At 60.8% G+C, this 113,172-nt stretch carries 108 protein-coding genes, 4 tRNA genes and 1 pseudogene (1 of these 113 only partly in view); 67 read left to right on the top strand and 46 right to left on the bottom strand.

Annotated features, from left to right (window positions below):
- Both BCY88_RS09790 and BCY88_RS09785 read left to right on the top strand, forming a co-directional pair.
- Positions 1-1,260 carry the 3' portion of a selenium-binding protein SBP56-related protein gene (locus BCY88_RS09790; RefSeq protein ID WP_120344061.1) on the top strand. It extends 147 nt beyond the left edge of the window, so 1,260 of the gene's 1,407 nt are visible here — the last part of the coding sequence; the start codon falls outside the window, past its left edge; its stop codon occupies positions 1,258-1,260.
- On the top strand, positions 1,257-1,940 hold the full coding sequence (locus BCY88_RS09785; protein ID WP_120344060.1) for a hypothetical protein: 684 nt from the start codon (positions 1,257-1,259) through the stop codon (positions 1,938-1,940). The genes BCY88_RS09790 and BCY88_RS09785 overlap by 4 nt, the downstream gene beginning before the upstream one ends.
- Before the next feature lie 54 nt (positions 1,941-1,994).
- On the opposite strand, the gene BCY88_RS09780 is transcribed toward BCY88_RS09785, so the two are convergent.
- Positions 1,995-2,237, bottom strand: coding sequence for a hypothetical protein (locus BCY88_RS09780; protein WP_120344059.1), 243 nt, complete (start codon positions 2,235-2,237; stop codon positions 1,995-1,997).
- 415 nt (positions 2,238-2,652) lie between these two features.
- Here BCY88_RS09780 and BCY88_RS09775 point away from each other — a divergent pair, with 415 nt between their 5' ends.
- Positions 2,653-3,105 carry a PA2169 family four-helix-bundle protein gene (locus BCY88_RS09775; RefSeq protein ID WP_120344058.1) on the top strand — a complete coding sequence of 151 codons (453 nt, stop codon included), beginning with the start codon at positions 2,653-2,655 and terminating at the stop codon, positions 3,103-3,105.
- 237 nt (positions 3,106-3,342) lie between these two features.
- The gene (locus tag BCY88_RS09770) at positions 3,343-3,588 is read left to right on the top strand and encodes a DUF6723 family protein (protein ID WP_120344057.1); all 246 of its coding nucleotides are present in this window, start codon (positions 3,343-3,345) and stop codon (positions 3,586-3,588) included.
- 60 nt (positions 3,589-3,648) lie between these two features.
- Here BCY88_RS09770 and BCY88_RS09765 read toward each other — a convergent pair whose 3' ends face one another.
- On the bottom strand, positions 3,649-4,155 hold the full coding sequence (locus BCY88_RS09765; protein WP_120344056.1) for a hypothetical protein: 507 nt from the start codon (positions 4,153-4,155) through the stop codon (positions 3,649-3,651).
- Positions 4,156-4,409: 254 nt separating this feature from the next.
- Here BCY88_RS09765 and BCY88_RS09760 point away from each other — a divergent pair, with 254 nt between their 5' ends.
- Positions 4,410-4,589 (top strand): DUF2934 domain-containing protein, encoded by a 180-nt coding sequence (locus tag BCY88_RS09760; RefSeq protein WP_259461320.1) that lies wholly within the window; start codon positions 4,410-4,412, stop codon positions 4,587-4,589.
- A gap of 151 nt (positions 4,590-4,740) precedes the next feature.
- Here BCY88_RS09760 and BCY88_RS09755 read toward each other — a convergent pair whose 3' ends face one another.
- A complete protein-coding gene (locus tag BCY88_RS09755) occupies positions 4,741-5,796 on the bottom strand; it encodes a GlxA family transcriptional regulator (protein ID WP_120344054.1) in 1,056 nt (351 codons plus the stop codon).
- A 101-nt stretch (positions 5,797-5,897) separates the two neighbouring features.
- On the opposite strand from BCY88_RS09755, the gene BCY88_RS09750 reads away from it, so the two are divergent.
- From BCY88_RS09750 to BCY88_RS09730, 5 genes are read left to right on the top strand one after another with little or no spacing between them, the layout of a single operon-like run.
- Positions 5,898-6,947 (top strand): ABC transporter substrate-binding protein, encoded by a 1,050-nt coding sequence (locus tag BCY88_RS09750; protein WP_120344053.1) that lies wholly within the window; start codon positions 5,898-5,900, stop codon positions 6,945-6,947.
- A 14-nt stretch (positions 6,948-6,961) separates the two neighbouring features.
- Entirely contained in the window at positions 6,962-8,026 is a 1,065-nt protein-coding gene (locus BCY88_RS09745) for an ABC transporter ATP-binding protein (protein ID WP_120344132.1), read from the top strand.
- Entirely contained in the window at positions 8,023-8,865 is an 843-nt protein-coding gene (locus BCY88_RS09740; protein WP_120344052.1) for an ABC transporter permease, read from the top strand. The genes BCY88_RS09745 and BCY88_RS09740 overlap by 4 nt, the downstream gene beginning before the upstream one ends.
- Complete coding sequence (locus BCY88_RS09735) at positions 8,862-9,650, top strand: ABC transporter permease (protein WP_120344051.1); 789 nt, start codon at positions 8,862-8,864, stop codon at positions 9,648-9,650. The genes BCY88_RS09740 and BCY88_RS09735 overlap by 4 nt, the downstream gene beginning before the upstream one ends.
- A 33-nt stretch (positions 9,651-9,683) precedes the next feature.
- Positions 9,684-10,697: a proline racemase family protein gene (locus BCY88_RS09730; protein WP_120344050.1), complete on the top strand. Its 1,014-nt coding sequence runs from the start codon at positions 9,684-9,686 to the stop codon at positions 10,695-10,697.
- Positions 10,698-10,737: 40 nt separating this feature from the next.
- On the opposite strand, the gene BCY88_RS09725 is transcribed toward BCY88_RS09730, so the two are convergent.
- On the bottom strand, positions 10,738-11,217 hold the full coding sequence (locus tag BCY88_RS09725; protein ID WP_120344049.1) for an Lrp/AsnC family transcriptional regulator: 480 nt from the start codon (positions 11,215-11,217) through the stop codon (positions 10,738-10,740).
- Positions 11,218-11,343: 126 nt separating this feature from the next.
- Between BCY88_RS09725 and BCY88_RS09720 the strand changes: the two genes are divergently transcribed.
- Genes BCY88_RS09720 through BCY88_RS40300 form a run of 3 tightly spaced genes read left to right on the top strand, consistent with a single transcriptional unit; the run spans position 11,344 to position 13,968 of the window.
- Positions 11,344-12,474 carry a branched-chain amino acid ABC transporter substrate-binding protein gene (locus BCY88_RS09720; RefSeq protein WP_120344048.1) on the top strand — a complete coding sequence of 377 codons (1,131 nt, stop codon included), beginning with the start codon at positions 11,344-11,346 and terminating at the stop codon, positions 12,472-12,474.
- On the top strand, positions 12,471-13,016 hold the full coding sequence (locus BCY88_RS40305) for a peptide deformylase (protein ID WP_120344047.1): 546 nt from the start codon (positions 12,471-12,473) through the stop codon (positions 13,014-13,016). Before BCY88_RS09720 ends, BCY88_RS40305 begins: the two co-directional genes overlap by 4 nt.
- A gap of 10 nt (positions 13,017-13,026) precedes the next feature.
- Positions 13,027-13,968 (top strand): aminotransferase class IV, encoded by a 942-nt coding sequence (locus tag BCY88_RS40300; protein ID WP_120344046.1) that lies wholly within the window; start codon positions 13,027-13,029, stop codon positions 13,966-13,968.
- Between the two features lie 199 nt (positions 13,969-14,167).
- On the opposite strand, the gene BCY88_RS09700 is transcribed toward BCY88_RS40300, so the two are convergent.
- Complete coding sequence (locus BCY88_RS09700) at positions 14,168-15,316, bottom strand: YbfB/YjiJ family MFS transporter (protein WP_120344045.1); 1,149 nt, start codon at positions 15,314-15,316, stop codon at positions 14,168-14,170.
- Between the two features lie 3 nt (positions 15,317-15,319).
- Positions 15,320-16,189 carry a LysR substrate-binding domain-containing protein gene (locus BCY88_RS09695; RefSeq protein WP_120344044.1) on the bottom strand — a complete coding sequence of 290 codons (870 nt, stop codon included), beginning with the start codon at positions 16,187-16,189 and terminating at the stop codon, positions 15,320-15,322.
- Positions 16,190-16,283: 94 nt separating this feature from the next.
- On the opposite strand from BCY88_RS09695, the gene BCY88_RS09690 reads away from it, so the two are divergent.
- The gene (locus tag BCY88_RS09690; RefSeq protein WP_120344043.1) at positions 16,284-17,345 is read left to right on the top strand and encodes an NAD(P)H-dependent flavin oxidoreductase; all 1,062 of its coding nucleotides are present in this window, start codon (positions 16,284-16,286) and stop codon (positions 17,343-17,345) included.
- Between the two features lie 159 nt (positions 17,346-17,504).
- Here BCY88_RS09690 and BCY88_RS09685 read toward each other — a convergent pair whose 3' ends face one another.
- The 3 genes from BCY88_RS09685 to BCY88_RS09675 form a co-directional block, all read right to left on the bottom strand.
- Positions 17,505-18,224: a histidinol-phosphatase gene (locus BCY88_RS09685; RefSeq protein WP_120344042.1), complete on the bottom strand. Its 720-nt coding sequence runs from the start codon at positions 18,222-18,224 to the stop codon at positions 17,505-17,507.
- Between the two features lie 30 nt (positions 18,225-18,254).
- Positions 18,255-19,202, bottom strand: a complete 948-nt coding sequence (locus BCY88_RS09680; protein WP_120344041.1) for a choline ABC transporter substrate-binding protein — start codon at positions 19,200-19,202, stop codon at positions 18,255-18,257.
- Between the two features lie 552 nt (positions 19,203-19,754).
- The gene (locus BCY88_RS09675) at positions 19,755-22,235 is read right to left on the bottom strand and encodes a phosphocholine-specific phospholipase C (RefSeq protein ID WP_120344040.1); all 2,481 of its coding nucleotides are present in this window, start codon (positions 22,233-22,235) and stop codon (positions 19,755-19,757) included.
- 1,061 nt (positions 22,236-23,296) lie between these two features.
- Here BCY88_RS09675 and BCY88_RS09670 point away from each other — a divergent pair.
- Positions 23,297-24,070, top strand: coding sequence for a DeoR/GlpR family DNA-binding transcription regulator (locus tag BCY88_RS09670; RefSeq protein WP_120344039.1), 774 nt, complete (start codon positions 23,297-23,299; stop codon positions 24,068-24,070).
- 137 nt (positions 24,071-24,207) lie between these two features.
- Here BCY88_RS09670 and BCY88_RS09665 read toward each other — a convergent pair whose 3' ends face one another.
- On the bottom strand, positions 24,208-25,785 hold the full coding sequence (locus BCY88_RS09665) for a methyl-accepting chemotaxis protein (RefSeq protein WP_120344038.1): 1,578 nt from the start codon (positions 25,783-25,785) through the stop codon (positions 24,208-24,210).
- Between the two features lie 527 nt (positions 25,786-26,312).
- Between BCY88_RS09665 and leuB the strand changes: the two genes are divergently transcribed.
- The 4 genes from leuB to BCY88_RS09645 all read left to right on the top strand — a co-directional run bounded on the left by leuB (position 26,313) and on the right by BCY88_RS09645 (position 29,932).
- Positions 26,313-27,407: a 3-isopropylmalate dehydrogenase gene (gene leuB / locus BCY88_RS09660; protein ID WP_259461310.1), complete on the top strand. Its 1,095-nt coding sequence runs from the start codon at positions 26,313-26,315 to the stop codon at positions 27,405-27,407.
- Between the two features lie 260 nt (positions 27,408-27,667).
- Positions 27,668-28,009: a DHCW motif cupin fold protein gene (locus tag BCY88_RS09655; RefSeq protein ID WP_120344131.1), complete on the top strand. Its 342-nt coding sequence runs from the start codon at positions 27,668-27,670 to the stop codon at positions 28,007-28,009.
- A gap of 165 nt (positions 28,010-28,174) precedes the next feature.
- Positions 28,175-28,594: a GNAT family N-acetyltransferase gene (locus BCY88_RS09650; RefSeq protein ID WP_120344036.1), complete on the top strand. Its 420-nt coding sequence runs from the start codon at positions 28,175-28,177 to the stop codon at positions 28,592-28,594.
- A 381-nt stretch (positions 28,595-28,975) separates the two neighbouring features.
- Complete coding sequence (locus tag BCY88_RS09645; protein WP_120344035.1) at positions 28,976-29,932, top strand: alpha/beta hydrolase family protein; 957 nt, start codon at positions 28,976-28,978, stop codon at positions 29,930-29,932.
- A gap of 12 nt (positions 29,933-29,944) precedes the next feature.
- On the opposite strand, the gene BCY88_RS09640 is transcribed toward BCY88_RS09645, so the two are convergent.
- Positions 29,945-30,829, bottom strand: coding sequence for a helix-turn-helix domain-containing protein (locus tag BCY88_RS09640; RefSeq protein ID WP_183081328.1), 885 nt, complete (start codon positions 30,827-30,829; stop codon positions 29,945-29,947).
- An 838-nt stretch (positions 30,830-31,667) separates the two neighbouring features.
- On the opposite strand from BCY88_RS09640, the gene BCY88_RS09635 reads away from it, so the two are divergent.
- The 8 genes from BCY88_RS09635 (at position 31,668) to BCY88_RS09595 (ending at position 39,220) form a co-directional block, all read left to right on the top strand.
- Positions 31,668-32,105, top strand: a complete 438-nt coding sequence (locus BCY88_RS09635) for a hypothetical protein (protein WP_147408508.1) — start codon at positions 31,668-31,670, stop codon at positions 32,103-32,105.
- A gap of 144 nt (positions 32,106-32,249) precedes the next feature.
- Complete coding sequence (locus BCY88_RS09630) at positions 32,250-32,483, top strand: hypothetical protein (RefSeq protein WP_259461304.1); 234 nt, start codon at positions 32,250-32,252, stop codon at positions 32,481-32,483.
- Positions 32,484-32,675: 192 nt separating this feature from the next.
- A complete protein-coding gene (locus tag BCY88_RS09625) occupies positions 32,676-33,728 on the top strand; it encodes a helix-turn-helix domain-containing protein (RefSeq protein ID WP_120344031.1) in 1,053 nt (350 codons plus the stop codon).
- A 60-nt stretch (positions 33,729-33,788) separates the two neighbouring features.
- Positions 33,789-34,292 carry a hypothetical protein gene (locus BCY88_RS09620; RefSeq protein WP_120344030.1) on the top strand — a complete coding sequence of 168 codons (504 nt, stop codon included), beginning with the start codon at positions 33,789-33,791 and terminating at the stop codon, positions 34,290-34,292.
- A 221-nt stretch (positions 34,293-34,513) separates the two neighbouring features.
- Positions 34,514-35,140, top strand: coding sequence for a hypothetical protein (locus tag BCY88_RS09615; protein ID WP_120344029.1), 627 nt, complete (start codon positions 34,514-34,516; stop codon positions 35,138-35,140).
- 623 nt (positions 35,141-35,763) lie between these two features.
- Positions 35,764-36,297, top strand: a complete 534-nt coding sequence (locus tag BCY88_RS09605; RefSeq protein WP_120344027.1) for a MarR family winged helix-turn-helix transcriptional regulator — start codon at positions 35,764-35,766, stop codon at positions 36,295-36,297.
- Positions 36,298-36,816: 519 nt separating this feature from the next.
- Positions 36,817-37,656 carry an alpha/beta fold hydrolase gene (locus BCY88_RS09600; RefSeq protein ID WP_259461303.1) on the top strand — a complete coding sequence of 280 codons (840 nt, stop codon included), beginning with the start codon at positions 36,817-36,819 and terminating at the stop codon, positions 37,654-37,656.
- Positions 37,657-37,672: 16 nt separating this feature from the next.
- Complete coding sequence (locus tag BCY88_RS09595; RefSeq protein ID WP_120344025.1) at positions 37,673-39,220, top strand: flavin-containing monooxygenase; 1,548 nt, start codon at positions 37,673-37,675, stop codon at positions 39,218-39,220.
- Between the two features lie 117 nt (positions 39,221-39,337).
- On the opposite strand, the gene BCY88_RS09590 is transcribed toward BCY88_RS09595, so the two are convergent.
- From BCY88_RS09590 to BCY88_RS09570, 5 genes are all read right to left on the bottom strand, one after another.
- Positions 39,338-40,465 (bottom strand): porin, encoded by a 1,128-nt coding sequence (locus BCY88_RS09590; RefSeq protein WP_120344024.1) that lies wholly within the window; start codon positions 40,463-40,465, stop codon positions 39,338-39,340.
- Between the two features lie 204 nt (positions 40,466-40,669).
- Positions 40,670-41,515: a fumarylacetoacetate hydrolase family protein gene (locus tag BCY88_RS09585; protein ID WP_120344023.1), complete on the bottom strand. Its 846-nt coding sequence runs from the start codon at positions 41,513-41,515 to the stop codon at positions 40,670-40,672.
- Positions 41,516-41,605: 90 nt separating this feature from the next.
- Positions 41,606-42,004 (bottom strand): RidA family protein, encoded by a 399-nt coding sequence (locus BCY88_RS09580; RefSeq protein WP_120344022.1) that lies wholly within the window; start codon positions 42,002-42,004, stop codon positions 41,606-41,608.
- A gap of 21 nt (positions 42,005-42,025) precedes the next feature.
- Positions 42,026-43,171: an alpha-hydroxy acid oxidase gene (locus BCY88_RS09575; protein ID WP_120344130.1), complete on the bottom strand. Its 1,146-nt coding sequence runs from the start codon at positions 43,169-43,171 to the stop codon at positions 42,026-42,028.
- Between the two features lie 46 nt (positions 43,172-43,217).
- Positions 43,218-44,471: an aspartate aminotransferase family protein gene (locus BCY88_RS09570; RefSeq protein ID WP_120344021.1), complete on the bottom strand. Its 1,254-nt coding sequence runs from the start codon at positions 44,469-44,471 to the stop codon at positions 43,218-43,220.
- A 365-nt stretch (positions 44,472-44,836) separates the two neighbouring features.
- Here BCY88_RS09570 and BCY88_RS09565 point away from each other — a divergent pair, with 365 nt between their 5' ends.
- The 5 genes from BCY88_RS09565 (at position 44,837) to BCY88_RS09545 (ending at position 50,334) form a co-directional block, all read left to right on the top strand.
- Positions 44,837-46,096, top strand: coding sequence for an ABC transporter ATP-binding protein (locus tag BCY88_RS09565; protein WP_310796115.1), 1,260 nt, complete (start codon positions 44,837-44,839; stop codon positions 46,094-46,096).
- Between the two features lie 93 nt (positions 46,097-46,189).
- A complete protein-coding gene (locus BCY88_RS09560; RefSeq protein ID WP_120344020.1) occupies positions 46,190-47,266 on the top strand; it encodes an extracellular solute-binding protein in 1,077 nt (358 codons plus the stop codon).
- Between the two features lie 19 nt (positions 47,267-47,285).
- On the top strand, positions 47,286-48,179 hold the full coding sequence (locus BCY88_RS09555) for an ABC transporter permease (protein WP_120344019.1): 894 nt from the start codon (positions 47,286-47,288) through the stop codon (positions 48,177-48,179).
- The gene (locus BCY88_RS09550; RefSeq protein WP_120344018.1) at positions 48,176-49,009 is read left to right on the top strand and encodes an ABC transporter permease; all 834 of its coding nucleotides are present in this window, start codon (positions 48,176-48,178) and stop codon (positions 49,007-49,009) included. The genes BCY88_RS09555 and BCY88_RS09550 overlap by 4 nt, the downstream gene beginning before the upstream one ends.
- A gap of 101 nt (positions 49,010-49,110) precedes the next feature.
- Positions 49,111-50,334, top strand: coding sequence for a M24 family metallopeptidase (locus BCY88_RS09545; RefSeq protein WP_183081327.1), 1,224 nt, complete (start codon positions 49,111-49,113; stop codon positions 50,332-50,334).
- A gap of 21 nt (positions 50,335-50,355) precedes the next feature.
- Here the strand turns inward: BCY88_RS09545 and BCY88_RS09540 are convergent, their stop codons facing one another.
- Positions 50,356-51,354 carry a LacI family DNA-binding transcriptional regulator gene (locus BCY88_RS09540; RefSeq protein ID WP_120344016.1) on the bottom strand — a complete coding sequence of 333 codons (999 nt, stop codon included), beginning with the start codon at positions 51,352-51,354 and terminating at the stop codon, positions 50,356-50,358.
- Between the two features lie 322 nt (positions 51,355-51,676).
- On the opposite strand from BCY88_RS09540, the gene BCY88_RS09535 reads away from it, so the two are divergent.
- The 3 genes from BCY88_RS09535 (at position 51,677) to BCY88_RS09525 (ending at position 55,036) form a co-directional block, all read left to right on the top strand.
- Complete coding sequence (locus tag BCY88_RS09535; RefSeq protein WP_120344015.1) at positions 51,677-53,122, top strand: amidase; 1,446 nt, start codon at positions 51,677-51,679, stop codon at positions 53,120-53,122.
- An 88-nt stretch (positions 53,123-53,210) separates the two neighbouring features.
- The gene (locus BCY88_RS09530; RefSeq protein ID WP_259461299.1) at positions 53,211-53,504 is read left to right on the top strand and encodes a hypothetical protein; all 294 of its coding nucleotides are present in this window, start codon (positions 53,211-53,213) and stop codon (positions 53,502-53,504) included.
- Between the two features lie 101 nt (positions 53,505-53,605).
- On the top strand, positions 53,606-55,036 hold the full coding sequence (locus BCY88_RS09525) for an FAD-binding oxidoreductase (protein ID WP_259461298.1): 1,431 nt from the start codon (positions 53,606-53,608) through the stop codon (positions 55,034-55,036).
- Here the strand turns inward: BCY88_RS09525 and BCY88_RS40800 are convergent.
- The 3 genes from BCY88_RS40800 to BCY88_RS09510 all read right to left on the bottom strand — a co-directional run bounded on the left by BCY88_RS40800 (position 55,020) and on the right by BCY88_RS09510 (position 55,889).
- Positions 55,020-55,301 carry an Arm DNA-binding domain-containing protein gene (locus BCY88_RS40800; RefSeq protein WP_259461297.1) on the bottom strand — a complete coding sequence of 94 codons (282 nt, stop codon included), beginning with the start codon at positions 55,299-55,301 and terminating at the stop codon, positions 55,020-55,022. The genes BCY88_RS09525 and BCY88_RS40800 overlap by 17 nt on opposite strands.
- Before the next feature lie 153 nt (positions 55,302-55,454).
- A tRNA-Leu gene (locus BCY88_RS09515) sits at positions 55,455-55,541 on the bottom strand.
- 261 nt (positions 55,542-55,802) lie between these two features.
- Positions 55,803-55,889 (bottom strand) — tRNA-Leu (locus BCY88_RS09510).
- A 304-nt stretch (positions 55,890-56,193) separates the two neighbouring features.
- On the opposite strand from BCY88_RS09510, the gene rnr reads away from it, so the two are divergent.
- From rnr to BCY88_RS09495, 3 genes are all read left to right on the top strand, one after another.
- Entirely contained in the window at positions 56,194-58,710 is a 2,517-nt protein-coding gene (gene rnr / locus BCY88_RS09505) for a ribonuclease R (RefSeq protein WP_120344014.1), read from the top strand.
- Positions 58,711-58,893: 183 nt separating this feature from the next.
- A complete protein-coding gene (gene rlmB, locus BCY88_RS09500; RefSeq protein WP_028198144.1) occupies positions 58,894-59,637 on the top strand; it encodes a 23S rRNA (guanosine(2251)-2'-O)-methyltransferase RlmB in 744 nt (247 codons plus the stop codon).
- Between the two features lie 400 nt (positions 59,638-60,037).
- Complete coding sequence (locus BCY88_RS09495; RefSeq protein ID WP_120344013.1) at positions 60,038-63,763, top strand: NACHT domain-containing protein; 3,726 nt, start codon at positions 60,038-60,040, stop codon at positions 63,761-63,763.
- Positions 63,764-63,820: 57 nt separating this feature from the next.
- On the opposite strand, the gene BCY88_RS09490 is transcribed toward BCY88_RS09495, so the two are convergent.
- Positions 63,821-64,702, bottom strand: a complete 882-nt coding sequence (locus tag BCY88_RS09490; RefSeq protein ID WP_120344012.1) for an integrase — start codon at positions 64,700-64,702, stop codon at positions 63,821-63,823.
- An 80-nt stretch (positions 64,703-64,782) separates the two neighbouring features.
- Here BCY88_RS09490 and BCY88_RS09485 point away from each other — a divergent pair.
- The 5 genes and pseudogenes from BCY88_RS09485 to BCY88_RS09465 form a co-directional block, all read left to right on the top strand.
- Positions 64,783-64,860: pseudogene (locus BCY88_RS09485) on the top strand (23S rRNA (guanosine(2251)-2'-O)-methyltransferase RlmB); the annotation flags it as partial.
- 76 nt (positions 64,861-64,936) lie between these two features.
- Entirely contained in the window at positions 64,937-65,632 is a 696-nt protein-coding gene (gene rpiA / locus BCY88_RS09480; RefSeq protein WP_120344011.1) for a ribose-5-phosphate isomerase RpiA, read from the top strand.
- Positions 65,633-65,880: 248 nt separating this feature from the next.
- Positions 65,881-67,056, top strand: a complete 1,176-nt coding sequence (locus BCY88_RS09475; RefSeq protein WP_120344010.1) for a glycosyltransferase — start codon at positions 65,881-65,883, stop codon at positions 67,054-67,056.
- Between the two features lie 331 nt (positions 67,057-67,387).
- Complete coding sequence (locus BCY88_RS09470) at positions 67,388-67,687, top strand: type II toxin-antitoxin system HigB family toxin (protein ID WP_120344009.1); 300 nt, start codon at positions 67,388-67,390, stop codon at positions 67,685-67,687.
- The gene (locus BCY88_RS09465) at positions 67,684-68,106 is read left to right on the top strand and encodes a helix-turn-helix domain-containing protein (RefSeq protein ID WP_120344008.1); all 423 of its coding nucleotides are present in this window, start codon (positions 67,684-67,686) and stop codon (positions 68,104-68,106) included. Before BCY88_RS09470 ends, BCY88_RS09465 begins: the two co-directional genes overlap by 4 nt.
- Before the next feature lie 65 nt (positions 68,107-68,171).
- On the opposite strand, the gene BCY88_RS09460 is transcribed toward BCY88_RS09465, so the two are convergent.
- From BCY88_RS09460 to BCY88_RS09425, 8 genes are all read right to left on the bottom strand, one after another.
- Positions 68,172-69,125 carry a glycosyltransferase family 2 protein gene (locus BCY88_RS09460; RefSeq protein WP_120344007.1) on the bottom strand — a complete coding sequence of 318 codons (954 nt, stop codon included), beginning with the start codon at positions 69,123-69,125 and terminating at the stop codon, positions 68,172-68,174.
- A gap of 2 nt (positions 69,126-69,127) precedes the next feature.
- Positions 69,128-70,540, bottom strand: a complete 1,413-nt coding sequence (locus BCY88_RS09455) for an undecaprenyl-phosphate glucose phosphotransferase (RefSeq protein WP_120344006.1) — start codon at positions 70,538-70,540, stop codon at positions 69,128-69,130.
- Between the two features lie 44 nt (positions 70,541-70,584).
- The gene (locus tag BCY88_RS09450; RefSeq protein ID WP_006048767.1) at positions 70,585-71,319 is read right to left on the bottom strand and encodes a Crp/Fnr family transcriptional regulator; all 735 of its coding nucleotides are present in this window, start codon (positions 71,317-71,319) and stop codon (positions 70,585-70,587) included.
- A 630-nt stretch (positions 71,320-71,949) separates the two neighbouring features.
- Positions 71,950-74,481: a glycosyl hydrolase 2 galactose-binding domain-containing protein gene (locus tag BCY88_RS09445; RefSeq protein ID WP_120344005.1), complete on the bottom strand. Its 2,532-nt coding sequence runs from the start codon at positions 74,479-74,481 to the stop codon at positions 71,950-71,952.
- The gene (locus BCY88_RS09440) at positions 74,478-75,539 is read right to left on the bottom strand and encodes a DUF1839 family protein (RefSeq protein WP_120344004.1); all 1,062 of its coding nucleotides are present in this window, start codon (positions 75,537-75,539) and stop codon (positions 74,478-74,480) included. The genes BCY88_RS09445 and BCY88_RS09440 overlap by 4 nt, the downstream gene beginning before the upstream one ends.
- Positions 75,536-76,612 (bottom strand): amino acid--[acyl-carrier-protein] ligase, encoded by a 1,077-nt coding sequence (locus BCY88_RS09435; RefSeq protein ID WP_120344003.1) that lies wholly within the window; start codon positions 76,610-76,612, stop codon positions 75,536-75,538. The genes BCY88_RS09440 and BCY88_RS09435 overlap by 4 nt, the downstream gene beginning before the upstream one ends.
- A gap of 1 nt (position 76,613) precedes the next feature.
- Positions 76,614-77,912 (bottom strand): acyl-CoA dehydrogenase family protein, encoded by a 1,299-nt coding sequence (locus tag BCY88_RS09430; protein WP_120344002.1) that lies wholly within the window; start codon positions 77,910-77,912, stop codon positions 76,614-76,616.
- The gene (locus BCY88_RS09425; RefSeq protein WP_120344001.1) at positions 77,909-78,160 is read right to left on the bottom strand and encodes an acyl carrier protein; all 252 of its coding nucleotides are present in this window, start codon (positions 78,158-78,160) and stop codon (positions 77,909-77,911) included. Before BCY88_RS09425 ends, BCY88_RS09430 begins: the two co-directional genes overlap by 4 nt.
- A 368-nt stretch (positions 78,161-78,528) precedes the next feature.
- Here BCY88_RS09425 and BCY88_RS09420 point away from each other — a divergent pair, with 368 nt between their 5' ends.
- From BCY88_RS09420 to lepB, 5 genes are all read left to right on the top strand, one after another.
- Complete coding sequence (locus BCY88_RS09420; protein WP_120344000.1) at positions 78,529-79,062, top strand: GNAT family N-acetyltransferase; 534 nt, start codon at positions 78,529-78,531, stop codon at positions 79,060-79,062.
- Complete coding sequence (locus BCY88_RS09415) at positions 79,062-79,724, top strand: flavin reductase family protein (RefSeq protein WP_310796114.1); 663 nt, start codon at positions 79,062-79,064, stop codon at positions 79,722-79,724. The genes BCY88_RS09420 and BCY88_RS09415 overlap by 1 nt, the downstream gene beginning before the upstream one ends.
- 490 nt (positions 79,725-80,214) lie before the next feature.
- Complete coding sequence (locus tag BCY88_RS09410; RefSeq protein ID WP_120343999.1) at positions 80,215-80,934, top strand: FadR/GntR family transcriptional regulator; 720 nt, start codon at positions 80,215-80,217, stop codon at positions 80,932-80,934.
- Between the two features lie 181 nt (positions 80,935-81,115).
- Entirely contained in the window at positions 81,116-82,114 is a 999-nt protein-coding gene (locus BCY88_RS09405; protein ID WP_120343998.1) for a Gfo/Idh/MocA family protein, read from the top strand.
- Positions 82,115-82,233: 119 nt separating this feature from the next.
- Entirely contained in the window at positions 82,234-82,932 is a 699-nt protein-coding gene (gene lepB, locus BCY88_RS09400) for a signal peptidase I (protein WP_120343997.1), read from the top strand.
- A 46-nt stretch (positions 82,933-82,978) separates the two neighbouring features.
- Here the strand turns inward: lepB and BCY88_RS09395 are convergent, their stop codons facing one another.
- The 7 genes from BCY88_RS09395 to BCY88_RS09365 form a co-directional block, all read right to left on the bottom strand.
- Positions 82,979-83,638, bottom strand: a complete 660-nt coding sequence (locus BCY88_RS09395) for an amino acid ABC transporter permease (RefSeq protein WP_120343996.1) — start codon at positions 83,636-83,638, stop codon at positions 82,979-82,981.
- 81 nt (positions 83,639-83,719) lie between these two features.
- Positions 83,720-84,514: a cystine ABC transporter substrate-binding protein gene (locus BCY88_RS09390; RefSeq protein WP_120343995.1), complete on the bottom strand. Its 795-nt coding sequence runs from the start codon at positions 84,512-84,514 to the stop codon at positions 83,720-83,722.
- Between the two features lie 196 nt (positions 84,515-84,710).
- The gene (locus tag BCY88_RS09385; protein WP_183081326.1) at positions 84,711-85,778 is read right to left on the bottom strand and encodes a quinone-dependent dihydroorotate dehydrogenase; all 1,068 of its coding nucleotides are present in this window, start codon (positions 85,776-85,778) and stop codon (positions 84,711-84,713) included.
- Between the two features lie 75 nt (positions 85,779-85,853).
- Positions 85,854-86,675, bottom strand: a complete 822-nt coding sequence (locus tag BCY88_RS09380) for an arginyltransferase (RefSeq protein WP_120343993.1) — start codon at positions 86,673-86,675, stop codon at positions 85,854-85,856.
- 116 nt (positions 86,676-86,791) lie between these two features.
- Positions 86,792-87,529, bottom strand: coding sequence for a leucyl/phenylalanyl-tRNA--protein transferase (gene aat, locus BCY88_RS09375; protein WP_120343992.1), 738 nt, complete (start codon positions 87,527-87,529; stop codon positions 86,792-86,794).
- 9 nt (positions 87,530-87,538) lie between these two features.
- The gene (locus BCY88_RS09370) at positions 87,539-88,084 is read right to left on the bottom strand and encodes an NUDIX hydrolase (RefSeq protein WP_120343991.1); all 546 of its coding nucleotides are present in this window, start codon (positions 88,082-88,084) and stop codon (positions 87,539-87,541) included.
- Positions 88,085-88,531: 447 nt separating this feature from the next.
- Positions 88,532-88,608: transfer RNA gene (locus tag BCY88_RS09365), tRNA-Met, on the bottom strand.
- A 249-nt stretch (positions 88,609-88,857) separates the two neighbouring features.
- Here BCY88_RS09365 and BCY88_RS09360 point away from each other — a divergent pair.
- Together BCY88_RS09360 and BCY88_RS09355 are read left to right on the top strand one after the other, a co-directional pair.
- The gene (locus BCY88_RS09360; protein ID WP_120343990.1) at positions 88,858-89,355 is read left to right on the top strand and encodes a heme-degrading domain-containing protein; all 498 of its coding nucleotides are present in this window, start codon (positions 88,858-88,860) and stop codon (positions 89,353-89,355) included.
- A gap of 10 nt (positions 89,356-89,365) precedes the next feature.
- Positions 89,366-89,698 (top strand): DMT family transporter, encoded by a 333-nt coding sequence (locus tag BCY88_RS09355; RefSeq protein ID WP_404935683.1) that lies wholly within the window; start codon positions 89,366-89,368, stop codon positions 89,696-89,698.
- 29 nt (positions 89,699-89,727) lie between these two features.
- Here the strand turns inward: BCY88_RS09355 and BCY88_RS09350 are convergent, their stop codons facing one another.
- The gene (locus BCY88_RS09350) at positions 89,728-90,111 is read right to left on the bottom strand and encodes a hypothetical protein (protein WP_120343988.1); all 384 of its coding nucleotides are present in this window, start codon (positions 90,109-90,111) and stop codon (positions 89,728-89,730) included.
- A gap of 68 nt (positions 90,112-90,179) precedes the next feature.
- Entirely contained in the window at positions 90,180-90,371 is a 192-nt protein-coding gene (locus BCY88_RS09345; protein WP_120344125.1) for a hypothetical protein, read from the bottom strand.
- Between the two features lie 267 nt (positions 90,372-90,638).
- Here BCY88_RS09345 and BCY88_RS09340 point away from each other — a divergent pair, with 267 nt between their 5' ends.
- A complete protein-coding gene (locus tag BCY88_RS09340) occupies positions 90,639-90,923 on the top strand; it encodes a DUF1488 family protein (protein WP_120343987.1) in 285 nt (94 codons plus the stop codon).
- Positions 90,924-91,074: 151 nt separating this feature from the next.
- On the opposite strand, the gene BCY88_RS09335 is transcribed toward BCY88_RS09340, so the two are convergent.
- A complete protein-coding gene (locus BCY88_RS09335; RefSeq protein ID WP_120343986.1) occupies positions 91,075-92,085 on the bottom strand; it encodes an NAD-dependent epimerase/dehydratase family protein in 1,011 nt (336 codons plus the stop codon).
- A gap of 133 nt (positions 92,086-92,218) precedes the next feature.
- Here BCY88_RS09335 and BCY88_RS09330 point away from each other — a divergent pair, with 133 nt between their 5' ends.
- Both BCY88_RS09330 and BCY88_RS09325 read left to right on the top strand, forming a co-directional pair.
- Positions 92,219-93,106, top strand: coding sequence for a TetR/AcrR family transcriptional regulator (locus BCY88_RS09330; protein WP_120344124.1), 888 nt, complete (start codon positions 92,219-92,221; stop codon positions 93,104-93,106).
- Positions 93,107-93,152: 46 nt separating this feature from the next.
- Positions 93,153-94,289 carry an enoyl-CoA hydratase/isomerase family protein gene (locus tag BCY88_RS09325; RefSeq protein ID WP_120343985.1) on the top strand — a complete coding sequence of 379 codons (1,137 nt, stop codon included), beginning with the start codon at positions 93,153-93,155 and terminating at the stop codon, positions 94,287-94,289.
- 111 nt (positions 94,290-94,400) lie between these two features.
- Here BCY88_RS09325 and BCY88_RS09320 read toward each other — a convergent pair whose 3' ends face one another.
- A complete protein-coding gene (locus BCY88_RS09320; protein WP_120343984.1) occupies positions 94,401-94,826 on the bottom strand; it encodes a hypothetical protein in 426 nt (141 codons plus the stop codon).
- Between the two features lie 569 nt (positions 94,827-95,395).
- Between BCY88_RS09320 and ssuD the strand changes: the two genes are divergently transcribed.
- The 7 genes from ssuD to BCY88_RS09285 all read left to right on the top strand — a co-directional run bounded on the left by ssuD (position 95,396) and on the right by BCY88_RS09285 (position 100,008).
- Positions 95,396-96,556 carry an FMNH2-dependent alkanesulfonate monooxygenase gene (ssuD, locus tag BCY88_RS09315; RefSeq protein WP_120343983.1) on the top strand — a complete coding sequence of 387 codons (1,161 nt, stop codon included), beginning with the start codon at positions 95,396-95,398 and terminating at the stop codon, positions 96,554-96,556.
- 55 nt (positions 96,557-96,611) lie between these two features.
- Positions 96,612-97,544 (top strand): aliphatic sulfonate ABC transporter permease SsuC, encoded by a 933-nt coding sequence (gene ssuC, locus BCY88_RS09310; protein WP_259461295.1) that lies wholly within the window; start codon positions 96,612-96,614, stop codon positions 97,542-97,544.
- On the top strand, positions 97,541-98,551 hold the full coding sequence (locus tag BCY88_RS09305) for an ATP-binding cassette domain-containing protein (RefSeq protein WP_120343982.1): 1,011 nt from the start codon (positions 97,541-97,543) through the stop codon (positions 98,549-98,551). Before ssuC ends, BCY88_RS09305 begins: the two co-directional genes overlap by 4 nt.
- 47 nt (positions 98,552-98,598) lie before the next feature.
- A complete protein-coding gene (locus BCY88_RS09300) occupies positions 98,599-98,814 on the top strand; it encodes a TOBE domain-containing protein (protein ID WP_028198179.1) in 216 nt (71 codons plus the stop codon).
- A 187-nt stretch (positions 98,815-99,001) separates the two neighbouring features.
- Positions 99,002-99,199 (top strand): hypothetical protein, encoded by a 198-nt coding sequence (locus BCY88_RS09295; RefSeq protein WP_120343981.1) that lies wholly within the window; start codon positions 99,002-99,004, stop codon positions 99,197-99,199.
- Between the two features lie 114 nt (positions 99,200-99,313).
- On the top strand, positions 99,314-99,556 hold the full coding sequence (locus BCY88_RS09290) for a DUF6566 family protein (RefSeq protein WP_120344123.1): 243 nt from the start codon (positions 99,314-99,316) through the stop codon (positions 99,554-99,556).
- Between the two features lie 71 nt (positions 99,557-99,627).
- Positions 99,628-100,008 carry a glyoxalase superfamily protein gene (locus BCY88_RS09285; RefSeq protein WP_120343980.1) on the top strand — a complete coding sequence of 127 codons (381 nt, stop codon included), beginning with the start codon at positions 99,628-99,630 and terminating at the stop codon, positions 100,006-100,008.
- Positions 100,009-100,149: 141 nt separating this feature from the next.
- On the opposite strand, the gene BCY88_RS09280 is transcribed toward BCY88_RS09285, so the two are convergent.
- Positions 100,150-100,419: a hypothetical protein gene (locus BCY88_RS09280; RefSeq protein ID WP_120343979.1), complete on the bottom strand. Its 270-nt coding sequence runs from the start codon at positions 100,417-100,419 to the stop codon at positions 100,150-100,152.
- Between the two features lie 502 nt (positions 100,420-100,921).
- Between BCY88_RS09280 and BCY88_RS09275 the strand changes: the two genes are divergently transcribed.
- Positions 100,922-101,107 carry a type II toxin-antitoxin system HicA family toxin gene (locus BCY88_RS09275; RefSeq protein WP_120343978.1) on the top strand — a complete coding sequence of 62 codons (186 nt, stop codon included), beginning with the start codon at positions 100,922-100,924 and terminating at the stop codon, positions 101,105-101,107.
- An 83-nt stretch (positions 101,108-101,190) separates the two neighbouring features.
- Complete coding sequence (locus BCY88_RS09270) at positions 101,191-101,610, top strand: type II toxin-antitoxin system HicB family antitoxin (protein ID WP_120343977.1); 420 nt, start codon at positions 101,191-101,193, stop codon at positions 101,608-101,610.
- 168 nt (positions 101,611-101,778) lie between these two features.
- Here the strand turns inward: BCY88_RS09270 and BCY88_RS09265 are convergent.
- From BCY88_RS09265 to BCY88_RS09245, 5 genes are all read right to left on the bottom strand, one after another.
- Positions 101,779-101,854: transfer RNA gene (locus tag BCY88_RS09265), tRNA-His, on the bottom strand.
- A gap of 103 nt (positions 101,855-101,957) precedes the next feature.
- Positions 101,958-102,959, bottom strand: a complete 1,002-nt coding sequence (dusA, locus tag BCY88_RS09260; RefSeq protein ID WP_120343976.1) for a tRNA dihydrouridine(20/20a) synthase DusA — start codon at positions 102,957-102,959, stop codon at positions 101,958-101,960.
- 191 nt (positions 102,960-103,150) lie between these two features.
- The gene (locus BCY88_RS09255) at positions 103,151-104,551 is read right to left on the bottom strand and encodes an efflux transporter outer membrane subunit (protein ID WP_120343975.1); all 1,401 of its coding nucleotides are present in this window, start codon (positions 104,549-104,551) and stop codon (positions 103,151-103,153) included.
- Positions 104,552-104,555: 4 nt separating this feature from the next.
- Positions 104,556-106,568 (bottom strand): MacB family efflux pump subunit, encoded by a 2,013-nt coding sequence (locus BCY88_RS09250; RefSeq protein WP_120343974.1) that lies wholly within the window; start codon positions 106,566-106,568, stop codon positions 104,556-104,558.
- Positions 106,562-107,752, bottom strand: coding sequence for an efflux RND transporter periplasmic adaptor subunit (locus BCY88_RS09245; RefSeq protein ID WP_120343973.1), 1,191 nt, complete (start codon positions 107,750-107,752; stop codon positions 106,562-106,564). Before BCY88_RS09245 ends, BCY88_RS09250 begins: the two co-directional genes overlap by 7 nt.
- 478 nt (positions 107,753-108,230) lie before the next feature.
- Here BCY88_RS09245 and BCY88_RS09240 point away from each other — a divergent pair, with 478 nt between their 5' ends.
- The 5 genes from BCY88_RS09240 to BCY88_RS09220 form a co-directional block, all read left to right on the top strand.
- The gene (locus BCY88_RS09240) at positions 108,231-108,473 is read left to right on the top strand and encodes an MbtH family protein (RefSeq protein WP_120343972.1); all 243 of its coding nucleotides are present in this window, start codon (positions 108,231-108,233) and stop codon (positions 108,471-108,473) included.
- Between the two features lie 11 nt (positions 108,474-108,484).
- Positions 108,485-109,264 carry a thioesterase II family protein gene (locus BCY88_RS09235; RefSeq protein WP_183081325.1) on the top strand — a complete coding sequence of 260 codons (780 nt, stop codon included), beginning with the start codon at positions 108,485-108,487 and terminating at the stop codon, positions 109,262-109,264.
- Between the two features lie 51 nt (positions 109,265-109,315).
- Complete coding sequence (locus tag BCY88_RS09230) at positions 109,316-110,863, top strand: cupin domain-containing protein (protein WP_259461294.1); 1,548 nt, start codon at positions 109,316-109,318, stop codon at positions 110,861-110,863.
- 268 nt (positions 110,864-111,131) lie between these two features.
- Complete coding sequence (locus BCY88_RS09225) at positions 111,132-112,130, top strand: YqcI/YcgG family protein (protein WP_120343970.1); 999 nt, start codon at positions 111,132-111,134, stop codon at positions 112,128-112,130.
- Positions 112,131-112,246: 116 nt separating this feature from the next.
- On the top strand, positions 112,247-113,172 hold a 926-nt coding region (locus tag BCY88_RS09220), incomplete at its 3' end, for a condensation domain-containing protein (RefSeq protein WP_259461293.1).

The following is a 113,172-nucleotide window of genomic DNA, read 5'->3' as shown; positions in this document are numbered from 1 at the left end:
CCAACCTACAGCCAGGTGGTTCATACGGTGCCGGTGCCGAACAAGGGGGATGAATTTCATCACTTCGGATGGAATGCCTGCTCATCGTCCCTGTCGCCGCTCACCGGCCACGCCTTCCTCGAACGGCGCTATCTGATCATTCCGGGCATGCGCTCCTCGCGCATCTACATCGTCGATACCAAACCCCATCCTACGCAGGCGCGCATCCACAAGATCATCGAACCCGAGGAAATTTTCCGCAAGACCGGCTACTCGCGTCCGCACACGGTGCATTGTGGACCCGAAGGTATCTATGTCAGCACGCTCGGTGGCGCCGGGAAAGATGGCACAGACGGGCCGCCGGGAATTTTCATCATGGACTGCGAAACGTTCGAGGTGCTCGGCCGCTGGGAGATCGACCGCGGGCCGCAGGAGAAACACTACGATTTCTGGTGGAATCTGCCGCGCGACTACATGGTGTCGAGCGAGTGGGCGTTGCCGCCGCAGTTCGAGAATGGGCTCGTCCCTGAAGATCTTCTGTCGAACAGGTATGGCCACCACATCCACTTCTGGGATCTGCGGGCGAGGCGCAACGTGCAAACCATCGATCTCGGCGCCAATCATCAGATGGGGCTCGAAGTGCGGCCTGCGCACGATCCCAGCCGGGAGTACGGCTTTATCGGCGTAGTGGTCGACACGACGAATCTTGAAGGGTCGATCTGGACCTGGTGGCGGGAGGACGGCAAGTTCCACATCGAGAAGACCGCGACCATTCCGCCCGAGCCCGCCGCCACGGAATTGCTGCCGCCGTTGCTTCAGGGGTTCGGCGCGGTGCCGCCGCTCGTCACCGACATCGACCTCTCCATCGACGACAAATTCCTGTACGTCGCCTGTTGGGGAACCGGCGAGATGCGCCAGTACGACGTGACGGAACCCCGCAAACCGAAACTCGCGGGATCGGTCCACATCGGCGGGATCGTACGGCGCACGCCTCACCCGAACGGTCAAACCTTTGCGGGCGGTCCGCAGATGGTCGAGATCAGCCGGGACGGCAAGCGCGTCTACTGGACCAACTCCCTCTATTCGACGTGGGACAACCAGTTCTATCCGGACGGTGTACCCGCGGCACAGGTTATGGCCCGGGCCGAGCCTGCTGGCGGCCTGGCGCTGGCCGACGACTACTGGGTCGCCTTTCCCGACGGATACCGGGCTCACCAGATCCGGCTCGAAGGCGGCGATTGCTCGACCGATTCGTTCTGCTACCCATCGGTGGGGACTTGATTGGCGGTGTCTGGCCGCAGACCGGCCTTTGGTTGGCCGTCGCGGCGAGCGGTCTCTATCACGGGCTCAACCCGGCGATGGGCTGGCCGCTCGCCGTGTCGAGCGGGCTGATGGACAGGCGGGCGCGGGCGCTGTTCTCCGCGCTCCTGTATCTCGCCGCTGGGCACGTACTGGCGATGTTCGTGGTGATGGTGCCGTTCGCCATGCTGGCGATCCTGCTCGCCTGGCAGCGCGAAATCCAGATCGGCGCGAGTGTGCTGGTCATCGCCTTTGGCGCGTGGCTTCTGATCTGGCGGCGTCATCCGCGTGTGCTTGCGCGGATTCCACCGTCGCGGCTCGCGCTCTGGTCTTTCGCCGTGGCCATCGCGCATGGCGCGGGGCTGATGCTCGTGCCGGTCTACCTCGGCCTTTGCCGGTCCTATGAGATGGATCAGGGACATCAGGCCGCGCGGGCCCTGATCGACGCCAATCTGGGCATGGCGCTGCTTGTCTCCGGCGTCCATGCCACCGCCATGATCGCGGTCGGCGGACTCCTCGCGTGGCTGGTCTACCGCTATCTGGGGCTGAAATTCGTGTCGCGGAGCTGGTTCAATCTGGACGCAGTCTGGGCGATGAGCCTTATTCTCGTGGGCACACTTTCGTTGGTGTTCAATGCCGCGGTAGCAGCCGGCGAGGGGTGATAGCGGCCGACCCGCAATCGCGACCATACGTATGCGCGTGAGGTATCGGCTCGGCTAACGTGTGGGCGCAGGGATCGCGGCTTTGGCCGCTTGCCAGTATTTCGCCACCGCGGGCAGGATGCCACCCTCTGACGGACCGGCGACTTCGCGCTCCAAACACGCGCATAGCGCGGCGATCAGCAGAACGGCGACAACCCGGCCATGCGACGGACGCGAACGCTCAGGGGCCGGGCGCGAGACCTCGTGCGAGGCCGTCGCGGCGGTGTGCTGTGAATAATCCCACTGGGGTTTGCTCATCTCAGTAGACCACGCCGGAGAGGAAGCGCTCAGTGTCGTCCTTTCTGCGTTGTGGCAGAACCAAGATTCCCGACTATCCATATCCGTGTGGCGTATTTGGCCGACGACGCGTGTTTTGCGTCAGCGCGGGTGATGGCGGTATTGCTTGCGACCACGCGTGTCCGCGCAGCTCCACACATTTTCATAGGCAGGCATCGTCGTGGGTAAGAGTTTCAGGCGCGTGGCGCGCAAATGCGCCGGTGTTCCCGCTATGAGCAAAGCCGGTGCCTGACTGCCGGAGCGCGTTCTGACCGTCCCGCATGCGGGGCGGCACATGCCAGGCACGCCGCATGCGAATGACCTGAGGCGTTCTGTTGCTGCACGAAAAAGCTGCGGCGGTGGATTTTCTGATCGACGACACCTCTGGAGGTATTGAATGACTACGAACGTTGTTTCCGCGCTGAATGATCTGATCGAAACGTCGAAGGACGGCGAGAAGGGTTTTCTCAAGGCCGCCGAGGATGCGCATGACGCGCAACTGAAAACCCTGTTTCAGTCGCGGGCAGCAGACTGCGCGCGCGGCGCGCGTGAGCTTCAGGATGCGGTTCAAGGCATGGGTGGCAAGCCCGAATCGCATGGCAGTGTAAGCGGCGCCCTGCATCGCGGCTGGGTCGATGTGAAGTCGGCCGTCACGAATCGCAGCGATCACGAAATCCTGGCTGAATGCGAAAAGGGCGAGGACGTGGCCAAGAAGCGATATCACGACGCGCTCGAAAAGGAATTGCCGCCGGACGTGCGTGGAATTGTCGAGCGCCAGTATCAGGGCGTGCTGCAAAACCATGACCGTGTGCGCGACCTGCGTGATCAGTACGCTGCGGCCAAGCCTTGATCCGCAAGACGGCTGGGTATCGGGCGCAATAACGATACCCAGCCGTCGACAATCGTGACTTCAGCGACTTCGTCGCAAGCTGCGGGCCGGCCGATCTTCGCGCGCTCGACAAGAGGCTGGTCGAGCCGGCTGCCGGCGCTGCGTCGATCAAAAAAACCAGCGGAGGCTGTGGGACGGGGCGAGATGTGCTGGCGCAAACGGTATCGGCATAACGTAAGGATAGTTAAGGAATTCGAAATGGCGCGGCATAAGGCGGATGTTTCCGACGGCGACTTCGAGATCTACGCGACCTATCACGGCACGAGCGACGGCCGGTACGTGGGCGGCCTCAGGGTCATCAGAAAGTCCGACCGGAAGATCCTGTTTCCGTTTGAAGGCGCGCCGCAGATCGGACCTTATGCAACGCCCGTGCAAGCGCGCGAGGCTGCCGTGGAGTATGGCCGCCAGATCGTCGCGACAGACCGGGCGGCACCCGAGAAGTAGCGCTGCGCGGCACGTGCAAGGCGTGCGGGAGGGTGCCGCCGGAAAGCCGCGAACGTTGGTTTAAAACCCGTGCCGCACGGAAAACGTCGCGCCCGTACTGTGTGAGTGAAGCACCGCGACCCGCGCCGTTGCAGAAAAGGCCCAGTCGTTGACGACCAGCGACAGCTTTCGCTGCGGTTGCGCACCGAGCGTCAGGGTCGCGTTCGGCAAATCGACCATCGAGAGTTGCGGCGCGGTCGACGGGCCCAGATCGAGATAATCCGACGCGTGTTGCGGCGCCGCTTCAGACGTGGGCGCCAGCGTCCCGGTGCCCAGCCGGAAGTCGTGAGTTAGCGGCGTGCTGTAGAAGTTATCGACTTGCGCGTAAGAGGGATTTCCCTGGCCCGACTGGTACTCGAATTCATAGCGTTGCGGTTCCGGAATGGGCGCAACGGCCTTCACCGACGGCGGCGCGATGCTTGCAACGGTCATCTCTTCGGGCAAATCGATAGCAAGCTCGCCCGCGAACGCATACCCGCTCAGCAAAAAGATGATTGCGCCGGCAATTCTTTCGCATGGGCAGGTCATGGCATGCCTCCGATGAAGGAACTGAAACGTCACACGACTGACACGCTATGTCTGAACGGGACCGCTTTCGGATTCCTGCTTGCATCCACCTATTGTAGTCAGTCATTCGCGTATCGCTACCCATCTATATCGCTTGCGCCGGTGAGGAACAGCGCTTGCTGCGCTCCCGGTTGCCGCCGCGCAATCCGTTGCAAACGGCAAATTCCGCAAGCCCGGGAGCGGGCTTTTTTGCTGGTCTCACAAGGAGCATGAACATGGAAACCACGACGGTGGAAGAACGCATCAGGACCCGGGCCTACCATTTGTGGGAGAAGGCGACCGAACCCAGGGGGACACCTGAGGAGTACTGGGAACAGGCGCGCGCCGAGATCGAGGATGAGGACGCACAAGCCGACGCGTCGGGTGTGCCCACGGAGCCGCCCGGAACGCTGTGAGGGTCTTCGGCGGTTCACTGCCCGCGCGGTTGCGGTGATCGTGATGCTGGGCGCGGCGGGGCGAACAGAATGCACTTTTTCTGGGCGGCCCGCCGGATCGGCCCGGTTGGCTGAGGAAGTGCCTTTTCCGTATTCACCCGGCGCAACCCGGCTACGACGGCTTCAACTCCTCTGCCGACTTCCGTTGAAACTCGCGCGGCGAGACGCCGAAGTGCGCGCGGAAATCCCGCGAGAAATGCGCGCCGTCGGAGAAGCCGCAATCGAGCGCGATCTGAGTGATGCTGCGCGGATTATTGAGCAACAGCCAACTGCCGTATTCGAGCCGCAGCGAGCGCAGAAATGCCATTGGCGAGAGGCCGAGCGCGTCATGAAACGCACGTTCGAGTTGCCGCCTGCCGACACCCACATAACGCGCGATGACGTCGAGTGTTGGTGGATTGTCGATGCGCTGCTCAATGAAATGGGCCGCCTGACGCACGCGGATATCGCCGATATGCGTGAGGTCGGCGTAGAAGTGCGCCTGCGGCAATTTCGCGGGACGCATGCCTTGCAGCATCATGTGGCGCACAACCTGCTGCGCCTTGTCCCGGCCGCAATGACGGGCAACAAGGTATAGACCGAGATCGATGGCTGCGGTCGAACCCGCGCAGGTGATCAGGTCTCCTTCATCCACGAACAGGTGATCGACGACGGCGGGTGCCTGCGGAAAGCGGGCGCGAAACGCGTCGAGCACATTCCAGTGTACGCAGACAACACGCGACCCAATCAGTCCCGCTTGCGCGAGCGCGAATGTGCCGGTGCAGATGCCCAGCATGCGCACGCGGCTTGCGCTCGCCCGCCGCAACCAGTCGGCCAGCAGCGGCGGCAAATAGGTATTGGGGTAGTCGTTGCCACCGCAGACGGCGATGTAGTCGAACTCCGCCGGGTCGTCCGGCAATCCGCCGCCGACCGCGAGCGTCACGCCCGCGCTCGAGGTGCGCGGCAAACCGTCCATGCTCATGACACGCCAGCGCGCATGAATCTGCCGGCTACGTCCGCCATGGTCCGCAGCCAGACGCAGTACGTCGACCAGCCCCGCGAACGCGGCCAGCGTGAATTGGTGCAGCAGAATGAAACCGATCGAAAGCTCGGGTTTACCCGTTTCCTTTGTGGCCTCAGCGGCAGGCGTGGCGGGGGTTTCAGCGTCGGCGTCGGGCGGATTCGGCATGACGCAATTATTCAATTAATTGGCCGTGACTTGCAAGCTGGCGGTGCCATGCGGCGCGCAAGATACAGGTGTGGTCACGACAAGCCAAACCTGGGGACGACATGGGACACGGAACGCGCAACACGATCAAGGCGGCCATTGCGCTCGCCTGCACGATGGTTTCACTAAGCGCCGCCGCGCAGGCGCCACGGCTGACGGTCGCCATGTACGGCGGCAACTGGGGCGACGCTTTTCGTAGTTGCGTGGCCGAGCCTTTCACGAAGGCAACCGGGATTACCGTGACGCCGGAACTCGGCACCTCGACCACGACGCTCGCCAAGTTGCAGCAGCAGAAAGCGGCACCCACCATCGACGTCGCGTGGATGGATGGCGGCATCAGCGAACTGGCCTATCAGGCAGGTGTGCTCGACAACCTCGACAGCGCGGCAATTCCGAATCTCAGGCAGGTGATCGCCAAGGCCGTCTATCGCGACGGCAATACGACCTACGCGGTCGGCTCCGGCTACTACTCGCTGGGATTGGCCTACAACATCCGATCGGTCAAACCGCCGACGAGCTGGAAGGACCTCTGGAATCCGGCCTATGCGGGCGCGGTAACGGTGCCGTCGCCGGCCAACTCCGCCGGCATCCCGTTTGTGGTGTTCCTCGCTCAGGTGTGGGGCGTCGACCCGGCTCATCTCGATCCCGTCTACGCGAAGCTCGCAGCCCTCGATACCGCGCTCTTCTACGACAGCTCGGGGGCCGCGACGAACGCCTTTCAGAGCGGCGAAGCGACGATTGGCGCGTTCTTCAACGTCGGCGCGTGGGACCTGATCGACAAGGGCGCGCCGATCGGCTTTGTCGTGCCGAAGGAAGGGGCATGGGCGACCGACGCCCGCCTGCATCTCGTGAAGGGCTCGCGCAACAAGGCGGCGGCGGAGAAATTCATCAACGCCGCCCTGACGCCGGAGGCGGCGACGTGCTTGGCGACGAAGCTGTATCTCGGGCCGGCCGTGGCAGGCGTCAAGCTTCCCCCCGACGTGGCGCGCAAGCTGCCCTGGGGCGCCAACGGTTCAGTCGACAGCCTGAAGCTGTTCGACTGGAGCGTGCTCAACGCGCGCCGTGGCGAGATCACGGCTGCGTGGAACCGTCAGGTAGCCACCAAGCAATGAACCAGGTGCAAGCGATGCCAGCCCTTTTGACTCTCGATGCCGTGTGCAAGCGCTTTGGCGGATACACCGCGCTCGAGCGGATTCACCTGGACATCCGCCAGGGAGAATTCATCGCGCTGCTCGGACCGAGCGGCTGCGGCAAGACCACGCTGCTGCGTTCGATCGCCGGCTTTCTGACGCCCGACAGCGGCCGTATCGTGATCGATGGCGAAGATGTCACCGGTTTGCCGCCGTACCGGCGTCCGCTGAACACGGTGTTCCAGAACTACGCGCTGTTCCCGCATATGACCGTGCTCGAGAACGTGGCCTACGGTCCACGACGGCAGGGCGCGTCGCGTCGTGAGGCGAGCGAACGCGCCAGAGCGGCGCTTGAACTGGTCGGTCTGGCGTCGCTTGCCGAGCGCTATCCGCGTGAGATGTCGGGCGGCCAGCAGCAGCGTGTGGCGCTGGCGCGCGCGGTGGTCAACCAGCCGAAGCTGCTGCTGCTCGATGAGCCGTTGTCCGCACTCGACATGAAGTTGCGCAAACGCATGCAGCTCGAACTCAAGCATCTGCAGGCAAAGCTCGGCATTGCGTTTGTGTTCGTCACGCACGATCAGGAGGAGGCGATGACGATGGCCGACCGGATCGTCGTGATGAACGCGGGGCGGATCGAACAGGTCGGCACCGGCACGGACATCTATCGCGCGCCTGCCACGCGCTTTGTCACCGAGTTCATCGGTGAGGCCAACCTGATCGACTTTACCGCGGCCAGTGGTGCGATTTCGCTGGCATTGCCGGGCGCGCCCGCCCGTCTCGCGCGCGCCGGTGCGCCGTCGAAGGGCGTTGCGGTCCTGCGGCCGGAGCAACTGCGTGTGCTCGACAACGCGGGCCACGACGATGCGTCACTGTGCTGCGTCTCGGGCGTGCTGGTCGACGTGGTGAGTGTCGGCAGTCACACGATGCTTCACGCCAATGTCGACGGCCAGCGTGTCGTGGCCCGCGTGATGGGGCTGCCGGCCGCTGCAACGCGAACGGGAGGCCCGGTGCGTTTCGGTTTCGATCCGTCCGACCTGCATCTGATTGGGGAGCCGGCATGAATCGCCCCGTCGTCACGCCGTTGGTCATGATGGCTGCGCCGATGGTGTTTTTCACGGCGTTCTTTCTCGCGCCGCTTGCCGTGGTGCTGCTGGCCAGCTTCACCAGTCCGCAAACGCACGGCGTATCGCTCGTCAACTACGTGCGCGTGCTGGCCGACCAGTATCACTGGGGCGTCATTCTCGTCACCTTCCGTCTTGCCTGCCTGAGCACGCTGGCGTGCCTGCTGCTCGGCTATCCGCTCGCCTGGTATCTCGTGCGGGTGGTTCGCTGGGGCCCGTGGCGGCGGATCTGCGTGATCCTGCTCGTGGTGCCGATGCTGACGAGCAATATCGTCCGCTCATTCGGCTGGATGGTGCTGCTGGGCCGCAACGGGCTCGTCAATCAGACGCTCCTTGCCACCGGCGCGATCGAGCGTCCGGTGCGCTTCCTCGGCACCGAACTGGGCATTCTGATCGGCATGGTCTATGTGCTGCTGCCGTTTGTCGTGCTGGCGGTCGGCAATGCGCTTGCACAAGTCGATCCCGCTGTCGAGCAGGCGTCCGCGGATCTCGGCGCGAGTCCGCTCGAGACCTTCCGCTATGTCACGTGGCCGCTGACCTTACCCGGTGTGGTGGCCGGGGCGATCATGGTTTTCACGCTCGCGGTCAGCGCCTATGTGACGCCGGCGTTGTTGTCGGGCGGCCGCGTTACCGTCCTGTCGATGTTGATCTTCCAGCAGTACAGCGCGACGTTCGATTTCAATTACGGCGGCGCGCTCAGTATCGTGCTGCTCGTCTTTACGCTCGTCATGGTCGCTCTCGCAGGCCGGGTTGGTGAGATTCGCGGGAGGGCACGATGATCGCCCGAATGTCGATTCGCGTTGTCTCCTGGGTCGTGCTCGCCTATCTGGTGCTCCCGCTTGTGGTCATTCTCGGCAGCTCCGTGACGGCGTCGCAATTCCTCGCGTTTCCGCCGCGCGGCCTCACCTTGCACTGGTATCAGGTGATGCTGTCCGACCCGAGCTACGTCGCGGCGTTCTCGACGAGTACCTTGCTGGCGCTGGCGGCCACGGCCGCGGCGCTGGTTCTTACCGTGCCCGCGGCACTGGCCTTCGCGCGTTACCCGTTTCCGGGCAAGCGCGCGCTGACGGTCGCGCTGATGGCGCCGCTCGTGCTACCGCACATCGTGCTCGGCGCGGCCTTGCTGCAGTTCGGCGGTTACTTCGGACTCACGCGCAGTTTTGCCTCGCTCCTGATCGGCCATACGGTGATCGTCTCGCCGTTCGTGCTGCGCTCGGTGATGTCGATGATGACCCCCGAGCAGCGCGCGCTCGAGGAGGCGTCGTATGACCTCGGCGCCAATCCGTGGACCACGTTCTTTCTCGTCGTGTTGCCGCGAATCCGTTCGGGCATCGTGACGGGATCGATCTTCGCGTTCATCTCGTCGTGGATCAACGTCGAGCTGTCGATTTTCAACACGACGGCCGACCTCAACACGATACCGGTCAAGCTTTTCAACTACGTGCAGTACACGATCGACCCGACGATCGCGGCCGTATCGGGCGCGACCATCGTGGTGGCGATCGTGGTGATCACGATTCTCGATTTGACGATCGGCCTGGACATGCTGTCCGACCGCAGCTAACCCTCACTCACTTTTCAACGAGGAGCTTCAACCATGCGTAAGCAGGACGCGTTCGATGTCATCTATACCCACACCGAAGGGGAGCCCCTTTGCATCGTGCACAGCGGCATTCCCTATCCGCCGGGATCGACGATCCTGGAAAAGCGCGCCTTTCTTGAGACGAACTATGACTGGTTGCGCAAGGCGCTGATGCGCGAGCCGCGCGGACATAAGGATATGTTCGGCGTATTCCTGACGCCGCCGTCGAGCAAGGAATTCGACGCGGGTCTGATTTATATCGACGGCACCGAGTACTCACATATGTGCGGTCACGGCACAATCGCGGTTGCCATGACGATGGTGGCGTTGGGTCTCGTGCCGCGCGGCGACAATGGCATCACGCGGATTCGTTTCGAAACGACGGCGGGGCTGGTGGTCGCCGAAGTGGCGTCAGAGGGCGACGAGGTGCTGTGGACGCGCTTCGAGAACGTGCCGGCCTATGTCGCCGCGCAGGACATTCCCGTGCATCTGCCGGGCTATGGCGATCTGAAGGCCGATCTCGTCTGGGGTGGCAACTATTTCGGCATTGTCGATCTGTCGGGCTGCGCGTTGCGAATCTCGCCCGAGAACGGCAGCGAACTGTCGCGCCTCGGCCTGCTCGTGCGTGATCAGATCAAGGAGCAGATGCGCATCCAGCATCCGACTGAAGCGCACATCAACAATCTGAATTTCATCACGTTCTGGCACTCGCCGACGATCGAAGGCGCTTTCTACAAGAACGTCCACGTGTTCAGCGCGGGCCAGCTGGACCGTTCGCCGGGCGGCACCGGCACCAGTGCGATGATGGCGATGTTCGAGGCACGCGGCAAACTCAAACTGAATCAGCCGATCCTCTCCGAGGGCTTGCTTGGCAGCGGCACTTTCGAAGGCTGCCTGCTCGGCGAGGTCGATCTGAACGGCACGCGCGCCGTGCGTCCGACCGTGAAGGGGACGGCCAGCATTCTGGGTACGGCACGCTGGATGCTCGATCGAAACGATGAGGTCGGCGCGGGATTCGTGGTGCGCTAGGGAGGTGTCAGGGGAAGGGGAGGAAAGGCTCTCGCCGCTGTCAGATGTCGAGCGGCAGCGATAGCCCCACCTTGACCTTCGACATCACGACCATCGTTTCGAAGTGGCGGATGTTCGGATTCTGTCTGAACACCCGCGTCGAGAATTCTTCATAGTGGTCGACGTCGCGCATCGAGATCATGATGACAAAATCCGCCCGGCCCGTCACGACGTAGCACTGCATGACTTCAGGCAGCGAATTGAGGAAGCGCTTGAATTCATCGAGCAGGTCGACCCGCTCCCGTTCGACCTGAACCATGACCAGCATCATCAGCGGCAAGCCGACCTTGTTCGGATCGACCACTGACACGTCCTTCAGAATGTATTTTTCGTCCCGTAGCCGCTTGACCCGCCGCATGCACGCAGGTGGGCTCAGGCCGATCTCCGCAGCCAGCGACTGATTGCTGATCTGATTGTCGCGCTGGAGGATCGCCAGGATCCGCAAATCGAAATTGTCCAGCGAGCTGACTTGCATGGTCATTGGATTTCTCTAAAAGCAAAAAAAAGAAATTCACCGACGCTTGACGGCTTTAGCACTTTTTTGGATTTCGCCGCGTCTCCATAGAATCGTAGCATCAATCAACGGTTGACAAATACGGAGAAGAGCATGCGAACCAGGCATCTTTTATTGATCGCGACACTGTCCGCGTTCGCCGCGTCGACGTATGCCGACGACACGATTGTGGTCGGCTTTGCAGGCGCCCTCACGGGTGGCCAGGCCCATTACGGCAAGGATAGCGAACGGGGCATTCGCCTGGCCATTGAGGAAATCAACGCACAACATCCTACGATCGCGGGCAAGCCGGTCACATTCACGCTCAATGCGCAGGATGATGCAGCCGATCCCAGGACGGCAACGACCGTCGCTCAACGTTTCGTCGACCAGCACGTGAGTGCCGTGATCGGTCATCAGAACTCGGGCACCTCGATTGCCGTCGCCCGGCTTTACGCGTCGGCGAATATGGCAGAACTGACGCCCTCAGCGACCAATCCGCAATTTACTCACCTCGGCTATCGAACCACCTTCCGGATGCTCGCCAACGATAGCTTCCTCGGTGAGGTCGTTTCGCGATATGCCGTCGAACATCTGCATGTACACCGCGTGGGTGTGATTGACGACCGCACTGCATACGGGCAGGGGATCGCCGACGTATTTGTCGACGACGTCGGCAAGGCCGGCGTCACTGTTGCCGCGCGCGAATACACGACCGACAAGGCGTTCGACTTCGGTTCTTCGCTTACGCTGATCAAGGGCAAGCGTCCCGATGCGATATTCTTCGGCGGCATGGACACCCAAGGTGGCCCGATGCTCAAGCAAATGAAGAAGTATCAGATCGACGCGCCGTTGATGGGCGGTGACGGCTTGTGTACCGAGGAAATCCAGACGCTTGCCGGCGATGCGCTCGACGGTAATCTCTACTGTGCCGATGGCGGACGCAGCCTTGCCACAATGCCAGGCGGGCCGGCCTTCGCGGCGCGTTTCAAGGCGAAGTACGGCGAGCCGGTGCAACTCTACGCCCCGTATGCCTACGACGCGATGATGGCGATTTACCATGCCGTCATGCTCGCGCAGTCGAGCGACCCGGCGAAGATTGTCGAGGCGCTTCATGCGGTGAGCTTTGAGGGCGTAACAGGCAAGATCGCATTCGATGCGAACGGCGATCTGAAGAATCCGGCAGCAACGATTTCCACGTTCAAGGGAGGCAACAAGATGGCGCTGGCAGAGGTGGTGAAATGAGCTCACGTATTCTCGCGGTCGGCACGGCTTCACTGCGCGAGATCGCGAATCCGGTCGACGACGTTCGCGATCCTGTCGTGCTGGAAGAGGCGCGCGCGCTGACCGAAGCGCTCCGGGTATTTCGCGAGGAGCATGGCTTCGGGCGCGCGATCGCGGCGCCGCAGATCGGTATTGGAAAACGGATGATCGGCCTCGCGCTTCCCGGCTGGCCGGAGGTGATCGTGAACCCCGAGATCGTCTGGCGCAGTGAAGAACGCATGACACTCTGGGACGATTGCATGTGTTTCCCCGAGATGCTCGTGATGGTCGAGCGCCACGTGTCCGTATCGATCCAATACACGGCGTTCGACGGCTGCGTTCACGTTAAGAATTCACTGCCTCGCGACCTGTCCGAGCTGATACAGCACGAGATCGATCACCTCGACGGCAAACTGTCTTTCGACCGTGCGATCGGGGCGAATCCGTATGTACACCGTAGTGTCTTCGAAGCGGATATCGTTACGTTCGCCCGGCTCGTTGACTACTTTCCTCACACACTCTGAGAGCCTCCCTATGCCTGTGCAAGACATTGGCCGCCTCGACGGCCTGACTTATCCCACCGGTGTCGCGTATATGGCGGGTCAGTTCATGCCGATTTCGGAAGCGCGCATCTCCGTACTCGACTGGGGGATTCTTCACTCGGACGCGACGTACGACACGGTGCATGTCTGGAAAGGAAAGTTTTTCCGTCTCGACTTGCATATCGCGCGGTTTCGCCGGTCACTGGCGAGGCTGCGGCTGAACGTGCCGTTCAGCGACGATGAGTTGAGTCATATCCTCGTCGAATGCGTGAAGCGTTCCGGCTTGCGTGACGCTTACGTCGAAATGCTTTGCACGCGCGGAATATCGCCGACCTTCAGCCGTGACCCAAGAGACGCGATCAACCAGTTTGTCGCGTTTGCGGTGCCGTTCGGATCGGTTGCCAATGCACGCCAACTGAAAGAAGGACTGCATCTGCATCTGATCGACGACGTGCGCCGAATTCCGCCCGAGTCGGTCGATCCGCAGATCAAGAATTACCATTGGCTCGATCTCGTGACCGCGTTGTTCAAGGGATACGACGCCGGTGCGGAAAACGTGATCGTCAAGTGTACGGACGGGAGTGTCGCCGAGGGGCCTGGATTCAATGTCTTCATTGTGTGTGACGGGGCGCTGCACACGCCAGACCATGGTGTTCTGCACGGCATCACGCGCCAGACGGTGTTCGATCTCGCGGATGCGGCAGGGTTGCGCGCACACACGGGCAAGATCAGCGAGAGCCAGTTGCGCAATGCAGACGAGGTATTCATCACGTCGACTGCAGGAGGCATCATGCCGGTGGCGCGGCTCAATGACACGATGATTGGCGACGGCACGCCTGGCCCCGTCACGCGCGCACTGTTCGAAGCCTACTGGGCGCGGCACGATGATCCGGCCTGGAGTTTGGCGGTCGATTATGGCGACGAGGTTGGTTAGCGGGTCTATCGTCGATCATGACCGGATCGGCCATTGCCGGCGTTGGAGCAATGCCGACACCGCCGCTGATCAACGCGAGCGGCCTGTCGTTGTCAGCAAGCGTGAGCGCTCCTGCAGGCGTAAACAGGTCTAATGTGCCGCCCACGGCTACGCGATCGTGCAGGAAGCCGGATGCTTTGCCGCCGGGTTATGGGCACGCTCAAAGCAACAGAACGCTCATGATTGCCGCCACGATCAGCGTGCCAGCGGCGGCTATCAGCGAGCTGGAGAACGTGTGGCTTTGCGCATAGAGCGCGTTAGCCGCCATCGGCCCGGCGATCTGGCCGATACCGTAGACCACCGTCATGATCGCCATCAGATTGCCTCGCACCTTGCTCGCCACGCGCTGCGCGGCCGGCATGGCAATCGTGACCGTGCCCATGAACGTTCCGCCCACGAGCAGCGCGCTGAGCAGATACCCGGCCGCGGATTGCGCGACGGTTGGCAGAGCGACGCCTGCAGCCTGGATGATCAGGTTTGTCAGTAGTGCTGTGCGTGTTCCGAGCCGCTCGTGAATGCGATGCCAAAGGAAGCACGACGGTGCGGCGCCCAGCCCGAACACCGCCCAGACGTGGGCTGCATCCACATTGGGCAAGGTGCTCCTGACCAGCAGCGGCAGGTAGGTGGCCGTGACGATGTACCCGAGGCCCGCGAGGCCATAGATCACCACCAGCGGCCAGGGTTTGACCGTTTTTTGTGTGCCGGATGAGGATGCACTTGCTGAACCGATCGTCGCGGAACCGTGGCCAACCAGCCCCGGCGTGGCAGCCAGCCCGATGATCAGGCTCGTTACGCCGAGCAGCAGCCAAAGCCCTTTGCTGTGCAGCCCGGCGTGGGCGCCCGCGACCAGAAGTTCGGCGGACACCGCAATGCCGATACCCACACCTGCATAGAGCAGGGGAGCCCGGTGAAGCTGCCGCCGATGTTCGAGGAGCCAGAGTGATGCTGCGACCATCGCGAGCGCACTGAATACGCCGGCGATACCGCGGACCGCCACAATCATCCACGTCGAGTCGAGGACGCACAGAATGGCGAGGCAAAGCGCCGTGCCGGCCATCGACCAGAGACACAGACGGTGCGCGCTGTGGGCCTGGGCCCGAATCGCCAGCAAGGCGCCGAGCAGATAGCCCGCGTAGTTCGCGGACGCCGCCAGGCTGCCGCCGTGCAGACTGAGCAGTCCTTCTTCCACCATGTGCGGGTAGATGGCGGTGAATGCGAAGCGGCCAAAACCCATGCCGATGGCCATGATCAAGGCCGCGTCGATAGCCGGGCGGAAATTGACGCCGGTCCGTGCTGCGATGGTGCTCATGTTTCAAACCCTCTTCAATTGATTCAGCAGGTTCTGGAAGGCCGGAACGTCATAACCCGAACGCCACAGCAGGCAGGTTTCCACTTGCCCGGCCGGCAGCGTCTTCAGATCAGTGGGAACCTTGGCCAGTTCGAGGACGCTCTTTGGCAGCACCGTGACGCAGGCTCCGGCGGCAACGCACGCGATCATGGCGTGGTACGAGCCCATTTCCTGGACTTGCCAGCCAGGTGAATCAGGAATGCCGAGCACCGCTTCCGCAATGGCGCGGTAAGAGCACCCCTGTGCGAACGCAGCGAGCGAGCGCGTCTGGATTTCCCGGGCGCTGCTAGCGGACGCTTCGCTCGCGGGTGCCAGCAGCAGCAGTTCTTCGAGCCATACTTTTTCGGCGACGAGACCCATGTCGGCCAGTGAGGCGTCATCCTCAACGGCAGACGGCAAGGCGAGGAATGCGCAGTCCAGCCTCCCGATGCGGACCTGTTCCAGTAACTGGCGTGAGGGTCCTGTACTGACCTCGAGCCGTGTGGTCGGGTAGCGGGCATGGTACGCAGCGAGCACGGTGGGCAAACGGCTGGCGGCCGTACTTTCCATACATCCCATGCGCAGGACGCCGCCGTCCAGACCGCCCGTGACCACGTGCCGGGCCTCTTCTTCCAACGCCAGCAACCGTTTTGCGTAACCTAGAAAACGCTCGCCGGCCGTCGAGAGGCTGAGCCGCTTGCCGCTGCGCACAAAAAGCTCCACGCCCACATCGGCTTCGAGCTGCTGAATCCGCGTGGTCACGTTGGACTGCACTCTGCCAAGGCGGCTTGCCGCGCGTGTGATGCTCAATTCCGCTGCCACGACGCAGAAGATGTTGAGCGATTCCAGATCCATGTTGTTCTCTAAAAAGAAATGATAGAATGAGTTTATTCTCAAATTGAGATTTTGTCATCCTCACCGTTCAACCCGTTCCAGAACAGGAGTTGCCATGAGCTCGCTAAACCCCTTCATTGCACGACTTGGCATTGAATTCCCCATCATTCAGGCGCCGATGGCGGGCGTCTCCACGCCGCAACTGGCGGCCGCGGTTTCCAATGCCGGCGGACTGGGTTCGCTAGGTATCGGTGCGAGCACGGCTGACCAGGCGCGCAAAATGATCGAGGAAACGCGCAGCCTGACTCGTGAACCGTTCAACGTGAATGTGTTTTGCCATGTGCCTGCAGAGCGCGATGCGGCGCGCGAGACGGCGTGGCTGCATTACCTGGCGCCCCTGTTCGCCGAGGCGGGGATTGAGCCGCCGGCCGTGCTCAATGAGATCTACACGACGTTTCTTCGTGACGACGCAGTGTTCGACCTGCTGATCGAGCAGCGTCCCGCGGTTGTCAGCTTCCACTTTGGTCTGCCCTCCGCGGACCGCATCAAGGCATTGCGCGACGCAGGCATCACGACGTTGGCCAGCGCCACCAGCCTGCGTGAGGCAGCGCTCATCGAGCAGGCCGGCGTCGACGCGATCGTGGCGCAAGGGATCGAGGCCGGCGGCCACCGCGGCATGTTCGACCCGGATGCGATCGATGAGCGGTTGAGCACGGCTGTGCTGGTCCGGTTGTTGGTGCAGAGAACGAAGCTCCCTGTGATTGCTGCGGGAGGCATTATGGACGGCGAGGGAATCAGGGCGGCGCTCGACCTCGGCGCTGCGGCCGCGCAACTCGGCACCGCTTTCATTCTATGTCCCGAATCGGCGGCCAATGCCGGCTACCGCGCCAACCTCAAGAGCGCGCGCGCGGCGGCCACCCGCTTGACGAGCGTACTGTCCGGCCGGCCCGCGCGTGGCATGACCAATCGCCTCATCTCGTTCGGTGAGTCTTTGGGAAGTCCGGTGCCCGCGGCTTACCCCGTCGCCTACGACGCTGCCAAGCAGTTGAACGCGGCCGCGGCGAAACTCGGCAATCACGAATTTGCGGCGCAGTGGGCCGGGCAGGGTGCGCCGCTCGCGCGCGAGTTGCCTGCCGCGCAACTGGTCCAGACCCTCGTGCAGGAATGGCAGGGCTGAAGGATCCGCATTAATGCGTAGGACTTCAGATTAACCAGAGCTGGCGTCCGATCGGTGGCGTCACTCCGAGCCTGTGTAATCCCGACGTCAGCAGCACGACGCCACCGGCAAGACGAAGAACGATCGGGATCACGTGGTTCTCCGCGCGAGCGTTGCCGCTCAGGCGGGTACCTGGCCGGCGCCGCCAGTCGGATCGAACAGTTCAAGGATCGGCCAGTCCCTTTCCCCGGCGATGTGTCTGAGCCGGTCGTCCGGGTTGGTCGCCACGGGGTTGCTCACGCGTTCCAGCAACGGAATGTCGTTGACCGAATCGCTATAGAACCAGCTGCGTCCGAAGTTGGCAAAACTACGCCCCAGTGAGGCAAGCCATGCTTCGGTACGCGTGATCTTGCCTTCCCGAAAGCTCGGCACGCCGATCCATTCACCGGTGAAGTGCCCGTCCGGCCGGTTGCCGTCGGTCGCCAGATCGATCGCCAGCAGGTGGTAAAAACCGAGCGCGCGCGCGATCGGCTGGGTCACGAAAGCATTGGTCGCCGTCACCAGACAGCACAGGTCGCCCGCTTCCTGGTGATGCCGGACAAGCGCCAGCGCAGCCGGCTGGAGCGCGGGCAAGATGATCTCGCGCATGAACTGGGCGTGCCACGTATCGAGCTGTTCGCGCGGGTGCCGGGCCAATGGTGCGAGCACGTGGTTCAGATAGGCCGCCATGTCGAGCGTGCCCGCCTGATACGCGTCGTAGAAGCGGTCGACATCGCGTGCATGCTGTTCGCCGCCGACCACGCCAAGCTTCACAAGAAAGCGGTTCCATTCCTGGTCGCTATCGAGCGGCAGCAAGGTATGGTCGAGATCGAACAGAGCCAGATCAGGATGGTAGGTCAACTGAGATTCCTCCGGTCGTTGACAGGGTGCCTACTGCATGTCGAGCGAGTGCCTGACCGCTGCTGTCCCGCTGCCACCGTTGAATGCCGTCACGCCGGCGAGCCAGTGATCGAGCGTCTGGGGGTTCTCCTTGAGCCACGCCTGAGCGACCGTGACGGGGTCCTGGTGATCCATGATCGGCACCATCAGGCGGTTCTCCATGTCGGTGGTGAACTGCAGGTTGGTCAGCAGTTTGCCGACATTTGGGCACCGTTCGAGGTAGTCGGTCGGCACAACCGTGTAGACCCTGGCCGATCCGTAGTTGGGTCCGAACACGTCGTCACCGCCACCCAGATAGGTGATCTTGTAGTCGACATTCATCGGGTGCGGCTCCCATGCGAGAAACACCACCATCTTGTGCTCCTTGATCGCCCGCCCGACCTGCACCAGCATGGCGGCCTCGCTCGACTCGACCAGTTTGAAGCCGCCCAGGCCGAACTGATTGGTGTCGATCATCTTCTGGATGTGCGCATTGCCATTGTTGCCTGCGCCTATGCCGTAGATCTTGCCGTCGAGCTGATCCCTGAACTTCGCAATGTCGGCAAAGCTCCGCAGGCCTGCGTCGGCCGCATAGGAGGGCACGGCTAGCGTGTACTTCGCACCGATCAGATTCGGGCGCTCAAGAACCTTGATCGCGCCGGCCTGGACGAACGGCACAACGGTCGACGTCATGCTCGGATCCCAATAGCCGAGGAAGGCATCAATCTGCTTTTTCTTGATTCCCGCGAACACGATTGGCGGCGAAGCGATCGTTTTGGTCGGCTGATAGCCGAGTCCCTGCAGAAGTGCGGTTGCGACACCCGTGGTGGCGGCGATGTCGCTCCAGCCCACATCGCCGAGTGTCACGCTGCGACAGGTTTCTGGATCCTGCGCGTGAGCGGTGCCGAGCAGACAGAGGGAGACGAAGCATGCCCCCGCAAGTTGGATAACGCGTTTCATCAGGCTGACTCCTATAGGAAAGAGATCGGTATGCGGCAATGGACACCCATGTTCGCGAACCGGGATCGAACTACCAGATGTGATCGGAAATCAGCATATTATCTAATCCACAAATTTACAAGTTTGCAAAAATAAACACACTGGAATCCTAATTTATAACCAGAATCCGTGTTCTCCCTGGTAACGTCGCAATTGCGCAGAGTCGTGTCGTGTCTGGCTTGTTCATGCGGAGTTTTTTCTGGCAATGAATGATCTTGTTACGCAGCATGGGCCGGCGCTCGACAGGCTGTCGAGCGCTTCAGGCAGGGATGGAATGTTGACGAGAGCAGGGCGCGTGGCCGCTGTTCACAATGCGTCTTTCGACGATGAGGAGTGAGAGATTTTCGCGGCCGGCGGGTTTCGCTCGCAATCCCGCTTTTGCCGAGGGCGCGCGCTGTACCGGTTCGTCACCAGATAGCCTGCGTTGCCGGCGAACCGGTTGGCTTCAACCGGTTCGCATCGGCGTTGAGGCATCGTCCTCGCGGCTACGAGAACGTGAGTTCCCGCATGACGCTAGATAGTGAGCGACACAGGTCCCGCAAGCGTCGTATATCCGTCGTCAAAGAGATACCAGACGTCGTACTGACCCGAAGGCAGGGCCGTACCTCCGTATGTGGAGAGTAGTACCGAACCGGCGTTTCGCGGTGCATACACCCATTGCAGCGAGTTGACCGAGCCGGGAGTCGCTCCCTTTGCATAGACACCAATCCAGTTCTTTGGGCTGTGATTCCAGGGCGGTGCGACGTAGTCGAACCGTAGCGTGGCATAGGTGGACCCCTGAATCGAAAATGCTGGATCGAACAGCGCCGCATTGCCGATCGCCGGGTCTGTTTTCCAGGGCCCGGTCTGCGCTTGCACGCAGCCGGCGATACGCCTGAAGTAGTTCACGTCTCCCGCGATCCGGACGCTGGCGTCGTGCCAGCCATAGCAGCCTGGCCAGACTATTGCCTGCGTCATTCCCGCACCGACGGTGACGGCAACGGGCTTGTTCGTCTGATAGGCGTTGTCGGTCACTTCAAAAGTGCAAGGTTGAGTACCGAGCGAGTTATCCAGTGTGATCTGGATGCTCGCATCCACGACGTTGTAGCAGGTTTCCACTTCGGGAGCAGGCCCCGAGCTTCCCGACGCAATCAGATTGCCGCGGAATTCGCGCAAAAAACCATTTGGCCCATAGATCGAAAAATCGTAACTACCGTCCGACCCGATTGGCAGTACATCCTGTACTGTCCCGGCAACGCCACCCACACTTGCTCCGATGGTGTACACACGCGGCATGAGCGGAGTTGTTCCAGGCGCCGTGTATTTCCGCAATTGAAGCGATACGCCTGCCTGGCCTGTATTGGCGCATTGGAGTGTGAGCGTGGTGCCCTGACTGTTGATCCGTCCTGCCACGAAGAACTCGTACGGGAGTTGGCACGCGGGCTGCGTCGCAACGGCCTGCGTGGGCAATGCCTGCGGACTGGGGGGACCCGGAAGTTGCACCGTCGGGCCGCTTGGATTCATATTGCTGACTGCTGGCGCGATCGTAAATCCCGACTGACTGGCCGGCCCTGCGAAATTGAACGCAGAGGTCAGGTCGCCACACACCGCCCGGCGCCAGCTCGTTATATTCGTTTCCGTAATGGGTTGGGTACTGGTGCCGAACCGTCGTTCGATAAACTGGATGACGGAGGTATGGTCGAACACCTGCGAATTGACGTTGCCTCCTATGGACCACGGGGACACGACGATCATCGGCACCCTGGGCCCAAGGCCGATAGGATTGAGCGCGTCCGTTGGCGCAGTTCCATCGCTAGCCACGCCGTTGTTGTAGAACTCATTGACCGTGCTCACGTTCGATACGCCATTCGTGGAGGCGGGTGGAACCGGAGGCGGTACGTGATCGAAATAACCGTCATTCTCGTCATAGGTCACGAATAGAACCGTGCTGGCCCAGACTGCCGGATTCGAGGTCAGTGCCTGCAAGACCTGATCGACATACCACTCACCGCCGCTGGCGGCCCAGGAAGGATGCTCGCAATAAGCGTAGGGCGCGACGATCCACGATACCTGAGGTAGCGTGTTGTTGGCGACGTCACTCTGAAGTTGTGAAAAAAGCCCGAGATCATACGGTTTCGCGTTTCCAGTCGCCGCGATTTGCGTTCCATTCAGTGCGGGCGAAAGAGGGCTGCTTGCGCCGAGATTCTGATACTGCGGAAAGTTAAGCAGGGCGTTGTCGCCATAATTGCCGTTCCACCAGAGGTCGGTTTTCGTGCCGCTTTCATATTCACCCACGCCGCTGTTGGTGTCCAATCCCTGCCCTTTGTCCTGATAGACCTTCCAGGTTACACCCGCGGCAGCAAGCAGTTCAGGAAAGGTTTTCCAGTTGTATGCCGAAACACCGTTGCCGGTCTGAGGACTTGACCCGGCAAGATTCCCGCAGCAGCCGGTCCACAGGTAGATCCGGTTGGGATTGGTCGGTCCAAGTTGCGAGCAGTGGTAGTTGTCACAGATCGTGAATGCCTGAGCAAGTGCGTAATAGTAGGGGATATCGCCCGAAGTGAAATGAGCCATGGTGGCCGCTGTTTTGTACTGCGCCCAGCCGTCATACAGGCCACCGTTCCACGCCTGATGTGTAGTCGTCCAATCGTGGTCCAGGTCGGAAAAGTAAGTGTCGCCTTGAGGACCTGAACCCGGGTGATACGGCAAAACATAGGAAGAAGATGAAGCCGGATTCTGGTGCCAGACTGGATAGCCGTTTGGCAGGATGACAGGGCGTGGGTCGCCAAATCCACGAACACCGGCAAGCATTCCGAAGTAATGATCGAAAGACCGGTTCTCCTGCATCAGGATGACAATATGCTGGACGTCGTTTATCGAGTAGGAAGAACTGGCGGGAGGAATCGATTGTGCCCTCAGGATGCCTTCAGGCAGGAGGGAGGTGACTGCAGAAGCGCCTGCGAGTTTTAGCGTATCAAGCAGGAACTGGCGCCGGGAAGTCGGTTTCGTGGTCATTGCTGGGGCCTTGGCGGTTTCGGGAACGGACTGCGCGGATGAAGACAACACCCATTCGCGGCGTTGCTGCGCAGCGTTGAACGCTCAGAACACAAACAACAGCGCGCGTGCGCGTATCAGGAGCTCGGCGCGCAATGCCATGGGCTTGAATTCTGGTTGGCCGCCTGTGTCCGTGAATTCCTAGCCGATGTGCCTGCCACAGATCCTGGCGAATCGCCGCTTCCCCCGCAGGCTGCGAGCAGGCCGCACACCAGCAAGCCGGCCAATGCCTGGCGCAGCGCGCAAGGTACGGTATGCCGCGCCTTCAGCATGTCAGCAGAACGGACGCGAGTAGCCGTCGAGAAAACGGTTTGTTGCCTGCGATGTAAAGTCATGCTGCTCTCCAATGACAGGATGGGTGATGTATCAGGGATGCGTCACAGGATTGCGGCCCACGTTCCCGGGATGTGGCCACGTTCTCCTGCTGCGACGATGCGATGCACGGACGGTGCACCATTGCAATAACGACCTTGGCTGGCTGCGACGTTGAGTCTTTCTATGCACTTGCTCTCCCTTTCCTGACTGGAAATAGCTGCACGCGCACCGATGCAGGCAAGTCGGAGACAAGCTGAAAAAAATACCGAAGCGATCAGCAGGCGCGGCCTAAGCAGGTTCAATGGGCGCTGCAAAAAATCAAGACGTCTCGACAATCGTCGATTTACCAGGCGGAAAAACTCTATTGCCTTGAGGTTAGTCGATCGTTGTTATTTTGTTCGGATTGCTAATAAAGTAGGATATGAATCACCGTGTCGGTATTATCAAAAACGACGTCAATCAGTCAAAAAGTGACGCAGTCTCTGTTTTGGCGCCCGGGATCGGATAGTGGTGATCGGCGCCGCTGAAGGACACGCGATCTTCCTGAACGAAGACTAGAACGAAAAACACAAATGCGCAACTATACAAAAATATGCAACCATCCGGCAGACTGCCCTTGACAAGCCATCGGCAGAACCCACAATGATGTGGACGGAAAAACATGCGCCAATGACGGCTCGATTGGACTCAAATTTCAGGGAAAATGTATGTGGCAAGAAGATCGCTACCGGAGAATCCGCGCGCTGCTGTCTACGCTGCACAGGGTCTCTACCGAACGCATCATGACGGAGCTCGAGGTCTCCCGTGAAACGGTCCGGCGGGACTTGCTCGATCTGGAAGTTCTCGGTGAGCTAAGGCGGGTGCGCGGCGGCGCCACAAGGCCAGACGACGAGGCTCCGATCGCAGAGCGCGCCCATACCCACGTCAAGTTCAAGACAGCGATCGCGAAGGCCGCCACCAGCATTGTTGCGAGCGGACAGACGCTTTTCATCGATGCGGGCACGACGACCTCGCTGCTTGCCGAAGAGCTGGCCCGGCTGGCCAACCTGACTATCATCACCAATTCGATCGACGTGGCACTCAAGATGAGAGGCATCCCGGATCAGGGTGCGCCGGCGAACGAGGTCATTCTACTGGGGGGCTCGATCGGAAACCGGGCCGCAGCGACCGTTGGCGGAACGACTGTCGCGGAGATACTGCGGCATCGGGCAGATATCGCGCTATTGTCGCCAGTCGGCATCGATTCGCAGCATGGCGCGTCGAACTTCGATCACGCCGAAACTGAGGTATCCAGAGCGATGATCACCAATGCGGACCGAGTGGTTATCCTTGCCGATTACAGCAAGATAGGACTGCGCAGCCGAATTGGGTATTGCCCTGCGGATCGCATCGATCTGCTGATCACAAACGAAAAGGCAACCGCGGGTAAGGATTTTCCGCTCCTGAAGAAAAAACTGAAGCGCATTATTCTGGCGTCGTAGGGACTGGCTAGCGTAGCGATGACGCGGGCAGGCAGCGATATCCTTGTTATGGCCAGGGCGGGGAGTGAAGGGGGCGCCTGACAGTTGTCAACGCAGCGGATTGAACGAATGGATTTCGCTTTTCACGTCGAGCTCTGTCAGGTAATGGCGCGATGAGTCATTTCTTCGTTCACACGGAATACGGCCACCGCTTCGTCCAGTTGCCGGCTCTGCTGCTCAAGTGAGGCCGCCGCCGCCGATGCCTCCTCTACCATTGCCGAATTCTGTTGCGTCATTTCTTCCATCTGGGTGACGGTGTTGTTGACCAGTTCGATACCGGTCGTCTGCTCGCTGGACGCGAGGCTGATTTCGGCCATGATGGCCGTTACCCGGCTGACGGCCTGGACGACTTCCTCCATGGTCGTGCCGGCGCGAGCAACGAGCGCACTGCCGTCCTTGATCTTGAGCGTCGAGTCGCCGATCAGTTGCTTGATTTCCTTTGCCGCTGACGCCGAGCGTTGCGCCAGATTACGAACCTCGGCAGCAACCACAGCGAAGCCCCGGCCCTGTTCACCCGCGCGTGCCGCCTCGACTGCAGCATTCAGTGCCAGAATGTTGGTTTGAAACGCGATGCCTTCGATCACGCTCACGATGCCGACGATCTCGCCTGAGCTATCGGAGATCGCATCCATGGTTGCGATGACCTGGCTTACGACTTCTCCTCCACGGGAGGCGATGTTGGACGCGCCGATGGCAAGTTCGCTGGCGTTGTGCGCGTTGTCGGCGTTTTGCCTCACCGTCGCGGTCAACTGTTCCATGCTGGCTGCGGCCTGCTGAAGCGAGGCGGCCTGTTGTTCGGTACGCGCCGAGAGGTCCAGATTGCCGCTCGCGATCGCCTGCGCGTCATGCACGATCGCCTGAGTACTGAGGCGTACTTTCTGAACTGTTTGAACAAGGCTGTGTTGCATACCCTTCAGCGCGTTGAGCAGATATCCCATTTCGTTGTCGCGCTGCACGTTGACCGTGCTTGTAAGGTCGCCGGCGGCAATCCGGCCGAAATAGTCGACTGCCGTATTGATCGGTCGGACAATCGCCCCGGCAAGCATTCGCTGGGCAAACACGCCAATACAAAGCGCCACCATAGCTGTTGCACCGAGTGTCCATAGCATGATGTGAAAGTGCGCGTCGGCAGCGTCGAACCGCGCCCGCTGACGCTGGACCTGATACTCCTCGAGAGCCGTGAGCGCGGCTTGATAGTCAGCGAACAACGATGCCGATGCTTCGCGCTGGGTGCTGAGAAAGTCGACGAAGTTGTCTTCATCGAGCTGTTTCAGGGCGAGTTGAAATACCTGCTTCAGCAGCTGTTCGCGCTTTACCTGCATCGCGTCGAGTAGCGGCTTCTCCGCAGCGTCCAGCTTGTGCAGGCCACGGTACGCGTCCAGCTCCCGATTGCTCTCAGCCAGAAGCGCGTGCAGCCGCTTGATCTCCTGGCCGGCCGGCTTGCCTGCGCTGACCAGTTGTTCCACCTCGCCGAGGCCGCCACGTAGCAGCAGTAAGCGCTCCGAACTGGTTTTCAGGTGCAATAGCGACGCCGTGTCGTCGCGATACATCTCGCGCAGCGCGGTATTGCTGCTGTACAAACCGGCAATGCCCGCCACGATTACCAGAATCAGCAGCAGCGTGTAGCTGACGATGGTTGCGGCGAGACCGCCGCGAATAGTGATTTTTTTGAGCATGAGTATGCGCATGCGCCCAGCGACACAGGTATACGGCACGGTGCAGCTGGCCTGCTTCCTCCGGATGATGAAAATCGACAGATGAAGGATGTGGCACGGGAACGGGTCGACTCACATGATTACGGCAGGCGAACCGCCGCGGATTTTCGATCATGCGACGTGGATTCGATAAATTCCGACACGTGGGAATCCGGTGCTGTGCATGTGGGCGCGTCTGGTCAGCTATCGTGGTGCGTTCAGCGTACTGTCGTGTTCTGGGCGAGCGGTTGGGTTCATGAGAGGCGATCGCTTCGAGTACGGGCTTGAACGCTGGCGTGGCGAGCCTTGGGGTGGGCTTGTTGCGGAAGTTCGCTGTCGGATCGGGATTGGCCAAAACCGGTCGTTCGGGGATCCCCGCAGATCAAGTCTGCGGGGTCGAGGCGATTCGGCCAGCGTGGCATTGCCTGTACCGGGATAAATGCTCATCTTTTTCCGTGGAGGCACGTCGATTACTCTGAAATTCCTCAATCGACATGAACTCAACTCGCATGAATCCCAGAATTGCTGTTTTACCCGGTGACGGTATCGGTCCTGAGATCACGGCGCAGGCCGTCAAGGTACTCAACGCGCTCGGTTGTCCCTTCGAGTTGGAAGAAGCGCCGGTGGGCGGTGCTGGCTATGCTATCTACGGCCATCCCTTGCCCGAGCGCACGCTGCGGCTGGCAAAATCAGCCGATGCGATTCTCCTCGGCGCCGTCGGCGACTGGCAATACGACAGGCTCGAACGGTCGCTGCGACCGGAACAGGCCATCCTCGGCCTGCGCAAGCACCTGGCGTTGTTCGCCAACCTGCGCCCGGCGATGCTGTATCCGGAACTGTCAGCCGCGTCGACGCTCAAGCCGGAAGTCGTTGCCGGCCTCGACATCCTGATCATCCGCGATCTGACCGGTGACGTGTATTTCGGCGAGCCGCGCGGCACGCGTTTCGCGCCCGACGGACCGTTCCAGGGGCACGACGAAGGGTTTGACACTATGCGCTACAGCGCGCCGGAAATCGTTCGCGTGGCCCATGTCGCCTTTCGCGCCGCGCAAAAGCGCGGCAAGCGTCTGTGCAGCGTCGACAAGGCCAATGTGCTGGAGACCTCGCAATTCTGGCGCGACACGATGATCAAGGTGGCCAGCGAATATCCCGACGTCGAGCTCACGCATATGTACATCGACAACGCCGCCATGCAACTGGTGCGCGCGCCGAAGACGTTCGACGTGATCGTCACCGGCAACCTGTTCGGCGATATCCTGTCGGACGAAGCGGCGATGCTGACCGGGTCGATTGGCATGTTGCCCTCAGCGTCCCTCGACGCGAACGGCAAGGGTTTGTATGAGCCCTCGCACGGTTCGGCGCCAGATATCGCTGGCAAGGACATCGCGAATCCTCTCGCGACCATCCTGTCTGCGGCAATGATGCTTCGCCATTCGCTGAACCTGCCTGATGAGGCCGAGCGCATCGAGACGGCGGTCAGGCGCGTGCTCGCGCAAGGGCTGCGCACGGCCGACATATGGGGAGCCGGCACGCGCAAGGTCGGAACCAACGAGATGGGCGATGCGGTCGCGGCCGCCCTCATGACGGTTGAGGCAGTGTCGTAAAGGCTGCTGTGTTGGCCATGAGGTGTTCGGCTCACACCTTTCGCATGAAACGCAGGCTTGAGACGATCATCGCGCCCGGTCGTGAGACGCAGTGCGGCCACAACGCGACACTCGCGACGACGACATGGATCGCCAACAATCCACTCGGCGAGTGTGTAAAAATCTTCAGCCTCTCAAGACTGTCGGATGCGAACGCAACCCGCGGATCGCGACAGCGGATCGACCCGGGTATGGGTCCGACTTGTAATGGAAGCGACAGAATGAAAATGGATACGTTTGCTTTCGGCACGACCAACTGGCCGGAAATCGAAGGAACAGAGCACCCGGGGGAAACGGGCATGGCCTTTTGGCGCACACAGTTTTTTGGTGAGAAGCCGAACCAGATCCGCGTGCGGATGGTGGAATATACCCCGGGCTATCTCGCGGATCATTGGTGTCAAAAAGGACATATTCTTTTCTGTCTGGAGGGAGAGCTGGAAACAACGCTGGAGGATGGGCGGAAGTTCGCCTTGACCGCAGGCATGAGCTACCAGGTTGGCGACAATGCGGAGCCGCATCAGTCGTACACCAGGACAGGTGCGAAGCTCTTCATTGTCGACTGATCAAGGCCCAGGAGTCGGCCATAAAATGACATTTAACTAAGGTATCGATCAGGCAAGCGACTGGCCTAATCGCCGCCAGGAGTGGTCTCTCGAATATGTTGACAATCACGTTGGTTATCTCGTTGGACCAACGCTATGACTCGTTCTATATATAACTCCAGCCCCATGATCTCCATCGCGACTACAGACGACGAAATTTATGCCTGCTTCGATCCGTTGCGTCAGCTACGCCCAAATCTTGAGCAAAGTAGTTTCCTCCCCACGATCAGAAGCATGATGGCCGAAGGCTACCGACTAGCCTATGACAGCGATGACGACACGGTAATGTGTGTTGCAGGATTCAGGGTCGCCCACAACCTGTTCATGGGTAAGCATCTGTACGTCGAGGACCTTGTCACGCCGGAGAGTGTGCGATCAAATGGCAAGGGTTCTGCAATGATGGGCTGGCTGGCTGATTTTGCTCGCACAGAGAAGTGCAATGTGATCCATCTCGATTCGGGAGTCCAACGTCACGCGGCGCACAAGTTCTATCTCAATCAAGGCTTGAAAATCGTTTGTTATCACTTCGCAAAGGACGTTGAGTAGCATCGTGCGCCAGCGTCTGTGCTGGTCGGCAGCAAGAACCAGTAGCCAGTCTGCCGTGGGGAAACTGTCATGTTTGCCTCGATGGTCGTTTGCGATAGCATCCAGGCGAATGGCGGCTGCACGCCGGACCTCGACGCTAGACTCGCAACTGGTTCGCCGGTTGCAATGGTCGAGCCGGGCCTTTCGTCAGGCTTAGTGCGGCCATCAGACACCATTCGATTGTGCGGGAATTCGGACACCTGAGCGACCGCATCATCCGAAATCCCGCCCATGGTGCAAGAGGATAAAGTCGGAACCTGATCGAATTCAGCTTTTGAGCAGTTTCGCCGTGATACCGCCAGTCAGCGTATTGAAAGCAAACAACTTGCCTCTCAAAACCACATGAAAACGTTCATATCAGCTGTTCTGTTGTGCTTGTCTGCGGCAATCGCACACGCCGCGGGAATAAAGTTCGCGCAGATTCCGTCCGATGCAGGCGGTCCGGCGTTAAAGGCGATAGTGTGGACACCGTGTGCAGAGCCCGCCCAGGAGGTGCCGATCGGGCCATATGTCCTGAAGGGGCGGCGCGACTGTCCGACCGCTGGCGAAAAGCTTCCCCTCGTTGTCATTTCACACGGCTATGGCGGATCGTATCTTGGCCACCGAGACCTTGCCGAGACGCTTGCCGACGCGGGCTTTGTCGTGGCGGCAATCAATCATCCCGGCGATACATTCTCTGACATGACCCGCGCCGACGATATGTCTGTGTTCGTCGAGCGACCGACCGACATCAAGCGTCTCATCGATTACATGTTGAGCGCCGCCCCCGACGCGGCCAGAATCGACCCTCACCGGATTGGCTTTTTTGGCTTTTCGCGCGGTGGCTACACGGGGCTGGTGTTGGCCGGCGGTAACCCGGATTTCCCGCACGCCGATATTACGTGCCCGGACCCGAGAGCCCCGATTTGCAAACAGGCTCGAAGTGGAGAGGTACCGACCGATCACCTGACTCACGACGCGCGGATCAAAGCCTTTGTGCTGGCGGACCCGTTCAATGCATTCCCAACCACGGAGAGCCTGAAGAACGTGCAAGCGCCAGTCCAGCTTTGGGCTTCCCAGTTCGGGGGCGCCGGCGTGCTGCCGCGCAACGCTGACGCACTTGCCAGGACCCTTCCTCACAGGCCTGAATATCACATTGTTTCCAACGCCGCGCATTTTGCCTTTCTTGCTCCATGTCCTGCGGCAATGAAGCCCAATGAGCCGGGGCTCTGCGTCGATGCGAACGGCTTCGATCGCATAGTCTTTCACAAGCAGTTTGACGAGATGGTGCTTACGTTTTTTCAAGCGAATCTTCGGTAGATCCCAGCGTGATCATTTTTCTTCCTTCGTACGTTCAAATGCTTCGCTAGGCGCATAGCCGTACCGTGCCCTGAACGCACGACTGAAGTATTTCTCGTCGGTGAAGCCAAAACGTCGTGCGATAGTCCGGATTTTCTCGCTGCGTCCTTGACCACTCGACAGCACCTGATGAGCCAGATGGAGTCGGCGTTGGTGGATCTCGCGCATGACGCCTCCGGAAGGCGTAAATAGCTGATACAGCTTTGCTCGTGATATCCCCGCTTCCCGGCAAATGCGATCGGGCGTCAAGTCGGCCTCAAGCAGATGCGTGTCGATGTAGTGACGTACGCGTCGGGTAAGCAGTTCGTCGACGACACGATGGGATTCCGGGAGTCCGTCGGGCGTGTTCTGCACGCAAGCCAGAAGCAGTTGCGTCGTTGCATCGGCAATGTAGGGAAGCTCGGCCGTGCTCAGTTTGGGCAGGTTTTCGCGAAGCGAAAGCAGATGGTCCCGTAGCAGGGCGGTAGAGCCTTGGGAGAGCGAACATCCGTGCAGCCGTTCTACCTTCGGAGGTAGCAGCGCGCGCGGCACCGCGAGGGAAATCTCGTGGCCGCTCGTGGTGATGTATTCGAACGGTCGTCCGTAGTCGAGCAGATACAGGTCGCCGTTCTGCTTGATCTGAGACACGGATCGGGTGCGAAGGCTTAGCGAGCCGCCGACTTGCAGGTTGAAGCAGTAGTAGTCGTGCTGATCCGCGTGGATGTGGCGCGAGGTTCGATCGGCACCGAAGCTTGCCGCAGATGGCCCGTCTTTCCAGACGCGATTTTCAAGGACGAACGGTCCAAACGAGACATGCTGACAATGCATGTCGAACGCACCAAGCACGCGTCTGTCTGGAGCGAAATTGAAGAATGGCACTTCAACCGCCCATGCATCAAACTGCTCGTCAGGCGGAGCATCGGACGTGGCAAAACGCTCGACATGCGGACGCGATGATTCGCTGCTCATAGGAACTCAAGGTCGTTGGCGAACGAGCTGAGGTATTGGCGCGGTATGTAGTCGCCAGTCAGCTTATTCGTAACCGTAACCCTGCCAGGGGCCGCGCGGTGACGCTTACCCGATGAAGCATCTGCAGGGGATCTTTCACAATAACATGCCGCGCCTGTATGGCGGGTTTTCCTGGCGAGCCCGCGGTCAAAGCGCATTCGCAAAATTTAACATGCTTGGATTATGGGTCCATGCCATTCCGGACGCGCGTTCACGCCCGGGTCGCGACTCCTCCTTCCGCTGGCTGCCGTCGACCGCTGAACGCTGAAGTTGGGAGGCGCGACCCCATCCATGTGATCCGTGAAAAATTCCCTCTACGGATGCCGTCGGACTGGTTCGGTACGACGACTGGCAGATGCTTACTTTCTTGAAAGCAATTGAAGCTGCTTTCCAATTTGTAATAATCCATTCGAGCCGCATGGCCATGATTCTATCGATAGACAAAAACCAACTGCGCATTTGTTAAATCGATCCCATTAATACGGAAATCCACCAACTGTAGACACCCATCCACCTCGCTGCTCGGGGTGTTAATTTATTATGCCGCAGGTACTTATGCGGAACATTTTTGCGGGTCCTCAGCCCCATGAGGGCGTCGAGTAGTGTGCGCCTTATGCGTGGCTCGGGAATAGAGCGTCTTTCTGCCTGCCTTGTGAATTGCCGCGTTTTATTTACCGGCTGGCAGGCCGGGCAGCCGGTTGCCCCGTTCATGAATATGGCGGATGTCGGTTACTACCCGGTGCTGAACGTCAACCCGGACGGGGTTGCGCTGGTGGCGTGGTACGGGCCGGACGCGGCGTTGTATGCGAACGTATCGGACACGAACGGTAAATGGGGAACGACGCAGCAGTTGTCCCTGCATCCGGACCTGTTGCAGCAGCGCTTGCCGCAACTTGCGCTCGACGATACCGGGAATGCGACGGTGGCCTGGCGGGACTCGGGCACGCCAGGATCGACCGATGTCCTTGCAAGCCGCTACTCGGCTGGTGCCTGGGGTGCGCCGACCCTGTTTGGGCAACACCCGCAAGGCACCGACTGGCCCGCGCTAGGTGGCAGCTCGTCCGGCACCCTGGCACTCCTGTGGATCCTGGATGTGTACAACATCGGCACCGAAGTGCAGGCGAGCTTCTATACCCCGGGGTCGTAACAACGACATGTACATCATGAATGTGAGCTATTTGAGTTGACAGGGAAAAGTATGCAAAGAGGAAAACGCAATAGATTAAGGACTGCTATCGCAACCGTAGTCTGTGGTCTGGCGGTATCGGCATGTGGCACGACGCAGATGAACATGATTGACGTTCAGACGTCTACGGCCCGGACACTGGGGCTGGCTTCGTCCGATGAGGTCACGGTCGCGAATGTCCAGTACGGACAAAAGAATGCTCTCGGCGGCCAGCAGGTCAGTTATGACGCGACGACAGGCAAGGGGCGCCGGTTCCTGTGTACGGTCTTCATGATCCCCGGACTCACGCCGATCGATAGACCGACGTACAACGACTGGAAATGCCAGCCGCGTCAGTGATCGGCCACGCGGGCGCGCCGCACGCCTGATAAATGTTCGATCGCCACCCTGTGCCGTGGATGCAGGAACCTACCGGTATGTGCGGTGCGCTTTCGCGGAAAGGAATCTTCATGCACATAGCTTCATTCAGGCCGGCAGCGATCATATCGATCCGCTCGTATCGTCTGCGTCCCTCGTTCGCCGCGGTCGGCCATGTCTAACGGTTCCCCTCTGGACATGTATCGATTCACGACCGTCGATGAGCCAGGAGCGCAACGGTTCGATGCGTGGGCCGCGGCGATTTCGACATGTGAATACGAACGGCCCGAGAATGGGACGGTGCCGTTCGATGCTGAATTTCACGCGACCCGATTCGGCCCGTTCGTGCTCGCTGGCCGCCGTTGGCTCCAACCGGAGCAGCAGGTTCTTTACCGGACGATACGAAGCACCAAAAAGATTCGAAATGATCAGATCGATCACTACCATCTGGTGCTGCAACTGACGGGGGGCGCGGTCGGCGAGTGGGCGCACTCGACGGGATGTACACGTGCAGGCGGCCTCTACCTGTTCGACATGAACAGGCCGTTTGATTGCATGGTGACGACCGGTGACACCATTGGTTTGGTGATTCCGCGGGATCTATTTCAATCGCTCGATCTCAAGCGGTACGGCGACATCTTTGATCCGGCGATTGGCGCCATTCTGAAAGATCATCTGCTCTCCTTGATGGGCAATATGGAGCAGTTGAATGTCGAAGCCGTTCCGTATGTGACCCGTGCCACCAATAATCTATTGAGAGCGGCACTGATGCGCTCACCTGAAACGTTGAACGAGGCGGAATCGGAAATCAACATTGCGTTGATCCGGCGTGCGCGTCAGTTCATCGAGACGAATCTGATGCGAGCGGACTTGTCGCCGGATGTGATCAGTGCGGCACTTGGCGTATCGCGGGCGAGACTCTACAAACTGTTCGCAGGGCACGGTGGGGTCATGCGCCAGGTTCAGCAACAGCGTCTGGAGCGGGCGTACGACGTGCTTTCTGACCCGGATATGCCGAGGGAGCGTATTGCAGATGTGGCCTGGCGCCATGGATTTACTGACGAGAAATATTTTAGCCGTGCGTTTCGTGCGCGATTTGGTTGTATGCCTCGGGAGGCCGTCGAGTTTGCGCGGGTAAAAAGCACAACGGGTCTATCCGCTGCGGCACGCGAGCAGACCGTCAACCCTCTGCTCCCGGAATGGCTTGGGGCTCGCGGTGAAGGGTGACGGACGTTGATGTGTTCTTCTTATTAATTTCACAAGATATGTTGATGAGGAAGGAAGGCAATGAGTGCCATGTTCAGATTGAGATTCTTTATTCTTGATGTTTTCAAGAGAAATACTATTTTACGCGGTTTGACGATTGCCCTTGCGGGTGGGAGTTTTCTGATTTTGTCCGGCTGCGCAGCAGATGGGCATTTGATCTCGGTGCAGGAAGCTATCGCCAATAGTCGCTGGACCGGCCGCCCGATTAGTGAGGCCTTGGCAAAATGGGGCAAGCCTACCGGTGGGGTGAAGCACGCCGAGGATGGAACGAGCGTCTACATATGGCCTTTTGGGCAAAACTACAGCTATGGCCTGTTAACCGGCACCAATACTCAGTGGGTGGCCGGCGGGGCGCCCGGGGGGACGTTGGTTACCGAAAATCAGTATGAGGAGCATACGGACACAATGGAATGTACGATGATAATTAATGTGGATGCCAAAGGAATCATCACTCATTTTGAAACAAAAACGAAATTCCTGCAAAACGGATGCCGCAGCTTTTATCATAGTCCCAAGGCTCCTTGACGGACGAGGCAAAAAGGATGTTTTGATATTTAAAAATGAATGGATATTCGCGTTGTCTTCGCGCTCGCGGTGATGGGGTATTGAGGCGAACCGGGAATTGTGGATGCCGGTGCGATTCAGGGCGCCTGACATGCCCTGGTGAAGGTTGCGAACACCGCGTCGATGCATGCCATGACACGCAGGCGTTCGTCGAACAATCCGCGGACCTTACGGAGAGTGGAATGTATCAAACTGCGACCGATCATCCGGCGAGAGAGCTTCGAATGCGGACATCTCAGAACACGGGCAGGCTCATTGGAGTCTCAGCCTTTCTGCTGGCGGCGACCATGTTGGCAGGTTGTGAAGATATGGCGCGAAACGGGCTGGTCTATTCGCACCGGGACAGTTTTGTACATGAGAGTGATACCGACCCGACCGACAATATCTCCGACCCCCTCTGGGCAAGAAGAATCAACAACGACAGGGCCGCAGTGAAGGATGGGTCGTCGCCTCAGAAAGTGGTCGATCTGGACATTCAGATGGCGAGAATGATGCCCGAAGCACAAGCCATCGTGGCCGCGCAGGATCAGGCGAGAGCGCAGGCATGGATACAGAAATACGATGCACTGAACCATGAAATGCTGGACGCGCAGATGCGTTCCGGCACAGCCGGTTTGGCCGCGAATTCCTGGTCTAAAGGGGCGTGGATTCAGAAGGGAGACTCGGACCCTTGTATTGCCCTCAATGGACAAAATCTCTGCCAACCGGGCGTCGCACAGAACTACCAGGGCTCAGTTCCCAAAGCCCTTCAGGAAATGGCATCCATACTGGCGGACCAACAACGCCAGCGGCAGCGGATGAACAAGTAGACGTGAGCTCTCCGTCGCCCTGATACGCTGCCCGCATGGCAACGGACGGAAGCCCGCTGCGCTTCGATTGCATAGCCTTTTACTCGCGTCGCGTCGCTGAGCGACTATATGGACGTCGTCCGGGAAAGCGATTCGGTATCGCTTGAGCAGTCGATGACGTCGGATATGCCGTGGCAAGAGGGGGCGATTGTCGCCTCAGAGTATTGGGGATGTGCCCGAATGCAGGAGACCACGAATCAATATGCGGTTCGAATCAGCGTCCCGAATAACGCACTGTACATAGCCGTTGACTGGCGCGAAGTGGGCGAAAAACGGATTGGGCTGGCGACTGCATGCGTACAGACTGACGGTGGCAAGTACCCATGTTTCGATCGTCATCGTGATTTCGAGTCCGCGTAGCGGCCTTTGATCGTGCAGTATCGGTAGACCGTGGTCGGGCAGGGCTTTGCGGACCACTGTTGGAGTCAGCTCTCCTCCGCTAACACGTCGATATCCACAGACAGGCTCGTCTGAAGGAATTCAGGGGAACTTTGCAGGCCGACGCGTTCGCGGGTGCAACGCGATCTACGGAGGTTGTGATTGTTTGCCGGGGCGGTGTGCGGCGGCGGAGTTTCGGCAGCCCAATGTATAATCGCCCCCTCAATTTCAATCCCCTGTCCAGTATGGCGACTAACACGAAAGATCAGGAAAATCCGGGCTTTCTGATCAGGCGCTTGCAGCAGATATCCGTCATGCTCTTCCTCGAGAAGCTGGAACCGCTCGGCATCACGCCCATGCAGTTCACGATTCTCCGCATTGTGCATGAGGAGCCAGGTATCGATCAGGTTTCGACAGCACGGCGCGCGTTTCTTGACCAATCCACCGTGACTGACGTTGCTGGGCGATTGGAGCAAAAAGGCTTGCTGATTCGTGTACCGGGCCGGATCGATCGCCGAAAGAAAGTGCTTCGACTGACGTCCGAAGGCGAGGCAGTGTTGGTTGACGCGCGTCCGCTGGCTGACGCTGCCAGGAAGGAACTACTTTCCGGTTTGACGCGTGAGCAGAAGAAGACGGTACTGGAGCTGATCTCCATCATCGTGCAAGGCAAGTCGGATGAAATCCTGGGCGGTCCCGAGCGACGTCCTTGGGGCCGATCCAGAAACGATGAAGATTTGTAAGTAGAAACCGCTGCTGCGGGGCGCTTAGATCCATTGAGCGGTTGCGACCTTGTCGCGAACCGCATTTCATCGATCAGGATGTTCGATAAAAAATATAGAAAATCTCCTGGTTAATCCCCGCTTCCTGTCATTCATTTCACCGCTCTGATGAATCCGCGGTTCAGCTCTGAACCGCGGGCGGCACACGCTCGGAAACATGGTGCGTAGCGCTATCCGTTGAACGCACGCGTCTTGCTGCCTCCACACTGACACACGCCTCCGGTTTGTCCGTACGAGGAACGGATAAGAACGTCCAGAGGCTAGCCGGAACTCGAACGCTGTCTCGCGTGCCATTCACATGCCTGTTGACACGACGTTCGAGTGTGATAATCTTGAGTGTACTCATCATTTTTGATGGTGGAACAATTTTCGCGCCCGGCTTGGTAACGGCGTCGGGCAATGGGTAGCAGGGGCATGGAGACCGCGAATAGGTCGGAGACAACCCATTCGCGATTACAGGATTTTTTAAAAGAGGCTAGCGTGCAACTTCATCCAGTTCTTTCCGAATTCCAGATAAACATTGGTAAGCATTCCATACGTTGTTACGATTCCGATCCGTCGCGAAAAAAAACGGATACGATCGTTTTGATGCATGGCACCGGCGGCTCGGCTGCGCTCAACTTCTGGGCGTTGTTCCCGATGCTCGCCATGCGCCACCGGGTGGTTGCATTCGATTTCGTCGACATGGAAGACGACACGAATGGCGGATATATCGAACAGGCCAACGCGGTCATTGAAGCGACTTCATTCAATCGGCCCGTACATATCGTGGGGTATTCGTTTGGCGCGGTGATTGCGGCGCAGATCGCGGCAATGCGCCCGTCCACGGTGGCGTCTCTAACGCTCGTCGCTGGATGGCTGAAAACGGATCGCCATCAACTTCTGCGTAACGATGTGTGGCGTGATCTCCATGAGGCCCAGCATGCCTCGTTGGCGACATTTTCGTTTCTGAGTCAATTCAGTCAGCAATTCATCAATTCGAAAACGTCAGCCGAAATTGACGCCATGATCGGGAGCATTCGAAACGGTCCGGATCGAGCGGCGAAGATGCGTTTCAACCGGACAGTAGACATCACCGAACAGGTCGAGAAAATCAGCTCGCCCACGCTGATTGTGGGATGTACGTTCGATCAGATGGTTCCGCTTAGGCATTCACGATTGCTGTTTGGCGCGATCGAAAACAGCCGCTTTGCGCAAATCGATGCGGGACACGGTGTTGTTGTCGAGCGTCCGTCCGAGTTGTTCACCATGATCGACACGTTTGTCAAAGACCCCGAGGCGGAATTGCCCGGGACCATCTTGCTCAATAACCACGCCTGAATTGCAGGGAACCACGATGAACCAAGCAACAGACTTCAAAGACTCGGCTGTTTCTGTCGACGTAGTAATTATCGGAAGCGGATTTTCCGGGTTGGGAATGGCGACGGCTTTGCAACGCAAGCAAGGCGTCAATTTTGTCGTGCTGGAACGCGCGCACGACGTGGGCGGGACCTGGCGCGACAATACGTACCCCGGCGCGGCATGCGATATCCAGTCGCACCTGTACTCGTATTCATTCCGTCCGAATCCGAAATGGACGCGCGTTTACGCCCAGCAGCCGGAAATTCTCGAATACCTTCGTGCGACGGCGAAGGAAGAGAATCTCCTGCCATACATACGGTTTGGCGAGGAGGTCTTGCGTGCCGACTGGATCGAGGCGCGGAAATTGTGGAAGATCGAGACAAATACGACCGTCTATTACGCGTCAGCGCTGATTTCGGCTGCGGGACATCTGTCCGATCCGTCATTTCCGAGTATCGAGGGGTTGGAAGGTTTCGAAGGCGAATTGTTTCATTCTGCTCGGTGGAAGCACTCATATGACTACGCGGGAAAACGCGTGGGTGTTATCGGCACGGGAGCATCCGCGATTCAGATCGTTCCGGAACTGGAAAAAACGGTTCAGCATCTCACTGTTTTCCAGCGCTCAGCGCCTTACATCATTCCTCGTCAGGACTATGAATACACGAAAGCCGAACGCGGCATGTTTGCGCGTTTCCCGGACTCAGCTCAAGCGTTGCGCGATGAACTTTTCTGGGGAAATGAGAGTCGATTTCCTCAGCGGCGCCGTGTTCCAGCCTTCATCGATCAGATAACGCGAACGGCTCGCCAGCATCTTGACGCGCAAATACTGAATCCCGAACTCAAGAAGAAATTGACGCCGGACTATGCGATAGGCTGCAAGCGGATCCTGATTTCCAACGACTACTATCCCGCGTTGACGCAAGATCACGTTTCGCTGGAAACGGCGGGCATCGTGAGAGTAGAGCCGTCGGGCGTCGTTCTTCGGGACGGCCGGCGCGTCGATCTGGACCTGCTGGTTGTGGCGACGGGGTTTGAAGCCGCCGACCTGCCGATTGCCCAAAGGATTTTTGGCAAGAACCAGCTTCCGCTTGCGGATGCATGGCATGGCGGCGGGCAAGCGTTTGCCTGCACGACCGTGGCAGGCTTTCCCAATCTCTTTGTCATGCTTGGGCCGAATACCGGTTTGGGCGCCGGTTCGATCATTTACATGGTTGAAACGCAGGTTCGCTACATCGAGGAGGCGGTGGGATTCGCATTGAACAAGCGCGCGATGCTTGAACCGCAAGCCGAAACTCAGGAGCGTTACGTCCAGAGTATCTACGAGAGGGCAAACGGATCTGTCTGGGTGGAGGGTGGGTGCAGCAGTTGGTATTTGCATCCAACGAGCGGCAAGCTCACTACGCTCTGGCCAGACTTCATGAGTCAGTTCAGGCGCGAAAACGGTAAGTTTTCGACGGACGGATACGATGTCAGCCTGCTCGATGAAGAACGGCATGTCGTCAGTCAATCAGGATCGTCATTCTCAACTGGACGTCCGACATAAAGAACGTGCTTGCAATGGTGTGTGCGAGCCTGCGTGAATAGAAGAAGAGACTGTTCCATCCCGCTTGAAACCGGTTGCGGGATGGAGCAGTCTCAGATTGATGTGGAGCAGGAACGATTAAAACCGGTGTCGGATTCCAACCATTACCAGTTCTTGCGTGCTGGTTCCTCCGTCCACATACGCGTCGGCGATCACCGCTTGAGCCGGGCCCGCACCGTTGCTGCCCGACGCGTGTTCATAACTCGCCGACGCGTAGAGATCCGTTCGCTTGCTGAGCGCGTAGTCCGCGGCGATAGTGACCTGATGATAGGTGGCCGACGAATCTCCGTGCGACTTCAGGAAATCGTAACCCACCTCGAGCTGCGTAGCTGGGGAGACTTGCCACAACGCATACACCGATCCGTTGTTATAGCGCTCGCTGGACGTGAATTTTGAACTGGCGTCTGCCAGATACTCCGAGTAACTATAGTAGCCGCCCAAAGTAACCGGGCCCACGACGTAACTGGCGCCTGCCCGCGCTATGTTGAAGCTCTTCGCCGTGGCGTACGCCGCGTTGACGGGCGAAAAGAAAATGCTGTCGGCGCTGGTCGTGCCGCGTGACGAATAAGTCGCGTTGCCGTTGTCTTCATGATAGAACCCCGCTGCCATCGTCAGCGGCCCATGGTTGTAGTTTGCCGCAACGCTATAGGTCGAACCGGAGCCCGTTGCTCCCGCCACACCGCCCAACGAATACATCGCTGCCACCTGAAGTCCCGACCATACGGGGCTTGTCCATTTGACCGCGTTGCTCACGTGAATTGACGAGTCGGCCAGATCGACGTCGCCGGGTGCGGTGAAATACTCCAGATAATTGTTGCCTTGTACCGAGATGACAAGGTCGTCCAGAACATCGAACTGGCGTCCGAGCGTAATCGTACCGAGCGTGTCGCTCGCGATGCCAACGTATGCCTTGCGACCGAAGAGCAAACTGCCCGACATGCTCCCCGTATTGACGTTGAAACCATCCTGCAGGTTGAATACCGCCTTCAGGCCACCGCCGAGATCTTCCGTTCCCCGGATTCCCCACTGACTAACGGAAAGTTGCCCCGATTGCAGCTTGATCTGATTGTTAGCACCGCCGGTATTGTGGGTATATTGGATCGAATTGTCGATGATTCCATACAGCGTCACGGAGCTTTGCGCCAATGCGAGCGGCGCAAAGGTAATTGCTCCGATTGCGAGTCCAGATCGAAGGTGATTCTTCACGTTAGATACTCCTCTGTCGATGAAATAGGTAAGCCGTCGCCCTTGTCAAAATTCGGGCGCAAGTCTTGTTCGATGCGTTGGTGGCCGTTCGATGTTTTTTCGTCAACACTTCTATGAACGATTGTTCTCCTTCTGGAAATTGAAAATTATCATTTGGAATGCTTATTAATATGAAGAACTGAAAACTGCATGATCATCAACCGGTCAAGCTTCTTCTTCGATTCGGTTTGTCAAGACTCCAAGTCGCTCGACCTCCACTTCGACGACATCACCCGCGTGCAGCCAGAGTGGTGGGTTTCTCCTGGCGCCTATGCCACCGGGCGTTCCGGTCAGGATTACGTCGCCCGGTTCGAGGCAAGTGAATTGCGAGCAGTACTCGATCTGCCGGGGAATATCGAAGATCATCTGATCGAAGCATGCCGACTGCACGACTGCCCCGTTCAAACGTGTTTCGATGGTGAGTTTCGATAGTTTGCCCAGTTCATCGGGGGTCATCATCCACGGCCCGAACGCGCCGGTACCAGGAAAATTCTTGCCGGGCGTGTACTGATGCGTGTGCCGCTGAAAGTCGCGAACGCTTCCATCGTTGTAACAGGCGTATCCCGCAACGTGTGCCAAGGCCTCGTCGCGTTCGATATAACGGCCTGCTTTCCCAATCACAAGCGCAAGCTCACCCTCGTAATCGAATTCGGCCGACACCTTCGGCTTGATCATTGGTGCAAGATGCGCCGTCTGGCTGCTGGCAAAACGCACAAATATCGTTGGGTGCTCCACGTCGGATCGACCGGTTTCCTTACGATGCATTTCATAGTTCAGACCCACGCAGAGGATCTTTTGAGGATTGGGGATGACCGGTAACCACTCGACTGAGGTCAAAGCATATGACGGCGCCTGCGCCGACACTTGCGCCACGCCATCCAGATTTGCCGCGATAGCCGCTTTCAGGTCGGCAAACTGGTGAATCATCACCTGACCCACGTCGAGGAACTCGTTGCCGCGAACGATCCCCCAGGTGAGTCGGCCTTCAATCCTGACCGAGGATAGTTTCATCGTATTCCCTAAAAAAACTGGATTGTTTGCACCGCTGGCCGACACACAGGGAGTCGAAGTGCACAGGGGTGCTCGGTCCTGTCTGCTCGTTCAATCGATCGCAGCCATTGCGTCGATTTCGATCAGCAACTCCGGTGTTACCAGCGAACTGACGCCGACCAGCGTGCTGGCGGGATAAGGGCCGCTGCCGAGAAAGCGATTGCGCACGGTGCGCACAAGAGCGGCTTTCTCGGCGCTGAGATCCACGACATAAGTCACCACCTTGACGACATCGGCGGGACCGGCGCCTGCCGCCTCAAGCGCGGCGAAAAGATTGGCATAGACCTGGTCGGTCTGTAGCGCGAGATCACCTGCACCAATCAGGCGGCCCGTCGCATCTTTGGAAACCTGACCCGAAACGTGAACGAGACGTCCCGGACCTGAGACGGTGACGTGGGAAAAACCCACCGGGGCAGCCAGTCCCGGAAGAGTGAGATAGTCGATCTTCATGTTTGCTCTCGTTATTGCGATTTAAAAGGTATCCGGAATAAGGATGGAACGATTGACCTTCGCGATGTCGGTGTGCCCGCAATGGGCCATCGTCACGTCCAATTCCTTGTGCAAAATCTGCAATGCCTTACTGACGCCGGCTTCACCCATGGCACCCAGGCCGTACACCATGGCGCGGCCGATCAGCGTGCCGCGCGCGCCGAGCGCCCACGCCTTGAGTACGTCCTGGCCGGTGCGAATGCCACCATCCATCCAGACTTCGCTTTTGTGCCCGATCGCATCGACGATGGCGGGCAACGCTCGAATGGACGACGGCGCGTGATCCAGAACCCGTCCGCCGTGATTACTGACCACGACGACGTCGGAGCCATGCGTGACGGCCTGCGCCGCGTCTTCCGCATCCATGATGCCCTTGACGATCAGCTTGCCGTCCCATTGACGGCGAATCCAGCTGATGTCATCCCAACAGAGCCGTGGATCGAATTGCTCGCTGGACCACGCAGAGAGCGAATGGATATTGCTGACCGATTGCACGTGCCCTACGAGGTTGCCGAACGTGCGGCGCTTCGTTCGCACCATGCCTGAACACCATCGCAGTCTGGACGCGAGATTGATCAGATTGGCAAGAGTCGGTCTGGGGGGGACGGTCATGCCGTTCTTCAGATCCTTGTGCCGCTGACCCGGGACCTGGATGTCCACCGTCACCATCAGGGCCGAACACTTCGCCGCTTTGCACCGATCGATCATCCTGACCATCGCGTCGCGATCTCGCATCATGTAGAGCTGGAACCAGAAGGGCGCATTGGTGTTGGCGGCAACGTCCTCGATCGAACAGATACTCATCGTCGACAACGTGAACGGGATGCCGAATTTTTCGGCTGCGCGAGCGGCGTGGATCTCGCCGTCGGCGTGCAGCATGCCTGTCAGGCCAACCGGCGCGATGGCGACCGGCATGGCTGCGGGTTGCCCCGCCATGACAACCGCGGTACTGCGATTCGCCAGATTACCCATCACGCGCTGCCGGAAGAGAATCCGCGCAAAGTCGGACTCGTTGGCCCGATAGGTCGTCTCGGTCCACGAGCCGCTGTCGGCATAGTCGTAAAACATCCGCGGCACGCGACGTTTGGCGAGCAACCTGAGATCGTCGAGGCAGGTGATTACCGGCATGGCTGCGGCATCCTTGTCCGAACCGTGCTGGCGTGAAGCGGTGTGCTCATGACAGTTGGTCCATCGCATCGACAACCGCTGACGCCGCGCGATCGATGACATCGCTGTTCATGACCGTGCTGATGGCCACCACACCGTGTCGAGCGATGAGCACGCCACGCTCATACAGCGCCCACCAAAGCCGGCGCTGAACGTCGAGGATCGCGGCGTTGTCGCGCGCGTGAGCCGGGAATATCCGGCAAAGCGAACCTTGCCCGCGAGGCTGCCAACCGTGCCGGGCAAGCGGCTCGACAAGCTGGTCGCGAAAGCGCTGGCCGAGCGCATCGATGTGAGCCAGTGCCGGTGCGCCCAGCAGATCGAGCGCCGCAACGCCGGCGGCCATCGACACGGGATTGGCCGCGAAGGTCCCGCCGTGCTCGAGCGATTGACCACTGAGCGTGTCCAGCCCAGCCATCCAATGGACCTTGCCGACCAGGGCTCCGACGGGCAGTCCGCCGCCGATGAGCTTGCCCAGACAGACCAGATCGGCGTCGAGCGAGCGCGCGCCGACCAGGCCGCCGTAGCCCAGCCGGAAGCTGATGACCTCGTCGACCACGAGGGCGATACCGTGACGGCGTGCGAGCCGCATGGCCGTCTCCAGGAAGGCGTCGCCCGGCGGCACCATGCCGATCCGGTTGGGTAGAAGGTCTAGCACGATCGCGGCGAATTGCCCGGGACCGCTGTTCACCATTTTTTCGAGCGCCGCCGCGTCGTTGAAGCCGACGACCTCCGTTTGATCCCACATTCCCGACGGAATACCGCGCGCAACCCGCGGACCCATCGTCGGCAGCAGCGACTCTCCCCAGCCGTGATAGGAGCCGTTCACGACGATTACGCGGGAGCGGCCCGTTTGAGCACGTGCAAGGCGAACGGCTAGTTGCACAGCCTCGGTTCCCGAGTTGGTATAGCGCACCTGGTCGAGACCTGTGAGCCGGTTCACCAGGCGTCTCGCATGTTCGATCTCGTGACGGTTTGGCAGCCCGAAGGCCATGCCCGCGGCAGCCGCTTCCTGCACGGCCGAAACGATGACTGGATGGGCATTGCCATGAACGTTGACGGTGAACGTGCCGTGCAGGTCGATCAGCTCCCGGCCGGTGTCGTCCCATAGCCGCCAGCCTTCGCCGCGCACGGCGGTGGGCGACCATGGTCCGACGGCAAGCATCGTCTTGCCGATGCCGCCAGGTAGCAGGCTATGGCCTCGCGGACCGGTGTTGACTTGGGCAAGGGGACTGCGCAACGAGTCCGATAGCGCTTGTGACATGTGATCTCCAACGTCTGGATAGAAAAATACTTAGAGAAGAAACGTTTCTGCATAATCGAGTTTCATAAACGCACTGTCAAGTGCGGATCTACCCAAGTGATCTCGTCAACATTAAGTATTCGTACGAACAGAGGAGGTCTCGTGCAGTGACGGAAAGCGAAAAATTTGGCCATAATCATGCATTTTTCTTAGATATTGTCTGGAAATTCGTGTGCTTTCACACCCGCCGCAACGACACGAATTGACACCGTTTTTTTGTGGCAATAGGGTGTACCCTCATTGAAGAAACGTTACTTCTCGAATAAATTTCTCGATATCGGGTTAGCCCGAGTTCGTGATCTGGAAGCGTTAAAGGAAAGGACTACGTGAAGACAACTCATACCCAGCCGCGTGTCGACGGGTCGCTATCTGCGGTGCGTGAGGCGATCGCCACTGTGGATAACGACGGAAGTGCCCGGGAGGCAGCGATCGGCGGCGGACGATTGGGCGGCGTTTTCGGGCTCGGCAGCGGCGACAGATCGAATCCGGGTCTGCGTCGAACGGGACCCGCAAGCGTCGAATTTGAACGGGTTTCCAAACGATTCGGCAGCGCGGCGCCCGCAATCGAAAATCTCGATCTGAAAATCAATCCTGGCGAATTCCTGACTTTGCTCGGACCAAGCGGCTCAGGCAAGACAACCGCGCTGAACCTGCTGGCGGGTTTTCTCAAGCCAACTTCCGGACGCATTCTGATCGACGGAAAAGTGGTCAGTGATTTGGCCGCCCACAAGCGCAATGTCGGCGTCGTGTTTCAGCACTATGCGTTGTTCCCGCATCTCACTGTCGCGCAGAACATTGCCTACCCCTTGAAGCAAAGGGGGATTCAGCGGGCGGAGATCGAGAAACGGGTACACGACGCACTGCGCTCGGTCTCGCTTCAGTCGTACGCGGATCGCCTGCCGAGTCAGCTCTCAGGCGGACAACAGCAACGCGTGGCCGTTGCGAGAGCAACGGTATTTCATCCCAACCTGTTGTTGATGGATGAGCCCCTGGGCGCACTCGACAAAAAATTGCGGGAATCCGTGCAGCTCGAAATCAAGCGCATGCATAAGGAACTGGGCGTCACGATTGTGTTCGTCACGCACGATCAGGAAGAAGCGCTGGTGATGTCGGACCGTATCGCTGTCTTCAACGGCGGAAAAATACATCAGATCGGCACAGCCACGCAGCTCTACGACGAACCCGAATCGCAATTCGTGGCGCAGTTTCTCGGCGACTCGAATTGCTGGGTCGGGGAGGTCGGCGCGGGTGACTCTGATCGTGCCGAGGTAAGCGGCCCGGATTGGCGTATCGCTGGTCGTCGAATCGCGGCCACGCCGCGGCAGGGGCGCGCGGCGGTGGTCGTTCGCCCGGAGCGAAGCAAGGCACTGGCAAGAGGCGATCGTGTCGAGGGCTGGAACCATGTACCCGCGCGAATCCGGGACGTCGTCTATCTCGGATCGATGCGCAAGATAGTCGCGGATCTGGATGCCGGCGGCGTCGCGCAGGTGGTGTGCCAGCCCGATGCGGTCATGCCGGCTGGGCCGGAAATCACCATTGCGTTCTCGCCGGAGTTTACGCGCATCGTGCCCGCGTCGCCTTCCTGAAGCACCGGGATGCCTTCATCGGAAGACGGGCGATGCACCTTTCCGATAAACGTCGCAGTTAGTTTCTGAACATTCAATTTACGGAAAACAGATATGAACAACGATCGTCGTGGCCGCGCTGCTAAAACCGGCAATGTATTGGCACTTTCGGTATCCGTGGCAATGTTGTTTGCCGCAGTGTCGCCCACGGCCCTCGCGGCCACGGCGAGCGGCAGCTTGCCCGATCTGAAAGGCGCGTCGCTGATTTTTGCGGGCTTTGGCGGTGATCTCCAGAAGAATGAAGACTATGCGTGGCTGAAACCATTCGCGACGGCAACCGGCGTGAAAATCAGCCAGACGGATTCACCCGATCTCGCGCGGCTTCAACTTCAACAGCAGGCTAGAAACGTCGGTGTCGACGTCGTGGAAATCGAATCGTCGACGGTCAACGAAGCGTGCGGCACGGTATTTGTGCCACTCAATATCGATCGATCCCAAATCGACCCGACGTTGGACTCGAATAAATGTGGCGTGCCCGTGGTCAAGTTTTCCTATGTACTGGCCTATAACTCGAAGGCTTTTTCGACGCCACCGTCGAGCGTGGCCGACTTTTTCGACGTCAAGAAGTTTCCGGGCCGGCGTGGCGCAGTCAACAACGTGAATAGCGGCTTGGTCGAGGCGGCCCTGATTGCCGACGGCGTGCCTAGACAAAAGCTTTATCCGGTCGACATTGATCGAGCCTTGAAAAAAATCAGTGACATCAAGTCATCGGTCGACTTCAAAGGTTCGTTTGCGCTGGTTCAGGACGCACTGGCCAGCGGTGAATTGTCATTGGCCGTGCTTCCCAACGGGCGGGCATTGAACGCTGCAAAAGCCAACCCCGATATCAAGGTCGTTTTCAAGGATGCCGTCACTTTGTACGACGATCTCGCCATTCCGGTCGGCGCAAAAAATATGGAGGCGGCAACGGCGTTTCTTCAATACGTGGCACGGCACGCGACGCAAGTCGCTTTAGCGGAACGCTTCCCTTATGGCGTGGGCACGAAGGGACCCGCTCCGCAACTCAGCGAGCAGGCTCGTGCCTTTTACCCCGATACCTATTCGAATCAACTTCTGATTCAGGATCCGAAGTGGTGGGCTGTCAACGAAGCGACCGCGCAGCAGCGATGGGTCGAAACGTTTTCCAAGTAGATCCGTCGAGGTAGATTCCATGCAAGCTCCAACTTCAGCGAATGGGCCCATCGGCCTGCCTGCCAGAAAAGGCGGAACGGGAGGCGATGTGTGGTGGGCGGTCGCTATTCCTGTCCTCGCATTTCTCGTCGTCCTGTTCGTTTACCCGACGGGCATGCTGCTCCTGAAAACGTTCTCCCAGTTCGATGCGCCTCAGCGCGCCGGACTGGACAATCTGACCTGGTTTCTCGGCAACGCGGCCAACATGACTATCCTGGTCCGGACATTCATAGTAGCTGCCGTCAGCACCTGCCTGTCCGCGTTGATCGCATTTCCCTACGCGTACGTCATGACGATCGTGACCCCGCGAGTTCGCACCTGGATGTTGGGCGCGGTTCTCGTCTCGATGTTTCTCGGGATCCTGCTGCGCAATTTTTCATGGGTGGTGTTGCTGCAGTCCACCGGTCCTATGAATACGGTCCTTGCGTGGCTGGGAATCGGCCGCATCAGATTTCTGGGCACGCTGACAGCGGTTCTGATGGGCATGGTGCACGTCCTTTTTCCCTACATGGTGCTGCCGCTGTACTCCGTGCTGCAGGCAATCGATCGCAGACTGTTGCTGGCGGCCGAAAGTCTGGGCGCGCCGCCATCGAAAGCCTTTGTCCAGATCTATGTTCCGTTGGCGCTGCCGGGACTGATCGCCGGGGCAATGCTGGTTTTTGTGCTGGCACTCGGTTTCTATATCACACCCGCTGTTTTAGGATCGCCCCAGCAATCGCTCATGGCTCAAGTCATTTATTCGCAGTTTGAACGAACGGCAGCGTTTGGACGTGCCGGCGCGATGGCACTGGTGCTGTCCGTCGCGGCGCTCGCGATGGTCGCGTTGATGGCCCGGGTCAACCGCCGCAGCCGCCTATATGGAGGCACGGCATGAGCGAGACCGAATTCGGCGGTACCAGAAACCAGCTCTGGCGCTGGGGGCAGGGCGTCGTCTGCGTACTGATCGCAGCATGGCTGATTCTTCCTCTGGTCACCATCGTTCCGATCAGTTTTAGCGCGCAGGACAGTTTCGCTTTTCCGCCACGGGCATGGACCTTCGACCGCTACCGATCACTCGCCGAAGATCAATGGATCGAACCGATCCTGAACAGTCTGCTGGTCGCCTGTCTGACCGGTATTCAATGCGCGATCTTCGGCACGTTGGCGTCGTTCGGCATCGTTCGGAGTCGATCCCGTTTTGTCGGACTGGTGAGATTGCTCGTGCTTGCGCCGCAAATAGTACCGATCGTGGTTGTCGGCTTAGGCATCTACCTTGTGTTCCTTCGATGGCACTTCACCGGAACGTGGTGGGGATACGCATTTGCGCACACAGTGCTGTGTTTGCCATTTGTCGTCGTTCCCGTAACGGCGGCATTGCAGGTATTCGATCAAAGACTGGAACTGGCGTCCGCCAGTCTGGGAGCCGGCCCTGTGGCAACGTTTCGGCAGGTGACATTCCCATTGATCAGACCCGCCATCCTGAGCGGCACGTTGCTGGCATTTCTGGGTTCGTTCGACGAACTCGTGGTGGCGCTGTTCCTGCAATCACCATCGTTTCTGACCCTGCCTGTGCAGTTATATCGAAGCATGACCGACACGATCGATCCGACGGTTGCGGCAGTCGCGACGATCGAAATGACGCTGGTCGTCATAGGCGTCGTTGCAACGCAGATTTTTCATGGGAAGAAACTCCGCGTCGCGGCTGCTTCGAACAAATCCCACTAGTCGACCAGATGGACGTTCAGCGGCAGGACGTTTGGCGGCACCGCTCCGCGCGGCGTCGCCTGGTCCGGTCGCACGCCAGGTCGTTATTCAAGGAGTTTTATATGCAGTGTGTTCAACCCCGCCCCACGTCGCTGCCGCGCCCTAGCGACGCGGAATTGCATGAGCGGCAAACTCGCGCTCTCGAATCGGCGCTGCGCGCCGGCTTCGATGGTCTTATCGTCTGGGGGCGAGGCGCCACCAACGTCGATGGCTGCGCGGATCTGCTCTATCTCACCAACCACATATCGACGGTGAGTCATATTCCCGACAGCGACGCGCATCGCGGCAGGGGACATGCCGCCCTGGTGCTGGTGCCTGGGCGGGATCCGGTTCTCGTTACCGACGCGTACGACATCGATCCATCCATCGTCGGCGTGAGCGACATCCGGATGTCGACTTACGTCGATCGCGATACCGCGCGCGTCGCGCTCGAATCCGGATTAGGCGGTCGCAAAATCGGTCTGGCAGGCCAGACTGGGTTGCTTCATAGCGCCGCCGTTTGCATGTCGCAGGAACTGGGCGGCACGACGTCGCTGGTGCCAGCCGATTTCATTCTGACGGCGCTGCGCCTCGTGAAAAGCCCGCACGAAATCGAACTGCTGAAGGACGCGTCGAGGATCGGTTGCGAGTGGATGCAGGTTGTACTCGACGCCGCGCAACCCGGCCGCACGGAAGGCGAGGTTGCCGGCGAGGGACTTCGCTGGTTTGCCGCGAGCGGCGGGTGGGCCTACGATGTCGCAATCTCAAGCGGGCCGTGGGCGCACCGGTATCGTCACCGGCAGGCATTGCCGACATGGGATTCCACGCGCCGGATCGAAGCGGGCGATCTGCTTCACGTGGACCTCTGGGGGCCTGCCGCCCACGGCTACTACTGCGACCTGACCCGATCCATCGTCGTCGGGAAAAAGCCGACGGATCCACAGCGCAAATTGCTCGAAGACGCGGTCCAACTCGTCGAGACCGTGATCGAAACCGTCGAGCCGGGGCGTAAGCTGTCGGATCTGTACGCGGCGGGCGTACGGTGCATGGAACGCCGGGGAGGCGGCGGCTCGGCGTTCTCCGCCATGGTCCCGTTCTTCGGACATTCACTCGGACTGGAATGCGAAAGCCCGTTCATCACCGAGTCGGCACATGAAATCATCGTGCCCGACATGGTCCTGGCAATCGAATGTTTCCTCGGCGAGGGAGACGGTCGAGGCGCTGGTTTCGAGCACGTGATTCACGTCCGGGAAGACCGTGTCGATATTCTGACGGACGGCGTCGCACCGAGGCCCTGGCTCGCCTGACGGTCTATCGCGGCTGCGGGCTCAGCCGCGCAACGCCGGCGCTGAGCGTCTGATGATGATATCGGTGACGATCAGTTGTTGCGCGGGTGGTTGAGCCCCCTTGATGCTGTCGATCAGGGTGGAAGCGGCGAGCACGCCGACTTGCTCGGGGTGCTGGTGGGTAGCGGTAATGGACGGCTTCGTGTGGGCAAGGTCGGGGCTGTCGGATGCACAGAGCAAAAGAATATCGCCGGGAACCTTGAGGCCGCGCGCTTGTAGTCGGGATAGCACGGCAATGGCCAGTTTGTCGCTCTGGGTAAGGATCGCGTCGGCGTTACGACTCGTGACGGAGTCGAGCGCCTCGTCGATCGACTTTTCATCAATGCCGCCGCATAGCTGCAGAAAAAACGCCGACTCGGTATCGTCCGCCCACTGTTCCGCGCCAACGCGCATGTCATTCGAGTAACTCTTGGCGGTATCGAACGCCAGCATGGCCAAGGCGCTACCGGGACGCACCGTGCGCGCAAGCATTTGCCGGGTGCCGCGCGTATTGTCGTCATCGACCCAGGGCTCCTGACCATTCTCGATATCGCGGCCCACGGTAATCACGAAGGTGCCGCTTTCCCGAAGGCACTTCAATACCGGGTCCCGCGCGACCGGGTCGACCACGATCGCGCCGTCCAGTGGGATCGGCATGGTGGAAAGGGCGTCCGCGTTGTAGGGCAGCAGGACCAATGCGTAGCCCGCGGCTAATGCTGTTTCAGTCGCCTTGTTGGCGATCGTCGACCAGTACCAGGCGGTGGACAACGTAGCGGATGGAGCAGGTGAAATCACCAGCCCGAGCAGGCCAAGGCCGCTGCCGCGAAGACCTCTGGCGAGTGCATTGGGCCGGTAACCGAGCTGGTTCGCAACTTCCCGCACCCGGGCCCGGGTCTCAGCGGAAAGCCTTCCTTTACCCGAAAGGGCATCCGACACCGTCGTCGGCGTGACGCCGGCGGCGGTTGCAACGTCTTTGATCGTGGCGCGTGTCGATCGCTTCATCAGTTTTTTTCGTATCGGTAATGGGACGGCTATCCGAGGCGCACTGCGCTTCACCGCCGCACGGCTGCGGCGTGCGGATCGTTTTTGCCCCCGCCGGGAAACGGTTAAGAGCTATCGCTGGCAAGCCGGCTGCAAGTCATTGTAGCTGATCGATTCTGCTGGTCTGCCTCGATTCCTCTGCCGACACGCGCAACAAGGGAAAGTGCGTTCGCAGTACCTTGACAGAATGGCGATGCTAAGCCAGACTTCAATGAAGAAACGTTTCTTCAAGCGATTTTTTGTAGATGTCGACTGTTTAGCCTGATGCGTTGAAGGAAAACCAATGAGTGTGGAATTTGGACCCTGGTCGTCGGTCAGGGAACTCGCCGACGCGGTCCGGCGTGGAACAGTAACAGCGGCCGAGGTCGTGGAGGCGTCTTTGGCGCGCTCGGTTCAGGTGCAGCAAAGTCTCAATTGTTTTGCCGAGATCGATTTTCACGGCGCACGTCGTAGCGCAGCGGAACTTGATCGGCGTAGAGCCCGTGGCGAATTGCTTGGACCGTTGGCCGGTGTGCCGGTCGCGATCAAGGATTGCACGCCCGTTCGGCAACTAGGAAACCGGTTCGGATCATTCGCTTTCGAACGCGAGGTCTCGCTCGAGGATGCGGTCGTTGTGGAACGGTTCAGGCAGTGTGATGCGATCATTGTCGGCAAGACTACGTTGTCGGAATTCGCATCCAGCAGCTTTTGCGATAGCGCGTTGCATGGTGTCACACGCAATCCGTGGAATCCGGATAAAACGCCGGGTGGCTCCTCGGGCGGGTCCGCGGTGGCGGTCTCGACGGGCTGTGTCGCCATTGCGGAGGGAACGGACATGGGGGGCTCGGTTCGAATTCCCGCGTCCTGCACGGGCATCGTGGGATTGAAGCCTGCCTTCGGGAGAATTCCGATCGAAGATCAGCCATCCATGATTGACGATATTCAGCACCATGGTCTGCTGACCCGCACGGTTGCCGATCTTGCGGCGGCGCTCCCTCATGTGTGCGGTCCAACCGACCGCGATCCTTCGTCGTACGTTCCAGCGCTGCCGCGACTGGACATCGAAGCGGGCGTCGAGGGCATGCGCATTGCGCTGAGCATGGACCTTGGTTTCTTTGAGGTGGAGCGGGAAGTCGTGGACCGCTGCGAACAGGTCGCGGAGAAGTTGACGCGAGCGGGGGCCATCGTTACACCTGTCGAACTAGGCTGGGACCGATCAATCGCAGACGGTTGGGTGCGTCATTGGCATGTGTATCTGTCGGCGTTCTATGGAGAGCATCTGGACCGGCTCGGCGCGGCGGCGGATCCGCGGCTCGTTGAAGTCGTGGCAAAGGGGCGCTCATACGACGCGGTCTCGATCAAACGACTCGACGTCATTCGCAAACGTCAGTGGTCCGTACTGGTGGACGTGTTCGCAACCTACGACGCGATGATCAGCCCTACGATGACCCGGCCGGCGGTAGGGGTCGAAGAAGACGACGCGGCTTATCACGCGGCGACGGAAGATGGGCGCAAACGAGGCCTGGACATGACGTCCGTTTTTAACTGGGTCCCCTGGTGTCCCGCTATCAGCGTTCCCTCTGGCGTGTCGTCAACGGGCCTTCCTATTGGCATTCACGTCACGTCGCCGGCATTTCGGGAGGACGTCGCGTTGCGACTCGCTTGCGCAATCGAAGCGAACTATCCGTTCGCCTATCCGCCAGGCTGGCAGCCGGGCGCTGGGAATTTGAACGCGCGAAGGCTCAACTGACGAATAAGCGGACCAACTTGCGCCCGTTCTTGCCGCAGAAGTTCTTGTTGTAGAGACGGCTACCGGAACCATGAAGACCAGGAAACACGTGCTGGAGACACTCACGCCTGATTTTGCCGAACGAATGCTCGCTGCGCGGTATGTGGCGCAACGTGATGCAAACGTGGAGGATGCCGCACTCTGGCGCTGGTTTTCGGTATTGCTCGACGAGCGAAGAATACGCTGGTGTCAAAGCGGGAGCGGTTGGCTGGTTAGCGTCGATCATCGTCACGTCGCCACGCATGAGGACTTCGACGCGGCGATGCGAATCGCCAAATCCAACGTTTGCGCGGGCGGATCCAGGAGACTGGATGACAACGAGCGACATGGCTACATGCGCTGAACCGTTGCCTTGCGCCGCGTTTCAGACCACCGAACGCGGTCAATCTCGTCGGTTATAAGCCGACATCAAACGCCTGTCGTCAAGCTGTGAGTGAGTTAGAGATGAAAAATTTGCATACCGAAGTATTGCTCAAGCTGGTCAACATCGGAGATATGCGGGTGTTGTCCGACACCGAGGACATGTCCACGTATTTGACCGACTGGCGCGGTCGTTATCGCGGCAATGCCGTCGCGGTTGTTTTCCCGAAAGAAATCTCGCACGTGAGCGAGACGGTAAGACTGTGCAACGAACAGGGTATTGCCGTGGTGCCTCAAGGTGGCAATACTGGCTTGACGGGTGGTGCAGTCGGTCTGGGCGACGGGGCATCCATCATCGTCAACATGTCGCGAATGGACCAGATTCGGGAAGTCGACGTCGTCAATAACTCGCTGACTGCGGAGGCGGGCTGCATCCTCAGCAATCTGCGTGAGGCAGCCGAGGAGAAGGGCAGGCAATTTCCGCTGCTGTTAGGCTCCGCTGGCAGTTGCGAAGTCGGGGGCTTGATCTCGACCAACGCGGGAGGCACAGGGGTCTTGCGTTACGGAAATATGCGCGATCTTGTTTTAGGTCTTGAGGTCGTACTTCCTGATGGTCGGGTATGGAACGGCCTTAAAACGCTCAGGAAAGACAACTCCGGATACGATCTCAAACAGATTTTCATCGGCGCGGAAGGAACATTAGGTATTGTGACCGCGGCGACGCTGAAGCTCGTTCCAAGAATCAGGAGGTCGGGCACCGCGATGGTGTCCTTGCCGGACGTTCGGGCGGCGGTCCAACTTCTGAGCCTGTTCCACGAGAGGGTTGGAAATTGTGTGGAAAGCTTTGAGTTGATGTCACGGGGACAACTGGAGGTTGTTCTCCAGCATCCCGCGAACCGGCAGTGTCCGATGCCACTAGAGGCACCCTGGTTTGTCATGATCGAACTCGGCGATAGCAAGTCCGACTTTGATTCGGAGCAGTACCTGGAATTGGTGCTAGGCGAAGCAATGGAAAAAGAATGGGTGCTCGACGCCGTGATTGCCAACAACGACGCCAAAGCTCAACGAATCTGGGAGTTACGGCACACCGTTTCCGAATCCAATATTCACGCCGGCTTTTCGGTTGCCAATGACACCTCGGTTCCGATTTCGCGACTGCCGGAATTTATCGATACAGTCACACAACGTCTGGAAGAACATATCCCGGCATGTCGAGTTGTCCACTGCGGACATATCGGCGATGGAAATATTCACGTCGTCGTTATTCTCGATCGGAAATTTTATGCGACCGAGTTCACCAGGGAGCGCGCCGCGGCGGAAGCCAACTTGGTCGTTCATCAGGTGAGCATCGACCTGGGGGGCAGTATCAGCGCGGAGCATGGCATCGGCATGATGCATGTCGAGGAACTCGAAAGATTCAAACCTGCAATTGACATCGAAATGATGCGCGCGATCAAGCGGGCTTTCGATCCCGGCAACGTCATGAATCCGGGGAAGGTCATTCGTATTGTGTGAGATTGATTCCGGATCGATGCCTTCGTGTGCGAGATTGCGCGCGGTAGTGGCCGACTTGCGTATCGACGGGTGTGATATCGGGGTAGAGGCCGAGGCTTAGGAGGTTCTCCTGGCCCGTGCTCGGTTGTCGGTAGTGGAGGACCCAGGTCCTGGTATCGCTCGGCCGAACCCTCAGGGCGAGCCCGTTTCCATTCGTGAGAAGGTAGGAGCGGGCACATGCTTTGGCAGCGCGGAACGCCAACGCCAACTCAACGCGTCTGCGCATGGCCTTGCCCCTGAATCTGGCCGACGCAAAAATCGCCGACGTCACAGCGGAGCGAAAAACCGCCGCACAAACAAAAAACCCCGTAAGACAATTAATCTTACGGGGTTTCTCGAACTACATCGGCATATGTTGAAACTACGCCGGAACAACTATTGGTGCCCAGGAGAGGACTCGAACCTCCACGGTGTTGCCACCGCTAGGACCTGAACCTAGTGCGTCTACCAATTCCGCCACCTGGGCACGTCTTCAAGCTAGACCGATATTTTAGCGTGATGATGCAGCGTGTCAATCCCTACATGCAAACAAACTATCGCTTCATCAACCGCCCGGTTGTGCCGCGCAGCAGAGCAAAACTCCACTGCTCGACGACAGCCGACTCACGCCGACCCAACCGTCCTGCTAACTACGTCATCCGCTCGAAAAACCAGAACCGGATCACGTAGCCTCACACGAAAAGTAAAGCCGCCGATGCGAAACATCAGGCGGCTTTACTTTTGAATCTGGTGCCCAAGAGAGGACTCGAACCTCCACAGTGTTGCCACCGCTAGGACCTGAACCTAGTGCGTCTACCAATTTCGCCACCTGGGCAGGTGATGAACAGCAAAGAACGCCATTATAGCGACAGATTCGAGGCTGTCAAGCGTTTCTCAAAAGTCGCTTAAACATCGCCGCAGCGAGTCTGCATGCGGCTCGCAGCGATTACTGACGGGCCGCGTGGCGCGCGAGACGGGTGTTAGAATGCCTCGCAGTAGTTCGTTGGCACGGTGCACACGCCCGTCGGACTCAGATTTGAACGAGCCGGACCCGAGCAGCCATTTCAGTGCAATCGCAAGTGCAACTTAAGCGCAACCCAAACGCTTCTTAAGCCGAGCCACATCGCCGACCGACGTCCATGCAACGAGAAAAAATCATCGATAAGCCCTTGAGCAAATTCCCGTATCCGATCCCGAGCCGCGAAGAAATCCTGGGCGTCCTGCGCACGAGTGAAGCGCCGCTGGCCGCGAACGACATCGCTGAAGCCCTGTCGATCAAGCGCCAGGAGCGCGAAGGATTCTTCAAGCGCCTGGGCGCCATGGAGCGCGACGGCCAGATCCGGCTCGATCAGCGCAATCTCTATCAGCTGACCCATCCGTCGAATTTTGTCGCGGGTCGCGTACAGGGGCATCGCGACGGCTACGGCTTTCTCATTCGCGACGACGGCCAGGACGACCTGTTCCTGCCCACCGGCGAGATGCAGAAGGTCATGCATAACGACCGGGTGCTGGCGCGCATCGTCGGCTACGACCGCCGCGGCAGGCCGGAAGGGCATATCGTCGAAGTCACGGATCGCGCCAACAAGCGGGTGATCGGGCGGCTGCTCAACGAAAACGGCGCGCTGATCGTCGCGCCTGAAGACAAGCGCATCGGTCACGACATCCTGATCGCGCAGAACACCAAGAAGGCCAAGGTCGGCCAGGTGGTGGTGGTCGAACTCACCGATTTCCCGAGCCGTCATTCGCAGCCGCTCGGCCGCGTGGTGGAAGTGCTCGGCGATATCGACGACCCCGGCATGGAAATCGAAATTGCGGTGCGCAAGTACGGTGTGCCGCACGAGTTCAGCCAGGCCGCGCTAGACGAAGCCGCCAAACTGCCTGACGAAGTGCGCCCGGCCGACGCGCGTCATCGCATCGATCTGCGTGACGTGCCGCTCGTCACGATCGACGGTGAAGACGCCCGCGACTTCGACGACGCGGTCTATTGCGAACCGGTTCAGGTCGGCCGCGGCGAAGGCTTCCGCCTGATCGTCGCGATCGCGGACGTTTCGCACTATGTGCATCCGAAGAGCGGGCTCGACGCCGACGCGCTCGAGCGCAGCACCTCGGTGTACTTCCCGCGCCGCGTGATTCCCATGCTGCCGGAAAAGCTGTCGAACGGACTGTGCTCGCTCAATCCGCACGTCGACCGTTGCGTGCTGGTGTGCGACATGATCGTCACCACGCGTGGCGAAGTGAAGGCCTACCAGTTCTATCCGGGCGTGATCAACTCGGCCGCGCGCCTGACCTACACGGAAGTGGCCGCGGTACTCAAGAACACCAAGGGTCCGGAAGCCGCGCGCCGTGCCGCTTTGCTGCCGCAACTGCAGAATCTGTATGGCGTCTACAAGTCGCTGTTCGCCGCACGCCAGAAGCGCGGCGCGATCGACTTCGATACGACTGAAACGTACATCGTCTGCAATGCGCAGGGCAAGATCGAACAGATCATTCCGCGCACCCGCAACGACGCACACAAGCTGATCGAGGAATGCATGCTAGCCGCGAACGTCTGCGCGGCCGACTTCCTCAAGCGCAACAAGCACCCGGGCCTGTTCCGCGTGCATGCCGGGCCGACCGCCGAGAAGCTCGAAAATCTGCGCACCTTCCTGCGCGGCATGGGCCTCACGCTCGCCGGCGGCGACAAACCGCACGCCAGCGACTACGCCGCGCTGATGGCGCAGATTCGCGAGCGTCCGGACGCGCAGATGTTGCAGACCATGCTGCTGCGCTCGATGCAACAGGCGGTCTACAGTCCGGACAACATCGGCCACTTCGGTCTCGCGTACGAGGCGTATGCGCACTTCACGAGCCCGATTCGCCGCTATCCCGACCTGCTCACGCACCGCGCGATCTACGCGATTTTGCAGGGCCGCAAGTATCAGCCGGAGCCGCCGCAGGGCGTCGAGCTGAATACGGCGCTCTCGCCGCGCGCCCGCGCGATGCAGCAGGCCGACGACGAAAAACGCGGCCGCCAGCGTGCGAACAACGTGGCGATCTGGGAAGAACTCGGTTTGCATTGCTCGGCCAACGAACGTCGCGCGGACGAAGCGTCGCGTGACGTCGAAGCCTGGCTCAAGTGCTACTTCATGCGCGACAAGCTCGGTGAGGAGTACGGCGGCATGGTCAACGGCGTGACGTCGTTCGGCATTTTCGTGCAGCTCGACTCGCTCTTTATCGAAGGCCTCGTGCACGTGACGGAGCTGGGCTCGGACTACTTCCAGTACGACGAGATCAAGAACGAATTGCGCGGCGAGCGCACCGGTATTCGCTATCGCCTGTCGGACCGCGTGCGGGTGCAGGTGAGCCGTGTCGACCTCGATGCGCGCAAGATCGACTTCCGCCTTGTGCGCGACACGCCGATCAAACCGCCAACGGGCCGTCCGGCGCTTGCCGACAAGGCTTCCGGTGAAAGCGGCGGTGCTCGCGTGCGCTCGTTGCCGCCGGTAGACGGCGGAGCAGGCGGTGCGGGTGCCGGCGCAGGTGGCCGGCGCAAGAAGGCTGCACCGGCGCAAACCGCTGCCGTCAAGGAAGCACGCGCGGCGCGCGGCGCGGCGAAAAAGCATGGCGGCGCCGCGGCCAAGCCGGCATCGAAACCGCAGGCCCGCAAGAAGCGCTGAAGTCGCATGACGGCTTGAACCGCGCGCATCGGGTACGTTCAGACGTACCGGGTGCGCGCGGTCTTCGTTTCATCGCAATCAAGTCAGGTATCGCAGCAGATACGCCGGCAACACAGTAAGCAGGCTCGTATTCATCACAGCAGCGCGCGTCTCAAGGCGCGCTCAATCAAAGGTTTGTCAGTCATGTCACGTCTCAAGGTTCTATACGGTTTCCACGCAGTGACCGCGCGTATGCGGCACGACGCGTCGTCGGTCGAAGAGGTTTACTACGACGCCACGCGCAAAGACCGTCGCATGACCGAATTCCTGCATGCGGCGAAAGAAGCCGGCGTGCGCCTGATCGCCGCCGACGAAACGCGTCTGTGGGGTCTTGCGCATACCGAGCGCCATCAGGGCGTGGTCGCGCGCGCGGGCGACATGCCGCTCGCGCAGAACCTGGCCGAACTGCTCGACGGCATTAACGGGTCACCGTTGATTCTGGTGCTGGACGGCGTGACCGATCCGCACAATCTCGGCGCTTGCCTGCGCGTGGCGGATGCGGCCGGTGCGCATGCGGTGATCGCGCCGCGTGACCGCGCGGTGGGTTTGAATGCGACCGCGGCGAAGGTGGCAAGCGGCGCCGCCGATACCGTGCCGTACATCACCGTCACGAATCTGGCACGCGCGCTGCGTGAGTTGAAGGATGCGGGCGTGTGGGTGGTGGGTACCGCCGGCGAAGCCACCAAGAGCCTCTACGAGACCGAACTCGACGGTCCGGTTGCACTGGTGATGGGTGCCGAAGGCGAGGGCATGCGCCGCCTCACGCGCGATACGTGCGACGTGGTCATGCAGATTCCGATGGCGGGCACGGTCGAAAGCCTGAACGTTTCCGTGGCAAGCGGCGTGTGCCTGTTCGAAGCCGTGCGGCAGCGCTCGGTGAAGAAATAGCACCGATAAATCAACCGCTTACGTTCATCTGAATCAAACACTTCGGATGCCAAGTGCTATCGGAGTGTCCACCAATTGACCAGCGATTCGGCAACTATCGCAATGTGTATGTCGAAGATGGATATTGGCAACAATACGCGCAGCAAGCCGAGTTTTGCTGCGTTAGCAATCGGCACGGCCACGGTTTTGCAGGCTTAATCCGAACGTATTGCGTTGCGAATCGCTAGAATTCTAGACAGACGGTGATTCAATTTATTGGATTCACCTTCTATCGCGTTCGGACCAGCGCGCTAGGAGATGTCTGTCCAAGGCCGCGTCGCCTTTCGTTTGTAGATTATTAAGAACTAAATCAACTGTTTCAGTCATTAACCGAGAAAAACGCGTTTCGCACGGGGACGAGATGGATCACGCACTTGAGAATTTAGGGCCAGAGGGGTTTCAACAACTTTGCCAAGTACTGTTACTTCATGCATACCCGGACCTTAAATGCTTTCCTGTCGGGCAACCTGACGGAGGTCGGGATGCCGTCCTTTTGCAAAGTAGCGAGGATAAAGAGAAGGTCGAGTTCGGCGTTTTCCAGGTAAAGTTTGCGAGGAACCCGAAGGAGGGGGGAAATGCCCGCGACTGGGTTCTTGAGTCAGCGAAGGGCGAAGTTCAAAAGGTCAAAGAGCTAATTGAGCGGGGCGCCACAAGATATATCTTTATAACTAATGTCCAAGGGACTAGTCATCTCGATGTTGGGTCTATTGACAAACTGCAGAATGAACTCTCGATCCTGATCGGGCTGCCAGTCACATGCTGGTGGCGGGACGACATAAATAGGCGGCTGGACGGATGTTGGGACATTAAGCTCCGCTATCCGCAAGTCTTGACTGGCACAGATTTTTTGCGACTATTGCTTGAAACGCAACTGGGAGCTAACCAACAACGGCGTCTAACCGCAATCACTGCATTCCTCGCGGACCAGTATGAGGAAGATACAGATGTTAAATTTAAACAAGTCGAGTTGCAGAACAAATTGCTCGATCTCTTTGTCGATCTTCCGTTTGACGTTAGGATTAGATCGACACTTGAATCTCTGAGTGATCTCTTCGTTGACCCGTCCCTTCCACTGACCGTATCGCGCATTGATTCAAAGAATTTTGAGTTGAGTTCGGCTCGGGACGCATCAGTTGGCACGGCCACGCTGCTGTTACGTACGTTCCATTCCTCCGCGCTTGGTCAGATCGTCGTCGAGGGCGCACCCGGGCAAGGAAAGTCGACGCTTGCACAATATCTTTGTCAAGTACATCGAATCCGTTGGTTAAAGAAGGCGGGGGATTTGAACGCGCTCCCTCGTGCACATCAGACGGCTCCGCTGTGCCTGCCGTTCAAGGTGGACTTGCGAGACTTCGCCGCGTGGATCGGGGGGGGGAGCCCGTCTGCCCAGTCTAATCCGGCGTCGGCGGTGCCAAGCCATCCGACGCTTGAGAATTTTCTTGCACATCTTGTGGAGACTCGGAGCGGTGGTCATGCTTTCTCCGTGGATGACCTTCTCGAAGTCGCCGCAGTAGCGCCGTTGTTGATCGTGCTCGACGGGCTTGACGAGGTCGCCGAAATAAAGCGACGGGGTGAGGTTGTCTCGGCGGTCACAAAAGCGACAAACCGTCTGAAAGAGACCTGCTCAGCGGTTAGGATCATTGTAACTTCGCGACCGTCTGCGTTCGCAAATTCCCCCGGCTTCGATGTGACGCGATTTCCAACTTTGAAGCTGGGCTCGGTGCAAAAGGAGCAGATAGACACTTACGCTCAGAAGTGGATGACATCCCGAAACCTGGACAAGCGAGAGCAGGCAGAATTCCGGAAGATACTGGACGAGAGGTTGGAGGAGCCACATCTTCGGGATTTGGCGCGGAATCCGATGCAGCTAACGATTTTGCTTAGTCTCATCCATACCCGAGGCGCCGCGCTGCCTGATAAACGTACAACTCTCTACGATTATTACGTTGACCTCTTCTTTAGCCGTGAGGCATCGAAAAGTCTAACGGTTCGCAAGTATGCTGACCTTCTACGCAACATCCACGGTTACCTCGCCTGGACGCTGCATTCAAACGCGGAAACGGATAAACAGGAATCCGCCGGACGTATTTCGGCAACCGCACTCCATTCTCTCCTGCGAGAATACTTGGAGAGAGAACAACACGGTATTGAAGTGTTGGAAGAGGTCTTTGGCGCGACAGTTGAACGAGTATTTATGATCGTCGCTCGGATCGAAGGGACCTTCGAATTCGAAGTACAACCACTTCGCGAATACTTCGCAGCTCGGTATTTGTACAACACTGCACCCTACTCGCCGCCGGGGCGAGAGCGACCAGGGACAAAGCCGGATCGCTTCGACGCTATTGCCCGAAATTCGTATTGGCTGAACGTAGTTAGGTTTTTTTGCGGTTGCTTCAGCAAGGGCGAACTGCTGGATTTGGCCGAGCGGGTCAAAGAGCTGGCGAAGGATGCGCGACTCAAGGATACGCGTTATCCAATCACCCTCACGGCCATGCTAATGTCGGATTGGGTTTTCTCACAAGTGCCGAAGGCGGTTGATGATCTCGCCAGATTCGTTGCATTGCCCGAGAATTTCTGCAAGCTGCTGCCGGATGTTTTCGGTCATTCCGATGGATCGTTGGTCCGCATTCCCGATACATGCGGTGGAAACATCGTCTCGAACTCTGCGTTTTCGCTAGTATGCCGCGAGGACACGAAGTCGGACGTACTCAGCCTCACAATCGCGTTCCTTTCGATTTCTTGCAGCCGCGAGAGATTGAAGTCGCTCTGGCTTGATTCGGCCGTACTATTCACGGATCGACCTGCAATACGATGGGCAGTTTTGGGCCGTAGTTTCTCGCTGCTGGATGCAGCCCCAGTCGAACTGATTGAGCAGATGTTGCAACCCGACGCATGCAGCGATGCCGACTGGCGTGACATAGTCGCAACCCAGAGATACGACGTAATATTGTCAACTCCGGGCAGGGAGCAAAGATGCTTGGATGCGATTTTGGATTCGATTAATCCTCCTTATATAAACTACTCTGACGCCTTCTATCTTGTTCCTCAGTTTTTGGCGTTCCACAACTTGTGGGTCTACGCGAAGGGTAAGTACATTGCGGAACAACTGCTAGAGGGAGTTCGTCGATTTCGTGAAGCTCGTGGTACCTCGACAATGGGCGATTCAGGGCGTCGCTTAGCTTTCTCCGCGACGATGCGAGAGGTTAGCGAGTTGATCGCAAACTCAATTCAGCCTGATACCTCAGCGCCTTTGGCCAGTATCAATGGGTTGGAGTTGGCGGTCGAAACAATGCGTCAAGCTTGGGGCGAACGAGTAGCTATCGTCCTTGCCGCAGTCGGGTTAAGCCATGTTCCGAAAGTCGGCCGAAACAAGGCTTGCGACCTGTTCGATAGACAACATACTTTGTCTCAAAGAATTCGCTTCGCGAGAGCCCAGGCGAAGAAGGTCGACTATTGGAAGGGGCAACTCAGATTGGTTCGATCCAACAGTGATTTGGAACTGTTCCACATGGTGTTCAGAGCTTTCGCGCCGACCGTTGTCGTGCTTGATCTGCACGAAGAAACGTGGGCTAGCTTGGATGGGCTGACTGATGCGCAGACACTTCGGCTGCTGGATTTGGTGGGAGCCGCTGTAATGCATAACGGTTCAGATAGACAGGTGCCTTTCGAGAAGAGCATTGTGTCCGCAAGACAAGCTTGGTTGGTGGCGACCGGCTCTGGGATTGTTTTCGCAAAGGACATCTTTCTTCGACATCTTGTGTCGAGTCAAGAACCGATACAGCAAGTCCTTCAGTTTCGACAAAGGTGGGCGCTTAACTGTGCATTGACGGGCGATTTACCTTGGGAGACTGCCCTAGACATAATTCGAGAAACTTATGCGGCGACCGCAGACGGCAGTCTCATTGCAGTGCCGCCTCGTCGCAGGAAGGCCTTCCCTGACTTTGTAATAGAACGAGTGTTATCGGCTCCAGGGGACTATCCCGCAGGTTTGTGGGCAGCGGTTGAGGTTCAAGCATCGGGGATTTCTGGACAACGAGCACGCGCAGTTGGAACGGTTGCTGCACAAGATGGATGGTTTGTAGATTGACCGGAGTCGCCACCGCGTTGTGAATATGGCTGGTTATGGAGGGCTGGCGAATGGTGGTCAGTACGTCGTGCGGCCAGCGGCATTAGCGGAGTATGGCCCCTCACAATTGATCTTATCCTTGAGCTGACCGAAGTATTCTTCGGTCACTCGCGGAGTAGGTCGGATTTGGTCAGGACCGCCGGGGAGTGAAAGCAGGATTTCAATGGCGCGAGTCGAGAGCGGGACTGTGCGGGAGCGCCCGTTCTTTGTGATCGGAAGGCGGGCTGTGCGGCGGTCTAGATCAACGTTGCGCCATTCAAGCGACACGATTTCACCCTGCCGCATAGCAGTCTGTAACGCGAACTCGATGGCGGGCTGCAGGTACGGATTGCGGGCTTTCCTGCACCCTTCATAGAGCAGCGCTTCCTCGGCAGAGCTGACGCGCCGCTCGCGGTGCGGCCGGTCCTTCGGCTTGGCGACGCGGGACAGTGGGCACTCGCGCAGATCAATTCCCCACTCGTTGCGGGCTCGTTTGATTGTGCGCCGCAGGATAGTCATTTCGCGCAACACACTGCCGGGTGATACGGTGCGCAGCCGGTCGTCGCGCCAGTAGGCGATAATGCCGGGCGTCAGTTCAGCCAAGGTGCATTGGCTCATAGGTTCGCGCAGAAGCTGGCTGACGCGTTGTAGCTCGTGCTTCGCCCCGCGATGCGTCGGGACCACTTCATTCCGGTAGCGGATTAGAATGTCGTCCAGCGTCGTGTGTTCGGCGTTGTTATTAACCGGATGGCGGGCTGTATCCATGTCCGCTTCGACCTCACGTGCCCATTCCTGCGCCAGTGCCTTGGTCGGGAAAGTGTTTGAGCGCAGGAGAAACCCCTTGCGCCTGACTTTCGCCTGCCACGAAACCGTGCCCGATTTGTTCCTGCTTTTGCTGAAAGTTGCCGTCTCAGTGTCCAAAAAGTGTCCAAAATTGCGTTTGAACACTCCGATGGCAGCGTGCAGAACCGGCTGCGCGTCAGCGTGGACGGGCCTTTCCGGTCGAAAGCCTGAACGTTTCCGTGGCAAGCGGCGTGTGCCTGTTCGAAGCCGTGCGGCAGCGCTCGGTGAAGAAATAAGCGGAAGTAAGCGAAAACCAGCGCTCTCCCGCGACTCCGGTAAACTTGTCGTTTTTTACGCTCGCCAGCATTTCCCATGACTCAAGACGAACTCAAGCAACTGGTCGGCCAGGCCGCCGCCGACTATGTGAACGCCAACGTGCCGGAAGGCACCGTGATTGGCGTCGGCACCGGCTCCACCGCGAACTGCTTCATCGACGCGCTGGCTGCCAGCAAGACCCGCTACCGCGGGGCGGTGTCGAGCTCGCTCGCCACCACCGCGCGTCTGCAATCGCACGGTTTCAAGGTGCTCGACCTCAACGAAATCGATTCGCTGCCGGTGTATGTGGACGGTGCCGATGAAATCGACCACAGCGGCGCGATGATCAAGGGCGGCGGCGGCGCGCTGACGCGCGAGAAAATCGTCGCTTCGGTGTCGGACGTGTTCGTTTGCATAGCCGACGCGAGCAAGCTGGTCGACACGCTCGGCAACTTCCCGCTGCCGATCGAAGTCGTGCCGATGGCGCGTACCGCGATCGGCCGCCGCGTGACGGCGCTCGGCGGTGTGCCGGTGGTGCGCGTGACGCGGGAAGGTGTGCCGTTCATTACCGACAACGGCAACGAGATCATCGACGTCAAGGGTCTGCGCATCAGCGACCCGCGCACGCTGGAAATGCACATCAACGCATGGCCGGGCGTGGTGACGGTGGGCCTGTTCGCGGGCCGCGGCGCGAATCTGTGCATGCTCGGCACGGATACGGGCGTCGAGACGATCGACTACAGCAAGAACTGATTACCGCGCTTTTGTAGCCCGCTTTATAGCCTGTTCTGTACTTTATGCGAGCCTGCAGCAGCGGGCTCGCCCTTCATCTCCCTCCCGCAGCACCCCCAACCCCTCCAATTCGCAAGAGGCGAATGGCGAGCCTTCGGTATTCGTCGACTGTCGCGCGTCGAATGTGGGCATACGCACGCACGGTCGATGATGTGGCACATACACTCGTCGGTATGGCCGTGGGGCGTTTATCTATAGGTGGGGAAATCATGAGAGTGGCGATCGTGCACGACTGGCTCGTCGCGCCCGGCGGTGCCGGGAGGGTGCTCGAACAGATGATCGCGTGTTTTCCCGATGCCGATCTCTTCAGTCTCGTCGATTTTCTCGAAGACCGCCGGTTTTTGAACGGCAAATCCGTCACGACGTCATTCATCCAGAACCTGCCGTTTGCGCGGCGCCGCTATCGCGCGTATTTACCGTTGCTTCCGGGTTTCATCAGACAGTTCGATCTTTCCGGTTACGACCTCGTCATCACGAGTTCCGCTGAAGCTGCGAGAAGCGTGCTGGCCGGCCCCGCCCAGATACACGTGAGCTACGTGCATTCGCCGATGCGCCACGTGTGGGATTTGCAACATGAGTACCTGCGCGATGCGAATCTGACGCGCGGACCGGCGTCATGGATCGCGCGTGCATGGCTTCACTATCTGCGCAGCCGGGATTCGCATTCGGCGAATAGTGTGGATCGTCTGATTGCGAGTTCGGGTTTCGTCGCGCGGCACGTGATGAAAACTTGCCGGCGCGATGCGGCGGTGATTCCGCCTCCCGTCGACGTGCACAGGTTCGAACCGTGCCTGCAGAAGGCCGATTTCTATCTGACCGCCTCGCGAATGACGCCTGACAAGCGCATTGATCTGATCGTAGAAACCTTCACCGCAACGCCGCACCGCAAGCTGATCGTGATCGGCGACGGGCCGCAGATGGCGGCGATCCGCGCCAAGGCCGGGCCGAACGTGACGATCCTTGGCGATCAGCCGTTCGAGGTTCTCAAGGATCATCTGCAACGCGCACACGCCTTCATACTCGCCGCCGAAGAAGATTTCGGCACTGCCGCACTCGATGCGCAGGCGTGTGGAACGCCGGTCATTGCATTCGGCAAAGGTGAGGCGCTTGAAACGGTGGTGCCGCTTGGCGACCCACGTCCTACCGGTGTGTATTTCGCATGCCAGACGGTTGTGTCGATGCTCGGCGCGATCAACCGCTTTGAGCGGCACCGTGAGCGGATTACGCCGGCGGCATGCCGTGCGAACGCCGAACGGTTTTCCGCGGCGGTTTTCCGGCGTGCCTTCATGGCCGAAGTGACGCGCACGATCGCGGCGCCTGGCGGGCGGTCGCGGGTGGCAGGGGAGCGGATCGAGCGCGATCTGGCAACCGGGGATATCGCGTGACCTGATTGACACTTGTCAGGGTGCAGTTGGGGACGCCGGCGAAAGCGACTCGAGCGCAGCGGCGGCACAGCGCGCGTGAGTTCGGGGAAGGTCATGAATCGCGGCCAGGAAGTGAGCCAGGGAGTGGGCCACGAAACTGGGCAAACTGTCTGTTTATTCGCATATTGAGAACTTCGCAATATGCGAATAAAATACCCTTGTCGTATCGCAGTACGTCGTATCCGGCTGTTCGGCCTATGCCGTCCGGCCGATTATCGGTGCCGGTCCCGTCTCATTAGCTTCGCAGGTAGAGCGTGCATGTTCGGTGCGCGAAACCATGCGAGGAAATTCGATGCGGGTCATTTCAAAGAAGATGTTGCTGGACTTTATAAAGAGACATCCGGAGGCGCGCAGTGCACTGTTGACGTGGTACGCACTGGCGCGGGCATGTCTCGCGTATGGCTATAACGACCTGAAGCAGACGTTCGCGGGTGTGGACTACGTGCCGCCGCAGTACACCGTTTTCAAAGTGGGCGGCAACCGGTTTCGGATCATCGCGGCGATTCACTACAACAGGCAGTCGTTGTTCGTTCGTCATGTGCTGACGCACGCGCAATACGACCTTTGGACGAGGAAGAATTTAAACTCATGAATGCCGATCGCTTTCCGGGAACCTTTCCCGACATCGCTCAAACCTGGGCTGCATTCCAAACCCAGTTGCCGATCACACCCATTCGAAACGAGCAGGATTACCAGAAGATGGTGCGGCTCGCCAATGCGCTTTCCGATCACCTGAACGGCAACGAGGAGGATCCGCTGGCCGATCTGTTTGCGATCGTCGGCGACCTGATCGAAAGCTGGGAAGCGAGCAACGTGACGATTCCGAAAGCAGAACCGCGTGAGGTGCTGCGGCATCTGCTGGAGACGCACGGGCTCAAGCAAAAGGATCTGATCGGTATCGCGTCGCCTACTGTGGTGAGCGATATTCTTGCCGGCCGGCGCGCCATTAGCAAAAAGGTGGCGAAAGCGCTGGCGCTGCGCTTTCATACCGACGTCAGCGCGTTTCTATAAGCGCGGCGCTTGCCTGATGCTGAGCGGGGTGAGCGCGCCTCGCGTGCTCGTCGCGCTCATCGTACCTATCGCGCCGCCTCTCGCCACGCCCCGCGCATCGCGCGCAAACCGACTCGCCATTTGCGAAGCGCGAGCACCATGCCGCCGCGCCCGAATGCCAGCGACAAGGCGCGCAGGAACCCTGGGTCCGTACGATCGCCGATCAGCGTCGAGTACACGACGAATGCCCAACGGCCGGGCGGCGTCAGGTATTCGCACATGATGAGCCGGAGATTGAATGACGCGTTATAGAACGCGGCGTCGTTAAAGGCGAGGCGCGGGTCTTCGTCGCTGCGCCGGGTCGGGAAGTGCTCTACCAGCAACGCGGGGTCGTAGATCAGGGTCCAGCCGCGCCGTTCTATTTCCAGACTGAAGGCCATCTCGCAGTGAACCTGCGCGCCGGTGCCGCGTAAGCGCGTGTCAAAACGCAGCGTGCCGATCGCGTCACGGCGAAACGCCATGTTGACGCCCTTGAGCACCTGGACTTTGCGTGCCGCGCCGTAGCCGATATGGTGATTGCCGATGGCCCGGCCATACCAGCGCACGAGACCCACCGGCAATTTCCGCCCCTGGGCCATGGCATTGTGATCATGCGCGATATCGCGTCCGCCCAGCCCGCCGAGTGCCGGATCGTTGTCGAACACGCGGGCGATCCGTTCGATCCAGTCGGGATGAGGCGCGGCATCGTCGCCGGTGAAGCAGAGCACGTCGCCGTCGGCGCTGTCGATACCGAGGTTGTACGCCGCGACCACGCCCGGCTTGTGCACGAGCATGATCCAGCGGCGCGGGTCGGGCCGGTTCACTTCGCAGGTGCGCAGCCAGTCGAGCGTTGCGTAATCGTCATGGCGCACGATTACGATCACTTCGTCGGCGCGGCGCTCCTGTGCGTCAAGCGCCGCGAGGCAGCGGGCGAGGTCGGCGGTGCGCCGGTACGTCGGCACGATCACGGAGACTTTCACGCGCCGTTCCCGCTGCGGCACGCTCAGAAGGCGTTGCGTCCGACAAAGCCCTTGAAGATCGTGATGAACACAATCTTCATGTCGAACCAGAACGACCAGTTATGGATGTAGAAGAGGTCGAACTTGACGCGCGCCTCCATCTTTTCCACCTTGGTGGTGGCGCCGCGATAGCCGTTCACCTGGGCCCAGCCGGTGATGCCCGGCTTGATCCGGTAGCGGTTCATGTAGCCGTACACCTGATCCTTGTAAAGATCGTCGTGTTCGACCGCATGAGGACGTGGACCGACCACCGACATCTGACCGAGCAGCACGTTCAGAAATTGCGGCAATTCGTCGAGGCTGGTGCGGCGCATGAAGCCGCCGAGCTTCGTCACGCGGGTGTCGTTGCGCGCGGCCTGCGTGAGCTGGCCGTGGGCTTCGTGGTGCACTGTCATCGAGCGGAACTTGTAGATCGCGAACGGCTCGCCGTCCACGCCCTTGCGGATCTGCCGGAAGAACACCGGCCCCGGCGAGCTCAGCTTGATGCCGATCGCGAGTACGACGAACACGGGCGCGAGCGCGAGCAGCGCGGCCGCCGCGAACAGGCGGTCGAAGATCAGCTTGGGCCACATCTGCGGCGACGGGACGGGTGTTGTGCTCAGATTGAGTGTGGGTAAACCGACGACATCGACCAGCGTGTGATTGAAAAGCGAGAGGCTGCGTACATCGGGAATGAAGCGCAGATTCACGAAGTCATGCCTGAAAATGCGCGTGAAACGATAGATCGTATGTTCTTCGGAAAGCGGTAAAGCAAGCCACACCTCGTTCACGCGCTCGTCGCGCACCTTGGCGGCGAACGCGTTCAGATCCGTCAGCACCGGCAGGCGATTCACGCGCGCGCCATGCGTGCTGGCCGCCTGAACGCCGGTGTTGCCGGCGTCGCCGGCGTCGCTGGTGTCGAAGACGCAGACCGGCTTGAAGCCGGCTTGCGGCGCATGGTCGAGATGCGCCAGCAACGTACGCGAGAAACCGGGCGCGCCGACGATCGCGACCGTGCGGAAGTTCATGCCGCGCCGGCGCACGCTGCGCAACGCCCCATGCGCGAGGCACTTGGTGACGATGATCAGCGCACCGGAGATCAGCGTCGAGTAGCCGAACCACAGCCGCGAAACCGCATCCATGCGGTGCAAGGTGAACGCCAGCACGAGGGCGGTGGCGACCACCACCAGCCACGCGGCGGCGACTCTTAGCAGCATGGAAGGCAGCGCCTTGCCGCGCCACGGTTCGTAGACGCCGAAGCCGGGAAACATCAGCAGCACGAGCACACAGTTAAAGGCGATCAGGAGACGCTCGGTGTCAGACAATGCAATCGGCGTCGAAAAACGCATCCAATGAGCGATTAACCCGCCCGCAATCACGAAGAGTGCGTCGAGACATCGCGCAGTATTCCTGAACATAGTGATCTATCCTGTGAGCGGACCATGCAGCCTTGGGGGGCTGCTTACTCGACGGTTTCAGCCTGGCGAAGGCGTGGCAGCAGGCGGTCGAATTCGCGCTTGACGAGGCCGTAGCATTCGCAGGCGCGCGCTTCGAGACCCTTGCGGTCGAGTACCTTGATATGGCCGCGGCTGTGGTGAATCAGACCTTCGTCGTGCAACTTGCCGGCCGCTTCGGTGATGCCTTCGCGGCGCACGCCGAGCATGTCGGCGATCAGTTGCTGGGTGACCGTCAGGTCGTTCGATGCCACGCGATCCACTTCGATCAGCAACCAGCGGCACAGTTGCTTGTTCAATGCGTGGTGGCGATTGCAGGCAGCGGTCTGCGCGACCTGGGTGAGCAGGGCGTGCATGTACAGCAGCATCAGGCGGCGCAGGAAATCGGAGCGTGCGAATTGCTGCTTGAGCGCCTGTGCGCTCATCCGGTAAGCGAAGCCGGCGCATTGCACCTGCACACGGTTCGGCATGGTTTCGCCGCCCGTGAGCACCGGCACGCCGGTCATGCCTTCGCGGCCGACCGCGGCGATTTCGACCGAGCTGCCGTCTTCCATCGTCGAGAGCATCGAGATGATTGCGGTGGTCGGGAAATAGACGTGATGGATGCGCTGACCCGAATCGCACAGCAGTTGTTCGGTACGCAGATGAACCAGTTCGAGATGAGGGGCAAGCGCTTGCCATTCGTGGGACGGCAACGCGCCGAGCAAATGGTTACCGTGCAGATCTGATTGAAGTGTCAACATGATCGGTCCTCGCTGAAGCCACGCGTTGCGTGGTTTCGTGTCTTTGATCCGATGCCTGCATCCCTGAATTGACTACCTGCTGCCTGGCGAGCAGCGACGAGATGAACAGGAACGGCCCCGTATTGGCCTGATGCGCCGCCGCCTTTGTTGTGAATCACGTTGCGGTGACGCGGTGTTGCGCATCTCCTTTAGCGAGGAGTGTGCCAACTGTAGGGAAAACCAGTGCTGGTGCGGCGCAGCGAACCAAGCCTTAGCGGCGCGCGAAGCCAAACGCGGGTTTTTGTTTCAATTCTGCACAACGCCTGTTTAAGGCACGGCCTGGTCGAAGGGGATTTTTATTCGAGCCAAGTCCTTGATCGGATTGGGTTAGCGCCTGATGAGCATCGCTTTGCCGCAGATGTCCCGGAGATGAAATAGCCTTCGTAGGCGCGTTGTCGGGGGCCGTCCGAGGTGTGCCGGAATTGATTCAGATGTGTTCTATACGCTGCGTGCGGAGTAGTGCGAAGTGTCTTTCCTGAGAGCGGAAAATCGTAGATAAACCCCTGGTGTTTGCGCGGACCAGACAGTTAAGTTCGCGCAGCGCGAGGTTTTACGCGCTTCGCGAGGCAATAGTTAGTACGGGAACGACATTCAACCGTAGAAGGTGGCGGATATCGCATTGATCGCGCGGACTTCGCCTGCAGGTGCCTCGCATGTTGCGTCTGCTTTAAACGTTGCGTTAGATGCGCGTGCAACGAATCTTTCGGCAAGGAGGAGCGGCACGGTGTGCGTACGGTTCGGCGGCAGATGAAACCAGTCGTGTGCGGCGCGATAACGCGTGTCAATGATATGAACGAAGCGCGCAAAGCGCTGCGCTTCGATGACCAGTTGCCAGCCATCGGCAGTGCGCTCGGGGCGCACCGTGAGGCCGAGATCGTGACGCACGTCCGCGCGCCGTTCCGGCAGATGAATCGCTTCTGAAACGATCCGGCCGCTCGCCGGATCGCGCAGCGTCGCAATCGTTACGTCGTGGGCGCGCGGGCCGAAGCGGTAGGCGTGCGTGAAATCGAAGAACTGGCCAAGGCATTGCGCCGCGCTGATCCGCTGTGCGCTGTGCGGCGCCAGTTCGACAACGCGGCTGGCCGATGCCACCTTGACGCTGCCGTCGCGCAGGCAGACCAGATCCAGTTGCGCGTGCAACGGCTCCGCACGCTCGTTCAGCAAATGAATATCGAGCCCGTTGAGGCCTTCGTCGGTTATGACCAGCTGGATGGGTTGCAGCGTGCGCGCAAGCCCGTGCAGGGCGCTTTTGGGCCGTCCTGTGGCGTCGATCACGCCCCAGCCTGCGCCGGGACGCAGATCCTGAAGCTGCCAGACCAGCGCGCCGCCGCATGTCGAGCCGGCACGCCGCCATTCGGCGAACACGTCGCTCATCAGCTCGGCGACCACCGCACGCGATAGATCCAGGTAGCGTTCGGGGTCTTCGTAACGCAACCGCGCCGGCTCGACGCCATAAAGCGTCTGAAGATAGTGGTCGCGAACGTCGTCGAAGTCCCAGCCGGCGCCGGGGTCGCGCGGTACGCCGGCCTTCCAGCGCGGATCGTGCGAATGGATCGTGCCCAGCGCGTCGTGCAAGGTGGCGTCGTCCGGCACGTTGGCGAAAGCGAGGCATTCGGCGGCGAAACGGACCTGCGCGCGGCGCGCGTCGTCGAGCGGGCGTTGATAGGCGCCCACGCCGTAGTAATGCGTGATGCCCTCATTAGTCGAAAACGGCCACGCGCCGCCTGAGGGCGAGTTGCTCACATACGGTACGTCCGAACGCTCGCGCGCCGCGACGGCGGGGAGCAGCGCGGTAAAGAGTGGTTGCGCGCGCATCGAATCAGGCAGGCCGAACATGGCCGCCTGCTGGTCGACTTCGCTGCCGCCGCACAGCACCGCGAGCGACGCGAAGCGCCGCGTGCGGGTCAGGAATTGCGTCGCTTCGCGTTCAATGGAAGCGCTGAAGTCGGCATCGTTCGGGTAGTCAAAATTCGCCAGCGCGAAGTCTTGCCAGATCAACAACCCATACTCGTCGGCTAACGCGTAGAAGCGATCGGACTCGTACACCATCGTGCCGCCGACCCGCAGCATGTTCATGCCGGCATCGCGCGCGAGCGCGAAGGCATGACGCAGTTGCGCTTCGGTGCCGCTCAGTGTGACGAGATCCGCGCTGGTCCAGCAGGCGCCGCGGCAGAACACTGGCGTGCCATTTACGCGCAGGGCGAAACCGGTGCCGTCCGCGCCGCGCTCGACTTCGATGCTGCGAAAGCCGATCGATCCCAATGAGTGGGATATCGAGCGGGATATTGCGTGAGATGGCGCGCGCTCGTCATCAAGCTGCAATGTCAGAGGATATAAAGTGGGCTCGCCATGCGTGTGGGGCCACCAGCGTTCGGCACGCGCGACACGCACGCTGCCGGTCAGTGTATATGCATCGCTCCATTGCAAAGACGAAACACAGTCACCGCAATTCAACGAGGCGGCACACGCGTCGGCATCATGCGGATGCACGAAACGTAACGTGAGCGAAACAATGCCATCGTCGCCTTCGATGCGGCTCGCCAGATCGAGTGTGTCGAAGGCGTGCTCAGCATCGCTCAGTATTTCAATTGGACGCCACGGGCCGACTGCCTGCACCGATGGACACCATCCGGGCATATGGCCGAGCAGGGTGGTGCGCACGTTGCGCAAGGTGGACGGCGTGACGAGCCGCGGCCGCCAGCGCGTGCGTGAGCGTTTGGCTGCCAGCGCCGGCGTCAGCGAGCGAAAGCACAACGCGAGTGTCGCGCTGCCGTGCAGTTCGATGTCGAGATCGTGCGCGACGAACATCGAGTCGGAATCGAGGCGCCTGATGCCGTCGAGCCAGACTTCGGCGAGCGTGGCGAGGCCGTGAAGACGCAAGCGGCGCTTGCCCGTGCCGGTCAGTGTGAGCCGGTACCAGTGATCGTCGAAGGCGAACGGTGGGGGATCGGCGATGTCCAGCAGGCCAGCGGCGCGGTGCGTGCTCGCCACCGTGCCGGGTACTTGCGCGGCGAGCCAGCCCTGCGTGGGTAAGTCAGCGGGTGAAGCACAGGCGCCGGCTGGTGTGCTGACGCACTGCCAGCCTGCGTCGAGTGGTTGTGGCCAGAGGTCCGAACGCGTCACAGTACGAGCGCGGCAAGCGGGGGCAGCGTCTTTTCGTAGGCGCTTTCAAGCACGTCGAAGCAGTCTTCACACGAATCGCGGCGCCCACGCGCGATGGCCCGCACGAGCCGGAACTGCATCACCATCGACTCCGACGCGATACTTTGCGCCGCCGCCGGGATCGACGCCGGCAGGTCGAAGCCCTGCGCGGAAAGCCAGCTCAAATACTTCGAGAGAAATTCGAAGTTCGCGCCAAGCTGCCGCATCAGGTTGAACGAGTACGGATGGAAGAACGCCTCGCCGCGTTCGAGCAGCATGTCGAGATGCGCCGGAAACGCCTCGCGCCACTGCGAGATCGGATTGCTCAGCGGCCGCCGCGCCAGATGCGCGCATAGCAATTCCGCGGATGCTTCGACGAGTGCGGTGCCTTCCAGCGCCGGCCGAACCTGCTTGGCGAATTCAACATACGGAAACAGCAGATCGGGCTGCTGCGCGAATTGAGGCAGCTTGCGAAACACGCCGTCGTAGTCTTCGCTGTCGAGCAGGTGATAGCCGGTGTTGTGGAAATAGCCGAGGCGCCGCGCCGCGGGATCGATGAAGTCGATCCCGATCGTGGTTTTCGGATGCTCGCGCCGATATGACGTGGCCCGCGTATTCGGCAGGTAATAGCCGTCCACTTCCACCAGCACGGTGTGACCGCGCAACGTCTGCGCGAGCACACGGGCTTCGAGCGAATCGTAGATCGCCAGTTCCTGCACCTGGGTGCCATAGAGCCGCTCGAGGTCTTCGAGCGGGAACTTGAAGAACGTGAACTGATCGCCTTCGAAGTCCTGGGTCACGGTAAAGCCGAACGCCGCGCGCGGATCGAGCCCGAAGCCGTGCAGCAATTCGATCCACAGGTCGACGTAGCAGTTGGTCTCCTGCCACACACGCTCGCCTTGATGCAACGCGTGCGGCGCGTGCTGGCGCAGCGGCGCGGCGGGCGCGGCCGTGCCGCCCTGAGCCGGCAGATCGAGGCGGCCGGACAAGGGGAAGGGCGCTTGCCCGTCCTTGGGCGTGGGGATCGGGGATGGATTCATGCGCGATCCTCCGCGCTTTGCGCCGCCGCTGGGCAAGCCGGCCGAGTGGCCCGCATGCCCTCGGCGATATGCGCCGCGGTGTCCCCCCACAGCAGCGCACGCACGTCGTCCGGCCACGCATTGACGTCGAGACCGTGGTGACGCAACAGGGCGAGCGTGATGCGCTCCATGCCGAAGCCGACGCAACCGGTGTGCGCCACCGCGCCGTCCTCGCAGGCGATCTTCCAGATCGCGCCGAAGTGGTCCATGTGATAGTTGAACGAGAGGCAAGCCGTTTTGCCGCGCGGGTCGGCCACCGGAATCAGCAGTTCGAATTTGAGTGCCTGAGCACGCTGGCTATCGGCGACGATCTTGCCGCCGCGGCCGAAGAACGGGTCGTTGGCGAGATCCACGTCCACCGGCAGTTGCAGCAGTTCGATCAGCAGCGAGCCGCGTTCGATCCACATCTGACGGAACGCCATCACCTGTTCGGCGTTGCCGAGGCGCACGTATTCGCGCTGCCGGAACATCTGCATGCGGCCGGGATCGAGCGATGGTTCGTGGCGGAAGCAATACGACAGCACGTCGATAGTGCGGCCGTCGGCGGGCAACGGGCCGCGCCGCGCCATCACCGGATAGATCGGATAGCAGGCGGCCGGCGTGAGCACCACGCGGGTCGGTTGCTGCTGTGCCATCCATTCCTCGCTGCGTTCGTCGTCGCGCTCGCTCATGGCCTGGTCGAGCGCGCGCAACAGGCGCTGGTGGCCCATGTCGTTGCCGCAGAACGAATGGATCGTACCCGCGAGGTTCGGAAAGCTCTTCAGATACTCGCTGTCTTCGAAATCGGTGCGGCGCATGGCGGGCGGAAAACGCAGCACCTCCGGTTGCTGGTCCGCGCCGAGATGGGTGATCGCCACGTTCAGACGCTCCACCACATCTTCGAAAATCTGGCTGCGGCCGTACAGGCCGTTCTCGCCGGTATCGATCAGGAGGCCGGCGGCGAGCAGCTCGTCGCGGAAAGCCGGTGCCGCGGGTTGCTGAGCGGCGGCGGCCGTCTGAACCGCCAGCGCCGCGGTGTCGGTCATCGTGTTCATGTCAGGCTCTCCCCGGGGCGGCAGGACGCTGCGCGAGCAACAGGCTCGCCGTGTTCTGCGCGATACGGTCGTTGTTGATCATTAGCGGTGCGGAGTAGAGGTCGCGTAAATGGCGCCCCACGCTGTATTCCGTGCCGTTCTTGTAGCCCGCCATGCCGCAGATCATCAGCACTTCCTGGACCACCTGCAGCGCGGTGGTCGAGATGCTGGTCTTCAGCGTATTCATGTCGGAGGCGAAGCCGAGCATCGCCGAGAGCGGCGCGTCAGCCTGGCAGCCGCCATGCCGCGCGTGGTGGGCGGCGCGCGCCGCATCGAACGCGACCGACAGGCGCGCCTGCATCATTTGCAGCAGGCCGACGGCCTCGGCAAGACGCAGGCCGGCTGGCGGAATCGCGCCGGGTTTCGAGCGGGCCTGCGCGCGGAAGAAGGCTTTCGCGCGATTCACCGCGTCGCTGGCCACGCCAGTCCAGACGGAGGCCCACAGCGTGTGCGAGACCGGCAGCATGGTCTGGTCGGCGATATCGGCGAAAGGGGTGGGCAGGATCTGCTCGGCGAGACCCGTGGCGACGAGCCGGAAGCCCTCGCTGCAAGTGCCGCGCATGCCCATGGAATCCCAGCCGCCGCGTTTTTCCAGCTGCGTTTGTTCGCGTAACGCGACGATCAGCACCTGGTCGGCCGCAGCCGATTCGGCGGTGCGCCGCGCGGTGACCAGAATGCCGTCGGCGTGGGCGCCGTAGGAAATCGTCGGCGCGAGCTTTTCGATGCGAAAGCACTGCTGGCCGGGTTCTCCTTCGATCTCGACCGAGCAGGCGCTGGTGCGCATGTTGCCGCCAATGGTTTCTTCAGACGTCGCGGAAGCCAGCAGCCATTGATGGTCGACCAGTTGTGTGAGCAGGTGCCGCTGCCATGCCGATTCGCTGCCGTGCGCCTCGATGCAGGCCACCTGGATCTGGTGCATCGCATACACCATCGCCGTGGAGGCGCAGCCCTGCGCGAGCGTTTCGCAGATCGCGCCGACGTCCGCGAGCGAGAGCCCCGCGCCGCCAAACGTGGCGGGCACCATGGCCGACAACAAACGTTCGCGCTTGAGCGCGTCGAAGGCTTCGTGGGGAAAGCGTGCTTCGCGGTCCACCGAATCGGCGAACTGCGCGGCGACGGCGGCGCAGCGCTGCGCCGCAGCGCGCCAGCCGGGTTCGGTTTCCACCGCGCTCAGCACGACGCCCGCGCCGGCGGGTTGCGGCGCGGCGGGATCTGCGAGCGGGGCCGCCGCCGCGGGCGTGTCCGGCAGTGGCGCATTCATGCCGCCGCCTTCGCCTGTTGCAGCTCGGTGATCGCCGCAGCCATCGAATCGATGCTTGAAAACAATCGGCGCGTCAGCATGCGGTCCGGAATTTCAATGCCGAATTCATCTTCGATAGCCAGCATCAGATGCACTGTCGCGAGCGAGGACAGGCCTGCTGCATAGAGGTCGGCGTCGTCGGCCAGGGTATCCGGCGAGACGTCGAGGCGGGCTGATTCGGAAAGGATGCGGCGCAGTGCTGTTTTCATATGGGGTGTCCCCTTGTAGGTGAGCAGTCTTTCGAATGTCGATGACGTGAGACGAACGGCTGTCGTCGTCTTGAGCGTTTATCGCAGCGCGTGGCGTCATTGCGCAATGTCGGGTGAGGGATCGGCATGCATCTTTGCCGCGCTTGTGCGGTGCGCTGAAGCGGTTTTGGCGGCTTCCTGCTAGACCTTGTCCCGACGCTTCGTATTTAAGGATTGGCAAAGCCCAGCGTCAGTGCGATGCCGCACGGAAACACATGTTTCGCGGACGTACCGTGTAGCCATGACGACAGGCCGGCGTGTCGAGTCAGGCCGTCGAGGGCGGCGCGCGATGCCGTCCTCGCTGAACGTATTTACCGCTGGGGAATGTGATGAATTGGAAAACGCTGGATTTCGAACAGCTGTCGGCTCGCGAGTTGTATCTGATCTTGCGGGCGCGCAGTGCGGTCTTCGTGGTCGAGCAATCGCATGTCTGTCTTGACGCCGATGGCCGCGACGAGAACGCGCTGCACGTCTTCGCGGTCGAGGATATGGGACGGCCCATGCCGATCCTGGCCTATGCGCGCCTGCAACCCGGCGACGCCGAAGATCCGGAAATCACCATCGACAAGGTGCTGACGAGCCCGCTGCGGCGCGGCGACGGTACCGCCGAACTGTTGCTCGAACGGGTGCTGCAGGCGATCGCCGAACGTTGGCCGGGACACGCCGCGCGCGTGAGCGCGCCAGTCGGGCTGCGCGGCTTCTACGAGCAGTTCGGCTTTCGCAAGACCGAAGGGCCGTACCTCGAACACGGCGTGCCGTTCATCGGGCTGACGCGCCAGTTGCGCGGCAACCAGTCGCTCTTCGGAACGCGGCGCCGCGAGCGCGACGGCGCGGCGTTCGTCAACACGTTCGAGCTGCTGTAATGGCGCGAATGCTCAACGCGTCTGCCACGCCCGTTGGACGCGGGGGGCCACGATCCGGACGATCGCCGGGTCCTGCGGCAGACCTCGATATATGCCGGATTCCTGACGAATGCGCACAGCCGTGTCCGGATACGGCCTGCGCGAATGCGAGCAGTGCGGACCCGGCGGACCCGAACGTATCGAGCTTCGACGAACGCCGTTTCCGTCATGCGCTGGGGCGCTTTGCCACCGGCGTCGTGGTGATTTCGACCGGCAGCGGCGACAGCATGCACGCCATGACCGCGAATGCCTTCATGTCCGGTTCGCTCAGGCCGCCGTTGATCGTCGTCTCGGTCGGGCACCGCGCGCGCATGCACGAGCGTCTGATGACGAGCGCGATGTTCGGCGTGAGCGTGTTGTCCGACGCGCAGGAGCGCCATAGCCGGCACTTCTCCGGCGAACCGCAGAGCCGTTTCGCGCCGCGCTTCGCACCGGTGGACGGCTTGCCGGACGTAGTGCTTCTCGAACATGCCGCGGCCCGGTTCGCGGCACGTGTGGTGGACCGGCATCCGTGCGGCGACCACACGCTCTTTGTCGGCGAAGTGCAGGTGTTCTCACTCGACGAACATGCGCCGCTAATCTTCTTTGGCGGGCGCTATGCATCGATGGCGAGGTCGCTTTGAGCGCGCGCCCGTATTGCCGCTCGGGGTCCCGGCCACGGCATCGCTCACGGCTTGCGTGTGCCGCGGCGGCGCGTGCAGGGTGTGCGGCGCGTTTCCTTTCAATTCGCTCTCGGTTGTTACATTCAGCGCTCAACGATGCTCGACCTGTGAAGTGCCCGATCGCCGGGCCGGATTTTTCGCGCGTGAGGCATTGCTCAGAAAGTGAGGATCAGACAATTCGATCCGCTACGTGCGTCTTCGCACTATGCAAATTTTGCGACGCAGGCACGCTTGAGACGCAAGCTTATAGCCCGTCAAGATATGCGGCGTTACATAGAAGAAACAATTCTTCAGAGGGATAACCCTCTCAGGACGTTTCCCAACTGGCGCAACCGTTTTGATGCTAGCAACGTATCGTAAAAGAACAACTACCCACCGATAAAACGACACACCAGGGCCGGTTGATCAACAGGCTACGCGGGGGCAAACACCGCTTCGGGGAGAGAGGGTCATGGAACAGGCAAACAAGGATCGATCGCTGGTCAGCAAGGTCATGGACGGACTTGTGACCGGTATTGTCGAGGAGAAGTACGGCGCCATCCTGCCACCGCAGGATGTGCTGTCGAAGGAGTTCGACGTCAGCCGCACCGTCATGCGCGAGGCGCTGTCGATGCTGCTCGCGCGCGACATGCTGGACGTGCGGCCGAAGATCGGCACGCGCATCCGGCCGATGAGCGATTGGCGCATGATCGACGAGGACGTCGTGAACTGGCGTTTTCGCGCCAAGCCCGATCCGCTGTTTCTGCGCGACGTGATCGAGTTTCGTCTCCTGATCGAACCGCGCGCCTCGGCGCAGGCAGCCGCGCGCGGCAGTGCCGCCGACATCGCGGCGATTCGTGAGGCGTTCGAAGCGTTTCGCGTGATCCAGCCGGGCGAGGCCAGCTACCATGCCGCCGATGAACTTTTCCACGCGCGCATCATGGTGGCGAGCGGTAATCAGTTCTTCAAACAGATGGCCGCGATCATTCGCGGCGCGCTCTCGACCGTCAACCCGATCGTCAATCAGAAGGACGGGTTATGGGAGCGGGCCGTGAGCACGCATCAACGCGTGCTCGAAGCGATCGAACGGCACGATCCGAAGGAAGCGGAAAGCGCGTCGCTTGCAATGATCGACTACGCCACGGAAGAACTCGGCAGCAAGGTCGCTTCGGAACCGCCGGAGCGCGGCTGAGCGTAGCTGCGTTTGATCGAGTGCGGTCGAGTGTGACCGCGCGTGGCTGTTACAGTCGCGCCCCGGATCGTCTTTCCGCCGAGGTCTGGCTTCATGAGCGGTGCTCCCGCATCCTCGCGCATGCACGCGCGGCTTGCGTCACAATAGCGCCTGCTCTGAACCGCACGGACTTCAAGGAACGATGACTATCGCAATGCAGGAACCCTCGTCGGGCGGCATGATCCGCTGGGGGATCGTTGGGACGGGCCGCATTGCCCGTCGCTTTGCTCAAGGACTGAACTATGTGCCACGCGCGACACTGACCGCGCTGTGGTCGCGCCGCGCCGAACCCGCACTGGCTTTCGCCGAGGAATTCGGCGGCGAAGTGTGCGCGAGTTTCGACGCACTGATCGCGAGCGGTATCGACGCGCTCTATATCGCCACCGTGCAGGACAGTCACGCCGACTATGCGATTGCCGCGCTGCAAGCCGGTCTGCACGTGCTGTGCGAAAAACCCGCCACCATCAACAAGCCGCAACTCGAGCGTGTACTCGAGGTCGCGCGCACCGAACAACGGCTTTTCATGGAAGCCATGAAGCCGCCGTTCTATCCGCTCTACAGAGCCTTGCGCGCGCATCTGGAGGTCGATCCGATCGGCGAAGTGGGGCTCGTGCGCGCCGGCTGTTCGGTACCGGGCGTACCGGACGATCACCCGTCGATGTCGTTCGAGCATGCGGGCGGCGCGCTGCTCGACATCGGCGTCTACGAGATGTTTCTCGCGGTCGACTGGCTCGGTGCGCCGCGTGAGGTGCAGACGCTCGGGCGGCTCGGCGCGACCGGCGTCGATACGTTCGCAAGCCTGAACAGTCAGCATGAACGCGGTATCGCCCAGCTGTTTTGCGGGCTAGACCTGCACGGCAAGGGCGACGCGTTGCTGATGGCCAAAGGCGGCCATGTCACGATTCATGAGCCATGGTGGAATCCGGCGCGCGCGACGATCCGCTACGCCGACGCCCGCGTGATCGAGCTCGACGAACCGTTCGAGGGCGGTGGCCTGAACTACGAGACCGCGCATTTTTGCGAGCTGATCCGGGCGGGTCAGCTGGAGAGCCCCGTGATGCCGCACGGCAAGTCGCTGCAGATGATCGAAATGGCCGATGCCGCACGCGCGGCGTTGGGGCTCAAGTTCGCGGGAGAGTAAGGGCGCGGCGCCGCGTTGTTTACGGCGGCGGTGGTACGATTTGCAGCGGTGCGCGGACTCGGATAAAAAGGGTCGGCGTGCCTGCCGCTTTCGATCACCTTCCACCGGAGCCGCCTGCGATGCGCATGCTTGGAAAACTGTGGCGCGACAACAAGAGCCTTGTCGCCTTTCTGTTCCTGATGGTGCTGTTCCGCAGCGCCGTAGCCGACTGGAACGTCGTGCCGAGTGGTTCGATGCTGCCGACCATTCGCGAAGGCGACCGGATTTTCGTCGACAAGATGGCTTATGACCTGCGCGTGCCGCTCACGCATATCACGATCGCGCGTCTGCACGATCCGCAGCGCGGCGACATCGTTACGATCGATTCGTCGGCGGCGCACGAGCTGATCGTCAAGCGGCTGATCGGCTTGCCGGGCGACAGCGTTGCCATGCGTGACAACGTGCTGTACGTGAACGGCATGCGCGCGGATTATCGGCCGCTGAAACTGAAACCCCTGCCGGGCGATGCGGCTTCCCCAGGCGACTATCTGACCGAACGCTTCGACGGCGTGGTGCATACGGTGCGGCTGGCGCCCGAGGCGCCGAGTCCGCGTAGCTCGTTCGGTCCGGTGATCGTGCCGCCGGACGAGTATCTGATGCTCGGCGACAATCGCGACAACAGTGCCGACTCGCGTTACTTCGGCTTCTTTCCGCGCAAGGAATTGATGGGCCGTACGCGTCACGTCGCGTTTTCGCTCGACCCGGATCACTACTACAAACCGCGCTTCGAGCGTTTCGGCGCGCCGCTGGATGCGGCGTCGCTCAGCGCCAGCCGCTAGTGGCCAGCGCGTAGGCCGGCGCCTTCAGTGGCGCCGAAGTTGCGCTTCAATGGCGTGACGGCAGCGCGAGGCGCCGCTCGTACCAGTGCTGCACCCATTCGAGCACCTGGCACAGCACCCAGTAGACCGCGGCTGCCGCGAGGTACAGCGGCAGCGGCTGATAGGTCGACGCGATAATCTCCTGCGCGCTGCGCAGCAGTTCGGTCACGGTAATCACCGACACCAGCGACGTATCCTTGATGAGGCTGATCAGGCTGTTCGACAGACTCGGGACGGCAATGCGCAAGGCCTGCGGTGCGATCACGTAGCGCAGCGTCTGGCGTCGCGAGAGTCCAAGACTATAGGCGGCCAGCCACTGGCCGCTGGGAATGCCGAGAATCGCCCCGCGCATACTCTCCGACAGATAGGCCGCCACGTTCGCCGACAGCGCGATCACGCCCGCCGGCGTGGGGTCGAGCGAAATGCCGAGACTCGGCAAGCCGTAGTAGATCACGAAGATCTGCACCAGCAACGGCGTGCCGCGGAACAGGCTGACGTACACGCGCGCGATCCAGTTCAGCACGCGGTTGTGGCTGATGCCCATGACCGCGAGTACGGCGCCGGCGAGCAGGCCGAAGATCATCGACAGAACCGCGAACTTGACCGTCAGGACGGCGCCCTGTGCCAGCACAGGAAGCGATTGAACGAGCAGGGAAGTGGTGGACATGAGCGGTTGCCTGGGTTGGCGCGCAAAGAAACGAAGGGCGGCATCGTCGACGATGCCGCCCTTCGTTTCATCTGGCGTGTGTTACTTGATCGGCTTGCTGACGTCGATGCCGAACCATTTGTCCGAGATCTTCGAGAACGTGCCGTCCGTTTCGAGTTGGGCCATCGCGTCGTCGATCGCCTTGGCGAACTTCGGATTGCCCTTTTTGAACGGAATGCCCGACGGATTGCCGGTGCCGACCGTCGCGCCCGTGCGCAGCGGCAGTTGCGAGTTCTTCATCAGATACGCGAGCATCAGACGATCGTTCAGCGCCGCGTCCAGACGGCCGGCGGCCAGATCGCGCAGGTATTCAGGCGCGCCCGGATACGTCTTCACGTCGACGCCGGGCACCGACTTCGCCATGTCCATGTAGTTCGTGCCCAGACCGACGCCGAGTTTCTTGCCCTTCAGATCGTCGAGCGATTTGAACTGGCGCGTGTCGTCCTTACGCTGGATCAGTTGCGCGGCCGAGTAGGTGTAAGCCGGCGAGAAGTCGAGCACCTGTTTGCGTGCGTCCGTGATGCCGACCTGGTTGACGATCACGTCGAACTTGCCCGCCTGCAGACCGGCGATGATGCCGCTCCACTCGGTCGTGACGAATTCCGGCTTCACGCCGAGCTTCGCGGCGACCGCCTTGGCGATATCCACGTCATAGCCGACCAGTTCACCCGACGGCGCTTTCGAATTGAACGGCGGGAAGGTGCCTTCCAGACCGATGCGCAGCGTGCCGCGTTGCTTGACCTGGTCGAGCAGGTCGTCCGCATGGGCAGTGACAGCCGTGAACGACGCGCCGATCAGGCCGGCGACGAGGATCTTTTTCAGCAAGCCGAATTTCATCGTGTTCCTTTTTGTACGTCTGATGTTTTAACAGACAAAAGCATAACAAAACGGACTATCGAAACTTAAATACCGTTTGTTTATGTCTATATTACGGAGGCGGATTGGGGTGAGGCGAACGCGGAGTCGGTGCGCGACCCCGGCGTGCAGCCGGGGCGGCGGGCTCGTGCAAACCGCGCGTGGCCCAGGCAAGTAATTAGCCCTGGCGCAGCGCCTGGGCGCATTCGGCCACCAGCGCCGGTCCGCGGTAGATGAAACCTGTATAGAGCTGCACCAGCGAAGCACCCGCGGCCAGCTTCGCGCGCGCATCCTCGCCCGAGAAAATTCCGCCCACGCCGATGATCGGCACGGTGTCGCCGACTTCGGCGCGCAGCTTGCGAATCACTTCGTTGGACGCGTCGAACACCGGTTTGCCGGACAGGCCGCCGGCTTCGTCGCCGTATTGCATGCCGGTCACGGCAGTGCGCGACAGCGTGGTGTTGGTGGCGATCACGCCTTCGAATTTGTGGCGCAATAGCGTATCGGCGATCGATTTGATCTGTTCGTCGTCGAGGTCCGGGGCGATCTTCAAGGCGAGCGGCACCAGCTTGCCGTGCATGTCGGCCAGACGCTGCTGCTTATCTTTCAGGGCGGCGAGCAGCGCGTCGAGTTCGCCCGCGCCTTGCAACTGGCGCAGATTCTTCGTATTCGGCGACGAGATGTTGACCGTCACGTAGCTCGCGAACGGATACACGCGTTCGAGGCAGTACAGATAGTCTTCAGCGGCGCGCTCGATCGGCGTGTCGGCGTTCTTGCCGATGTTCAGCCCGAGCGTGCCGCGATAGCGCGCGGCCTGCACGTTCTTGACGAACTGGTCGACACCCGCGTTGTTGAAGCCCATCCGGTTGATGACGGCATTCGCTTGCGGCAGGCGGAACATGCGCGGGCGCGGATTGCCCGGCTGCGCGCGCGGCGTGACCGTGCCCACTTCAATGAAGCCGAAGCCGAGCGCCGCCAGGCCGTCGATGCACGCGCCGTCCTTGTCGAGCCCCGCGGCGAGCCCGACCGGGTTCCTGAACGTCAGCCCCATGACGGTGCGCGGCGCATCCGGCACGTGTGGCGCGAGCGCGCCGGCAAGGCCGGTGCGGCCGGCGGCGCCAAGAATGCGCAAGGTCAGGTGGTGAGCGTCTTCCGCGTCCATGCGAAAGAGTTGGGCGCGTACGAGCGGGTAGAGGGAACTGAACACGGGACGGAGCCGGGTGGCCGGAAAATGGGAACCCGCCATTTTACCGGCTTTAAGGCATTAATGAGACCAATAGGGCCGAGCGCGCGGGGTTGGCCGCCTGGCGCCCCGCCATGGCTAGGGTCGCAGCGGCCCGCGCCTGCCCTGAATGGCCAGATCGACCGGCGGCAAATCCATGCTGGCAGGATCCAGCACTCTCCATGCACCGTCGATCAAGCCTTCGAGCGGCCGGAAATTCGCCTTGTACGCCATTTTCGGGCTTTCGCGAATCCAGTAGCCCAGGTACACGTAGGGCAGCTTGAGGCTCTTCGCCTGTTCGATCTGCCAGTAGATGTTGTAGGTGCCGAAGCTGGTGTGCGGCAGGCCCGGTTCGAAGAACGTGTAGACCGACGAGAGCCCGTCGCCGAGGATGTCGATCATGCTGATCATGCGCAGGATGCCCGGTGCTTCCGGGTGATCCGGCAGCGGCTCGCGAAATTCGACCAGCCGGGAGTTGATCCGGCTCTGCAGCAGGAATTGCTCGTATTGATCGCGACTGTCGCGATCCATGCCGCCGCCGGCATGCCGGGCCGACTGATAGCGCATGTAGAGCGCGTAATGCTCTTCGTCGTAATGCAGCGGTGCTACTGTTGCGACCAGTTCGCCGTGTTTTTTCCAGACCCGGCGCTGTGTACGGTTCGCCACGAAACGATCGACCGGCACGCGCACCGGCACGCAGGCGCGGCAGCCGTCGCAGTACGGGCGGTAGGTGAACACACCCGAGCGGCGAAAGCCCGCTTTGACGAGGTCGGTATAGACGTCGGAGTTGATCAGGTGGCTGGGGGTGGCGACTTGCGAGCGCGCGATGCGCCCATCCAGATAACTGCAGGGATAGGGCGCCGTTGCATAAAATTGCAGCGCGGAAAGCGGCGAAAGAGGCAGCTCGTTGGGATGAGTCACGTTGGCAGCTCTCGAAGCGTCTCTGGTATTGCAAACCCGGCGCCTTGCGGTTTTCAACCCGCGGCTCGTGACCCGCGGCTCGGTAGGCGACGGATCCGGATTCGGCCTGATTCTTCCTACGCCGCCGGCGCGACGACATCGCGCAAGACGGTCTTGTCGAAGCGCCAGGGAATCGGCGGGGCATCGACAGACGCGCGAACATGCGCAATGAACGCTTTGCGCGCTATCTCGCGGCCGCCAAGCGACGCCAGATGCGACGTGTTCTGCTGGCAGTCTATCATTTCTATTTCGTGACGGCGCAAGTGTCCAACGAGCGCGGCCAGCGCCATTTTCGACGCGTCGGTGACCTCCGCGAACATCGATTCGCCGAAGAACATCCGGCCGAAAGACACCCCATACAAACCGCCTACGCGCGTGCCTTCGAACCAGGTTTCGATGCTGTGCGCATCGCCCACCCGATGCAGCGACGAATAGGCCTCGACCACGTCGGCGGTGATCCAGGTGCCGCGCTGGCCACGCCGCGGCGCCTGCGCGCAGGCGCGCATCACGGCGGCGAAATCATGATCGACGCGGATTTCCCATGCGTCCTCGCGCAGCACGCGTTTGAGCGTCTTGCGCAGCGACGGCGATACCTTGAATTCGGCAGGGCGCAGGATCATGCGCGGATCGGGGCTCCACCACAAGACCGGCTGGCCGTCCGAGTACCACGGGAAGATGCCGCGCCGATAGGCGTCGATCAGCCGCGACGGCAGCAGATCGCCGCTGGCGGCAAGCAGGCCGGGCGCGCCGCTGGCCGCGCCGAGCGCCCGCTCGACGGACGGAAACGGATCGTCAGGTCCGAGCCAGGGAACCATGCGTGCCGCTCAACCTTCGCGCAGCGAGCGGAAGATATCGCCCGTATGCAGGCCGAAGCTGCCGGCGGCACGGTCGGCGAAAAAGAAGCGCAAGGTCTGACCGACGGTCGGGAAGGCGATCTCGTCCCACGGAATCTCGTGTTCCTCGAAGAGTTTCACTTCGAGGCTTTCTTCCCCGGCTTCGATGTCGAGGTCGAGCAGGCGCGCCATGTAGAACAGATGCACCTGATGCACGTGCGGCACGTTCAGGAGCGAAAACAGGTTCTGCACCTCGACGCGCGCCCCGGCTTCTTCCAGCGTTTCGCGCGAAGCGGCTTCGGCGGTGGTTTCACCCATTTCCATGAAACCTGCCGGCAGCGTCCAGTAGCCGTAGCGCGGTTCGATCGCGCGACGGCACAGCAGCACTTTGTCGTCCCAGACCGGAACGGTGCCGACCACGTTGCGCGGATTCTGATAATGCACCGTGCCGCAACTGCCGCATACGAAGCGCTCGCGGTTGTCACCCGGCGGAATGCTCAGGCTGACGCCGTGGCCGCAGACAGAACAGAATTTCATAGGAAGGGGACGAGAAAGAGTGATGGGAGTTTATCACCGGGGCGCGCTTTGCCGGGAGCGGGGCATGGCCGAGTGAGCGGGCCGGTTCGGGGCGGGGATTTTTTGCGGGTCGGGCACATAGCTGACGCATATGCTCGCTGCGAGCATTGGGGTGGCGTGCGGATCTGTTTGGACTCCGGATCAATGATCGCAGGCGGGCATGGCGAGAGGCTTGTTGTGGACGTTGTGGGACTGAACGCGGTCTCGCTTAGGCAGCGCTTAGGTAGCGATTTGCATGCTTTTCCGCTGATGGACAGGGGCTTCGGAAGACGTGTGCGATTCGGCGACAGAGCGCGTATAAGCTCGAGGCCGACCACGAGAGAAAATGCGGGGAGAAAACAAAAAAGGCCTGCCGGATGGGCAAGCCTTTGATGTTGTTTCGACGTTTCGAACCACTTAAATGCTGCTTGGTTGCGGGGGTAGGATTTGAACCTACGACCTTCGGGTTATGAGCCCGACGAGCTGCCAGACTGCTCCACCCCGCGTCCGTCGAAGAAAAGATTATAGAACAAAGCAGCTACCCGCGCAATAGCTATTTAAGAACCGGCTTCAATACACGCCACATCGCGCGATACCCTACGCACCAACGTCGCCGCGCGCATTGCTCGTGTCGCATACCAGAAGGCCTTCGCAAGGCGCTGCGCTAGAATCCAGGTTCTCTGCGCGGCGCCGGGACGTGGGATGCATGTACCACGCACGGCCCGCACTTCATCTCTTACCTTGCTCTGAACGCCATGGATATCGCTCACGATCTACAGGTGATTGCCGCTCAGGAACACGCACTGGTGTTCCCGCAATTCGATGCCGACCGCGCATGGCAGATCGGCGCGTTTCTGCGCGAGCTCGCCAAGGCACGCGGCATCGCTGCCGCCATCGACGTGCGCACGTTCGGTCAGCCGCTGTTCTTCAGCCTGCTCGACGGCGCGACGCCGGACAATGTCGACTGGGCGCGTCGCAAGGGCAACACAGTCGCGCATTTTCGGCGCAGTTCGTACGCGATTGGTTTGAAGATGCAACAGGCCGGCAGCACGCTCGCCGACAAGCACGCGTTGGCGGCTACGGAGTATGCGTCGCATGGCGGCGCGTTTCCATTGACGGTAGCGGGCGCCGGGGTGATCGGCTCGATCACGGTATCGGGCTTGCCGCAGCGCGCGGATCACGAACTGGTGGTGGAAGCGCTGTGCGCCCACCTCGGCCACGACTACAGCAAGCTCGCGCTTGCAAAGGCCTGAGGCGATGCGGATGCCTCCTTATGCACTGCTCGCCATCGCGATCGTCGCCGAAGTCATCGCGACCTCCGCCATGCGGGCCTCGGAAGGTTTCTCGCGGTTGCTGCCGTCAGCGGTCGTGGTGATCGGCTACGGCATCGCGTTCTATTGCCTGTCGCTCACGCTGAAGAGTATTCCGGTGGGCATCGTCTACGCGGTGTGGTCTGGCGCGGGCATCGTGCTGATTACGCTGGTCGCGGTCGTGTTGTACCGGCAAGTGCCTGATGTGCCGGCTATCATCGGGCTCGGGTTGATCATTGCCGGGGTTGCTGTGTTGAACATCTTTTCGAAGATGCAGGCGCACTGATCACGCGCACCGGGCATTCGCACTGAGCGTTACTTGCAGCGCACGATCATCGAACGGTTTTTCACATTAGCCGAGACGACGTTCGTGATGCTGCCGCCTGCCGCGCCGCCTTCGTCGTTGTCTTTCGACACGATGTCGTAGCCGGTCGCGCCGCACGCCTTGCCGGCTTGCACGTAGCAGGAGGCCCAGCTGGAAGCGGCGTCCGCACCGCTGCAGTTCACCGCAAAGCCGGTCTGACCATTCGGCAGATTGATCAGCGAGGTGGTGTTCGACGATGCACAGCCGCTCAGACCTGCAGCTAACAGTACGGCCGCGGGCAGGGCGGCGAACAGCGACGCCTTGCGGACCAGAACAAACGCGGCGCTGCCCGTTCGGAAGCGGCCGGAGCGGCGCAGTTGCGTCATGAAATGCATCGTGAGGTTTCCTTTCAAATAGGTATCGAGATTCGCCAGTCACACCGGAAGTGTGCCCGTAAACAGGGCTAGGGCGTTTCGATCGTAATGCCCGCCGCGCCAACCAGCCGGCGGCTTTCCGTGCCATTCTCGGTTGCCGCGTCTTCCCAGATGCTAATGGCTTTCGGAATGTCGATGCCGTGGCTTTCGGCGTAAGCAAACCATCGGGTTGCCGCATCCGGCTCGGGCAGTTCGTGGTTCTGTAGAAAATATTTTCCCATATTGCGCTCGTTGAACTCGAAATGGTGCCGCTGCGTCGGCATGGGTGGTGCCGTTGAACCGGTTCGACAGAGGCAGGCGGCACAAGTGCAATCCGCGTATCGATTCGCATGCGGAACTGAACTGTTCGACGCGCGTGACATCAGACAAAAGAGCGACGGGTGCTGGACCGCGATCCAGCCGCGCGAGTACCATATCGGGCATCTCCGGGGGCGCGCACGGTTCTCGCCGTCGTCCCTTTTCTGCCGGATACTTCTGATGAGGCGACCATGGAAATTCAGTTTCCCGCGGATGCGCCTGCTTACCGCGACTCCAATCTGACGGTTGTGTTTCCCGCGCTCGTGGACGGCGAATCGGTGCCGTGCGCGATCTCGGTCGAGGCGCTCGAAGATCACTTCGGTGCCTACTCAGAGGATCTCGAAGGCTGGATGCGCGCATTCGATGCCGGGCGTCCACGTATCGAGGCGGTTGCGCGCGAACATTTGCAGATCAGCAATGGCACGCCCGTGCTGCTTAAGAGCGGCCATTTCCCGCCAGGCAATGTGGCGGGCTGATCCGGCCCGTTCGCTGCCGCATGGATAGCGGGCTTCAGTTTTTCGCGGCTGTTAAACCTGGGCTGTTAAACCTGGGCTGTTAAACCGGGGCTGTTAAACCTGATTTATGAAACCTGGTTTATGAAGCCCGGTTCGCGACACCCGCCCACAGTCAGGCTGTCTTCGCGCGATCCCGGTGCGTGTCCGCATTCGCCGATGCTGCTGCGCGCGCGGCGTCGAACGAGCGGCGGATCCCTTCCTCGTAGGACGTTTTTGCGATCGGGCCGATCAGCTTCGTCAATGCGGAGTCGTCCAGCACAACCGGTTCGGTCATCAGGTAATTCATCTCCACCAGTTCACGCATCAGCGGATTGAATAGACCGAGCATGCGCAGCATCGTCTTGCCGGCGACCATCAGTTTTGGCTCGCGGCCTGCCAGCGCATAGGCCTGTCTCGCCACTTCACGCTGCGTGATCGTGCCCGCGCCGGCCAGATGCCACCAGCGGCCGTATGCGTCGGGTGTGCGTGTGAGCTTCTCGACCACGGGTCCGATATCCGGCAGGTAGATGAATTCGTGCGGCACGTCCACCGGTCCGATCATCTGCGCGCGCTTGTCTTGTGCCGCTGCGTCGAATACCCCATTGATCAGACTGCGTTCGATGCCGGGGCCGTAGAAATCCGGCAGGCGCAGCACCAGCGTCGACAGTTGCGTCGACCCGCTGGCGCGTCCGTGTGCCGCCAGCACCAGTTTTTCCTGTTCGAGCCGCATCCTGCCTTTGAACGTATGGGGCTCACGCGGATGATCTTCGCTAATCGGAATGCTGCGGGCGCGGCCGTACGGATAGACGGTGCCGATCAGAATGAAGCGCTCGACGCCCGCCGCCGTCACGCCGGCGAGCGTTTTTTCCATGAGCGGCGGATGCGCTGCGAACTGATCGTAAGGCACGCCCACCAGATAGATCACGGTCTGCAAACCGGAGGCCGCGGCGCTGATCGAAGCCGGATCGTCTGGATTCCACGTGACGATTTCCGCATGCGGATCGTGACCGAAAGCCGCTTCGAGCGGCGCGCGCGAGCGGCCGACCACCCGGTAGTCGCGGCCCGCGGCGCTCAGCGCGGTCGCGATGATTTGACCTGCCGCACCCGCGGCACCGAATAAACCCACTTTTCCTATGGCTTGCATGACGACTCCTGATGGTGGCGCCATATCGCGCCTGATGATCTCGATTGATTGGTGAGAATTTAATGAACGGTGTTCAGTAAACAGTGTTCAGTTTAATTTGACTTTTCAGTTTGTCAACCGGAAAATGTTCGTCATGGGAATAGCCGAACGAAAAAACCGTCAGAAGCAGGCGCTGCGCGAACGCATCCTCGATGCAGCGCGGCGTATCGTGATGCGCGAAGGCTTTGCCGCGCTGTCAATGCGCAAGATTGCGGACGCCATCGAGTATTCGCCCGCCACGCTGTACCTTCACTTCGCAAGTCGCGATGAGATCGCCCGGGCGTTGTGCGCGGAAGGCTATGCGCAGTTGCTGGAAACGTTCGTGCCGCTTGCGCAGATTGCCGATCCCACCGCGCGCCTGAAAGCGCTCGGGCGTGCTTATGTGGCATTCGGTGTCGCGCATCCGGAGACCTACCGTCTGATCTTCATGGAAGACCCGAGCTACACGGGCGCGGCGCTGGGCGGCGCGGCCGCTCTGTTGGCGGGTGAGGCGGCGGGCGAAACCGTGGAGAACGCAGCGGCAGGAACGTCAGTGATGGCTTCTGCCGCGCCCGGCAATGCGGCTGGCGCGGGTGCCGAGCCGGAAAAAACAGATGATCCGGACGCCGCCGCCCTGTACGTCATGATTTCCGCGATCGAAGAGTTGAAAGCATCGGGGCGCTTGCCCGCATCGATGGAGGTGGGCGTGTGGGCGGAGGCCTTCTGGGCGACTCTGCATGGCATCGTCGCGCTGAACCTGACATGTCCCGTGTTCCCGACCGCGCCGCTGGATACCGTGGTGGGCATCGCGCTCGATGCCTGGCTTGGGGCGCAGGACGCCGGTCAGCCGCAAGGCGCTGCGAGTGGATCCCGGGCGCGGAAGAAGAAGTCTGCTGAAGCGTCGCCTGAATCGCCGGCCGCGGCGGCAGTCAGCGAGACCGGTAGCGAGACCGGCAGCGCGCAGACTCAACCCGCCACCAGGCGCAAAGCCGCGAGTGCGTGATAACGTTCAGTTCCGATTCATTTTGCGCCATCGCGCCTAGCTCTCCATGTCCATTTCCGCCTCGCCCGCCATCAGCGACGAAGTCGCGACTTACGTAGCCAACCGCATCGGTTTCATCGAACTGGAAAGGCCTAAGGCGCTCAACGCGCTGTCTACCGGCATGATTCGCGCGATGCACGCGGCGCTCGACCAGTGGCGCGAAAATCCCGACGTGCTGGCCGTGGTGGTGCGCAGCGGGCATCCGCGCGCGTTTTGTGCGGGCGGCGATATCCGCTTTCTATACGAATCGGCGCAGCGCGGCGAGCAGGACGCGCGCGATACGTTTTTCACCGAGGAATACCGGCTCAATCACGCGATCTTCACCTACCCGAAGCCGTACATCGCGTTGATGAACGGCGTCGTGATGGGCGGCGGCATGGGGATTTCGCAGGGCGCACATCGTACCGGCGGCCTGCGGGTGGTGACGAACTCGACGAAGATGGCGATGCCCGAGACTCGCATCGGCCTCTTTCCCGATGTCGGCGCAAGCTGGTTCCTGGCGCGCACGCCGGGCGCGCTCGGCCGTTATCTGGCGGTCACTGGCGAGACCATCGGCGCCGCCGATGCGCTCTACGCAGGCCTTGCCGACGCCTATATCGACGACGCGGCGTTGCCCGCGCTAGTCGACACGCTGCGCACCGAACTGTTCGAGCGTGGCGCAGACGTGGTGGCGTGTATCGAGCGTGAGACCGCTGCGTATCAGGTCGTGCCGCAACCCGATGCCGCGCCGCTCGCGAGCACACGTGCATTGATCGACCGGCATTTCGCCTTGCCCGAGGTGGCGCAGATTCTCGCTTCGCTGCAGCAGGAATGCGAGCAGGGTGGCGAGGCCGCGGAGTGGGCCGAGCAGACGATTGGTGTGTTGCGTGAACGTTCGCCCTTGTCGATGGCCGTCTCGCTGGAAGTGGTGACGCGTGCCGAAGGTTCGATGGCGGATGTATTGCGCGGCGATCTCGATCTGACGCGCACGAGCTTTGGAGAGGGCGATACGATCGAAGGGATTCGCGCGCGCATCATCGACAAGGACAACGCGCCGCGCTGGCGTTTTGCGCGCATTGAAGACGTGAGCGCCGCCGATGTGGCGAAGATGTTCCAAAGCCCGTGGCCGGCAAACGAACACCCGTTGCGCGATTTGCGGTCCTGAGCGAGACCGGGCCGTTGCGATAACCGCAGCGCAAGCCATGCCGCTGCGCAAGTCATGCCGAAGCACCAGGCTGCCACACCGGCATGACTTCGCGAGCAAGACGGAAGGTGCTCAGTCCTCGTCTTCGCTCGCCATGAACGCGCGCATGAACACCAGCGCGCCCCAGCCCCACATCGCGTTCGCCGCGAAACCCACCGCGAGACGCGGCAGCATGTTGCCGCTCGGCCAGATGCCGCGCAGCGGATCCACCACGAACACGCTCGCCGCCGTCAACGCAATGCCGCCGAATACGAAGGCGGGCACCCATGGCGCGCGCCGCTCGGGCGCGACGCGCAACAGCCACGCCATCAGCACCGCCCAGAACGCGCTCCAGATTGCATTCGCGATGAACTCGGGCAGCCCGAGCGGCAAAAACGGCGCGGTCGAAAAACCGCTTGCGTCGATCAGCCCGGCCGCGTGCAGCAGCGCCAGGGTCGATTCATGAAAGAACAGGGAAGCCAGAAAGCCGGCGACGAACGGCAGGATGAGTTTTTGCATGCATTGCACCGCGAGAGCTCAGGCGGCGTGGTTCACGCGGCCTGCATCGGATTATTGGAAACGTGGCGCCATTATATAGAGGGGCAACCCGCTTCCAGCGTGGGTAAGCTGCAACATCCGTATGCTTTAGCGTCGGGCTAATCACGAAAGTGGAAAACCTAAGCTAAAAAAAATCGTTCAAAAGCCGGGTCCCGATCCATAGACTGTTTCTCCATACAGACGGCGTTTGCCGCCGTCGCCTGTTTAATCGAGCGCATCACGCGCACGTTTGGTCGAGGGAAGCCGTCGCGATGTCCTGCCTGATGCCGATCTTCAATTGCCCCATGACGCACGCGCGCTCGTGGCTGTGCTGTCGGAACTGATCCGCGCCTCACCGCCGTATTTCCGTCTTTTCTTGCACCTGCATCTCCGGTTTCCGTGCTGGATGGATGCGCGCGGCTAGCGGTGCGCGACCAGCGGCGCGCGGCTAGTGGTGTGCGACCAGCGGCGTGCGCTTTCGCCCGACGCAACGTCCATCGTCGTTGTACAGGTCTTCCTTCAATCCAGTTTCGAACAAGCAGGAGCAGCAAATGAATGTGTTCTGGTTCATTCCGACTCACGGCGACAGCCGCTATCTCGGTACGTCCCAAGGCGCACGCGCAGCCGATTACGACTACTTCCAGCAGATCGCCGTCGCCGCCGATACGCTCGGCTACGAGGGCGTGCTGCTGCCGACCGGCCGCTCGTGCGAAGACGCATGGGTCGTCGCGTCGAGCCTGATTGCCGCCACCAAACGTCTGAAGTTTCTGGTGGCGATCCGTCCGGGTATTTCGTCGCCGGGTCTGGCCGCGCGCATGGCGGCGACCTTCGACCGGCTCTCGAATGGACGTCTGCTGATCAACGTCGTGACCGGCGGCGATTCAGCTGAACTGGAAGGGGACGGCGTGTTCGTCGATCACGACACGCGCTATGAAATCACCGACGAGTTCCTGCATATCTGGCGCAAGCTGCTGAGCGCCGCGCATACCAACGACGCGATCGATTTCGAGGGCAAGCATCTGACCTCGAAGGGCGGCAAGGCGCTCTATCCGCCGGTGCAGAACCCGCATCCGCCGCTGTGGTTCGGCGGGTCGTCGGCGGCTGCGCACGACATCGCGGGCGATCACATCGACACGTATCTGACGTGGGGCGAGCCGCCCGCAGCCGTGGCGAAGAAGATCACCGACATTCGCGCCCGTGCCGAAGCGCGCGGCCGCACGATCAAGTTCGGCATTCGCCTGCACGTCATCGTGCGCGAAACCGAGGAAGAAGCATGGGCCGCCGCGGACAAGCTGATCAGCAAGCTCGACGACGAAACCATTTCCCGTGCCCAGGCTTCGTTTTCGAAGATGGATTCCGAAGGACAGCGCCGCATGGCCGCATTGCACGGCGGCAAGCGCGGCGGCCGCGCCGAGCTCGAGGTATATCCGCATCTGTGGGCGGGCGTGGGGCTGGTGCGCGGCGGCGCGGGTACGGCGCTGGTCGGCAATCCTGAACAGGTGGCGGAGCTGATGAACGAATACGCGGCGCTCGGCATCGACACCTTCATTCTGTCCGGCTACCCGCATCTCGAAGAGTCTTACCGTTTCGCCGAACTGGTGTTCCCGTTGCTGCCGGGCCGTCAAATCAAGACCGCGGGCGGTCCGCTGTCGGGGCCGTTCGGCGAGATCGTCGGCAACAACTATCTGCCGAAAGCGGCGAGTTCGAGCTGAGCGCGCCGCTCGGTTCGGCAAGCATGGCTAACGGTCAAGCAGTGAGGAAATCAGCATGGCTCAATCTACTGTGAGCGCGGGACAAGGGGTTCAAACCGGGACTCAACCCGGCGCCCGCGTCGAGATCAATGCAGGCACGAATGCGGACGTGAGTGCAGGCGCGGGTACCGACGTCAAGGCCCGCGCGCATTCAGGCGCGAGTCTTGCCGTCTTGCGCCGTATCGGTGCGCATCTTGCGCCGTGGCTCGCGCCGCTGGCGATTCTGCTGGCATGGGAATTCGCGGCGCGCAGCGGCATTCTTTCGACGCGCGTGCTGCCCGAGCCGCTCGCGGTCGTGAAGGCTGCGTGGTCGCTGATCCAGTCCGGCGAAATGTGGGCCGACGTGAAGGTCAGCACGTGGCGCGCGGTGTCGGGCTTCGCGATCGGCGGCGGCATCGGGCTCCTGCTCGGCCTCGCAACGGGGTTGTTCAAACCCGTCGAAATCGCGCTCGATTCGACCGTGCAGATGGTCCGCAATATTCCCGCGCTGGCGATGATCCCGCTCGTGATCCTGTGGTTCGGTATCGAGGAAGAGGCCAAGGTGTTTCTCGTCGCGTTGGGCGTGTTTTTCCCGATCTACGTGAACACGTTCCACGGCATCCGCTCGGTGGACGCCAATCTGATCGAAATGGCGCGCAGCTACGGCGTGAAGGGTTTTGCGCTTTACCGGCACGTGATTCTGCCCGGCGCGTTGCCGTCGATTCTGGTCGGCGTGCGTTTCGCGTTCGGGCTGATGTGGGTGACGTTGATCGTTGCCGAAACCATTTCCGCGCAGTCCGGCATCGGCTACATGACGATGAACGCGCGCGAATTCCTGCAAACCGATGTGGTGGTGGTCGGCATCCTGCTCTATGCGGGGCTCGGCAAACTCGCCGACGTGCTGGCCAAGAGTCTCGAGCGCGTATCGCTGCGTTGGCATCCGGCCTATCAACGAGGAGCGAAAGTATGAGCGCAACCACATTGTCGGCGTCGTTCGGCGGCATCGCGGGCAGCGATCTCGAAGCCGAACTGGCGCAGCCGCGCACCGTCGATCACGACGCGGACGAAGCCGCCGGCTTCGATCGGGCCGAGCCGCCGCACGATCGCCGGCGCGACCAGCGCGTGGGTGTCGTGCCCTCGGCGGCGGGGGCATCGGTACGCAACGACGCGCGCCGATCCGCCGACTATTCAGTCGAATTGCGCGGCGTCGGCAAGCAGTACGGCGAGCGCAAGGTGTTGTCCGATTTTGACCTGTCGATCGAGCGCGGCAGCTTTGTTGCCATCGTCGGCCGCAGCGGCTGCGGGAAATCGACCTTGCTGCGCCTCGTCGCGGGTCTGGAAAAGGCCACCTCGGGCGTGCTCGAAAAGCGTACCGAAGACGGCCGGCCGCTCGACACTCGCATCATGTTTCAGGACGCGCGGCTCTTGCCCTGGAAGAGCGTGCTGCAAAACGTGATGCTCGGCCTTGGCCGCAGTGCGCGTGAGGATGCACGCGCCGTGCTGGCCGAAGTCGGCTTGCTCGAGCGTGCCAACGACTGGCCCGCGCAGCTCTCCGGCGGTCAGCGCCAGCGTGTGGCGCTGGCGCGCGCGCTGGTGCATCGGCCGCAATTGCTGCTTCTCGACGAACCGCTTGGCGCGCTCGACGCGCTCACGCGTATCGAAATGCATGCGCTGATCGAACGGCTGTGGCGCGAACATCAATTTACCGCGCTGCTGGTGACGCACGACGTGCATGAAGCCGTCGCGCTGGGCGACCGGATTCTGCTGATCGAAGAAGGGCGCATCGCACTCGATCAGCCGGTACCGCTGGCGCGCCCGCGGGCGCGTGCATCGGCCGGTTTCGCCGCGCTGGAAGAACATGTGTTGCAACGCGTACTGAAGACGGCGCCGAACGACGACGCGCTGTCCCATCGCGCTTACGACACACGTGACGAGGGCCGCCTCACGCGGCCGACAGACGTCCGCTGGGCCGTCTGACATCCCTTGACTGACCGTTTTCAATCGCTTTTCTGGAGTCACTCGATATGACCATTTCCGCAATCAACGTACGTAATCAGTTCAAAGGCAAGGTCAAGGAAATCATCCGCGGACCGGTGGTGTCCGAGGTCGATGTGGACACGCCGTTCGGCATCGTCACCTCGGTGATCACCACGCGTTCGGTCGACGAACTCGACCTGAAGGTCGGCTCGGAAGTGGTCGCGCTGGTGAAGTCGACAGAGGTGTCGATCGCGCGTTTGTAAGTCCCGCTGCAGCGGTTATGCCTTTCGCCGCCGCTTGCATCCTCACATCCTCGTGCGCGTCAACGCTATGTCGCGTTGGCCGCGCGGGCGACCCTTCCTGGGCCACACAACGCCCAAGCCTCGATACGTCCCTGCGTCCGGCCGCGAAACTTGCTAGGATAAATTCAGCGTCACGACGGAGACGGCCATGTCGAAGTCATTAAGCCCTGAAGCGGTTGAAGCTTTGCGGCGCCTGAACGATGTCGGCGTCGGACAGCCCGTGCCGAAGTTTGCGCAGTCCGTCGCGGCGGAATTGCTGGCAAACGGGCTTGCCGCCGAAGTGGGCAGCGGCGAAGTCGAGATTACCGTTAGCGGGCGGCAGTACCTTTCTGGCGATTGCGACTAGTCGTCGGATGCAGGGCTTGCCAGTCCATATTGACGAGCCGTAGCGACGGCCCGGGGCAGAGGCATGGCCGCGCGGAATTTCACCCCGAACACCGAACCCCTCAAGGAGGCGATCATGGAGCCGAAGGGCCTCGACATGGGCGACTATCAGGAGCGCTATCAGGACTACGACATCGAAGTCGCGGTCGAGCAGGTGCTGACGGGCGTGAAGACGCATTTTCGGGTGTTGCGCAATGACGCGGTGGTGATCGACTGGCGGCTTGTCCACATCGACACCGTATGGTCCACGGAGCATGCCGCGGCGCAGGCGGGCTTCAAGGCGGCGCGCGAAACGATCGACGCCGGTCTCACCGGATAACCGTAGGCACCGGAACTGGCAAACCCATTCCATTAAGCTGACGGTTTCACACCGACTTGTTGGGGATCGCTATGCACCTGGCGCGCGCTATTCCAATCATCCGCATTTTCTCCGAAGAGAAGGCGAGAGAGTTTTACGTGGACTTTCTCGGCTTCACCATCGACTGGGAACACCGCTTCGAGGCCAATTTTCCGCTCTATGCGCAGGTGCGCCGCTCCGACCTGATTTTGCACTTGAGCGAGCATCATGGCGACGCGACGCCGGGCTCGACGATTTTCGTGCCAATGCAGGGCATTGACGCGTTGCATGCCGAACTTCAGCACAAAGATTACAAGTACGGGAAACCGGGCGTTGAAGAGGTGCCGTGGGGGAAAGTGCTGGAGACGGTCGATCCGTTCGGTAACCGGATCCGGTTTTGCGAGTCGCCGGAAGAGGAGCCGGGCGAGGCGTGACGAAGCAGGGGCCGGGGCTCGATCCCGACGGCGCGGCCGCCGTCGCCATGTAAACGAAACTGGGCGCCGGCATGCATTGCTGCATGCGCGGCGCCCAGTTTGGCGGCCGTCTTGTGAACGGCTGCCTTCAACAGCGACAGATTAGTGGCCGAAGAAAACCGATTGCGGGCCCGACGAAGCCGGTGCACGCGTACCCGATTGCGACGACACCGTGTTCACGCCACCGTATGAGTTCGATTCGGCGTTAGCGCGTTCCGCTGCGACCGTTTGTGCGCTTTGGCCTTGTTGCGAAGCCGGCGCGCCGACTGACGGACGATAGAACGGTGCCGGGCCGTAGCCGCTAGCGAATGCGGGGGCGGCGATCGAGGCAGAAACAGCAACCAGCAGGGCGGCGATGAGCTTGGTCTTCATGGTGTGACTCCGATAAGTTTCGATTTCATTTCAGGAAGGCGTCGCAGGGGCCGGTAGGGGTGTGTCTGCAACGTCGATGGAAGGCAGTGTATACCCCTACTATTGAAAATTTGTACCGATAATCTGAAATTACTATTCTCGCCACTGAAATAATCCGTCAGAGGTATATGCGACAGGCTTCTGCGGTGGTCCGACCCCGCGAGCCAAGCGGTTTTTGTGGCTGAAGACCGGGTTGGCGGGGCGGTTATTGGTGGGGTTCTGATGTCGCCCTGGTTCGGCTCGACGCTGCAGGAGCCGGCAACCCGCCCTGCACGTGCACTGACTTGCACCAACGATCTCTTGGGGCGCCGCGCCCACTGGTGCTGCGCCTATTGCCTCGCGGCAATTTCCGTTCAGGTCCATCTACATCTCGTTGCATACAACTTAAATGTTGCGTTTTTAGTTTTTTTGGTACAACATTTATGTTGTAATTTTCCTCGTCTTGCTCAACAAGAGGAGGAACATGAAGTACAGCGAGTTTAGGAAGTGGCTGAGGAAACAAGGTGCGACATTCGAAAAGCACAGGAGCGGTTCAAGTCACTACCGGGTTACGCTCAACGGCAAGACAACCATCTTTCCGGATCACGGCGCCAAAGAAATGGGCACCCATCTCGTCGCGGCGATCAAGAGGCAGCTTGGTATCAAATGAATGAGCAGGAGAGGTCGAGAGGGCCTCTCCTGATACTCGCGGGCTTTGTGTTTTTCCTGAAGCAGTCACACTGGAGAACCGTAATGTTGTCGTACCCCATCGAGCTAACGCCGGATTCCAATGGCACGTTCCTCGTCACGTTTGCGGACGTGCCTGAAGCGATCACCGTTGGCGAGAACGAAGATGATGCATCCGTGCAAGCCCTCGACGCACTGGAGGCTGCACTTGAGATCTACTTTTCGGAGAAACGGTTCATCCCATTGCCGTCTAAGGCAAAGCGCGGCCAGCGCGTTGTAACGCTTCCTGCGCTCGTAACTTCGAAGGTTTTGCTCGCAAACGAAATGCTGCTGCAGAACGTGCGTAAGGCGGAGTTGGCGCGCCGATTGAAGGTCAATCAGGTACAGGTCGATCGTCTTTTGAATTTCCGTCATTCATCGAAGATCGAGATGGTCGAGTCCGCGTTTGCTGTTCTTGGCAGGCGCCTGGAAGTGCGGCTGGTTTGATCCCTTTGCTGCTTTCCAATTGCAAACCTCGCTTCGCGGGGTTTTTTCTTGATGAATCGACGCGACTGCGCGTGCTCCCTGATCCTGATGAACCGCGATGCAAAAACAAAAACGGCGTTGTGATCTCTCACAACGCCGTTTGATCAAACTTTTACTGCTTGAATTCTTTGGGGTGGCTGATGGGGCTCGAACCCACGACAACAGGAATCACAATCCTGGACTCTACCAACTGAGCTACAGCCACCACTGACATCTGCTTGACTTGCTAAGCAACTCATTGCTGAGAAACTTGGCTCGTCGATGAAGAAACGAGATTATACGAACAAGAATCCGGTTTGCCTAGTCCTTTATTCAAAAATTTCGACGGGCTCACGCAGATGCTGTCTTGCCTCGTCGAAGATGCTCAGATCGCGCGCCGCCAGACGTTTGCTATCGGACAACACGCGACGCCATCCACGTGCACCGGCTTCGCCGCGATAGAGGCCAAGCGCATGACGCGTGATCGCACCCAGGTACGTGCCGCGCGCCATTTCAGCCGCGCAGTATTCGATCAGCTTCGCCTCGACCTGTTCGCGTGTGAGTGGCGCATCCGTCGCGCCATAGAAGCGTGCATCGACATCGGCCAGCACATAAGGGTTGTGATAGGCCTCGCGCCCGAGCATCACACCGTCGACGTGCTGAAGATGCGTCTCCACTTCATCAAGCGTCTTGATGCCGCCGTTGATGATGATCTCCAGATGCGGGAAGTCGCGCTTCAACTGATACGCGTAGTCGTATTTGAGCGGTGGAATTTCGCGGTTTTCTTTCGGGCTCAAGCCCTTGAGAATCGCATTGCGCGCATGCACGACGAACACATTGCAACCGGCGTCCGCGATCGTGCCGACGAAGTCACGCACGAAACCATATTCCTCGACCGCATCGACACCGATCCGGTGCTTGACCGTCACCGGTATTGAAACGGCATCGCGCATTGCCTTCACGCAATCGGCGACGAGTTGCGGCTCGTTCATCAGGCAAGCGCCGAACGCACCGCGCTGCACGCGCTCGGACGGGCAGCCGCAGTTCAGATTGATCTCGTCATAGCCCCATTGTTCACCCAACCTGGCTGAACGCGCGAGGTCGGCAGGCTCACTGCCGCCGAGCTGCAAGGCGACCGGCGCTTCTTCGGGCGTAAACGCCAGATGGCGTGGCACGTCGCCGTGCAGCAAAGCGCCGGTGGTGACCATTTCGGTGTAGAGCCACGTATGGCGTGATATCACGCGATGCAGCGAGCGGCAGTGACGATCGGTCCAGTCCATCATCGGCGCGACGGATACGCGGCGGGGACTGGGGGTTTGAGCTGAAGACATGGGGCGGCGAGACGGCTTGAATCAAAACCCGATTTTACCGCAAGGCGTAAAACTTCCCGTGCGCGCAGAAGGCCCGGCAGCGGCGGGGCGCAGTTGAAGGCATGGAGTAGGCTCGCGCGGCGCGTGATTCTGTGTGCGGCGGCCGGTGCCAGCAAGTGCTCCTGGCAATCGCCGACACCCGCAATCACCCGCTACGATCGGCTCCGGGTTCCGGCACGCACCTCATCCTCCCGCCAGCCCCCACCCAACGCCCGGAACAGCGCCACCGCGCCCTGCAAACGCGCCAGCCGCAACTGAATGTTCTCATCCTCGGCACGATATCGCGTCTGCTGCGCGGCGAGTACGGCGAGCAAGGTTTCGGCGCCGGCCCGATATCGGCTCTGCGCCAGTTCAAGAGCGCGCCGCGCCTCCTCGAGTTCCTCGTCTTGTGCTGCGCGTTGCGCGTCGACCCCCTGGATCGCATTGAGAGCGCGCTCGACGTCGCCGAACGCGGCGATGATCGCCTGCCGGTAATTGGCGAGCAGTTCTTCTTTCTGCGCGACGGCGAGATCGCGGCCCGCTGCGAGTGATCCGCCGCTGAAGATCGGCGCTGTCAATCCAGCCGCGATGCTATACAGGGAGTTGTCGAACAGCGTACGAATACGGTCGTTACCGAACCCGACTGAACCCGTCAAGGTGACGCCCGGCAGCATGGCGGCACGCGCGGCCGTGACGTTCGCACTGGCTGCCTGAAGCTGCGCTTCGGCGCGCGCGAGATCGGGACGCTGGACCAGCAGCGATGAAGGTACTCCCGCATCTATGCCGGGGATGCGCAATTCGTCCAGTGCCGTCGTCGAAAGCTGCAGGCTTGAAACCGGAATGCCGAGCAGCACGGCGAGCGTCGCCTGGCTGTCGTTTGCCTGCTGGCCGAGCAGGGCGGCGCTACGGCGCTGCGCGGCGACCAGGGCACGCTGCTGGGCGAGATCGATTGGCGTTGCCGCCCCCGCTCTGAATTGCGATTCCACGGTGGCGAGAATCTGCTGTGCAATCCTCAGATTTTCCCGGGCGATGCCATATCGTTCGCGCAATGCTACGGTCTGCAACCAGGTGTTGGCGACGTCCGCGTTCACGGTGAGTGCGACGGTGTCGCGGTCGAACGCGGAGGCGCGAAGTTTGGCGAGCGCCGCATCGCGAAGCGCACGGTTGCGCCCCCAGAAGTCGAGTTCGTAGCTGGCGGCGAGACCCACGTCGAAGGCCGTGCCGGCCAACTCGGTGTCGCTGACGAGCAGTCCGCCTTGCCTGCTTGCATCGGCAAAGCCCGACACGGTGGGCAGCAACGCGGCGCCGGCGATCCGCGCACTGGCCTGGGCCTGCTCGACGCGCGCGATCGAGGCCGCAATGTCGAAGCTGTTCGCGTCCGCCTGCCTGACAAGGCTGTTTAGTTCGCTATTGCCAAATCCGGTCCACCAGTCTGTCCGGGCTGGCCCGGTCTGTGTCGCGGCAACCGGTGAATACTGCCATGTGGCGGGCGGGGTGATGCCGCTGTCGACGGGCGCGTGACTCGCGCATCCGTACAATCCGAAAACGGTAAAGCCGATTACCCAGTGTTTCATCGCGTCACTCGCTTGCCAGTGCGATCACAGGATCGAGGCGCGCGGCCTTGCGGGCCGGCATGAAGCCGAATACCAGCCCGGTCAGCAGCGCGCAGGTGAAAGCGCCGAGAATGGCGCGCACCGAGAAGATGGCGGGCACACGCGCGGCCATCAGGCTTGCGCCGACCAGCAGGCCGAAGACCACGCCAAGAACGCCCCCGATGCCGGAAACCAGCGTCGCTTCGGTCAGGAACTGCCGGAGAATGTCGCGCTGGCGTGCGCCGGTCGCAATCCGGATGCCGATCTCGCGGGTGCGCTCCCTGACCGTCATGAGCATGATGTTCATCACCCCGATGCCGCCCACGAGCAGTGAAATGGCCGCGATCATGCCGAGCATCAGGGTTAGCGTGTTCTGCGTTTCGGTCTGTGCTTTCACCGAGGCGGCACGATTGAATACCTGAAAATCGCGGATATGGTGACTGCCTTCGAGCGTATCGGTGATTTGCTGTGCAGTCTGATCCGCAAGATCGAGCCTGTCGACAAGGACTGAAATCCAGGAGAGGTTCGTCGTGCCGAGTATCCGGCGGCCACCGGTCGAAAATGGCATGAGGACCACGTTGTCGTCGTCGGAGTCGCCGGAGGTCGCCCCTTTTTCTTCGAGCTCGCCGATGACCTGAAAGGGGACGTTGTTGACGAGTACATAGTGGCCGACGGAATCCGTGCTGCCGAAGAGCTTTTCGCGTACGCGCTTGCCAAGCAGAATCACGGTGGCGAGATCGTGTTCATCCGTGCCGGTGAAGAAGATGCCGCGGCTGGTCTTCCAGTTCAGCACGCGCGAGGCGTCTTCCGTCACGGCCCATACCGGCACCTGCACGTCGACGTTGCTGTAGCGTACGGTGACGTTGCCCTGGAGAAAGGGCATCGAGGCGCTGACGTTGGGCATCTGGCGCACGAGATCGGCGTCGGCTTCGGAGAGGGTGCCGCCCGGTCCGCGAGGATTGTCGCCGCCCGGTATCACGTACATCCGGTTGGTTCCGAAGCTGGCCATTTTCTCGATCACCTGGTGTTCCGTGCCGGCGCCGATGGCCAGCATGACGATCACCGACGCCACGCCGATGATGATGCCGAGCAGGGTCAACAGGGTACGGAAACGGTTGATCCACAGAACCCGCCATGCCGCGCGCAGCGCTTCATGCGTGTCGGCCATGAACGATGCCGTGTGCGCGGCTGCGTCAGCCATCGAGGCGAGAAATGTGCTTGCATCCAGCGAAGCCCGCCCGCTCGACACCGGGCCGCCGGTGGAGTCGGCGATGATCTGGCCGTCGCGGATCTCGATGGTGCGATGCGCGCGCGCGGCGACCTCGCGGTCGTGCGTGATCAGGATGACGGTGTGCCCGGCTTCGGCGAGTTCTTCCAGCAAAAGCATGACCTCGGCGCCGCTGCGAGAATCCAGTGCACCCGTCGGCTCGTCGGCCAGCAGGATGTGGCCGCCGTTCATCAGCGCGCGGCTGATCGAAACGCGCTGCTGCTGTCCGCCGGAAAGCTGGCTGGGGCGATGGCCGAGCCGGTCGCCGAGACCCAGGCGCGTGAGCAGAGCCGCAGCGCGCTTTTCGCGCTCGGCGACCGGCACGCCGGAATAGATCGCGGGCACCTCGACATTTTCCCGTGCCGATTCCGTGGCGATCAGGTGATAGCCCTGGAAGACGAATCCGAATGCCTCGCGACGCAGCCAGGCCAGTTCATCGGCATTGAAACCCGCGATGTCCTGCCCGGCGAACAGATAGTGCCCGGCGCTCGGCCGGTCGAGGCATCCGAGAATGTGCATCAGCGTCGACTTACCCGAGCCCGAAGCGCCGACGATCGCGACAAACTCTCCCGCCGCGATGGACAGGCTGACGCCGCGCAGCACGTCGACTGCCGGCAAGGGCTTGCCGTCAGGACCTTCGGTCTTGCCACCGTAAGACTTGCGGATGTCCCGCAGCTCGATCAGCGGAGATGGACCCGATCCTGCTGCTGTCGCGCCGCCAGCCGCTACCACTGGAATCTCCCGTCGATGGCCCGCGTCCGGCGCACGCCGGTGACCAACTGGTCGCCGGCCTTCAGTCCTGCCAGGACTTCGCCGCTCAGACGGTCATGCACGCCGATCCGCACCTCGCGGGTCACCACATGGCCATCCAGCGCTATCCGAGCCGTGTATGCGCCTGGCTGTCCAGCCGTCGGCGCCATCGCGGCAAGTGGCGCGATGATCACGTTCTGGGCTTTCGCCGCGACGAAGAAGACCTGAGCGCTCATCTGAGGCATGAGTTGCGCGTCGCCATTGGCAATGTCGAAAAGCACCGTGTACAGCACCACCTTGCCCGCGGACTGGGTGGCCGCCGACGGATTGCCTTGCTGGCCGCCATTGGACGACGTGGCCTGGTTCGGCGGCGCGGGCAGGATCTGTCGGACCGTCCCGTTCCAACGGCGTTCACTCGAACCCAGCGTCGTGAAATAGACCGGCATGCCGGGCTTGACCCGCAAGATGTCGGCTTCGGAAACCTGAGTCCACACCGTCATGGTGGACAGGTCGGCGATCCGCAGTATGGTGGGTGTCTGATAGGTTGCGTTGAGTGTCTGCCCCTCGCGTGCATCGAGCGTGACGACGGTACCGCTCATCGGCGCATAGATACGCGTATAGCCGAGCTGCGCATCGTCGCCTTTGAGGTTCGACTGCGCGCCATCGATCTGGGCCCGCAGGTTATCGATCGTGGCGCGAGCCGACATCAGCGCGGCGTATGCGCTCTGCAAGTCTTCGTCGCGTGTCGAACCCTCGGATGCCATGCGCCGTTGCCGGTCGTACTGCTGCTGCGCGAGTTCGCGTTGGGCCTGGGCGCCGACCAGTTGCGCACGCAGACTCGCGAGCGTGGACTGGTCGACATCGACCTTTGCCTGCTGGATGCTCGGATCGACCTCGACCAGTAACTGTCCTTTGTGGACCTTGTCGCCCGGCTGCACATGGATGCGGCGGATTTCGCCCGACGCCTGCGCGCCGATATCGACATAGCTGTGTGGCTGCAGCGTGCCGAGCGCTGTGACGCTGGACTCGATATCGCCCCGGCCAATGCTGATGGTATCGACGTGTTCGACGGCCCGAAGGAAAAATGCCCAGACGCCCAGTGCGATCAGCAAGATGAGAATCACAACAATGCCGGCTCGTGTATGTCGTCTGGATATTCGTCTCATTGAACGGTTCGGCAGGAGCAGTCAACGGCCCGCGCATGAGCACGGAGCGTTGACGTGATGCTCGGTTTTCAATGAAAACCCGGTAACGAGTTCGTCACGCAGGCTTTCTACTATGCGTCCACATGGTTACCGCGAAGGACCTTGAACACGCTGTGGCCCGGAGTGGCTAAATATCGCCGCGAAGTATAAACGATTCTCATTACGCAACAAGCGACTTGATGTGCAATGACAAAAAAAGGGGAGAGACGAGGTCATGTCGTTTCTTCGGCGGTGTTGAGTCGCGGTTGTGGCGGCAGATGGGTCAATACGAAAGTTCGTCAAAAATCTTGACAAGAGGGCTCGCACAGCCTAACTTTCACGGGCGTTTGCGAATGGTTCTCATTTACGAAATGAAATGAGTTTTGTTGCGCAATGTATAGGACGCTGTCGAATAGTGGACGGACAGCGTGTGACATGCCGGAAATGACAGGGGGCTGCGATGAGTTGGGATGATGAGAATGCTGAATTCGAGGTAGTGATCAACGCAGAGGAACAGTATTCGATCTGGCCGGGCTACAAGCAGATACCGGGCGGCTGGCGGGCGGTGGGCAAGCAGGGCAAGAAGGCTGAATGCCTCGCTTACATCGAGGAGCACTGGACCGACATGCGGCCGGCCAGCTTGCGCCGGGCAATGGATGGCAGTGGCGCGGCGCCGGAAGCTGTGCAGCCGCACGCGCATTAAGGATCGTCGGTATGACCCGGCCCGTTGGCTCCAGCAGCACCGTGACGCTGTTCTGTCTGCCTTATGCAGGCGGTAACGCCGCGATTTACCGTGAGTGGTCCTCACGTTTGCCGGCCTGGATCAGGCTGGTGCCGCTGCATATACCGGGCCGCGGCGTGCGCCGCAACATGCAGCCGATACACCTGTGGCCTGAACTGCTGACGTTGCTTGTCGAAGACATGCGGCCTCATCTGAACGAGCCGTTTGCGATCTTTGGCCATAGCATGGGCGCGCTTATCGGAATCGAACTCGCCCATGCGATCAGGGCCCGCCATGGCGTTTCGCCCGTGTGGTTCGGTGCGTCGGCGTGCACGGCCCCGTCGCGGCGGGAGCGGGAGCTGCACTGGTTGAGTTGTCCTGATGAAGTGTTCATTGACGAAGTGCGTTCGCTCAACGGCATGCCTGAAGAACTGCTCAGGAACCGCGAGTTCATGGAGCTTGTGCTGCCGTTTCTGCGGGCCGATTTTCATCTGTGCGGCTCATACGAATACCGCTCGCGCGTGCCGCTTCAGTGTCCCGTGCATGCGTTCACGGGCGCCGCCGATCCGATTCTCGACGACGACCCGCAGAGCGTGTCCGCGTGGTCGCGGGAAACGACTGGCGAGTTTCAGTTGACGTCGCTCGACGCGGATCACTTTTTTATCAACACGCACCGCGATGCGGTGATTGAGCTCGTGAGCGAGAGCCTGTGCCGCGCGACCGGAGCGCACGTGCAGCGCGGCACGCCGGCACGGCGCGTAGCGGCCGCCTGACGAAGCCGCGTCATCGATACACAATCAACGTGCGTTTCATGGAGATTCTGCGTGGACAAGCAAACTCTGCTTTTTGATTTTTCGCCGTACCTCGATCGTCGGGAAGAGATGCTTCCCTTGATCCGTGAATTTGCCGCGCACGATGGTTTTCGCAGCGCGGCGGTCGAGGAGCTCGAACTGGACGACGATTTCTACCGCCGTCCGTTGCGCCCTGAAGACCTCGATTTCCTGCTGTTCAAGAAGCCGATCCGGGCCGAAACAGTGAGCCGTCTGCCGTCGCTCGCATCACAACGATTGCTGCTGACGCTCAACGAAGCCGGCATCGCACGACTGCCGCGCAGCGCGGACGCTGACGAATTCGCGCGCTTCGACGGCTATTACAGCGAGCGCAATCAGGTGCTCGGCGCGCGCATCCGGCCGTTTCTCGAGAACTATGCGTTCACGTTCGTCGGCGATGAAGCGTCGCCGCAGCATGACGCACGGGCGTACCGGGCGAGTCTGCACGAATTCATCGACGCGGAAAGCGCGTTCTGGCGCGATGCATTCGGCACGCTGATGCGCAACGACTATCTGCCCGAGGGGCTGCGTTTCGTGATGATCCAGCGCTGGAGCCTCGCGCCTTCGCGCCGTGTCGCGGTTGGGCGCGCAGCGGCGTCGGGCTATTTCGACGCGATCGATAGCGCGCACCGTCCGATTCTCGATGGCGCCGCCAATGACGCGTTACTCGCGCGCGTCGCTGGATTTACCGGCCTCACGCGTCGGGAACATTCGTACTGGCAGTTCTACCTGCCGACCAGCCTCGCGAAAGTGAACCTGCTGTACGCCTTCGGCTCGCGGCCGGACCGCGCGTTCGCGCTGCTGGGCGCCGCCTTCGCCGCCGAAGCCGAAGCGCTCGCGTTTTCGATGGCGCTGGCCGAAGCCTGTCCGCATCTGGTTGCGCCGTCGCCGCGCGGCGCGGCGCATGCAGGTGTGGACCCGGATGTGAACCGGAATGCAAACCGGAGTGAAAACATTAACCCGGCCGCCGATCCGCTTGCCTCGCTCGTTGCCCGTTTCGACGCCGCGCTCGCCCGGCTCGAAGCACGTTACGGCACGCAGGGGCGGTATCGCTTTGGTCAGGGCTGGGGCGCGGCCGTCAAGCTCGCGAGTCGCGCGCGTTGGGACCTCGGCGAACAGCTGCGCTGGCTGTCGTCGATCGACCAGTATGTGCGCTTTGCCAAGGGCATCGATCAGCGTATCAACGCCGAACGGCCCGATATCGATCGCGAAACCTTCGTCGAGCCGCGCGAAATGTGTTCGACGACGCATGTGCATAACGACCACCGGTTGGTCGTCATCGAAAGCGGCGACATGATTTTCTGGGGCAACGTAGGCATGCAGTTGCAAATGACGCGCGGCGACATGGTGCTGATTCCCGATGGCCGTCTGCACGGCTCGACCGTGACGTCCGCCGAGTGCACCTATCACCAGCCGATCATCCCCGACGAATGGATCGCCGAATTGCCGCCCGATACGCGCCCGGTGCCGGCCAACGCAGGCACGGCGCCCGCTGCAAAAGTTCCCACAGAGACGGCCGCTGCAACAGCCGTGACGTCATGAGTTGAGCTTATGACCTGATGCGATAGCGTGCCGCGCGGATTGGCAAGCCGGCACCGCAAAAATCGCATTTTTCGTTTTACCCGAGACCCTCGACGGATGCGTTCGCGCACGCCGGAGGGCCCCTGTTTGCGCGCGATTTCCGTACGCAAGCGCGTTGAGCTGCTCAGCGGACCGGGCGTGAGACGCGCACAGCCTGATGCATAACGGCAGCACAACGGCACTACGCCACATGCAAAACACCATGTCTGAGTCTTCATTGGAGAGGGCCATGCCCGCTGAGCTCGATGACCAACAGCAGGACCCGGCAGCACGCGGCGTGAGCGACTGGCGCTCGCGCACGATTCTCGGCGCGCAGCTCGGGCTCACCGATGTGCCCGCGTGGTTGCCGAAGTCGTATGCGACCTTGCGCGACCAGGTGATGCACCCGGAGTATCCGTGTTTCTTCGGCACGATTGCCGAGCGGCGCGGCGAGATGTTCTACGCGTTCGTCAACGAGAAGGACACCAGCACGCTGCCCGCGACGATGGCGACCTTCGCGGCGCTCGCGGCGCGTGCCGAGTACCGGCGCAACAACATCGCGATCTTCTTCGAGCCGGATGCCGAGCCTTTGTCGCACGACGAGTATCACGATCTGTTCTGGGACACCCTGCAGTTTCTGCACGATCAGGACCCGGACCCGGAGGCGGACCAGCAGCCCGATCCGTCGCAGGAGGAGTGGGAGTTTTCGTTCGGCGGCATCCAGATGTTCGTGGTGTGCGCGTGTCCGTCGTTTGCCCAGCGCCACAGCCGCAATCTCGGTCCCGGCATGGTGCTGCTGTTCCAGCCGCGCGCAGTGTTCGTCGACACCATCACGAACAAAGTGATCGGGCGTCAGGCGCGCAATCAGGTGCGCGAGCGTCTGCGTCGTTGGGACGATGTGCCGCCGCATCCGGATCTCGGCTTTTACGGCGACGCGGGCAATCTCGAATGGAAACAGTACTTCCTCGACGATCTCGATGTTGCGGCGGTGGACGCCTGTCCGTTCCTGAGCCGCCGCGCGCGCAATGCGGCGCAGGCAAAGGCGGAAAGTAAGGCCGATGCGAAAACCGACTCGCCGTCTGTTCCAGCGGGTCATGCGACGACGCAAACGAAGCATGGTCAGGCCGTGGTCCAGCACGCCGGCGTGAGCGTGCCGCGCACGCTCCAGCAGCCCTCTGCGGACGCAGCAGACGTGGATGACACAACTGATGAAGTACAGCGCCGGCAGCCGGTCGAACCGACACGTTGAGCGCGTGGCGCGCGCTACCTGAAGAGCGGCTGCGGAAAACACACTGCCGAACGGCTTCGATAGCGGTTCGGCACGGATATCAGATCGGCTTGTGAAGCCGGTCCACGAGGGCAAAGATGAGCGAGACGATGAACGGAATGGCCGACGAAATGCTGGCGATATCGAAGGCTTATGCCGGATTGCCGGCGCCGAAGCGCGAGGTATTTCGCGCGCGTCTCGCTGAGCGGGGCATCCCCGCGAGCCGTCTGCCGATCGTGCCGCTTGCGCCGCGCGGCGAACGTTTTCCGCTGTCTTACGCGCAGGAGCGGTTGTGGTTCCTGTGGCGCCTGGAGCCGGATAGTGCGAGCTACAACATGGTATCGGCGGTCCGTTTCGACGGACGACTCGATATCGGTTCCGCGCAACGGGCTCTCGATCATCTCGCGGCGCGTCACGAGTCGCTACGAAGCCGCTTCGAGGACGTTGACGGCACGCCATGGCAGGTGATCGATAGCACGCCGTATGAATGGGCGGAATACGATCTGGCATCGACATCGGATGTGGTCACAGACACGGATGTGGACGCGAGACTGAAGTCGCTGCTGGCACAGCTGTCGCGCCGGCCATTCGATCTGGAGCATGGGGCGCTGCTGCGGGTGTCGCTGGTGCGCGTCGCGCCGGACGAGCACGTGCTGCACTTCGCGATGCATCACATCGTGTCGGACGCGTGGTCGATCGGGGTGCTGACGCGGGAGTTCGCCACGCTGTACCAGGCGTCCAGCGACGGCATGCAGATGGATGCGTTGCCGCTCGCACCGCTGCCGGTGCAGTACGGCGATTACGCGGTGTGGCAGCGCGAATGGCTCGACGCGGCACGTCTGGATGCGCAACTCGACTACTGGCGCACGCGTCTGGGCGACGAGCATCCGGTGCTGGAGCTGCCGGTGACGCGCAAGCGCACGGGGCTGCGCAGCGCCGAGGGCGGGCGGGTGGTGCGGCGTCTGGATGCGGCCCAGGGTGAGGCGTTGCGCGCTCTGTCGCAACGCCATGGCGCGACGCTGTT

It is taken from the genome of Paraburkholderia fungorum, from assembly GCF_003610895.1.
GTDB lineage: Bacteria > Pseudomonadota > Gammaproteobacteria > Burkholderiales > Burkholderiaceae > Paraburkholderia > Paraburkholderia fungorum_B.
This window is presented reverse-complemented; position numbering and strand designations above follow the sequence as displayed.

Excerpts from the sequence above, each read along its gene's own strand:
- BCY88_RS09770 (WP_120344057.1), top strand. The coding sequence starts at position 3,343 with ATGGCGCGGCATAAGGCGGATGTTTCCGACGGCGACTTCGAGATCTAC.
- BCY88_RS09760 (WP_259461320.1), top strand. The coding sequence starts at position 4,410 with ATGGAAACCACGACGGTGGAAGAACGCATCAGGACCCGGGCCTACCAT.
- dusA (WP_120343976.1), bottom strand. The coding sequence starts at position 102,959 with ATGTCTTCAGCTCAAACCCCCAGTCCCCGCCGCGTATCCGTCGCGCCG.
- BCY88_RS09665 (WP_120344038.1), bottom strand. The coding sequence starts at position 25,785 with ATGCTCAAAAAAATCACTATTCGCGGCGGTCTCGCCGCAACCATCGTC.
- BCY88_RS09670 (WP_120344039.1), top strand. The coding sequence starts at position 23,297 with ATGTGGCAAGAAGATCGCTACCGGAGAATCCGCGCGCTGCTGTCTACG.
- BCY88_RS09235 (WP_183081325.1), top strand. The coding sequence starts at position 108,485 with ATGACCCGGCCCGTTGGCTCCAGCAGCACCGTGACGCTGTTCTGTCTG.
- BCY88_RS09410 (WP_120343999.1), top strand. The coding sequence starts at position 80,215 with ATGGAACAGGCAAACAAGGATCGATCGCTGGTCAGCAAGGTCATGGAC.
- BCY88_RS09525 (WP_259461298.1), top strand. The coding sequence starts at position 53,606 with ATGAAAAATTTGCATACCGAAGTATTGCTCAAGCTGGTCAACATCGGA.
- BCY88_RS09420 (WP_120344000.1), top strand. The coding sequence starts at position 78,529 with ATGAATTGGAAAACGCTGGATTTCGAACAGCTGTCGGCTCGCGAGTTG.
- BCY88_RS09350 (WP_120343988.1), bottom strand. The coding sequence starts at position 90,111 with ATGCATTTCATGACGCAACTGCGCCGCTCCGGCCGCTTCCGAACGGGC.
- BCY88_RS09470 (WP_120344009.1), top strand. The coding sequence starts at position 67,388 with ATGCGGGTCATTTCAAAGAAGATGTTGCTGGACTTTATAAAGAGACAT.
- BCY88_RS09425 (WP_120344001.1), bottom strand. The coding sequence starts at position 78,160 with ATGAAAACAGCACTGCGCCGCATCCTTTCCGAATCAGCCCGCCTCGAC.
- BCY88_RS09625 (WP_120344031.1), top strand. The coding sequence starts at position 32,676 with ATGTCTAACGGTTCCCCTCTGGACATGTATCGATTCACGACCGTCGAT.
- BCY88_RS09275 (WP_120343978.1), top strand. The coding sequence starts at position 100,922 with ATGAAGTACAGCGAGTTTAGGAAGTGGCTGAGGAAACAAGGTGCGACA.
- BCY88_RS09330 (WP_120344124.1), top strand. The coding sequence starts at position 92,219 with ATGGGAATAGCCGAACGAAAAAACCGTCAGAAGCAGGCGCTGCGCGAA.
- BCY88_RS09585 (WP_120344023.1), bottom strand. The coding sequence starts at position 41,515 with ATGAAACTATCCTCGGTCAGGATTGAAGGCCGACTCACCTGGGGGATC.
- rnr (WP_120344014.1), top strand. The coding sequence starts at position 56,194 with ATGCAACGAGAAAAAATCATCGATAAGCCCTTGAGCAAATTCCCGTAT.
- BCY88_RS09730 (WP_120344050.1), top strand. The coding sequence starts at position 9,684 with ATGCGTAAGCAGGACGCGTTCGATGTCATCTATACCCACACCGAAGGG.
- BCY88_RS09555 (WP_120344019.1), top strand. The coding sequence starts at position 47,286 with ATGCAAGCTCCAACTTCAGCGAATGGGCCCATCGGCCTGCCTGCCAGA.
- BCY88_RS09240 (WP_120343972.1), top strand. The coding sequence starts at position 108,231 with ATGAGTTGGGATGATGAGAATGCTGAATTCGAGGTAGTGATCAACGCA.
- BCY88_RS09620 (WP_120344030.1), top strand. The coding sequence starts at position 33,789 with ATGAGTGCCATGTTCAGATTGAGATTCTTTATTCTTGATGTTTTCAAG.
- BCY88_RS09495 (WP_120344013.1), top strand. The coding sequence starts at position 60,038 with ATGGATCACGCACTTGAGAATTTAGGGCCAGAGGGGTTTCAACAACTT.
- BCY88_RS09750 (WP_120344053.1), top strand. The coding sequence starts at position 5,898 with ATGGGACACGGAACGCGCAACACGATCAAGGCGGCCATTGCGCTCGCC.
- rpiA (WP_120344011.1), top strand. The coding sequence starts at position 64,937 with ATGACTCAAGACGAACTCAAGCAACTGGTCGGCCAGGCCGCCGCCGAC.
- BCY88_RS09415 (WP_310796114.1), top strand. The coding sequence starts at position 79,062 with ATGGCGCGAATGCTCAACGCGTCTGCCACGCCCGTTGGACGCGGGGGG.
- BCY88_RS40300 (WP_120344046.1), top strand. The coding sequence starts at position 13,027 with ATGCCTGTGCAAGACATTGGCCGCCTCGACGGCCTGACTTATCCCACC.
- BCY88_RS09700 (WP_120344045.1), bottom strand. The coding sequence starts at position 15,316 with ATGAGCACCATCGCAGCACGGACCGGCGTCAATTTCCGCCCGGCTATC.
- BCY88_RS09335 (WP_120343986.1), bottom strand. The coding sequence starts at position 92,085 with ATGCAAGCCATAGGAAAAGTGGGTTTATTCGGTGCCGCGGGTGCGGCA.
- BCY88_RS09540 (WP_120344016.1), bottom strand. The coding sequence starts at position 51,354 with ATGAAGCGATCGACACGCGCCACGATCAAAGACGTTGCAACCGCCGCC.
- BCY88_RS09650 (WP_120344036.1), top strand. The coding sequence starts at position 28,175 with ATGATCTCCATCGCGACTACAGACGACGAAATTTATGCCTGCTTCGAT.
- BCY88_RS09270 (WP_120343977.1), top strand. The coding sequence starts at position 101,191 with ATGTTGTCGTACCCCATCGAGCTAACGCCGGATTCCAATGGCACGTTC.
- BCY88_RS09305 (WP_120343982.1), top strand. The coding sequence starts at position 97,541 with ATGAGCGCAACCACATTGTCGGCGTCGTTCGGCGGCATCGCGGGCAGC.
- BCY88_RS09475 (WP_120344010.1), top strand. The coding sequence starts at position 65,881 with ATGAGAGTGGCGATCGTGCACGACTGGCTCGTCGCGCCCGGCGGTGCC.
- BCY88_RS09755 (WP_120344054.1), bottom strand. The coding sequence starts at position 5,796 with ATGCCGAATCCGCCCGACGCCGACGCTGAAACCCCCGCCACGCCTGCC.
- BCY88_RS09535 (WP_120344015.1), top strand. The coding sequence starts at position 51,677 with ATGAGTGTGGAATTTGGACCCTGGTCGTCGGTCAGGGAACTCGCCGAC.
- BCY88_RS09280 (WP_120343979.1), bottom strand. The coding sequence starts at position 100,419 with ATGAAGACCAAGCTCATCGCCGCCCTGCTGGTTGCTGTTTCTGCCTCG.
- BCY88_RS09405 (WP_120343998.1), top strand. The coding sequence starts at position 81,116 with ATGACTATCGCAATGCAGGAACCCTCGTCGGGCGGCATGATCCGCTGG.
- BCY88_RS40800 (WP_259461297.1), bottom strand. The coding sequence starts at position 55,301 with ATGCGCAGACGCGTTGAGTTGGCGTTGGCGTTCCGCGCTGCCAAAGCA.
- BCY88_RS09775 (WP_120344058.1), top strand. The coding sequence starts at position 2,653 with ATGACTACGAACGTTGTTTCCGCGCTGAATGATCTGATCGAAACGTCG.
- BCY88_RS09285 (WP_120343980.1), top strand. The coding sequence starts at position 99,628 with ATGCACCTGGCGCGCGCTATTCCAATCATCCGCATTTTCTCCGAAGAG.
- BCY88_RS09695 (WP_120344044.1), bottom strand. The coding sequence starts at position 16,189 with ATGGATCTGGAATCGCTCAACATCTTCTGCGTCGTGGCAGCGGAATTG.
- rlmB (WP_028198144.1), top strand. The coding sequence starts at position 58,894 with ATGTCACGTCTCAAGGTTCTATACGGTTTCCACGCAGTGACCGCGCGT.
- BCY88_RS09655 (WP_120344131.1), top strand. The coding sequence starts at position 27,668 with ATGAAAATGGATACGTTTGCTTTCGGCACGACCAACTGGCCGGAAATC.
- BCY88_RS09245 (WP_120343973.1), bottom strand. The coding sequence starts at position 107,752 with ATGAGACGAATATCCAGACGACATACACGAGCCGGCATTGTTGTGATT.
- BCY88_RS09595 (WP_120344025.1), top strand. The coding sequence starts at position 37,673 with ATGAACCAAGCAACAGACTTCAAAGACTCGGCTGTTTCTGTCGACGTA.
- BCY88_RS09765 (WP_120344056.1), bottom strand. The coding sequence starts at position 4,155 with ATGACCTGCCCATGCGAAAGAATTGCCGGCGCAATCATCTTTTTGCTG.
- BCY88_RS09725 (WP_120344049.1), bottom strand. The coding sequence starts at position 11,217 with ATGACCATGCAAGTCAGCTCGCTGGACAATTTCGATTTGCGGATCCTG.
- BCY88_RS09740 (WP_120344052.1), top strand. The coding sequence starts at position 8,023 with ATGAATCGCCCCGTCGTCACGCCGTTGGTCATGATGGCTGCGCCGATG.
- BCY88_RS09645 (WP_120344035.1), top strand. The coding sequence starts at position 28,976 with ATGAAAACGTTCATATCAGCTGTTCTGTTGTGCTTGTCTGCGGCAATC.
- lepB (WP_120343997.1), top strand. The coding sequence starts at position 82,234 with ATGCGCATGCTTGGAAAACTGTGGCGCGACAACAAGAGCCTTGTCGCC.
- BCY88_RS09390 (WP_120343995.1), bottom strand. The coding sequence starts at position 84,514 with ATGAAATTCGGCTTGCTGAAAAAGATCCTCGTCGCCGGCCTGATCGGC.
- BCY88_RS09385 (WP_183081326.1), bottom strand. The coding sequence starts at position 85,778 with ATGGCGGGTTCCCATTTTCCGGCCACCCGGCTCCGTCCCGTGTTCAGT.
- BCY88_RS09295 (WP_120343981.1), top strand. The coding sequence starts at position 99,002 with ATGTCGAAGTCATTAAGCCCTGAAGCGGTTGAAGCTTTGCGGCGCCTG.
- BCY88_RS09370 (WP_120343991.1), bottom strand. The coding sequence starts at position 88,084 with ATGAAATTCTGTTCTGTCTGCGGCCACGGCGTCAGCCTGAGCATTCCG.
- BCY88_RS09630 (WP_259461304.1), top strand. The coding sequence starts at position 32,250 with ATGATTGACGTTCAGACGTCTACGGCCCGGACACTGGGGCTGGCTTCG.
- BCY88_RS09635 (WP_147408508.1), top strand. The coding sequence starts at position 31,668 with ATGAATATGGCGGATGTCGGTTACTACCCGGTGCTGAACGTCAACCCG.
- BCY88_RS09735 (WP_120344051.1), top strand. The coding sequence starts at position 8,862 with ATGATCGCCCGAATGTCGATTCGCGTTGTCTCCTGGGTCGTGCTCGCC.
- BCY88_RS09290 (WP_120344123.1), top strand. The coding sequence starts at position 99,314 with ATGGAGCCGAAGGGCCTCGACATGGGCGACTATCAGGAGCGCTATCAG.
- BCY88_RS09560 (WP_120344020.1), top strand. The coding sequence starts at position 46,190 with ATGAACAACGATCGTCGTGGCCGCGCTGCTAAAACCGGCAATGTATTG.
- BCY88_RS09550 (WP_120344018.1), top strand. The coding sequence starts at position 48,176 with ATGAGCGAGACCGAATTCGGCGGTACCAGAAACCAGCTCTGGCGCTGG.
- BCY88_RS09440 (WP_120344004.1), bottom strand. The coding sequence starts at position 75,539 with ATGAATCCATCCCCGATCCCCACGCCCAAGGACGGGCAAGCGCCCTTC.
- BCY88_RS09615 (WP_120344029.1), top strand. The coding sequence starts at position 34,514 with ATGTATCAAACTGCGACCGATCATCCGGCGAGAGAGCTTCGAATGCGG.
- BCY88_RS09300 (WP_028198179.1), top strand. The coding sequence starts at position 98,599 with ATGACCATTTCCGCAATCAACGTACGTAATCAGTTCAAAGGCAAGGTC.
- BCY88_RS09360 (WP_120343990.1), top strand. The coding sequence starts at position 88,858 with ATGGATATCGCTCACGATCTACAGGTGATTGCCGCTCAGGAACACGCA.
- aat (WP_120343992.1), bottom strand. The coding sequence starts at position 87,529 with ATGGTTCCCTGGCTCGGACCTGACGATCCGTTTCCGTCCGTCGAGCGG.
- BCY88_RS09355 (WP_404935683.1), top strand. The coding sequence starts at position 89,366 with ATGCCTCCTTATGCACTGCTCGCCATCGCGATCGTCGCCGAAGTCATC.
- BCY88_RS09340 (WP_120343987.1), top strand. The coding sequence starts at position 90,639 with ATGGAAATTCAGTTTCCCGCGGATGCGCCTGCTTACCGCGACTCCAAT.
- BCY88_RS09545 (WP_183081327.1), top strand. The coding sequence starts at position 49,111 with ATGCAGTGTGTTCAACCCCGCCCCACGTCGCTGCCGCGCCCTAGCGAC.
- BCY88_RS09455 (WP_120344006.1), bottom strand. The coding sequence starts at position 70,540 with ATGTTCAGGAATACTGCGCGATGTCTCGACGCACTCTTCGTGATTGCG.
- BCY88_RS09570 (WP_120344021.1), bottom strand. The coding sequence starts at position 44,471 with ATGTCACAAGCGCTATCGGACTCGTTGCGCAGTCCCCTTGCCCAAGTC.
- BCY88_RS09745 (WP_120344132.1), top strand. The coding sequence starts at position 6,962 with ATGCCAGCCCTTTTGACTCTCGATGCCGTGTGCAAGCGCTTTGGCGGA.
- BCY88_RS09435 (WP_120344003.1), bottom strand. The coding sequence starts at position 76,612 with ATGAACACGATGACCGACACCGCGGCGCTGGCGGTTCAGACGGCCGCC.
- BCY88_RS09720 (WP_120344048.1), top strand. The coding sequence starts at position 11,344 with ATGCGAACCAGGCATCTTTTATTGATCGCGACACTGTCCGCGTTCGCC.
- BCY88_RS09780 (WP_120344059.1), bottom strand. The coding sequence starts at position 2,237 with ATGAGCAAACCCCAGTGGGATTATTCACAGCACACCGCCGCGACGGCC.
- BCY88_RS40305 (WP_120344047.1), top strand. The coding sequence starts at position 12,471 with ATGAGCTCACGTATTCTCGCGGTCGGCACGGCTTCACTGCGCGAGATC.
- ssuD (WP_120343983.1), top strand. The coding sequence starts at position 95,396 with ATGAATGTGTTCTGGTTCATTCCGACTCACGGCGACAGCCGCTATCTC.
- BCY88_RS09690 (WP_120344043.1), top strand. The coding sequence starts at position 16,284 with ATGAGCTCGCTAAACCCCTTCATTGCACGACTTGGCATTGAATTCCCC.
- BCY88_RS09325 (WP_120343985.1), top strand. The coding sequence starts at position 93,153 with ATGTCCATTTCCGCCTCGCCCGCCATCAGCGACGAAGTCGCGACTTAC.
- BCY88_RS09430 (WP_120344002.1), bottom strand. The coding sequence starts at position 77,912 with ATGAATGCGCCACTGCCGGACACGCCCGCGGCGGCGGCCCCGCTCGCA.
- BCY88_RS09465 (WP_120344008.1), top strand. The coding sequence starts at position 67,684 with ATGAATGCCGATCGCTTTCCGGGAACCTTTCCCGACATCGCTCAAACC.
- BCY88_RS09225 (WP_120343970.1), top strand. The coding sequence starts at position 111,132 with ATGCCCGCTGAGCTCGATGACCAACAGCAGGACCCGGCAGCACGCGGC.
- BCY88_RS09605 (WP_120344027.1), top strand. The coding sequence starts at position 35,764 with ATGTATAATCGCCCCCTCAATTTCAATCCCCTGTCCAGTATGGCGACT.
- BCY88_RS09680 (WP_120344041.1), bottom strand. The coding sequence starts at position 19,202 with ATGAAACGCGTTATCCAACTTGCGGGGGCATGCTTCGTCTCCCTCTGT.
- ssuC (WP_259461295.1), top strand. The coding sequence starts at position 96,612 with ATGGCTCAATCTACTGTGAGCGCGGGACAAGGGGTTCAAACCGGGACT.
- BCY88_RS09450 (WP_006048767.1), bottom strand. The coding sequence starts at position 71,319 with ATGTTGACACTTCAATCAGATCTGCACGGTAACCATTTGCTCGGCGCG.
- BCY88_RS09575 (WP_120344130.1), bottom strand. The coding sequence starts at position 43,171 with ATGCCGGTAATCACCTGCCTCGACGATCTCAGGTTGCTCGCCAAACGT.
- BCY88_RS09675 (WP_120344040.1), bottom strand. The coding sequence starts at position 22,235 with ATGACCACGAAACCGACTTCCCGGCGCCAGTTCCTGCTTGATACGCTA.
- BCY88_RS09320 (WP_120343984.1), bottom strand. The coding sequence starts at position 94,826 with ATGCAAAAACTCATCCTGCCGTTCGTCGCCGGCTTTCTGGCTTCCCTG.
- leuB (WP_259461310.1), top strand. The coding sequence starts at position 26,313 with ATGAATCCCAGAATTGCTGTTTTACCCGGTGACGGTATCGGTCCTGAG.
- BCY88_RS09255 (WP_120343975.1), bottom strand. The coding sequence starts at position 104,551 with ATGAAACACTGGGTAATCGGCTTTACCGTTTTCGGATTGTACGGATGC.
- BCY88_RS09345 (WP_120344125.1), bottom strand. The coding sequence starts at position 90,371 with ATGGGAAAATATTTTCTACAGAACCACGAACTGCCCGAGCCGGATGCG.
- BCY88_RS09580 (WP_120344022.1), bottom strand. The coding sequence starts at position 42,004 with ATGAAGATCGACTATCTCACTCTTCCGGGACTGGCTGCCCCGGTGGGT.
- BCY88_RS09395 (WP_120343996.1), bottom strand. The coding sequence starts at position 83,638 with ATGTCCACCACTTCCCTGCTCGTTCAATCGCTTCCTGTGCTGGCACAG.